The sequence below is a fragment of the Alteromonas sp. 76-1 genome (assembly GCF_900654235.1).
GTDB classification, from domain to species: Bacteria; Pseudomonadota; Gammaproteobacteria; order Enterobacterales; family Alteromonadaceae; genus Alteromonas; species Alteromonas naphthalenivorans.
In genome coordinates, this window is sequence record NZ_LR136958.1 from 922744 (window position 1) to 1038086 (window position 115343).

87 protein-coding genes, 1 tRNA gene and 2 pseudogenes (2 of these 90 only partly in view) are annotated in these 115343 nt (G+C 43.7%); 44 read left to right on the plus strand and 46 right to left on the minus strand.

What is annotated here, in order from left to right; genetic code table 11:
• The 5 genes from ALT761_RS03900 to ALT761_RS03920 all read right to left on the minus strand — a co-directional run.
• Positions 1-753 carry the start of a sensor domain-containing diguanylate cyclase gene (locus ALT761_RS03900; protein ID WP_129736685.1) on the minus strand. Its footprint begins 852 nt before the window's first position, so only the first 753 of its 1605 coding nucleotides appear in the window; its start codon is at positions 751-753; its stop codon lies beyond the left edge, outside the window.
• A complete protein-coding gene (locus tag ALT761_RS03905) occupies positions 746-1189 on the minus strand; it encodes a hypothetical protein (RefSeq protein ID WP_129736687.1) in 444 nt (147 codons plus the stop codon). Before ALT761_RS03905 ends, ALT761_RS03900 begins: the two co-directional genes overlap by 8 nt.
• Before the next feature lie 8 nt (positions 1190-1197).
• Positions 1198-2445: a hypothetical protein gene (locus ALT761_RS03910; RefSeq protein WP_129736689.1), complete on the minus strand. Its 1248-nt coding sequence runs from the start codon at positions 2443-2445 to the stop codon at positions 1198-1200.
• A 236-nt stretch (positions 2446-2681) separates the two neighbouring features.
• Entirely contained in the window at positions 2682-4100 is a 1419-nt protein-coding gene (locus ALT761_RS03915; RefSeq protein WP_129736691.1) for a sugar porter family MFS transporter, read from the minus strand.
• A gap of 32 nt (positions 4101-4132) precedes the next feature.
• Positions 4133-5347: a XylR family transcriptional regulator gene (locus ALT761_RS03920; protein ID WP_129736693.1), complete on the minus strand. Its 1215-nt coding sequence runs from the start codon at positions 5345-5347 to the stop codon at positions 4133-4135.
• A gap of 172 nt (positions 5348-5519) precedes the next feature.
• On the opposite strand from ALT761_RS03920, the gene xylB reads away from it, so the two are divergent.
• Together xylB and xylA are read left to right on the plus strand one after the other, a co-directional pair.
• Entirely contained in the window at positions 5520-6980 is a 1461-nt protein-coding gene (gene xylB, locus ALT761_RS03925; protein ID WP_129736695.1) for a xylulokinase, read from the plus strand.
• Between the two features lie 60 nt (positions 6981-7040).
• Complete coding sequence (xylA, locus tag ALT761_RS03930) at positions 7041-8360, plus strand: xylose isomerase (RefSeq protein ID WP_129736697.1); 1320 nt, start codon at positions 7041-7043, stop codon at positions 8358-8360.
• Positions 8361-8457: 97 nt separating this feature from the next.
• On the opposite strand, the gene ALT761_RS03935 is transcribed toward xylA, so the two are convergent.
• Complete coding sequence (locus ALT761_RS03935) at positions 8458-10194, minus strand: glycoside hydrolase family 9 protein (protein ID WP_172602841.1); 1737 nt, start codon at positions 10192-10194, stop codon at positions 8458-8460.
• A gap of 390 nt (positions 10195-10584) precedes the next feature.
• Here ALT761_RS03935 and ALT761_RS03940 point away from each other — a divergent pair, with 390 nt between their 5' ends.
• Positions 10585-11628 (plus strand): helix-turn-helix domain-containing protein, encoded by a 1044-nt coding sequence (locus ALT761_RS03940; protein ID WP_232043530.1) that lies wholly within the window; start codon positions 10585-10587, stop codon positions 11626-11628.
• 46 nt (positions 11629-11674) lie between these two features.
• On the opposite strand, the gene ALT761_RS03945 is transcribed toward ALT761_RS03940, so the two are convergent.
• From ALT761_RS03945 to ALT761_RS03955, 3 genes are all read right to left on the minus strand, one after another.
• Positions 11675-13174: a tryptophan halogenase family protein gene (locus tag ALT761_RS03945; RefSeq protein WP_129736703.1), complete on the minus strand. Its 1500-nt coding sequence runs from the start codon at positions 13172-13174 to the stop codon at positions 11675-11677.
• A 62-nt stretch (positions 13175-13236) separates the two neighbouring features.
• A complete protein-coding gene (locus ALT761_RS03950; RefSeq protein WP_129736705.1) occupies positions 13237-16293 on the minus strand; it encodes a TonB-dependent receptor in 3057 nt (1018 codons plus the stop codon).
• Positions 16294-16554: 261 nt separating this feature from the next.
• The gene (locus tag ALT761_RS03955; RefSeq protein ID WP_129736707.1) at positions 16555-16740 is read right to left on the minus strand and encodes a hypothetical protein; all 186 of its coding nucleotides are present in this window, start codon (positions 16738-16740) and stop codon (positions 16555-16557) included.
• Between the two features lie 15 nt (positions 16741-16755).
• Here ALT761_RS03955 and ALT761_RS03960 point away from each other — a divergent pair, with 15 nt between their 5' ends.
• Positions 16756-19353, plus strand: coding sequence for a glycoside hydrolase family 3 C-terminal domain-containing protein (locus tag ALT761_RS03960; RefSeq protein ID WP_129736709.1), 2598 nt, complete (start codon positions 16756-16758; stop codon positions 19351-19353).
• Between the two features lie 89 nt (positions 19354-19442).
• On the opposite strand, the gene ALT761_RS03965 is transcribed toward ALT761_RS03960, so the two are convergent.
• Positions 19443-19967 carry a MarR family winged helix-turn-helix transcriptional regulator gene (locus tag ALT761_RS03965; protein WP_232043531.1) on the minus strand — a complete coding sequence of 175 codons (525 nt, stop codon included), beginning with the start codon at positions 19965-19967 and terminating at the stop codon, positions 19443-19445.
• A 184-nt stretch (positions 19968-20151) separates the two neighbouring features.
• On the opposite strand from ALT761_RS03965, the gene ALT761_RS03970 reads away from it, so the two are divergent.
• The 3 genes from ALT761_RS03970 (at position 20152) to ALT761_RS03980 (ending at position 23354) form a co-directional block, all read left to right on the plus strand.
• Entirely contained in the window at positions 20152-20580 is a 429-nt protein-coding gene (locus ALT761_RS03970) for an organic hydroperoxide resistance protein (protein ID WP_129736711.1), read from the plus strand.
• 168 nt (positions 20581-20748) lie between these two features.
• Positions 20749-22680: a M1 family metallopeptidase gene (locus tag ALT761_RS03975; RefSeq protein ID WP_129736713.1), complete on the plus strand. Its 1932-nt coding sequence runs from the start codon at positions 20749-20751 to the stop codon at positions 22678-22680.
• Between the two features lie 137 nt (positions 22681-22817).
• Positions 22818-23354: a peroxiredoxin-like family protein gene (locus ALT761_RS03980; protein ID WP_129736715.1), complete on the plus strand. Its 537-nt coding sequence runs from the start codon at positions 22818-22820 to the stop codon at positions 23352-23354.
• A gap of 169 nt (positions 23355-23523) precedes the next feature.
• Here ALT761_RS03980 and ALT761_RS03985 read toward each other — a convergent pair whose 3' ends face one another.
• From ALT761_RS03985 to ALT761_RS20940, 3 genes and pseudogenes are all read right to left on the minus strand, one after another.
• Positions 23524-24129 carry a YigZ family protein gene (locus ALT761_RS03985; RefSeq protein ID WP_129736717.1) on the minus strand — a complete coding sequence of 202 codons (606 nt, stop codon included), beginning with the start codon at positions 24127-24129 and terminating at the stop codon, positions 23524-23526.
• An 88-nt stretch (positions 24130-24217) separates the two neighbouring features.
• Positions 24218-24574 (minus strand): annotated as a pseudogene (locus tag ALT761_RS20935) (methyl-accepting chemotaxis protein); the annotation flags it as partial.
• 174 nt (positions 24575-24748) lie between these two features.
• Positions 24749-25516 (minus strand): annotated as a pseudogene (locus tag ALT761_RS20940) (PAS domain-containing protein); the annotation flags it as partial.
• 189 nt (positions 25517-25705) lie between these two features.
• Here ALT761_RS20940 and sbcD point away from each other — a divergent pair.
• The 3 genes from sbcD (at position 25706) to ALT761_RS04005 (ending at position 32532) form a co-directional block, all read left to right on the plus strand.
• Complete coding sequence (gene sbcD / locus ALT761_RS03995; protein ID WP_129736721.1) at positions 25706-27052, plus strand: exonuclease subunit SbcD; 1347 nt, start codon at positions 25706-25708, stop codon at positions 27050-27052.
• On the plus strand, positions 27049-30720 hold the full coding sequence (locus tag ALT761_RS04000; protein ID WP_129736723.1) for an AAA family ATPase: 3672 nt from the start codon (positions 27049-27051) through the stop codon (positions 30718-30720). The genes sbcD and ALT761_RS04000 overlap by 4 nt, the downstream gene beginning before the upstream one ends.
• A 213-nt stretch (positions 30721-30933) precedes the next feature.
• Positions 30934-32532 carry a GGDEF domain-containing protein gene (locus ALT761_RS04005; RefSeq protein WP_129736725.1) on the plus strand — a complete coding sequence of 533 codons (1599 nt, stop codon included), beginning with the start codon at positions 30934-30936 and terminating at the stop codon, positions 32530-32532.
• A 149-nt stretch (positions 32533-32681) separates the two neighbouring features.
• Here the strand turns inward: ALT761_RS04005 and ALT761_RS04010 are convergent, their stop codons facing one another.
• Complete coding sequence (locus ALT761_RS04010; RefSeq protein ID WP_129736727.1) at positions 32682-33332, minus strand: sulfotransferase family 2 domain-containing protein; 651 nt, start codon at positions 33330-33332, stop codon at positions 32682-32684.
• 286 nt (positions 33333-33618) lie between these two features.
• Between ALT761_RS04010 and ALT761_RS04015 the strand changes: the two genes are divergently transcribed.
• From ALT761_RS04015 to ALT761_RS04025, 3 genes are all read left to right on the plus strand, one after another.
• The gene (locus ALT761_RS04015; protein WP_129736729.1) at positions 33619-34611 is read left to right on the plus strand and encodes a BadF/BadG/BcrA/BcrD ATPase family protein; all 993 of its coding nucleotides are present in this window, start codon (positions 33619-33621) and stop codon (positions 34609-34611) included.
• Entirely contained in the window at positions 34611-35732 is a 1122-nt protein-coding gene (nagA, locus tag ALT761_RS04020; protein WP_129736731.1) for an N-acetylglucosamine-6-phosphate deacetylase, read from the plus strand. Before ALT761_RS04015 ends, nagA begins: the two co-directional genes overlap by 1 nt.
• Before the next feature lie 112 nt (positions 35733-35844).
• Entirely contained in the window at positions 35845-37548 is a 1704-nt protein-coding gene (locus ALT761_RS04025) for a patatin-like phospholipase family protein (protein ID WP_129736733.1), read from the plus strand.
• Between the two features lie 112 nt (positions 37549-37660).
• Here the strand turns inward: ALT761_RS04025 and ALT761_RS04030 are convergent, their stop codons facing one another.
• Both ALT761_RS04030 and ALT761_RS04035 read right to left on the minus strand, forming a co-directional pair.
• Positions 37661-39253, minus strand: coding sequence for an ABC-F family ATPase (locus ALT761_RS04030; RefSeq protein ID WP_129736735.1), 1593 nt, complete (start codon positions 39251-39253; stop codon positions 37661-37663).
• Between the two features lie 188 nt (positions 39254-39441).
• Complete coding sequence (locus ALT761_RS04035) at positions 39442-41301, minus strand: metallophosphoesterase family protein (protein ID WP_172602843.1); 1860 nt, start codon at positions 41299-41301, stop codon at positions 39442-39444.
• Positions 41302-41498: 197 nt separating this feature from the next.
• Here ALT761_RS04035 and ALT761_RS04040 point away from each other — a divergent pair, with 197 nt between their 5' ends.
• Both ALT761_RS04040 and ALT761_RS04045 read left to right on the plus strand, forming a co-directional pair.
• Positions 41499-42563, plus strand: coding sequence for a Ca2+-dependent phosphoinositide-specific phospholipase C (locus ALT761_RS04040; RefSeq protein ID WP_129736739.1), 1065 nt, complete (start codon positions 41499-41501; stop codon positions 42561-42563).
• Between the two features lie 42 nt (positions 42564-42605).
• Positions 42606-45389 carry a TonB-dependent receptor gene (locus tag ALT761_RS04045; RefSeq protein WP_129736741.1) on the plus strand — a complete coding sequence of 928 codons (2784 nt, stop codon included), beginning with the start codon at positions 42606-42608 and terminating at the stop codon, positions 45387-45389.
• Positions 45390-45479: 90 nt separating this feature from the next.
• Here the strand turns inward: ALT761_RS04045 and ALT761_RS04050 are convergent, their stop codons facing one another.
• The 5 genes from ALT761_RS04050 to ALT761_RS04070 form a co-directional block, all read right to left on the minus strand.
• Positions 45480-48389, minus strand: a complete 2910-nt coding sequence (locus ALT761_RS04050; RefSeq protein ID WP_172602844.1) for a TonB-dependent receptor — start codon at positions 48387-48389, stop codon at positions 45480-45482.
• Between the two features lie 119 nt (positions 48390-48508).
• The gene (locus ALT761_RS04055; RefSeq protein WP_129736745.1) at positions 48509-49504 is read right to left on the minus strand and encodes a FecR family protein; all 996 of its coding nucleotides are present in this window, start codon (positions 49502-49504) and stop codon (positions 48509-48511) included.
• A gap of 72 nt (positions 49505-49576) precedes the next feature.
• Positions 49577-50110: an RNA polymerase sigma factor gene (locus ALT761_RS04060; RefSeq protein ID WP_129736747.1), complete on the minus strand. Its 534-nt coding sequence runs from the start codon at positions 50108-50110 to the stop codon at positions 49577-49579.
• 393 nt (positions 50111-50503) lie between these two features.
• Positions 50504-51016 (minus strand): hypothetical protein, encoded by a 513-nt coding sequence (locus tag ALT761_RS04065; protein WP_129736749.1) that lies wholly within the window; start codon positions 51014-51016, stop codon positions 50504-50506.
• A 50-nt stretch (positions 51017-51066) separates the two neighbouring features.
• Positions 51067-51840 carry a PRC-barrel domain-containing protein gene (locus tag ALT761_RS04070; protein ID WP_129736752.1) on the minus strand — a complete coding sequence of 258 codons (774 nt, stop codon included), beginning with the start codon at positions 51838-51840 and terminating at the stop codon, positions 51067-51069.
• Between the two features lie 777 nt (positions 51841-52617).
• Between ALT761_RS04070 and ALT761_RS04075 the strand changes: the two genes are divergently transcribed.
• On the plus strand, positions 52618-54297 hold the full coding sequence (locus ALT761_RS04075) for a hypothetical protein (protein ID WP_129736754.1): 1680 nt from the start codon (positions 52618-52620) through the stop codon (positions 54295-54297).
• Positions 54298-54471: 174 nt separating this feature from the next.
• On the opposite strand, the gene ALT761_RS04080 is transcribed toward ALT761_RS04075, so the two are convergent.
• From ALT761_RS04080 to ALT761_RS04100, 5 genes are all read right to left on the minus strand, one after another.
• The gene (locus tag ALT761_RS04080; RefSeq protein WP_129736756.1) at positions 54472-55584 is read right to left on the minus strand and encodes a patatin-like phospholipase family protein; all 1113 of its coding nucleotides are present in this window, start codon (positions 55582-55584) and stop codon (positions 54472-54474) included.
• Between the two features lie 102 nt (positions 55585-55686).
• Positions 55687-56562, minus strand: coding sequence for a hypothetical protein (locus ALT761_RS04085; RefSeq protein ID WP_129736758.1), 876 nt, complete (start codon positions 56560-56562; stop codon positions 55687-55689).
• Between the two features lie 107 nt (positions 56563-56669).
• Positions 56670-56864, minus strand: a complete 195-nt coding sequence (locus ALT761_RS04090; RefSeq protein WP_129736760.1) for a hypothetical protein — start codon at positions 56862-56864, stop codon at positions 56670-56672.
• Between the two features lie 190 nt (positions 56865-57054).
• A complete protein-coding gene (locus ALT761_RS04095) occupies positions 57055-60183 on the minus strand; it encodes a TonB-dependent receptor (protein ID WP_129736762.1) in 3129 nt (1042 codons plus the stop codon).
• Positions 60184-60582: 399 nt separating this feature from the next.
• Positions 60583-60659, minus strand: a tRNA-Ile gene (locus ALT761_RS04100).
• Between the two features lie 335 nt (positions 60660-60994).
• On the opposite strand from ALT761_RS04100, the gene ALT761_RS04105 reads away from it, so the two are divergent.
• Positions 60995-61792 (plus strand): MbnP family protein, encoded by a 798-nt coding sequence (locus ALT761_RS04105; protein ID WP_129736764.1) that lies wholly within the window; start codon positions 60995-60997, stop codon positions 61790-61792.
• Positions 61793-62078: 286 nt separating this feature from the next.
• Positions 62079-62408 (plus strand): hypothetical protein, encoded by a 330-nt coding sequence (locus ALT761_RS04110; RefSeq protein ID WP_129736766.1) that lies wholly within the window; start codon positions 62079-62081, stop codon positions 62406-62408.
• Positions 62409-62428: 20 nt separating this feature from the next.
• On the opposite strand, the gene ALT761_RS04115 is transcribed toward ALT761_RS04110, so the two are convergent.
• Positions 62429-63088, minus strand: coding sequence for a hypothetical protein (locus ALT761_RS04115; RefSeq protein ID WP_129736768.1), 660 nt, complete (start codon positions 63086-63088; stop codon positions 62429-62431).
• A 239-nt stretch (positions 63089-63327) separates the two neighbouring features.
• Here ALT761_RS04115 and ALT761_RS04120 point away from each other — a divergent pair, with 239 nt between their 5' ends.
• The 8 genes from ALT761_RS04120 (at position 63328) to ALT761_RS04155 (ending at position 70342) form a co-directional block, all read left to right on the plus strand.
• Complete coding sequence (locus tag ALT761_RS04120) at positions 63328-63660, plus strand: DUF3718 domain-containing protein (RefSeq protein WP_129736770.1); 333 nt, start codon at positions 63328-63330, stop codon at positions 63658-63660.
• 369 nt (positions 63661-64029) lie between these two features.
• The gene (locus tag ALT761_RS04125; RefSeq protein WP_129736772.1) at positions 64030-64488 is read left to right on the plus strand and encodes a CidA/LrgA family protein; all 459 of its coding nucleotides are present in this window, start codon (positions 64030-64032) and stop codon (positions 64486-64488) included.
• The gene (locus ALT761_RS04130; RefSeq protein WP_129736774.1) at positions 64481-65200 is read left to right on the plus strand and encodes an LrgB family protein; all 720 of its coding nucleotides are present in this window, start codon (positions 64481-64483) and stop codon (positions 65198-65200) included. Before ALT761_RS04125 ends, ALT761_RS04130 begins: the two co-directional genes overlap by 8 nt.
• 185 nt (positions 65201-65385) lie before the next feature.
• Positions 65386-66381, plus strand: a complete 996-nt coding sequence (locus ALT761_RS04135) for a response regulator (RefSeq protein WP_129736776.1) — start codon at positions 65386-65388, stop codon at positions 66379-66381.
• Positions 66381-66872: a PAS domain-containing protein gene (locus ALT761_RS04140; RefSeq protein WP_013785262.1), complete on the plus strand. Its 492-nt coding sequence runs from the start codon at positions 66381-66383 to the stop codon at positions 66870-66872. The genes ALT761_RS04135 and ALT761_RS04140 overlap by 1 nt, the downstream gene beginning before the upstream one ends.
• A 102-nt stretch (positions 66873-66974) precedes the next feature.
• Positions 66975-68801, plus strand: coding sequence for an Lcl C-terminal domain-containing protein (locus ALT761_RS04145; protein ID WP_129736778.1), 1827 nt, complete (start codon positions 66975-66977; stop codon positions 68799-68801).
• Between the two features lie 2 nt (positions 68802-68803).
• On the plus strand, positions 68804-69331 hold the full coding sequence (locus ALT761_RS04150; RefSeq protein ID WP_129736780.1) for an Lcl C-terminal domain-containing protein: 528 nt from the start codon (positions 68804-68806) through the stop codon (positions 69329-69331).
• 201 nt (positions 69332-69532) lie between these two features.
• On the plus strand, positions 69533-70342 hold the full coding sequence (locus ALT761_RS04155; protein WP_129736782.1) for a YggN family protein: 810 nt from the start codon (positions 69533-69535) through the stop codon (positions 70340-70342).
• 54 nt (positions 70343-70396) lie between these two features.
• Here the strand turns inward: ALT761_RS04155 and hemW are convergent, their stop codons facing one another.
• From hemW to ALT761_RS04175, 4 genes are all read right to left on the minus strand, one after another.
• A complete protein-coding gene (gene hemW, locus ALT761_RS04160) occupies positions 70397-71536 on the minus strand; it encodes a radical SAM family heme chaperone HemW (protein ID WP_129736784.1) in 1140 nt (379 codons plus the stop codon).
• Positions 71529-72131, minus strand: coding sequence for an RdgB/HAM1 family non-canonical purine NTP pyrophosphatase (rdgB, locus tag ALT761_RS04165; protein WP_129736786.1), 603 nt, complete (start codon positions 72129-72131; stop codon positions 71529-71531). The genes hemW and rdgB overlap by 8 nt, the downstream gene beginning before the upstream one ends.
• 298 nt (positions 72132-72429) lie before the next feature.
• The gene (srmB, locus tag ALT761_RS04170) at positions 72430-73674 is read right to left on the minus strand and encodes an ATP-dependent RNA helicase SrmB (protein ID WP_126872056.1); all 1245 of its coding nucleotides are present in this window, start codon (positions 73672-73674) and stop codon (positions 72430-72432) included.
• Between the two features lie 163 nt (positions 73675-73837).
• Positions 73838-75016: a multifunctional CCA addition/repair protein gene (locus tag ALT761_RS04175; protein ID WP_129736788.1), complete on the minus strand. Its 1179-nt coding sequence runs from the start codon at positions 75014-75016 to the stop codon at positions 73838-73840.
• Between the two features lie 129 nt (positions 75017-75145).
• Here ALT761_RS04175 and ALT761_RS04180 point away from each other — a divergent pair, with 129 nt between their 5' ends.
• The gene (locus tag ALT761_RS04180) at positions 75146-76057 is read left to right on the plus strand and encodes an ExeA family protein (protein WP_129736790.1); all 912 of its coding nucleotides are present in this window, start codon (positions 75146-75148) and stop codon (positions 76055-76057) included.
• The gene (locus tag ALT761_RS04185; RefSeq protein WP_129736792.1) at positions 76050-77294 is read left to right on the plus strand and encodes a general secretion pathway protein GspB; all 1245 of its coding nucleotides are present in this window, start codon (positions 76050-76052) and stop codon (positions 77292-77294) included. The genes ALT761_RS04180 and ALT761_RS04185 overlap by 8 nt, the downstream gene beginning before the upstream one ends.
• Before the next feature lie 66 nt (positions 77295-77360).
• Here ALT761_RS04185 and ALT761_RS04190 read toward each other — a convergent pair whose 3' ends face one another.
• From ALT761_RS04190 to leuA, 5 genes are all read right to left on the minus strand, one after another.
• Positions 77361-78584, minus strand: a complete 1224-nt coding sequence (locus ALT761_RS04190; protein WP_129736794.1) for an HD-GYP domain-containing protein — start codon at positions 78582-78584, stop codon at positions 77361-77363.
• Between the two features lie 151 nt (positions 78585-78735).
• Positions 78736-79347 carry a 3-isopropylmalate dehydratase small subunit gene (gene leuD, locus ALT761_RS04195; RefSeq protein ID WP_129736796.1) on the minus strand — a complete coding sequence of 204 codons (612 nt, stop codon included), beginning with the start codon at positions 79345-79347 and terminating at the stop codon, positions 78736-78738.
• Positions 79348-79350: 3 nt separating this feature from the next.
• Positions 79351-80751, minus strand: a complete 1401-nt coding sequence (leuC, locus tag ALT761_RS04200; protein WP_129736798.1) for a 3-isopropylmalate dehydratase large subunit — start codon at positions 80749-80751, stop codon at positions 79351-79353.
• A gap of 8 nt (positions 80752-80759) precedes the next feature.
• Entirely contained in the window at positions 80760-81857 is a 1098-nt protein-coding gene (gene leuB / locus ALT761_RS04205; RefSeq protein WP_013785249.1) for a 3-isopropylmalate dehydrogenase, read from the minus strand.
• Entirely contained in the window at positions 81858-83417 is a 1560-nt protein-coding gene (leuA, locus tag ALT761_RS04210) for a 2-isopropylmalate synthase (protein WP_129736800.1), read from the minus strand.
• Between the two features lie 503 nt (positions 83418-83920).
• Between leuA and ALT761_RS04215 the strand changes: the two genes are divergently transcribed.
• Positions 83921-84910, plus strand: coding sequence for an alpha/beta fold hydrolase (locus tag ALT761_RS04215; protein WP_129740558.1), 990 nt, complete (start codon positions 83921-83923; stop codon positions 84908-84910).
• A 97-nt stretch (positions 84911-85007) separates the two neighbouring features.
• Here ALT761_RS04215 and ALT761_RS04220 read toward each other — a convergent pair whose 3' ends face one another.
• The 5 genes from ALT761_RS04220 to ALT761_RS04240 all read right to left on the minus strand — a co-directional run bounded on the left by ALT761_RS04220 (position 85008) and on the right by ALT761_RS04240 (position 91236).
• Positions 85008-85829, minus strand: coding sequence for a hypothetical protein (locus ALT761_RS04220; RefSeq protein WP_331903088.1), 822 nt, complete (start codon positions 85827-85829; stop codon positions 85008-85010).
• 76 nt (positions 85830-85905) lie between these two features.
• Positions 85906-86982, minus strand: coding sequence for a class I mannose-6-phosphate isomerase (locus ALT761_RS04225; protein ID WP_129736802.1), 1077 nt, complete (start codon positions 86980-86982; stop codon positions 85906-85908).
• Between the two features lie 106 nt (positions 86983-87088).
• Complete coding sequence (locus ALT761_RS04230) at positions 87089-88330, minus strand: Nramp family divalent metal transporter (protein ID WP_129736804.1); 1242 nt, start codon at positions 88328-88330, stop codon at positions 87089-87091.
• Positions 88331-88547: 217 nt separating this feature from the next.
• Positions 88548-89762 carry a mannonate dehydratase gene (gene uxuA, locus ALT761_RS04235; RefSeq protein ID WP_129736806.1) on the minus strand — a complete coding sequence of 405 codons (1215 nt, stop codon included), beginning with the start codon at positions 89760-89762 and terminating at the stop codon, positions 88548-88550.
• Between the two features lie 16 nt (positions 89763-89778).
• A complete protein-coding gene (locus ALT761_RS04240) occupies positions 89779-91236 on the minus strand; it encodes a mannitol dehydrogenase family protein (RefSeq protein WP_129736808.1) in 1458 nt (485 codons plus the stop codon).
• A gap of 527 nt (positions 91237-91763) precedes the next feature.
• On the opposite strand from ALT761_RS04240, the gene ALT761_RS04245 reads away from it, so the two are divergent.
• Positions 91764-94721 (plus strand): TonB-dependent receptor, encoded by a 2958-nt coding sequence (locus ALT761_RS04245; protein ID WP_129736810.1) that lies wholly within the window; start codon positions 91764-91766, stop codon positions 94719-94721.
• 414 nt (positions 94722-95135) lie between these two features.
• On the opposite strand, the gene eno is transcribed toward ALT761_RS04245, so the two are convergent.
• The 3 genes from eno to mutS all read right to left on the minus strand — a co-directional run bounded on the left by eno (position 95136) and on the right by mutS (position 100886).
• Positions 95136-96428, minus strand: coding sequence for a phosphopyruvate hydratase (gene eno / locus ALT761_RS04250; protein WP_129736812.1), 1293 nt, complete (start codon positions 96426-96428; stop codon positions 95136-95138).
• Between the two features lie 59 nt (positions 96429-96487).
• Complete coding sequence (locus ALT761_RS04255; protein WP_129736814.1) at positions 96488-98119, minus strand: CTP synthase; 1632 nt, start codon at positions 98117-98119, stop codon at positions 96488-96490.
• A 178-nt stretch (positions 98120-98297) separates the two neighbouring features.
• The gene (gene mutS / locus ALT761_RS04260) at positions 98298-100886 is read right to left on the minus strand and encodes a DNA mismatch repair protein MutS (protein ID WP_129740560.1); all 2589 of its coding nucleotides are present in this window, start codon (positions 100884-100886) and stop codon (positions 98298-98300) included.
• A 293-nt stretch (positions 100887-101179) separates the two neighbouring features.
• On the opposite strand from mutS, the gene ALT761_RS04265 reads away from it, so the two are divergent.
• The 5 genes from ALT761_RS04265 to ALT761_RS04285 all read left to right on the plus strand — a co-directional run bounded on the left by ALT761_RS04265 (position 101180) and on the right by ALT761_RS04285 (position 106027).
• Positions 101180-101668: a CinA family protein gene (locus ALT761_RS04265; RefSeq protein ID WP_129736816.1), complete on the plus strand. Its 489-nt coding sequence runs from the start codon at positions 101180-101182 to the stop codon at positions 101666-101668.
• Between the two features lie 262 nt (positions 101669-101930).
• A complete protein-coding gene (recA, locus tag ALT761_RS04270; RefSeq protein ID WP_129736818.1) occupies positions 101931-102971 on the plus strand; it encodes a recombinase RecA in 1041 nt (346 codons plus the stop codon).
• Between the two features lie 214 nt (positions 102972-103185).
• Positions 103186-103986 carry an ABC transporter ATP-binding protein gene (locus ALT761_RS04275; RefSeq protein WP_129736820.1) on the plus strand — a complete coding sequence of 267 codons (801 nt, stop codon included), beginning with the start codon at positions 103186-103188 and terminating at the stop codon, positions 103984-103986.
• Positions 103977-105173 carry an ABC transporter permease gene (locus ALT761_RS04280; protein WP_129736823.1) on the plus strand — a complete coding sequence of 399 codons (1197 nt, stop codon included), beginning with the start codon at positions 103977-103979 and terminating at the stop codon, positions 105171-105173. The genes ALT761_RS04275 and ALT761_RS04280 overlap by 10 nt, the downstream gene beginning before the upstream one ends.
• Positions 105174-105274: 101 nt before the next feature.
• Positions 105275-106027: a sulfotransferase family protein gene (locus ALT761_RS04285; protein ID WP_129736825.1), complete on the plus strand. Its 753-nt coding sequence runs from the start codon at positions 105275-105277 to the stop codon at positions 106025-106027.
• A gap of 112 nt (positions 106028-106139) precedes the next feature.
• Here ALT761_RS04285 and ALT761_RS04290 read toward each other — a convergent pair whose 3' ends face one another.
• Both ALT761_RS04290 and ALT761_RS04295 read right to left on the minus strand, forming a co-directional pair.
• A complete protein-coding gene (locus ALT761_RS04290) occupies positions 106140-106451 on the minus strand; it encodes an EscU/YscU/HrcU family type III secretion system export apparatus switch protein (protein WP_013785237.1) in 312 nt (103 codons plus the stop codon).
• Entirely contained in the window at positions 106448-108994 is a 2547-nt protein-coding gene (locus ALT761_RS04295) for a flagellar hook-length control protein FliK (protein WP_172602845.1), read from the minus strand. Before ALT761_RS04295 ends, ALT761_RS04290 begins: the two co-directional genes overlap by 4 nt.
• Positions 108995-109178: 184 nt before the next feature.
• Here ALT761_RS04295 and ccmA point away from each other — a divergent pair, with 184 nt between their 5' ends.
• The 9 genes in view from ccmA to ccmI are tightly spaced (at most 35 nt apart) and all read left to right on the plus strand, a layout consistent with a single transcriptional unit that may run on beyond the window.
• Positions 109179-109829: a cytochrome c biogenesis heme-transporting ATPase CcmA gene (ccmA, locus tag ALT761_RS04300; protein ID WP_129736829.1), complete on the plus strand. Its 651-nt coding sequence runs from the start codon at positions 109179-109181 to the stop codon at positions 109827-109829.
• Complete coding sequence (gene ccmB / locus ALT761_RS04305; protein ID WP_129736831.1) at positions 109826-110494, plus strand: heme exporter protein CcmB; 669 nt, start codon at positions 109826-109828, stop codon at positions 110492-110494. The genes ccmA and ccmB overlap by 4 nt, the downstream gene beginning before the upstream one ends.
• Positions 110494-111243: a heme ABC transporter permease gene (locus tag ALT761_RS04310; RefSeq protein ID WP_129736833.1), complete on the plus strand. Its 750-nt coding sequence runs from the start codon at positions 110494-110496 to the stop codon at positions 111241-111243. The genes ccmB and ALT761_RS04310 overlap by 1 nt, the downstream gene beginning before the upstream one ends.
• The gene (gene ccmD, locus ALT761_RS04315) at positions 111243-111458 is read left to right on the plus strand and encodes a heme exporter protein CcmD (RefSeq protein WP_013785232.1); all 216 of its coding nucleotides are present in this window, start codon (positions 111243-111245) and stop codon (positions 111456-111458) included. Before ALT761_RS04310 ends, ccmD begins: the two co-directional genes overlap by 1 nt.
• A 35-nt stretch (positions 111459-111493) precedes the next feature.
• A complete protein-coding gene (gene ccmE, locus ALT761_RS04320; RefSeq protein WP_129736835.1) occupies positions 111494-112066 on the plus strand; it encodes a cytochrome c maturation protein CcmE in 573 nt (190 codons plus the stop codon).
• 2 nt (positions 112067-112068) lie between these two features.
• On the plus strand, positions 112069-114114 hold the full coding sequence (locus ALT761_RS04325) for a heme lyase CcmF/NrfE family subunit (protein ID WP_129736837.1): 2046 nt from the start codon (positions 112069-112071) through the stop codon (positions 114112-114114).
• Entirely contained in the window at positions 114111-114731 is a 621-nt protein-coding gene (locus ALT761_RS04330; protein ID WP_129736839.1) for a redoxin family protein, read from the plus strand. The genes ALT761_RS04325 and ALT761_RS04330 overlap by 4 nt, the downstream gene beginning before the upstream one ends.
• A complete protein-coding gene (locus ALT761_RS04335) occupies positions 114728-115171 on the plus strand; it encodes a cytochrome c-type biogenesis protein (RefSeq protein ID WP_129736841.1) in 444 nt (147 codons plus the stop codon). Before ALT761_RS04330 ends, ALT761_RS04335 begins: the two co-directional genes overlap by 4 nt.
• Positions 115168-115343, plus strand: partial view of a c-type cytochrome biogenesis protein CcmI gene (gene ccmI, locus ALT761_RS04340; protein ID WP_129736843.1) — the 5' end (the start) only. The gene runs 1123 nt beyond the window's last position; only the first 176 of its 1299 coding nucleotides appear in the window; the start codon lies at positions 115168-115170; the stop codon falls past the right edge of the window. The genes ALT761_RS04335 and ccmI overlap by 4 nt, the downstream gene beginning before the upstream one ends.

Below are 115343 nucleotides of genomic sequence, written 5' to 3' on the forward strand. Positions count from 1 at the left end.
CATTAACACCGTGGCCGACTTCGCATTTTCAAAAAGCATCCTAAAGCGCTTTTCCAAAAACTCAATTTCTTCTCTTAATTGCCTTTCTTGGGAGAACTGCTCTTCGACTTTACTTAATAGCTGATTGGTATCATGTACAAAAGCACCAATTTCACTGTCAGTGTGGTATTCAGGCACAGCAATACGCTGCGCTGTGCCTGGGGTAATTTCATGCAGTGAACGTCCTACACGAAGCATGGGGGAAATAATGATGTAGTAAGTAATGACTAAGGCAACAATACCCACAACAAGCGCTTCTACGTACAGTGAATAACTATTGTCGTTACTTATTTTCTCGGCTTGATGGATAATATGGTCAAAGTTTGGGTATATGTTGACCTCAGCTAATGCTTCTTCTGGTATGAAAGGGTGTCGGACTAGAAATACCCGAGGTTCTATGTTTTTGTTAATCGCATCGGTAACGTTGAGCTGATAATACAGAGCGTCACTTTTGATAGACGCCGCGAGAATTTTGTCACTTTTAACCAATCCATTTATCGCTTCTTTGGCTAAATCCTCTTCTTCTAAAAATGCCGCTATGGACGCGGTTGCACCAACTGTTCGATAAAGTTCTTCGATATCGTGGTTTGCTTCATCAAGCTCGTTCTCGTATGTGGCGCGGTAAAAAAACTCTGCGGTAGTTAACACTACCAACATGGCGGCAGCCACCAAGAAAAGTGCAAAACGAAAACCTAGACCACGAATATTAATCAAAACGATACACTACCTTCATCTTGTCGGTAACATAAGACTCGTAAACATAAGCTAAAGCGGACTCATCCTCTTCAAGTCGCTGCTTAACATCATCTATTGTCAGTTCGATTTCAGGCGGTTTAACGCGACCTGAAAATTTTAACCTAGACCAATAGGCATTCACGCGAGCAGGGGGTAAACCGACTAATGCTTCGTAAAATTCTGCTTTAAGTTTAGCCTCAACTTCAATGTCGATGGGCGTCGCTTGTTTACCATTAGGAAACGCAGAGTACTTGCCCATAAATAGATTAATTAAGCCTTTTTTATCCAGTACTTCCACGTCATTTTTCTGATTTGTAACGACAACAATCTTCTCTGACGTGTACGCAAAGCAAGAGACGCTGTGTAATGCTATCAGCGCAGTAAGGATGAGGGGGATGGGGCTATAAAATTTCATATCAGCCCCTAAAAACTATAACTTAGAGCAAGAAACAGGGTATGCGCCACGTTATCATCTTCATCATCAACAACTAGCCCCTCACGGGCTCTCAGGCCACTACCTCTTGCTTCTATATCGGTTCGCTCAAGTTGTACTTTAAACGCGAGGTTTTCTTTTAAATCCCACCGCCAGCCTAAGGAGAATGAATGCTGATGATGTGCCAACGTACTGGCGACTTCCTCCACGTAGGTGGCTAATTCGGATGTACTTGCATTAATCGGAAAGCCTGGCTGTTCTTGGCTAAGGTAATAAGCGTCTGTTTTTGCAAATGAATATAAAGCGTAGAAGGTATGTGCACCATAGAGATAACTTAGATTCACAAATCCATTTAAAGAGTGCCTTAATGCAATTGAGTCAGAATCAATATGTGATAGCTCGCCAGATATTTCCCAGTCGCCAAGATAGCGATTTAGATAAACAGAGGTGTATTGGATAGTTGCACCGCGTAAACTCAATGAGTCTGCAAAAGTGGTGGCACCATTCCAAAACGGTTGCAGTTGCGCAACCGACGTCGCCACGAACGCGGTGTCTCCATTATCATTTTTTGCTTCGGTTTGAGTGTGTTTAAATGCAATGCTCCAATCAAATGCTACAAACTCAATGCCTACTGAGCGCAAATCATTAAAGGTTATCGGGCTATAATCATTTCTAGTAAAATCACTTTCTCCTTGGCCCCAGAAGGCTTTAATTAGTAGGTTAAAATCGCGGTAAGGTTTAAGGTAGCTGATATCCGCCCCATCAAAACTTCTGGCTGGGACAATACCATAAACCTCTGTAGGCACTTTCACCCAAGGATAGGCAATTGATACGTCTCTGGTATCACTAAAGTGAAAGATATCGGCGGCGAGTCTCCCGGCTCTTACTTGCCACGAAGGAGTGATGTCATATCTTAAAAAGGCCATCTGCGTGATTGAGCCTAGGTTTTGTTCATCCTGCTCTCGATAAACAAATTGCCCAACAAAATCGAGGTTCCGTGAAAAACTGTAGTCGAACTGCACGCCGATTAAACTCAAAGGCTTAAAGGCAAAACCGTCTTTTTTAGCTATCTCTTTTTGTGAACGATCGGTGCGAAACTGATGATTACGAGTGTCAGCGGTTGCCGAAGCTAAGGTGGCAAACCCACTTACTTTTAGCTTGTCTTGTTCAGCTAAAACGCTAAAAGTTGTCAGCAAGCTCATCATTACCACAATGAGAGAAAACTGCTTTTTTATCATTTATGAGTACCTGCTTCGTAGTCTGGTCTTGATAACTGTGACAAACGTTTATATTTTTGAATTTTGACTATTATAAGCATAGTAAAGAAACAAAAAAAAACGACTGATAAATCAGCCGTTTTTCCCTACTTAACTTACTTCAAATTGTGATTGTGATTATACTTAATAATGCGTATTAACTTACCAGTAACGCGCATTGCTCCTTCGAAGAGAAGAAAATATATAGATAAGGGGAATTAGCCCTTCATTTCTTCTAATTCTAAGCCTTTAGTTTCATACACATAGCGAAGTACGAAGCCGATAGAAAGCAAGGCAAAGAAAGCATACAGCCCGTAAGCGCCCGCAAGGCCTATTCCTGCAAGGAGCAGTGGGAAAGACCATGTGATAACAAAATTAGTAAACCACTGTACTAAACCACTTACGGCCAAGCCAGAACCTCTTAACTGGTTTGGGAACATTTCGCCTAGCATTACCCACATTACGGGCCCCCAAGAGAAGTTGAAGCAGAATACATAAAGATTGGCAGCAACGAGTGCAACAGGCCCCCATTCATTTAAAGCTAGCGTGCCATCAACATGTTGTTCTGAGTTTAGGAACGCTAACGTTACCACGGCGAGTGACACTGTCATGCCTATAGAGCCCCATTTTAGCAATGGTTTTCTTCCAATCTTGTCGATAATAGATAGCGCCACAACACATGCCGCGATGCTGATCGCTCCGCTTATCACATTAATGAGTAATGCATCTGCTTCTGAAAAGCCCACGGCTTGCCACAATACGGCACCGTAATAGAATACAACGTTGATCCCAACTAACTGCTGAAGTGCAGCCAACCCAATCCCTATCCAAACAATTGATCTTACTTTTCCAGAGTTTTTATCAATAAGATCTTTTAATTGCGGTTTATGATCTTGAGACAAAGACGCTGCAATTTCGGCCAGTTTCTTTTGCCCATTAGCGCCATAAAGTTTGCCCAATACTTCACTCGCTTTATCTGTTTTTTTCTTAACCACTAAAAAGCGAGGGCTTTCTGGTATAAAAAGTAGCATGAGGAAAAACAGCAATGCTGGGATGACTTCCATCCAGAACATCCAACGCCACGCTTCAAAATTTAGCCAAAGCACCTGTGTAGAACCTGACGCATAGTCAGCAAGAAAATAGTTACTTAGAAAAGCAGCGAACAAGCCGCTGATAATGGCTATTTGTTGAATGGATGCTAGCATGCCGCGATACTTCGCGGGTGCGATCTCTGCAATATAAGCTGGTGCCATTACCGACGCCGCCCCAACCGCAAGGCCTCCAATAATACGAAATACAACGAATTCCGATCCGCTGCCTGCTATACCTGAGCCCCATGCGCTAAGCAGGAAAAAGATTGCGGCCACCAGGAGTAGTGACTTCCTTCCGTACCTATCGGCTAAACGACCAGCAAAAAAAGCACCTACTGCACACCCAAGTAGCATGCTGGATACATTAAATCCTGTACCGACACTTTCTGATTGGAACGCTTCGCTTAGCCCTTCTACAGTTCCATTAATTACGCCGCTATCGAATCCAAATAAAAAGCCTCCGATGGTAGCCACGATAGTAATAAATAAAACGAAGCCGTTCCCCGAGGCTTCATTAGGCAGGTCAGTTTTTGTTGTAGTGTCCATATTATTATTCTCTTAAAGGTAAGGTTCCGATATCAACTGGCTTTTATGACTGATGAGCTTGGCTCATTTTCAAAATGGTTGGGCTTTGAATCTTGACGGTATTCAATGGGCGTTTTATCAAAGTGCTTTCGAAACAAAGCATACATATACTGCACCGACGGATAGCCGCAACGCTTGGCTATATCACCACTATTGGCATCAGTTTCTTTGAGCATCTGGCATGCGCGGTTTAGTTTTTCGTTGTGTATTTCTGTATGAATACTATGGCCTCTTTCTTCCCGAAATCGCGATTCCAAGTTAGATCTCGAGATGCCTACATGATCTAACACTTGATCTACTTTAATTCCCTTACACGCATTCATGTGAATGAAATGAGAAGCTTGCATTACAAGTGGATCTTTAATCGCTTTGAAATCAGTAGACTGTCGTTCTGCTACCGTTACAGGGGGGACTAGCAATTGTTTGCTTTTCATTGCGGTGCCGTTTAATTGCTTGTGCAGTAACCTTGCTGCCTGATACCCCATCTCCAAACTACCTTGTCGTACAGACGTTAAGCTCACTCGGCTTAAAAAGCGTGTTAGTTCATCGTCATCAATACCTATCACGGCAAACCTTTCTGGAATAAGAAAGCCTAAGTGATCGCATGCTTGAAGAAGGTGGCGCGCGCGAGAATCTGTCACTGCCACTATACCTGTGGGAGAGGGCAAACTTTTAAGCCAATCGGTTAAGCGCTTCTGAGAGTATTGCCACGTTTCGGCTCTAACCGCATGACCTCGATAGACATAACATTCATAGCCATAATGTGTCGCAAGCGACAGCATGGCTTGCTCTCTTTCTTGTGCCCATCTTTGCGCTTTGCCAACAGGTGAGCCGTAGAAAGCAAATCTCTCAATTCCTTTCTGCCGTAAATGATTGAAAGCGGCTTCCACTAAAGCGTAATTGTCTGTCGCCACATAGGGCACATTTGGGTAGCTAGCCTCATTTTGATAAGAACCGCCTATCGCTACTACTGGTATTTTAGTGTTACTCAGCGCTTGCTCAATAGCGGGGTTGTCAAAGTCTGCAATAACGCCGTCGCCGCTCCACTCATCAAAATGCTCAAGACGAGTTAAAAAGTCTTCTTCTAAATACAGATCCCAATCGGCATTTGATGCTTGCAGGTAGCTACCGATACCTTCAATTATTTGCCTATCAAATACCTTACTTGCATTCAAAAGCAGCGTAATACTGTGCGCTTTTTCAACCATAGTTAATTCCTGAATATAAACAAATTGCGTAAAGCCTATTACGTTTATTGGTTTTAAATATACTAAACGAGTAAGTGGTAATTAACAAAACGATTACAAAATTTCATAATTGATATTGACGCTTTTAGTAATCAATATTTAAGACATAGCCTCTTATAACCGCGGAAAGACTATGTACTTAGGAATAGATTTAGGCACATCCAGTGTAAAAACAGTGTTAATGGATGAGCTGGGGGCCATTCATGTCTCAGCAAGCAGGCCGCTTAACGTATCCATGCCTAAGCCGTTGTGGTCCGAACAAGATGCTGGCGAGTGGTGGAAGGCAACGTGTGATTGTTTAGATGAGCTATCTGAACAGAATGAATTGTCCAACGTTAAATCGATAGGTTTAAGTGGCCAAATGCATGGAGCAACGCTGCTAGACGAGTCAGGGAACGTACTAAGGCCGGCAATTTTGTGGAACGATGGACGCTGTGCTGCCGAGTGTGAGGAGCTAGGTAAGGCCGTTCCTGATTCAGCTATGCGCACAGGTAACCTCATTATGGCGGGGTTCACCGCACCCAAGCTACTTTGGGTTAAAAAATATGAGCCCGAGGTATTTGAGAAAGTAAGTAAAGTTTTGCTACCCAAAGATTTTTTAAGGTATCAACTGAGTGGCGTGTTTGCATCTGATATGTCTGATGCTGCCGGCACTATGTGGTTGAATACTGAAACGCGCCAATGGGATGACGTGCTATTAGCCGCATGTGGTCTTAGTGTTGATAATATGCCCGCGCTCTTTGAAGGATGTGAAGTTACTGGCACGCTAAAAGCTTCACTGGCTGAGCGTTGGGGAATGCATGATGTCGTGATTGCTGGTGGCGCAGGAGATAATGCTGCTGGCGCGATAGGCTGTGGTATTTTCGAGCCTGGACACGCCATGTTGTCCCTGGGTACCTCAGGAGTCTATTTCGCTGTTACCGACAGGTTTTCAGTGAATACTGCACAAGCGGTTCATAGCTTTTGTCATGCATTGCCTGACAGGTGGCATATGATGTCCGTCATGCTCAGTGCCGCAAGTTGTTTAGAATGGTATTGTCTGCAAAGCGGTTACAAAGACGTAGCCGAAATGATGCAAGATATTCAAGCCAACACCACCCATTTAGATCCAGAAACCCCTTTGTTTTTACCCTACTTAACGGGTGAAAGAACACCCCACAATAACCCTTCCGCAAAAGCCGCTTTTTTTGGTGTGTCAGCATCGACTCGCCGTGTGAACATGGCTCGCGCTGTTGTTGAAGGGGTATCAATGGCGCTTGCAGATGGCATTGATGCCGTACATCAAAGTGGCGTGACGACAACGTCGATTAGCCTTATCGGTGGGGGCGCTAAAAGCATATTCTGGCGACAGCTTCTCAGTGACATCAGTGGCTACGCCTTAGAGTATCGAGAGGGCGGCGATGTAGGGCCAGCCTTGGGAGCCGCGCGATTAGCCAAGCTTGCTGCTAACCCTCAGTTAGTGCCAAGTGATGTTTGTTTTAAGCCGCCTCTTGAAGCGTCTTACCGCCCTCAGAAAGACATTCACAATAAATACCTTATTAAGCGCCAGCAGTTTCGAGAGCTCTATTACGCAGTAGAGCCTTTCTTCTCGTAGCAACGCACGCGAGCTCAAAGCCTACGTCATTTATCACGTATTTTAGAAAAAGGAAAAACCATGAATAACTATTTCGAAAACATCCCTACCATAAAATATGAGGGTGCGGAATCGACTAATCCTCTTGCCTTCAAACACTATAATCCGAAAGAAGAGATAGGTGGGAAAACCATGGAAGAGCACCTGCGGTTCGCGGCGTGCTACTGGCATAATTTCTGTTGGGATGGTGCCGATGTATTTGGTGCTGGTACTTTTAATAGACCTTGGCTTGCTGCCGGTGATCCTATGGAGCGAGCCAAACAAAAAGCCGATGTGGCCTTTTCCTTTTTTGAAAAGCTAGGCGCGCCATTCTATTGCTTTCATGATATTGATGTTGCACCTGAAGGCAATTCAGTTAACGATTACATTCGCAATCTTTCAGAAATGACGGATGTACTTGCACGTAAGCAAGAAGAGACTGGTATGAAGTTGCTTTGGGGCACGGCCAATGTATTTAGTCACCCACGTTACATGTCTGGCGCTGCGACAAACCCGAACCCTGAAATATTCACTCGTGCCGCGACCCAAGTTTATCACGCCATGAACGCAACGAAGGCGCTTGGTGGTGAGAATTATGTTTTGTGGGGTGGACGAGAGGGCTATGAAACGCTTTTAAACACGGATTTAAAACGAGAGCGCCAGCAATTTGGACGCTTCATGAATATGGTAGTAGAGCATAAATACAAAATAGGCTTTGACGGATTATTGTTAATTGAGCCGAAACCGCAAGAGCCTACTAAGCACCAATACGACTACGATACAGCAACTGTTTATGGCTTCTTAAAAGAGTTTGGTTTAGAGAAAGAGTTTGCGGTAAATATTGAAGCGAATCATGCCACGCTCTCTGGACATTCTTTCCATCACGAAATAGCGACAGCTTTTGCGCTAGGTATTTTTGGTTCTATTGATGCGAACCGTGGTGACGCGCAATTAGGGTGGGATACCGATCAATTTCCTAATTCGGTAGAAGAAATGACCCTCATTTGCTATGAAATATTGAAAAATGGTGGCTACACATCGGGCGGCTTTAACTTCGATACCAAGTTACGACGCCAAAGTTTGGATGCAGAAGATCTGTTCTTAGGTCATATAGGTGGAATGGATACCTGTGCGTTGGGTTTAAAGAAAGCATTTGAAATGCTTTCCAATGACGTGCTCTCACAGAATGTGGAAAGTCGTTATGCTGGATGGGGGTCAACAGTGGGTCAGAAGATTTTAGAAGGTAATATGTCTTTAGAATCCCTAGCTGAGCATGCGCGAGCTAATGGTTTAGAGCCTAAGCCGGTCTCTGGAAAACAAGAGGGGCTGGAGAACTACGTAAACCAAATTATTTATAAATAAACGCATGTGAAGAAATAAAAAAGCTGCCAATGGCAGCTTTTTTTTGCTCTATCGATAACGCGCGAGTTTAGTTTGATTTAGGTATCACTATGCAGGTTTACTGTGATAAAGCGTTAACAGCACCTAACACATAAACCAAGGGGGCGTTCCAATTTATAGCAATTTCATTAGTAGAAAAGCTGCACCAATCGTCAATGTAAGAGTCTGCTGGTGCAGGATAAGGATAATCGCATTCATCTTGACGCCCAGCATGTGGGCCTCCAACTAGCATGCCGGGTACAGGTGCTATCACGTCATCACTTGCCGAAATTCGGTGATGGGGCGCCATAGGCGTGAGGCTTCCATATCCCGTAACGAAGCTGTATCCGGTTGGGTTCATGCCAAAGATATAAGAAATACTGTCGTAGACTGCATCTTTATATTTTGCAGTGCCGTTGATTTCGTATGCAGCTAAAAGAATAAAGGCTTTATTGAGAAGCACGCTATTACTTCCCCACACAAAGTCATCTGTTTGCATTGGCACTAAATAAGGTGAGGTGGATACCTGCTCGGTAATTTTCTCAGCCAGTGCGACAAAAGCAGATTCTAGCTTACTAAACTGTGAAGCCGACAGCTTGTCCTGCGCATTTTTCAACAATGAAATCAGGCCTAATGTTTCGACATCAGCCCATCCCGATACACCAAAATTGATTTCACTATTTTCAATTTGACTAAGGTAACGGGTATTTCCTGTGGCGATGTATAACTCGGACGCCGCCCAGAAAAATTCGTCGTCGAATTGGTCATCGCCATACTCGCCACTTTGAACATCGTCAGGTTGTACATAGCGAACATCAGGGTTGAGGGTCGCCCATTGCCACGCTAATTCCGCCTTTTGCAACCATTGGTTGGCCACATCGGGTGCTAGGTCTTTGTAAATACGGCTCGCCATTGCCATTGTGGCGGCGAAATCTAACGTTGCACTTGTGGATACACCAATCATAAACCGCTGCGCATTATCTTCGTGGGGCATTTCAATACCCGCCCATTCTAGCGTAGTGAGCTTATGAAAAACGGCACCGTCGTGGCGCTGCATACTGGCCATCCAGTCTAGATTCCAACGTACTTCGTTTAGTAAATCGGCAACCCCGTCGTTTGATTCTGGGATCGCGATGTCTACCGTTTCATAGTATTGAGGGTAGTGCTCGTAAGCGGCAAGTAACGTATAAGTCGCAATGCCAGCATTAACAATATATTTTCCGTAGTCGCCTGCGTCATACCAGCCCTTTTCAGAGGCCAGATTACTAAGAGTATCCATTGAAGCGGTGGTAGCAGAGGAGTGCACACTCACTTGCGTATCCGGATGACCAGCCGGTCGCTTCCATTGCCCAGCGTATTCTTCACTTAATGCCGTTCCAGAGCGATTAAAGTAATACGACTTTAATGCCGCGCGATGAGCGTCATCATAAATAGTTGGGCTTATTGTAAAAGGCAGAGAGGGCGGTACACCTTCAACGTCTAAGTAAAACTCTCCAAGTTCATCAAAGTCATTAAAACTGGCTAAGCTTAATGATGGGTCATTGCTAAGTTCCCACGAGCTAGTGACTTCCAACTCTCCTTGATAGACAACTTCATCGCTCGTTGAGTGCTTTATTGAAAATTTGCCTGATGCTGACGTTGGTACAAGTGCATGCTTTTTCCCATTAGGTAGGTATCCCACCTGATTGAGTTTAATACTCAATGGCTTTTCTGAGCGAGCATGTTGAAATTTAGCTTTGCCACTCTCATCTGAACATCCATTTATGAACAAGCTAGTTAGACCGGCTAGTAGCAAAAGAAAAAAGGTTCGGTTCATAACGCGCGAACTAACTGACAAAAAGCGATACATTTGAGACCCTAATGTTATGTGGTTTAAGTTGTTATATTTTTGTCAAAATACACAGAAAGGTCGTCTTTCTAAAAGCGCTAAGCGTTTAAATAAACGCTTAATACGTGTATTTAAACGAATATAGACAGGTTTAATTGATGACGAAGAAAAAACATTCTATTTACACAATTTAAGTCAATTCGCTTCTTGCGTCACGTTATTGAACACGTTATAAAACAATAAAAAAGTGTTTGGTTATTAATGAAAGCTGTTTTATTTAACATTCATGATCTCGTCTTACTGTTCACTGTTTTTCAGTGCCTGTTATTTGCTCTTTTTTTAATAACACTCAAGCGCGGAAAAAGGAAAACACATTTTTTGCTCGCCGCCTTTTTACTTTCACAAGCGGCAATTCCGTTAGACAATCTGATTAATTTTGGCGAGGTGTTTCGCTCTATCGCATTGTCTTTTTCACCAAACCTTTTTTACTCATTCGGGCTGGCGTACTGGATTGAAGCGCCATTATTACTTTTCTACATTCGAAGTCTAATATACAAAGACTACGAGTTCAGACGCTACGACCTGCTTTTCTTACTGCCTTTCCTGGTTTATGCCATCTATTTTGCGAACAATTGGTGGCTTGAAGAAGAGGCCGTGAAAATTGCCGCCTTACAGGGTGATACTATAGCCAATACGCCATTCGTAGAACGGGCAATATATCTGTTTCGTGAAACTTTTCGTGTGGCCTGCGGTGTGTTGTGCCTAATGGAACTAAACCGCTATCAGAAGCAGCTTAAACAGCAAGTTGCAGAAACTGAAAGTGTGGATCTGACGTGGTTAAAAGCGCTAGTTATAGGCTTTTTAGTTGTTAGAGTTATTGCCGTAATGACTGCGCTTGCCATTGTTTCTGCGTATGAGTTGGGGCTCTATATCGACCATGAGTTTATAGGTCTAAGTTCAAATTATGCGGTTTTGTTAATGATAACTGGACTAATCTTCTTTAGTGCCGGTTATTCCACCATATTTCGCGGGATTGACAGTAAACTTACCCCCGCGGCCACAAAAGAAAAAGCGAAAATAGACCTTCGGCAGGTGGATAAAATTACCCGTTACATGCATTTAAATAAACCTTATTTGAACCATCTTCTTACATTGGAAAATCTGGCAAACCAATTAGATATCCCTCCTCGGGTTCTCTCTCATATTATTAATCATCATTTTAATAAAAACTTTTTCGAATTTATTAATCACTACCGAATTGAAGAGAGTAAATTACTATTAGAAAGCGAGTCGAACCGCCGCGCGACAATGTTAGACATAATGGATGCTGCGGGCTTTAACAGTAAAGCCACATTTAATACTTTCTTTAAGAAGTTAACAGAGAAAACACCCACCCAGTACCGGAAAGACTACTGGGAATAAGCGGCAATAATTTTGCCGCTTAACAACATGGCTAATAACGCTACGTTTAACCTAGTTGTGCGATAAATTGTGCGTGTTCGGGAAGTACAGACGCTGACTTATCGATCACACTCGCGATATGGGTAAGTCGTTCATCAATCAGTGATGTACTCATTCTATCCACTAACGGGTGATACCCTTCACTTCGTAACCCTTGCCCATGCATCACAGCAAGCCACGATGTTTCGTTAAATAACTCATTGTCTATGCGAAAAATACGACCTGAATCTTTGTATAATTGCATTTTTTGCGTTAACGATTCACTTAATGGGATGTTGCGACAGTATCGCCAAAATTCGCTATCGTTTCTTTCTGTCAAAACATAGTGCAACACGATAAAGTCTCTTATCTGTTCAAACTCTTTTTCCGTCTGGCGGTTGTACATATCGATGTCGCTTTGACAAAACCGATTGTCAGGAAAGAGTGTCATCAACCTTGCTATCGCCGATTGAATTAAATGTAAACCAGTAGACTCTAGCGGCTCAATGAACCCCGCTGATAGCCCTATGCCTAAACAATTGTTAATCCAACTTTGAGGACGCATTCCTGTCTTCCAGGCTAAAAAGTTTGGCTCCGCTAGAGGTTCTCCCTCCAATTGCGCCATGAGCTCATCTAGCACGACATCTTTTTCAGTAAATTTACTCGAGTACACATAGCCATTACCAATTCGATGTTGCAAAGGAATTCGCCATGTCCAGCCTGCCGCTTTCGCTGAAGATTGTGTGTAAGGTTTTAACATGCTATCGGCAGATTTACATGGGATAGCAATGGCACTATCACAGGGCAATAGATCGCTCCAATCGTTAAACGTCGCACCCATTTCTTTTTCCAGTAGCAAACTTCGAAAGCCACTACAGTCAATGTAAAACTCACCGTCAATACACTGCCCATCTTGCAGCGTTAGCGTATTGATATGACCATTGAGGTGTTTTGAAACCGCTTCAACTTTGCCATTAACATGCCGAACTCCACGCTTTACTGCAAAGTCGCGTAAAAAATTAGCGTATAAGGTACTGTCGAAATGATATGCATAACTCATATTGGCGAGGGGGGAATTGCTTTGTGCTTTAACCTTGCCAAATCGCCCACTTTTAGCGGCCATTGCTTCAATGGAATACGAACAAAGATCGCCACCAGCACCTTCGTTAAAGCGCTTAAGCCAAAAATGATGAAATGGTAATGCTTCCATGTTGATACCAAACGAACCGAAAGGATGAAAATAGGCGTGACCTTGATGCTTCCAGTCTTTAAATTCGATACCAAGCTTATACGTCGCGTTAGTTGCACGGATAAAGTCAGTTTCATCAATACCCAAAATTCGGTTGAATAAAGTGATTTGAGGGATGGTCGCCTCGCCCACAGAAACCCCTCTAATGTCCTCGCTTTCGATAAGTGTGACATTACATTTTGATAGATCTAAGACCTTGCTGAGGGTCGCTGCGGTCATCCAGCCTGCAGACCCACCGCCTACAATCACGATAGACTTTATAGACATTGATTGAGACATAACTTCCTCTTTGTATTAAAGACATGCCACTTCTGTGGCATGCCTGGTTTGTTCTCAAAACTTTAAAAAGTCCCTTTGGCGACCAAACTTATTCGGCGATCGTTAACAAACCACGACCGGCCCACTTGATTCCCTTCTGCATCAACTTGCATAGAGGTACGTGTGACCGTATTGCTTAAATTCGTGCCCTGCAAACCCAACTCTATGTTGTCTGAGAAGCGGTAAAAGAACGAACCATCAAGCTGCCCATTTGCTTCATTAAAAATGGGAAGCTGAGTGATGACATCTTTCGTGGTTAACAGGTATTCAGAGCGCCAATTATAAGCCAAGCGGGCGTTAAAGCCGTTTTTCTCATACATAGCAACAATATTCACATTGTCTTTGGAAAGCCCTTCAAGCGGTAAGTTATCAAACGCGATGCCTTCACCTTCAGAAGAGTCTGGTTTGTCTGGCGATAACCCTGGGTTGGGTGAGCCTTCATCTTCCACATAGGTATAGTTAAATTGCAGTCCTAAACCACTCCAGGCGCCGGGTAAAAAATCGAAAAACTGCTGATAAGCAATCTCCACACCTTGAACGCTACCTTCATCGCCATTGGTTGCGCCATCAACTTGAACAATTTGCGACACGCCGTTATTTTCGTATACGCGGTCGGTGGAGCCGTTGATAAAGTAGTTACTTAAATCTTTATAAAAGAATGATGTGGTAAACGAGCCAACGGTTTCTGGAAAATACCATTCAAAGGCGAAGTCGAAGTTATTAGCTTCCATCGGCTTAAGAAAAGGGTTGCCAGATTTCGCGGTATAGCGTTGGTATTGCGCACTGGTTATTTCTCTATCATCGCCTTCACCTGAATATTCAATCTGTAAATTATCGCCCTGTATTTCGACGAAATTACGTAGGTTTCCAAGATCAGGAAGAGCAATGGCTTTGGAATAACCAAAACGCAGCAGCATATCGTCATTTAAATTTAATTTTAGATTGAAGCTTGGCAATAATTTACTGTAATCACTAACTGCCGTTTGTTCTCTTGAAGCAGCATTACCGAATGCCGCTTGGTCAGACGGTAAAAAGTTTTCAGGATCATCATCTTGAACCGCTAGATTATCGGGGAATGTAATAAACCCATCTGTTTCATTCTCAATTTTAACGTAGCGAACCCCAATGTTACCGCTGAAAAAGAGCGATTTTACCTCCCCCTCAAAATTACCTTGAACAAAAAATGCGTTATTTGTTTCGGTCGTCTCATTAATTTCATTTGGTAAGAAATCGCCTATGGTACCTGGTCTACTTGCTAAGGCTACCCAACCTGGAGAAAGGCTAGCGAACGTAGACTCAGCATCACGGTAGTTATCAGCGACAGACTCTTTAGGGAAAAGAAAGGTATTCCCGCCTGATGTTGTTAATACACCACCTCTTGCGAAGTCTTGGAATGAAACGGCCTCGTATAAGTCACCTAGGCCCGCGCCAAGCTCATCACCTTGCGCATCGAACCAAGCATTGCCGTTGCCCGCCCAAGCTTCTGACAACCATCCCCAGTTAAAGGTGGATTGGCGGGTGGTCTGTTGCCTTTTTGCGTAGCGGGTTCCTACTTTCATAGAAGTAAATAGCCCATCTTCGAAGGTATATTTTGCATCTAACGCTATTGCGGTTTCATCACCCTCGTTGGCTGAAATATGGTCCATCGCACTGCGCCAAAAATAATTGTAAGGGTTGGAGAAGTGCGTTTCGTCGCCTGCGTTAGCTGGGTCGGTTAGGAATATATCAGGGGTGCTGTCTCCGTTATTGTTGATTCCAACCACGGCTCGTGTGGCGCCCATTACCGAGAAATCAACAATATCTGACGTTGACTCTACGTATTGTAAGTCTGCGCTAAATGCCCACTCATCATTGGGGCGATACCGTACATTTAATCCAATATCATCAACCACAGAATGTTGCTCTCTGGCGCGTGTAATCATCGCGTGTTGAGCACCGAAAATACCGCCAGGCTGGCGCTCGGCATCATTACCTCTCCAACCTGCGTTAGACGTAATTAACCCCGATTCGAACAGCCCCTGCTCGTCGATATCAAATGTTGTACCTTCTGCTGGGACAAAGTCATTAATAATGGCATCGTCTGCCAATTCAATGGCACGTTCTGTCCACGACAGTGAGGAATCTGACCGGATAAACTGTGCAGTGGCGAGTATAGTGTCGTCTACGTTTTCCCATTGTAGCGCTGCTGCTAGCCCCTGACGCTCTCTAAGGTCTTGTTTTCGGGTTAACCGTGTAGTGCGAGGTACCATCACACTTTCGCCGTCAATTAACTGGTTTTGTGCTTCAAATCGACCGACCTGGGTACCGTCTGATTGCGCTTTAAGGGTGGAATCTGAAAAGTTTAGTAATAAACCCCATTTGCCGTAGTCACTTTCAAACACATCCGAATATAACGCAGAAAAGGTAGGCGTAGTTTTTTCTATAAAATCGCTATAAGTGGCATCCGCAGAAAAGGCTAAAATACGCTTGTCGCTATCAAAGGGCTTGCGAGTGATTAAATTTACGGTACCCGCAATACCTCCCTCAATCATTTCTGCAGATTGATTCTTATATAGTTCGACACCGCCCATTAATTCAGGAGGAACATCCTGAAAACTAAGTCCTCTTCCTGAGTCGGCGGTAAAGGTATCGCGACCATTAAATTCACTTCTCGTGTGGGTCAATCCTCTCACCACAACGCCACTTCCTTCAACGCCGAAATGGTCTGGATCGTTGGCGCCTGCAAAACGTTCGATGGAAACACCAGGCAATCGGACAATAGCCTCTAACACACTCCTGTCAGGCAATGCACCGATATCTTTTGCTGAGATAGCATCAAGGAAGGTATCACCGTAGCGCTTAAGCAACTGTGCGTCTGCTAAGTTTTCCTTTATTCCTCGCACCTCAATGACTTCAAGGTCTTCTGTATTTTCGTCAGTTTGGCTTTTTTTAATGTCCTCTGAGGGTAAATTTGATTGCGCAAGGGCGTGCTGGGGTTGAAAAGCTAATAGCGTACTTAAGAGAGCGCTAGAAACAAGTGAGAGTTTAAAGCTAGGCTTTCTCACTATATTAGTTATCGTTGATTTATTGTGTGTTTTCATTTTTTTCCCTAGTCATATTTCTAGTAAACACCAAAGCGTTTAATCTCCATTTAAAAATAACAACATAAATACAACATTTCGCCCAACGTAGATGTGAACGACTAATTTGAACGGTAGGTTTCATTAAAAAACTGGGTTTTAATTTCAAGTTGTTGATTATAATGGGTTAAAAAAATAGTTCAAAGTTGTGAAAAACGTATAAATGAACGCGACTTAAGGATGGTGTGGGCAATAAATAAATGTATTTGTTACATTTTGTTATCATCTTAATGTGGTAGAGGTAGCAGTTTTGTTGAGGTTGCTAACCATATTGGGCGTTGTAGATTTTGTCAGTGCCCTTTCCCATTGATCTGAAATGACGCTAACGTTCAAATACACCAAAGTAACTTTGTTTTGACGATTTTTCCCTTTCAAACGGTTAGCGTAACCGTCCCATAGGAAAGACATGAGACATTTACATTCATGAATCGAATAATCAAAAAACTGCCTGAGCGAATTCTTATATCCGCCTGCTTTTTACTTACTTCCCACAGTTATGCTGAAACACTGCCATTCCAAAACCAATCGCTGCCGGTTGAGACTCGTGTCGCAGATTTAGTTGACCGGTTAACTTTGGAAGAAAAGGTGAGTCAATTATTTGATAAATCGCCAGCAATAGAGCGACTTTCCATTCCTGAGTACTATTGGTGGAACGAGGCGTTACACGGTGTAGCAAGAGCTGGTAAAGCAACGGTATTCCCTCAAGCGATTGGTATGGCTGCAACCTTCGATGAGCCCCTTATCTATCGGATAGCGTCTACTATTTCAGACGAAGGGCGTGCTAAACACCACGCGTTTTTACGGGAAGATACTAACGCGATGTACACAGGCCTTACTTATTGGTCTCCTAATATTAATATCTTTCGCGATCCTAGGTGGGGCAGAGGCCAAGAAACCTACGGAGAGGATCCGTATTTAACTTCCCGAATGGCGGTCAATTTTGTAAAAGGCCTTGAAGGTGATGACTCAAACTACCTTAAATCGGTAGCAACCTTGAAACATTATGCGGTGCACAGCGGACCTGAAGTTTCTCGACACAGTGACGATTACGCTGCCTCCGAGAAAGATCTGACTGAAACCTATCTCAGAGCCTTTGAAGATACCATTGCAGCTACCAATGTATCATCTGTAATGTGTGCATATAATCGAGTAAACGGCTCTCCTGCCTGTGGTAGTGAAGAACTACTTCAAAATGGCCTACGAGAAAGGTTCAATTTCTCCGGTTATGTTGTGTCCGATTGCGGCGCTATTGCTGACTTTTATGATGAAAATTCCCATCATGTCGTCGATAGCCCTGCTCAAGCGGCAGCGACTGCTTTAAAATCTGGCACAGACTTAAATTGCGGAGACCACCACGGCAACACCTTTAGTTATCTAAATGAAGCTATCTCCGAAGACTTGGTTGATGAAAGTGATGTTGACAGAGCGCTTACTCGACTACTGACTGCCCGGATGAAGCTGGGACTGTTTGATAAAAGCAGTAAACATGCTTATACCAAAATCCCTATGTCTGTGGTAGGTGCTAAAACCCATACGGAATTGGCACGTGAAGCGGCAGAAAAATCCATGGTGTTACTTAAAAACGATGGTGTGTTGCCCCTAAAACGCAATAGCAAAATAGCACTTATCGGGCCGAATGCTGACAATCCCGCCATACTTGTAGGTAATTACCATGGCACTCCTGTGCAACCTGTCACCCCGAAAGAAGCTTTTTCGCAGGCACTGCCTTCAGACCAACTAGGTTACGCACCAGGGAGCAGCATTACGGAAAATATATTTACGCATTTTAATTCTGTGCCTGCGACTGTTTTCACCCATGTAAATATGCAAGGTGAGTCAATCCCAGGTTTAGTCGCTAAATATTACCCATCAAGTCATTTCAATCTTCAGCCTAGCAAGCGCCGAATTGAAAAAAACATCGATATTACGAACGCAGACATACCATTTAATAAGTCTTCAAATCAGGAGTTTGCAGTGCGATGGGCAGGCAAAATCACCCCGCAAGAATCTGGAAATTATTACTTTAAAATGAAAAATGTCGAGGTCTATTTAGACGAAGAACTGATAACCGAAAGTCGCTATCTTGAGGCAGGTAAGTCCTATGATTTTAAGGCTGAATCGCTCATTCAGCGGTTCTGGCACAGTAATGTGATTGAACCAGAAATCAGTTTCAAATGGTTAATAGAAGATAAAAACTTAGAGAGTGAAGCTATTAGAGTGGCAAAGCAGGCTGATGTTATCGTTTTTGTTGGTGGTATTAGCGCTGAATTGGAGGGAGAAGAAATGCCGCTGGAGATTGATGGGTTCTCTCATGGAGATAGAACCAACATTAAACTACCTAAAAGCCAATCATCACTACTAAAAGCCCTTCATAAATTGGGCAAACCCATGGTGATGATTAACATGAGCGGAAGTGCAATAGCACTAAACTGGGAGGATAAAAACCTCAACGCTATCATTCAAGGTTTCTATCCTGGGGAGCAAACCGGGCCGGCATTGCTGAATCTTCTTTATGGTAATACCAGCCCTTCAGGCAGGCTGCCAGTTACTTTTTATCAGTCTGTCGACGACTTACCCGACTTTAAAAATTACAGTATGGTAAATCGAACCTATAAGTACTACGAGGGTACGCCGCTTTATCCGTTTGGATATGGTCTTAGCTATGCAGACTTTCATTACGAAAAGCTAAAAGTCACCCGTTCCGAAAAAGGGCTTAGTATTGCCGCCACGTTGTCCAACAAAAGTGATGTAGATGCCCAAGAAGTTGTTCAAGTGTACCTTGGAATGCCAGATGCACCCACTCGCACGCCACAGCGAGAGTTAGTCGCCTTTAAACGAGTGAATTTAGAGGGTGGGGATAGTCAGTCAGTGCAATTCACCATTAATGATTCACAACTTGTTTATGTTGACGAACAGGGGCATCGCCAACCTTATATGGGTAAGTTACTTGTCACTGTAGGTGGGGGGCAAGGTGTAAAACGTAACGATAACGTTGTGCAGCATGCCATTAATCTTCCCTAATATGATGTTCGTTCATCCATAATCAATGGGTGAACAACCATCCTTGTTATTCTGAAATAGTCAGTGCCTCAACGATGGCACTGCCTATTTCAATCAACGTTAAAGCACCCTTGTAGTTTATCCATTAATACAACAAGTTGCTTCGCTTCAGTTTTTGACATGCCATCTAGTTTGCATAGCATTTGCGCAGGCACATCAAGTGCTTTCAGCTTGGCGTTTTCACCTGCTTTCGACAGCACTACGCGGCGTACACGCTTATCATGTTCATCTTTAACCACACTCAATAATTCTTTTTGTTCTAGCTTTTTAAGGATCAGTGTCATAGCGCCGCCGTCTATCACGGTTTTATCGAGTAGCTCGGCAATAGTCACATTAGATTGTTCCCACAAAGCCATCATCACAACGTACTGTGGATAGGTAATATCAAGGCTTTTCAGTAGGGGACGATAGGCGCGAGTAAATGCATTAGATAGCGTATAAAAACGATGGCACAACTGGCTTTCTAACTTAAGCGAGTCGGGCCTAAGCGCTTTTGATGAAAGTGCTTCCGATGAAAGCGCTTCAGCGCCTGAATCGTTGGGCGTATATTCATCAAGCCTAGCTTTGTCAGACATGCGTGCTCCAGAAAAGGGTGTAGCGGGTAAAAATGGTATGATTAATATTTTGCATGCAAAGGACTTGATCTTCAAGCTGCATTAGTGTTAATTTATTTTGCATGCAAAATAAATTGCATTTCTTATTCATCATTTATATTCAATTGAATACTCAATTTGAGCAAGACCAAAGAGGATTTATACAATGCACACACTTCAACAGGTGGTTTATACCGGTACGGCAACGGCAACAGGTGGTCGTGAAGGTACAGCAAAATCAAGCGACGGAAGCTTAGACGTTACTCTTTCAACACCAAAAGCACTAGGTGGCGCGGGTGGCAGTGGCACTAACCCAGAGCAAATGTTTGCAGCTGGCTATTCAGCATGTTTCATAGGTGCGCTCAAGCATGTCGCTGCGGCGGAAAAAATTAAATTGGGCAGCGATATTAGTGTAACGGGCGATGTATCTATTGGGCCTATCGAAGTCGGTTTTGCTATTGCAGTAAAACTAAGCGTCGATTTAGGTGATATGGAGAAATCTGTAGCAGAAAGCTTAGTGGCTAAAGCGCACCAAGTATGCCCATACTCAAATGCCACACGTGGCAATATTGATGTGCAAATTTCAGTAGCCTAGACATCTTAATACCTTTCTTCCCCTTGATCATCTGTGTAGCTGCAAAGGCAAGGGAAAGAGGGGAAGCGTTAATTTAACCGCTGGTGTCGTTGCTTGTCGTTTTGGGCTTAAGCATTCAGGTACTTCTTTGTTATTATGGGCAAGACAGAAAAAATAACAGGAAGTATTATGAAGAATATAGGCTGGGTAGCCATTTGTGCGCCTATGTTGTTTGCGTGTAGCGAACAACCCTCACAAGAAACTACAACTCCATCAGCGGTTTCTGATAGCGCGGATAGCAAAATTGCTGCCGAGAGCGCAGTATCTAAAGTAGATGTGATCAGTGAAATAGAAGCGGGTAAAGATTACCACTCATTCGCTAACCCATTAGAAGTACGGGTAACCCACTTAGATTTAGACCTAACGGCAGATTTTGAAACGTCGAAATTATCCGGCAGTGCTACACTAACCGTTGAGCGCAGTGCGCCTAACTTCAATACGGTTGTTCTTGATACTCGTGCACTGGATATTGCATCGGTAACCGTTAACGATGAAGCCGTGCCTTTTGATATGGGCGACGCCGATCCTGAACTTGGCACGCCACTTTCTGTTGAATTGCCTGAAGGTGCAGATAAGCTAACGATTGCTTATTCTACCTCGCCTGAAGCGTCGGGTGTACAGTGGTTAACCCCAGCGCAGACCGCTGGAAAGCAACATCCTTTCTTATTTACCCAAGCTCAAGCCATGCATGCGAGAAGCTTTATTCCACTGCAAGACTCTCCACAAGTTCGGGTAACCTACACGGCCACTATTCATACACCTGAAGCTCTATTGGCAGTGATGAGTGCTTCTAACGATCCTACTACGGCTCGTGATGGTGAGTACTCGTTTACTATGCCGCAGCCTGTACCGTCTTACTTAATTGCATTGGCAATTGGGGATTTAAAATTTAAGCCAATGGGCGAGCGCACGGGCGTTTATGCTGAACCTAGTGTGTTAGATGCCGCGGCGAAAGAGTTTGAAGATACCGAGGCCATGTTAGAAGTAACAGAAAAAACCTATGGTCCGTATCAATGGGATCGTTACGATTTACTGATTTTACCGCCTTCTTTCCCGTTTGGTGGTATGGAGAACCCACGCTTATCGTTTATTACGCCTACCGTTATCGCTGGCGATAAAAGCTTAGTGTCACTGATTGCGCATGAATTAGCGCATAGCTGGTCAGGTAATACGGTGACCAATGCCACGTGGCGCGACCTGTGGTTAAACGAAGGTTTCACCACCTATTTAACCTACCGTATTATGGAAATGATCTACGGCCACGACCGATTTAAAAAAGAAGCGGTGCTGGGATACCAAGATTTACAAAACGACATACAAGCACTAAACGAAGAAGATGAAATTTTAGCTATCGATCTTCGCGGAAGAAATCCAGACGATGTTTTCTCTAATATTCCTTACGAAAAAGGCGCGCTCTTTTTACGTGAAATTGAAAACAAAATTGGTCGTGAGAATTTTGATGCTTTCTTAATGCAGTATTTTGAAGATTTTGAGTTTAAGAGCATTACCACTGATACATTTTTGGCCTATTTGGATGAAACCTTATTAGCGCAATACCCAGATAAGTTGAGCAAAGCACGTATCGATACGTGGGTATTTGAGCCTGGAATTCCTGAAGGGGCACCTGTGCCAGAGTCTGATGCCTTCGATAAAATCGATACCACTCGCAGTGCTTGGTTAGCCGGTGAAGTAGAGGCGATAAATATTGATACCGAGCTATGGACTGTGCACGAATGGTTATATTTCTTAAACAATATGCCAAATGAACTATCAGCGCAGCAACTAGCTGAATTAGATGCGGCGTTCTCGTTAACCACCACGCAAAATAACGAAATAGCCCACAGTTGGTTGATGATTGCGGTGGCAAATGAATACAAACCGGCCTACGACAGATTGTACGAGTACCTTGTTAAGATTGGTCGTAACAAGTTAGTTAAACCCCTGTATCGCGAGTTATCGAAAACTCCAGAAGGCAAAGCATTTGCCAAGCGTGCGTTTGAAGAAGCAAAGCCGGGTTATCATCCTTTAACCATAAGAGCTAATGAAGGCTTTGTGGAATAAAAGCGATCTTTACAAGTCTTAAGGCGTAGAACTAATTAGGTAGCATCGGTAGCACTAACGGGATTGTTAGCGCTACTGGTGACTCATGTTACCAATGCAATTGGTTCATGTAGCTAATACGCAATTAAGGAGACTGTATGTATACGCAAAAACTACAACCTGATTCTTCATTTCCCGATGTGCAAGTAACGCTGAGCACGGGTGAGGCTGTTTCATTGAGCAGCAAACGTGAAGGCTGTGATTGGAAAATGGTGGTTGTTTATCGTGGCAAGCACTGTCCAATCTGCACCAAATATTTAAACGCGCTTGAAGACTACAAAGGGCGTTTGTTAGCGTTAGGCGTTGATTTAATCGCGGTATCTGCTGACAGTCAATCTCAGTTGAAAGAGCACCTTGAAGACCTATCAATTACGTTCCCTATTGCTTCGGGCTTAAGCGAAGAAGATATGAAGGGGTTAGGTATATACATCTCGGTGCCTCGCAGCGAAAAGGAAACCGACCACAATTTCGCTGAGCCTGCCTTGTTTATTGTAAATCAAGACAACACAATTCAAATCAGTGAGCTGGCGAATGCGCCTTTTGTACGCCCTGATTTAGAACAGCTGGTATCAGGTTTGGAATTTATTCGCGATCCAGAAAATGACTATCCCATTCGTGGCACCTTTAGCGGATAGCTTTAATGAATAGCTTTGATGGATAGCTTTAATGAATAACTTTAACGGCGAGTGAAGTTGCTGTTTAAGTAATTTTTTTAGAACCCAAAAGCCCGCTAAGCGGGCTTTTTTATGCTTATCACAACTACGTGTTATAAATGTAAGAAAAAGCTGGGGACACCCACACTCTTTAGGTGTTGTCAGGGCGTGTAAAATCAATTGCCATGGCGGCAGTTTTTTCTTGAAACTCGTCGATGGTGTGACTTGGTAATTGCACCTCAACAGTTACGTGCTGTGCATAGCTACAATTCACTACCTTGCCCGAAAATTGTTCGCATAAATGGCGGATAAATTGCTCGTGCTTAAAGTCTATTTCTATACATACATCATAAAGGCGTATTTCTTCCCGAGTTGGCAATTGTTCCATCGCTTGCTGCGCCGAGGCTGAGTAAGCTCGCACTAAACCACCAGCGCCCAACTTAATACCACCAAAGTAGCGGGTAACAATCACCATGACATCGCCTACACCTTTGTGCTGGAGAACGTTCAGGATAGGTTTTCCGGCCGTGCCACTTGGTTCGCCATCGTCAGCCATTGCTGCGCTGGATGGGGAATGAGGATTGCCAAGTAAATACGCCCAGCAATGATGACGAGCATCTGGGTATTGTTGCTTTACATTTGCTAGGTGTGCCATAGCGGCTTCGCGGCTATCGGCGAAAGCGGCGAAGGCAATAAACTTGCTTTTTTTAATCTCGTACAGAGTTTCAATCTGTTGAGCGGGGACGGGATACGACATCACGCTATTGTACCTGAGTTTCGCTTTAGGCTAAATACAGGGACAACAGCGTTTTTTGTTTTACTACTTTATTAGAAATGACTCTGTATTAACGAAGTATGCCTGAAACCGTTTCCGATACGTTTGTCGCACCTTTAAGGATTTCATCCATCACACCTTGTACTTGGGTGATTTGCTGACTGTTTAGGTCAACATTGTCTTTCACAGTCGCCATCTTGCTTGTCGATTTATTCGCAAGCTTACGGTTTTCTGCTACAACTGATTCAATTTCTACTGTTGAATCACTAGTACGCTGCGCAAGTTGACGAACTTCATCCGCAACCACGGCGAAACCACGACCTTGTTCTCCAGCTCTGGCCGCTTCAATAGCAGCATTCAGTGCCAGTAGGTTGGTTTGATCGGCAATTCCGCTAATAGTGGTTACAATAGTTTCAATTTTAAGCGATTGCTCACTAAGTTCATGCATAAGTTTGTTGGTTTGGTCAACTTCGTCAAGTGCCACTTGGAATACATCAATACTACGTTGTAGCGATGACGCACCGTCTGCGGCAATTTGTGAGGTTTCTTCTGCAGTAGATACAGCAAGCTCGGCGGCTTGTGAAATAGCATGCTTTTCTTGAACTTGTGCTGTTACATCAGACGCAAACTTTATAACTTTAACCACTTTACCCGTACCGTCGAACACAGGGTTGTACGTAGCTTCAAGCCATAACGTGTCTCTATCAGCATTGATTCGTTCAAAGGTTCCCGAAGAAAATTGGCCGTTTGCTAAGGACTGCCAAAACTGAGGGTTATTCTGATAGAAATCGTCTTTACAGAACATGCGGTGGTGCTTGCCTTTAATTTCATCAAGGCTGTACTTAACGGTCGCAGTAAAGTTTTCGTTCGCAGTAACAATGGTGCCATCAGGTTCAAACTCGATAACCGCCATCGACTTATTCAGAGCATCGGTAATTGCTTTACCAGAGAAAACAGCGTTTTCTTGTTCGGTAACATCATGATAAATTGCATGAATTTCAGAGTTGCTGCCGTTGAGTACATTAACGTAGCTGGCTTTAAGCCACTTTGTCTCGCCTGTCTCTGCTTTCATCGCAACGGTATTCGTGTAAGATCCACCGTTTAATAATGACTGCCAAAATAGACGGTAATCGTTGTCGTTTTGAACGCCAGGGACACGAAGGTCTTTGTGATTGAATGAATAATCACCTGACGATGGGCGCGCGAGAATTTGTAGGAACTGAGAAGATGCGTATAGACAATCTCCTCTATCCGAATACACTGCGTAAGCAAGGTTATCTTTCAATGCATTTAGCGTCGCCGCTAAGCTGTTATTCTCGTCCGTGAGTGAGGAAACTTCCTTATTATATCGTGAACTGGATACAAACATGACGGCTCCGTTAACTTCTAATAAAGTAGAAGAAGTATAGAACGGTTAATTTTAAAGCGCGTTTAGACAATAGATGCAATTGGTGCCTTTTTAGGTATGTCATTTCATAACCAAATACTCAAGATGACCTTTTTTTCATACTTGAACACTTTTTAATCCATTCTTACTAGTATTTCAGAGTCAATTTACATGAAAGTTCTTCACACCTCAGATTGGCATTTAGGTCAAAGTTTCTTTACCAAAAGCCGTAAAAATGAACATGAGCAATTTTTTACATGGCTGCTTGAGGTGGTTGAGCAAGAAAGTATAGATGCTGTTGTCGTGGCCGGTGATATTTTTGATACCGGCACTCCTCCGAGTTACGCGCGGGAGCTTTATCATCAACTAGTGGGTAACTTTCAGGGAATGGGGTGCACCTTAGTAGTATTAGGCGGCAATCATGACTCGGTGTCGGTATTAAATGAAAGTAGGGAATTACTGTCTTATTTAAACTGTCACGTTATTGCTAGCACTTACGGCAATGCTGAATCGCAAGTCTTACCTTTGCGTACCCGAGGTGGCGAAATAGGCGCAATACTGTGCGCGGTACCTTTTATTCGTGCTCGGGACGTTTTAAAAAGCGAAGCTGGAGAATCGGCGATTGAAAAACGTCAGGCGCTGGGTGAAGCCATTAAGCAGCACTACGCCAACCTTTATCAGATTGCGCTAGATAAACGCAAGGAATTGCATGTAGAAGTGCCAATTATTGCCACCGGACACTTAACGGCGTTAGGGGTAAGCCAGAGTGAAAGTGTGCGCGACATTTATATAGGTACGCTAGAAGGTTTTTCAGCTGATGGGTTTCCTCCGGCAGATTATATTGCCCTTGGGCACATTCACCGACCGCAAAAAGTGGCAGGGTGCGATCATATTCGATATTCCGGCTCGCCTATTCCCTTAAGTTTCGATGAACTGAAATCACAAAAGCAGGTATTAATAGCCACGTTCGAAAACAAATCACTAGTGCAGGTAGAAAGTAAGCCTATTCCTCGTTTTCAAGCGATGGCGGTGTTGCGAGGCAACTTAGAAGACATTGAGCTAGCCTTACAGCAAAATGAGGCGGTGAAAAGCGCAAGTACAGAACACCCAGCGTGGCTGTGTATTGAAGTAGAAACCCAAGATTACTTAACCGACCTGCAACAGCGCATTCAAGCGCTAATCGACGATAAACCTGCCGAAATTTTGCAATTAAAACGAATGCGCAAACAAAGAGCCAGTATCATTTCAGCAGAAGAAAACGTTAATTTAAGTGAGTTATCTGTGCATGAGGTATTTGATGCTAGATTATCGTTAGAAGCGTTTGAGTCGGACGAGGACCTGAAACGCAAGCAGCGCGTTCAAACCTTATTCGAGCAGGTAGTAGACGATGTGCAATTGTCACATGAGGGCTGCGAAGCGGCAGACGATGCCAATGTGGTTGATGTGAACAGCGCTATTGATGAAAAGCAAAATACCTCACCTGTTAACACCTCACCTGCAAGTGAGGGTAACCTATGAAAATTCTTACCCTTAGGCTCAAAAATTTAAATGCATTAAAAGGGGAATGGAAAATAGACTTCACCCAGTCTCCTTTCATCGACAACGGTTTGTTTGCCATTACCGGACCAACAGGCGCAGGCAAAACAACGTTGCTTGATGCTATTTGTTTAGCGCTTTATCACCAAACACCGCGCTTGGGCACAATTTCGGCGACCTCAAACGATATTATGACGCGCGGTACGTCAGAGTGCTTGGCGGAAGTTGAATTCGATATAAAGGGCAAAGCATATCGGGCATTTTGGAGTATGCGGCGCGCAAGAGGAAAAGCTGACGGTAATTTGCAATCTGCTGATGTGGAATTAGCGGAAGTAGAATCTGGCAAAGTGTTAGCTACCCAAGTGAGGCCAAAGAGTGAAGAGGTAGAGCGCCTGACTGGGCTTAACTTTGCGCGCTTTACAAAGTCGATGATGCTCTCGCAAGGCGACTTTGCTGCCTTTTTAAATGCCAACGAAGGCGACAGGGCTGAATTATTAGAAGAGCTTACCGGTACAGAAATTTATGGCCAGTTATCTCAAGCGATCCATGAAAAATACAAAGCAGCAGAAACCACAAAACGGGAATTCAAACTAAAACTCGAAGGCGTAGCACTACTCAGTGAAGCGCAGCATAGTGAACTTAGTGCTCAGCTGAACCAATTTAAAACCCAGTTAGTTACTGTAAATGCCGAGATTGTCTCGCTACGAGAACAGTTGCAATGGCAACAGGCGTGTGAGCAAAATCAACAAGAGCTTACTAAGGCGAACGCGGCATTAGTTGAAGCCAATAACGTGTATGAACAGGCAAAACACGAACTAGCGCTATTAGTTGCTGGTGAGCCGGCGGAATTGCTTCGCTTGCCTCATTCCGCGCTTAGTCAGCTATGTGAGGATGTGCAGCGCATTGCCAACAATCTCAGCCTGAAACAAGAGCAATTGCCAGATTTAGAAAGCCAGCAACAAAAGCGACAGGCGGAATGTGAAAGCAGTGAGACGGACTTTACCAAAGCGAAAGCCCATCAACAGCATTTTGAAACCCTGATTAACGAACAAATCATTCCAATTGATAGTGAAATCAATAAGCTTACTAACCGCATTGAGACAAACCAGCAGACGTTAGCTGATGCGAATATAAAGCAGGGTAAAGCGCAAGAAAACCATCAAGCATACTCTGATGAACTTGAAGGTAAAAAGCGCACGCTGGATGAGTTAACCACCTACCTTAATGTTCATGCGGCAAATGGTAAGATGGCAGGCGAAATCAGTGGCTGGAAAGAAAAAGCGGCTCGATTTAGCGATGACGAAAGTAACCTAGCGGAAACAACCAAGAAAATAACAGCAATGCAGCAGCTTAAAGACGGTGCCGTGGCCGATTTAGCTGAGAAACAACACGCCAAAACTAATGTGGTGGCGTTACATCAACAAAGCGCAGATAACGTTTCTTTGTGTGAATCTAGCCTCAATCAACTCCTTAGTAATGGTGATACTGCCAGCGTTAATGCAGATATCACAGTGCTTAATAATAACTGGCCTGTTTTTGCGTCGTGCGAACAATGGCAGCGGCTTTATCTCAATCACAAAAGTAGCCATGCTGAAAAGTCTGAAAGACTAACATCGTTATTATCCAATATTGAAACCCTTAAACAAGAGCGGGCAGAGTTAGCGGCAAGTTACAAAGCCACGCAAAGCCATTTAAAAGACGTTGAATCGTTAATTAAGTTAGATGCCGAGCTTGCGCATTTACGCCAAACGCTCTCGCAAGGCGAGGCATGCCCCTTGTGTGGTGCTACTGAGCACGATGCTTCTTTGATGAATATTGATGTGCCTGAAACCATTGCCAAGCGCGACGAACTAACCCGCTCACTTGAGAATATAGAGAAACTAGGTACGCAAAAGCGGGAGCAAATTCACACCGCTGAGTTCGAAAAACAGCAGTGCGAGAAGGTGATCGCAGAAGCACTCGCAGCCTTTTCTCAACTTGAAGCCGACTGGCAAGGAGCTATGTCGTCTTTAAATGCTAGCGTTGTTATTTCAGATGTTGAGTCTTTTCACCAGCTTCAGCTTAGCTGCAAAGCACGTCAATCTCGCTTAAACGCCCAGCTTAGCGATATACGCGCTAGCGAGGAAAAATTAGCCGATGCTAAAAATAAGACGCTTTTGCATCACCAGCAAATAGAATCAATAAACAGTGAGATGGCGCTTTTAACGGCAAAAGTCTCGCAACTAGAAGGGCAACTAAACGACTTCCACACCACTAAATCTAGTATTGAGAGCGCACTTGCCCATAATCGCCGCACGCTTATTGATGAGATTGAAAGCGTGGGTTTAACTCCAGATGCCAATATCACTGAGTGGCTTGCTAAGAAACACGAGGATGTGGAAGTGTTTCAACAGAAAACGCGTCTGCACAGTACCTTGTCTCACGAATTAACAGCCCTTAAAGATAAATTGGTGGAGCAAAGTGAAATTAAAGCGGCTGCAGATAAAGAAGCCCAATTATACACTACACGTATTCAAGAAATTGAAGCCCAGCGAGAAGCGCAACGTGCTAAACGTCATGATTTGTTTCCCCAAGGGGATATTGGCGCGGCTAGACGTGAAATTCAGCGCACCCTGTCGGTAAAAGAGCAGCGCTATAAAGAATGTGACACTGCCCTTCGTGAGTCGCAGCGGGCGTTGGAAAATGCTAATGCCCAACTAAAAATACTCACTGCAGAGTTAGAAGAAAAACAACAAGCCAAGGAAGCAAAGCAAGTCGAATTCGATTCCGCATTAAGCCAAAGCCCGTTTGCTGATGAAGCCGAATTTTTAAGTGCTTTATTGCCCTATGAGGAGCGCCAGCGTTTACTTCAAAGGAAGCAGTTAATTGAACGTGAGCAGCAGAATGCGCAGTTGTTATTAAATACCGCCACGCAAAAGCACAACACTTTATTAGCTCATGAGCACGCCACGAAATGGCAACAATCGACTGCAGAAACTACTCAGGCAAATTTGAATGAGAAAGGTGATGAAAAAGATCGGTTACTGGCACAACAAGGGCAACTATCTCAACAGTTAGACAGTAACAGACAGGCGATTGAAAAACAGCAAAGCTTAATCAATGAAATGCGTGAGTTTGAAACATCGTATGATGATATTGCCTATTTGCACTCTCTTATTGGCTCAGCCAGCGGCGATAAATTTAGACGATTTGCACAGGGCTTAACGCTAGATAATTTAGTCCGTTTAGCCAACCAACAACTCGATAGATTGCACGGGCGTTACCAGCTTACCCGCAACACAAAAGACAGTTTAGGTTTGAGTGTATTAGATACTTGGCAGGGGGATGTGGTGCGCGATACTAAAACCCTATCGGGAGGCGAAAGCTTTCTGGTGAGTTTAGCGTTAGCGCTGGCCTTGTCTGATTTAGTGAGTTTTAAAACGAGCATAGATTCTCTTTTCCTCGATGAGGGTTTTGGTACGCTAGATGCCGAAACTTTAGATGTTGCGTTAGATGCATTAGATAACCTAAACGCTAGCGGTAAAATGATTGGTGTTATTAGCCACATAGAAGCGATGAAAGAACGTATTCCAACCCAGCTTAAAGTGATAAAACGAAATGGCGTTGGGTTAAGTGCGCTGGAAAAACGTTACTCAGCGACAGAAATTTGACGGAAATTTGGCAGGTTTAGTTTTTTGAAGCTACACTAAAAATAGCCTTTAATGATTTGTCGCATACAACACTGCGATTTTAAAGGTGATGCCGACTAATCTGTGTTGTAATTTTAACGGCGCATATTGTTTAGTCAGGGTGAAGTTTATAAGGTAATTCCACGCAAATTGGATCTTGCATCAGTACAGATTGTTGGGGGCGAGTAACCTTCCATGTGCAACCTGAATGCAAGATGGTCAGTAAAGTTACTGATTGCTGCTTTGTATGTTTTAATATGTGAGAGTGTGTACGCCTCGTGCGTTATTACCTCACCATTAAACAGCAAAGTGGGTACACCTATTCCTATGGTGAAAGGCGAGCAGCGTTTAACGCTACACTGTGATTTAACGCAACCGCATATTTTCCATTTTCCTCGCAACTTCGTAAATAAAGCCATGCTGTATCGGTTAGAGGCTGATGTTTCTATAACAGGCGCCTTAGAAACCCAGAGCTCAGCAGCACCTACTTTAACGCTACCAATCGAGCTACCTAGCGCGCGGCATGCCTATATGCTTCCCTCTGGCGCAGCGTCTTACTACTTAGATATAGAAGCCCAGTTCGCTAGGGCATTATACCCGAGCCTATCCTCAGTACCCAAGTTCCACGCATTTGATGCTATTCATACCTTAACACTGAGTGCATTTGCTGGCTTCTGCTTTGCGCTGGCTATTTATGTTGGGGTACTAGGCAATAGCATGCGAAGTTTTGGGTTCTATTCTTACAGTCTATACGTAGCGAGTGCAGCCACCTTTTTCTTGCTTCAGGAAGGGATAATTTACACACTATTGCCCAATGTGCCGTTTCTAAATAGCGTACAGTTAAGCGTTCTTTTTGCCGGGCTGACCATCTTTGCTTCTTTACGTTTTTTAGATCAATTACTCGATTTTAAAGCGTTGTTAAAAAAGTGGCAAAGAAGCGCGCTACACTATTTATCGCTAATAATATTAGCTTTGGTGAGCGTGCAAATAGTGTTAAGTAGTGACGTGGGCATGATGGTAAACAAAATCATGTCGAAACTCACCTTGGTTATCATGGCCGGTATTTTATTAGCAATACTTTATGCGGCGTATCATAAAGTACACTGCGCAAAATTAGTACTGCTGGGTGTCTCGACAATTATACTTGCCATGCTAGCCAGGTTCTATTTGAAAGACTTCAGCCCGTTCCTTCAACGCTACGGGCTTATTATCGCCGTGACAATAGAGGCGTTAATTTTTGCGTTTGCTGCAGCGCAAAAAGTGAAAAAACTTGATGATGACAGGATGGCAGCATTTAAGCGTGCGGCTACCGATCCCCTTTGTCATATTCTCAACCGTGACGGTTGGGAGGGGGCCGCAAAAGTACTCTTAGATGACTTTAATCGTCAAGGCGGTTACATCACTTTAATGTTTATTGATGTAGATAACTTCAAGCGAATCAATGACTCTTTTGGACATCAATCAGGCGATGATGTACTGCGTATCTTGGCTAAAATTCTTAAACGTCAATGTCGCGAACAAGATGTGGTTGGTAGGTTAGGCGGTGATGAGTTTGTGGTGCTAAGTTATTGCCACAGTCGTAGTCAATCTGAACGGTTGGTAGGGCGAATTAAAGCGCGCTTAAGTAACCTGACTATTCAAACGGCTAATGCTCCAATTCCCGTTACGGCGAGTGTAGGCGGAGTGATAACTGATACGTCTTGCAAGAGCTTAGAGGCCTTACTCCAAGAGGCGGACATCCTGATGTATGAACAAAAGAAAGCGCACCACACTGAAGTATCACAGCCCATCTAATACCCCCCCAAAAAAAATAGGGCGCTGACTTAATGAGTACTGGTTTAATGAACTCTTGCTTATTGAACCGGCCTATTGAACTGGCCGAGTCAAATAATACACTGGTGATTCACATTGGGCTTATACGCCTTAAAACATTCTCGCTAACATCAAAAGCAGTAACCTAACAATTGAATGTCTTTTGCGAAGTGTTTATCCACTAAGTGCTTTAGATCATCTGTGTAATACGCTTGATAGCTGCCTCTGTCTGTCGCTTTACGTTTATGGGGAAGGGGGGATGGGGAAATAGACAAGTGCGAACAGATAGCATCAAAATCTTCCTGTAAATTCTCATAGTGTCCAATAAAATCAGTGAGCAAATTTCCATGCAAATCCACAAGGTAATCGCTTTGCAATTGCAGTGATGTGTCTATGTGGTATTGATATGAACGCTCAGGGTTGAATTTCCATCGCATAAAGCGCTCGAAGGTTTCATGACCTTCCATCACCTGAGGCCGTTCGCGCTTGATGTGATGATAGGAGCTGACCTGCAAGTCCCAAGGGTTTCTCACCACCGAAAACTTGAACAACCCATTAAAGTATTCTTCGGGGAGCATTTCTTTTGCCGCAATAATACGAGAATGGCGAGGAAAGCGGCTACCAATCTTATGCCCACAAAACTGACTCATCTTATTACTGATAAACTGTGCTGCAGCATAGCGATGCCCCCAACGATACGGTGAAAGCGCCTCACGAATACTCGTGCCACCAGTTTTAGCAATGTGTACAAAGAGAAACTGTTTACTGTGGGAAAGTAGCACCGGATATTATCCTTGTTAACGTTGATATAGGTATCAATACAGTGTGGCTGTGAATTGTGACAACTATATGGATATCTGAGTCATACCTAGTAGTGAATAAACGCTACAAAGTGATGAAAATGGATGGCTTTTGCTTTTTGTTGGTTGAGAGTAAAGCTATGATAAAATACCATTAAATGAAGCTTCAATAAGTTAAATGCGGCGCAGAATATTCGCCATGTAAATGGCTACAATCAGTACACCTTATTACCACTGATGACAGCACAAAAATGGAAATGAAACGTAAATGGTAGAGCAGAGTTATTATATTGGTGTGGATGGCGGCGGCACTCACTGCAGAGTGCAGTTAGAAGATGAGCACGGTAACGTATTAAGCCACGCCGACGCTGGTTCTGCCAATATTATGACCAATGCTGCTGTCGCAATGCAGTCAATTATCGATGCTAGTGAAAAAGCCATTAGCGCAATAAAGCCCATTAGCGCGATAGACAAGCCCATTAGCGAGAAAAATAAACCTACCAACCCAGCAATCAAGCTCAATCAAATACACCTTGCCGCAGGACTTGCTGGTGCAAATATTCCCAGCGCATTAAAACAGTTTTTGAGTTTACACCACCCCTTCAAAAGCTTAACCGTTATCAGTGATTTACATGCCGCCTGCCTTGGCGCTCATAACGGCTATGCCGGTGCATTAATTATTTGCGGCACTGGATCGGCGGCGACGGTTTTTACTGGCGCGGGCACTGGCACCAGCACCAGTACTAATTCATACCACTTTAAAGACAAAGGCGGTTATGGGCTGCCAATCAGCGACAATGCTAGTGGCGGTTGGTTAGGCCTTGAGGCGGTTAAACACAGTTTGTTGGTGTTTGATGAACTTATTCCTCAAAGCCTCTTATTTGCATCTATTTGCGATAATTTAGCCGTATCACACTCACATCAGTTGGTAACTAAAGTGGCGGGGTTTAAAGGGAAAGAATTTGGTGCATTGGCCCCAAGTGTGGTGGCGGCCTATGAAAAAGGCTGCGCCGCAGCCGGGGCACTTATTCAACAAGGGGCTAACTACCTCAACGATGTTGGTCAAACACTTACCTGCAAGGCACCTAATGAAAAGACATTCACCAACAATCAGGATTTGCCCCTTTGCTTAGTAGGTGGGCTAAGTCATGTGTATCAGCCGTTATTAAGTACTGATCTTCAAACTAGACTTATTGAACCCAAATCGTCACCTCAAGCAGGGGTGATTCAATACGCAAAACAACAGGCAGCACTGGCTTAATGCAAACAATTACCGCAGACAAAGTACTAACACCCACAGGCATTCAGTTTAATAAAACCCTATGTATAGAACAGGGCGTGATCCAATGCATTCGAGATGCCACAAAGCAAGAGCTTGCAGGTAAGCATGAAGGTACACTTATTCCTGGGTATATAGATACACAGGTAAATGGTGGCGGGGGGATACTGTTTAATCATACGCCCACGTACGATGCACTAAAAACCATGGCGAATGCGCATTTGCAGTTCGGCACTACCAGTATGTTGCCTACACTTATTACCGATAATGCGACCACTATGGCTAACGCCGCCGATGCGGTAAGTGAAGCCATCGCCAACAACCATCCTAATATTGAAGGTATTCATTATGAGGGACCATTTTTGAGTACTGCGAAAAAAGGCGTGCATGAAGAAAGCTTTATTCGTACGCCACATGATAGTGAGTTAGCGACCTTGTGCCGAAAGGATATTGGCAAGGTACTGTTAACGGTAGCCCCTGAAAGTGTGAGCCCCAGTTTTATTAAAGAAATGGTGGCAGAAGGGGTAGTGGTTGCATTAGGGCACACCAATGCTAGCTTTGAACAAGTAAGCGATGCACTTAACGCTGGGGCGAGTGGTTTCACCCATTTGTATAATGCAATGTCAGCGTTTACCTCTCGGGCGCCAGGTGCTGTGGGCGCAGCGTTGTTGTTTGATAGTGCGTATTGTGGGTTAATTGTGGATCACCATCACGTACACCCTAAAAGTGCTGAGTTGGCCATAAAGGTTAAAGGCAAAGAAAAGATAATGTTGGTGACCGATGCCATGGCGCATGTAGGGAGCAACCTAGACACGCTGGCTTTTTTCAATACAGAAATTAAGCGCAGTGGCAGTAAACTCACCACCCCTGATGGCACATTGGCCGGTTCATGCTTAGATATGCATGGGGCTGTGGCAAATACTTGTCATGATTTAGGCGTAAGCTTAACCCAAGCAAGTGCAATGGCAAGTAGTACGCCTGCAACCTTCATGGGAATGCAGCATAACCTAGGCAGTCTCGCAGCAGGGCAATATGCTAATGTATTATTAGTGGATGATACTATTACGTTAGCCAATATTTGGGTAAAAGGAAGGCTTCAATAACCCAAGCTTCAAGCGTATATTACCCTAAAGTGCTGTGGATCTGCGTTCTGAGGTTTCGTTTTGAAATTGGGCTCTCGGTGATTCAAAACTATTGAATTTTCTGGAGCGTAACATGACCTACCGCGTTGCAATTGCCATATCAGGTGCCGTTTCTTTGGGCTCTTATGAAGCGGGTACGCTTTATGAAATTATCAAAGCGCTAAAAGAACATAACGAAAACCCTGCCAACCCCAAAATTGAAATAGATGTGCTTACTGGCGCTAGTGCTGGTGGCATGACCGCCGCAATGGTAGCGCAGAAACTCTTATACGATGGCGACGCCTTATCGGGTGAAAATACCAATGTGGGTTACGAAGCATGGGTGAAGTCGGTTGATATAAACGGGTTGTTAACGCCCTTGCCGGGAGACAATGCCAAAAATTCACTGCTCTCGAATGGCTTTGTAAAAACCATTGCTGATAAGCTGATTAATAGCCGGTACGTAAAGTCACCAGCACCTAACTCTCCACCAGCACAAGCAGAAACACCGCTAGTTCAAACGCCCCACATTGCCAGTGCTACCTCTATTAGGTTGGGGTTAGCCATGTCAAACTTAAATGGTGTTGACTACGAGGTAGATACGTTTGCTTATCTAACCGAAACCTTGGGCCGAGGGACGTTCACCCAAACGCGCCACCAAGACCGTTATACCGCTACGCTGGACAACACAACCGATAACCAGGCTATTTGGAACGAGATTAGTTCGGCTGCACGAGGATGTGGTGCCTTCCCCGTGGCGTTTTCTCCGGTGTCACTCTCCCGAAGTTGGCTACATGGCGATTATAGCGGTCGAGGTGCTGTAAAATTTGAAGACAGTACCTTTAGCTTTATGGATGGTGGGGCGTTTAATAATTACCCTTTGGGTATGGCAGTATCATTGGCTGAACAAAATGATACAAACTATACCGATTATGAAAACCGCTTTTACTTTTACATTTCACCCAACCCTAGGGAGAGTGCTGCCAATCCAGAATTTGATGCAACCACAGCATCCTTTGCACAAAGTGCCAAGCAAATGCTCAATAGCGTGTACCTTCAAAGCGGGTTTCAAGAGTGGCTACTGCAAGAGCAAGACAACGAAAAGGTGCTTAGGCTAGATCATCAAGCCGACACCTTACGTGAAAAATTGTACAGCGCTACCATCGAAGATGTGTTCGCAGAGCAAGCCATTATAGATTCAATGATCGCCGTGGTGTATGGTGGAAATACGCTTGAATATGCCGCCGATATTGCCCGGCTCGCTACTCAATATCGTGTTGATGTTGCAGAAAAACCACTTCCACCAAGCCACTTTAAACTATGGATAGACACAATCGCGGTGTTAGAACATGCCGCGGAGTTGGGCCCAACCAATTTAAAAACCATCTATACTATTACCGCCAAAAAAGACGAGCTTAGTGGTGAGTTGCTAGGCGCATTTTTAGGCTTTTTTGATGAACGCTTTCGCCAATATGATTACGAACGGGGAAGGTTAAATGCCATGCTGACCATTAATGGTATTTTAGATAAGCAGCGCGATGAAGGAGTAATTCAAAAGCAATTACCACTGAACATTAAAAAACGTGATTACCACAGTATTCAGCAGTTTTTAGATTCATCGCGTTTAAATCATGCGTCTATGGCTGATGTGAAATACGAAAATAGAGAGCTGGCGTACAAGCGAGTTAAAGCACGCTTTTTTGCATTTACAAAAGACGCCGGTATAGCAAGTATTGCCCGATTTTTCGCATGGAATTTCATTGTTAGAAAAACGGTAAAAAAGGTGTTGGTATTATAGTATTTAAAGCCTCCCATATTAAAAAGCCCCCCATACTAAAAAAGCCCAGCAAGGTAATTTACCATGCTGGGCTTTAGCAATACATTGACTACTTTAAAGGTTACTTTAAAGGTTACTTGCCTTCGCTGTGCGCCAAGAATTCTTCGTAGTTACCTTCAAAGTGGTTAAGCTTATTATCTTTAATTTCAATAATCTGCGTGGCCAGTGATGACACAAACTCGCGGTCGTGGCTTACAAATATAACCGTGCCGTCGAATTTATAAAGGCCATTGTTCAGCGCTTCAATAGATTCCATATCTAAGTGGTTAGTAGGTTCGTCCATCACCAATACGTTGATGTCTTGTAGCATCAGCTTACCGAATAACAAGCGGTTCTTCTCACCACCAGAACACACAGCTACTTTCTTGTTAAAGTCGTCTGAGCTGAACAATAAGCGGCCTAACATGCCACGAACTTGCAAGTCGTCATGCTTTGGCAAGCGCCACTGGCTCATCCAATCAAACAAGCTTAAATCGCAATCGAAGTCTTTGGTGCTATCTTGTGGAATATAACCAATAGCGGCATTTTCAGCCCATTTTATCGTACCGTGCTCAGGTAATAATTCATCAACTAAACATTTTAAGAGGGTGGTTTTACCCGCGCCGTTTTCACCAATAATAGCAAGGCGAGAGCCTGCTTCTAACAATAAGTTAGCGTTGTTAAATAACGGAAGATCAGGGTAGCCATGACCTACATCTTCTAGCGTAATCGCTAAGCGGTGCAGTTTCTTGTGTTGTTCAAACACAATATAAGGCTTGCGACGGCTAGAAGCTTTAACTTCAGCTAGCTCAATTTTTTCCAAGCGCTTAGCACGAGAGGTAGCCTGCTTCGCTTTAGAGGCGTTAGCAGAGAAACGCGCTACGAAGCCTTGAAGTTCTTCAATTTCAGCAGATTTCTTTGCGTTCTCGTTAAGTAACTGCTCTTGAACCAACATTGACGCTTCAATGAACGCATCATAGTTGCCTGGATAAACGCGTAATTCACCGTAATCGATATCAGCCATGTGAGTACATACTGAGTTTAAGAAGTGGCGGTCATGCGAGATAATTAGCATGGTGGATTTACGTTTATTTAGCTCATCGGCTAACCACGTAATGGTGTAAATATCCAAGTTGTTGGTAGGTTCGTCGAGAAGCAAAATGTCTGGGTCGGCAAACAAAGCTTGTGCCAATAAAACACGTACTTTTTTACCTGGCGCCACTTCTTTCATTAAACCAAAATGGTAGTGTTCTTCAATACCTGCTGCGTTTAGGATGTCGCCAGCGCGGGCTTCTGCGGTGTAGCCATCCATTTCAGCAAATTGGGTTTCTAAGTCGGCAACGCGCATACCGTCTTCTTCACTCATATCTAGCTTGCTGTATATTTCGTCACGCTCTTTTTTGACTTCCCACAACTCACGGTCGCCCATGATCACGGCATCAACCACGCTGAATTCTTCAAACGCGAATTGATCCTGACTTAAGATACCTAATTTGGTACCCGGCGCCATAGACACGTTACCGGCACTTGGCGTTAACTTACCGCTCAAAATTTTCATGAAGGTAGACTTGCCGCAACCGTTCGCGCCGATAAGGCCATAGCGGTTGCCGTTACCAAATTTGGCAGAGATATTTTCAAACAAGGGTGCAGAACCAAACTGCATGGTGATATTGGCGGTGGTAATCAAAACAGGTATCCAGCGGGTAAATCAGAAGAAAAGATAGCTTGGTAGTTAACGCAAAAAAATGCGTTTTGTACGAGTAAGCTTTGGGCGCGCACTATAAGGAATTACGGCCGCTGTGTCGAGGAAATTTTGAGCTATTGCCCGTATCTTCACAAATTTGTAGTGAACTGCTTATTTGCCATTAATCACTTCTACACACCTTTCACAATAATTTCAGTGCTGTCGGTAGCAAGGGCTGCGTTATGAAGCAGCGATAGAAAATCCGCAAGTAAGTGTTGCAGCTCATTTGGATTGGGTGTTTTACAGGCCTTAAATCCTTCCTCATTAGTACTGCTGATATACCACTTTTCGCGCCCTGCAATATTGGCAAATGCACCTGCATTTCGTAACTTATAATAATCGTAAGCAAGTACCATCGCAGGCTGCGATGCAACTTCATCCGGTATAGTGTTTGCCCCCACGGAGCATATAGCGTTGTTGAAGACATCACCAATAGTATGGCTTTTTATAAAAGTAGCCAGCGCGTTTGGCCACTCCTTTCCTACGTATCGCTGTCGCACCACTTCTTTTAAATGAGCTTCGGTAAACGCAAGATAGTCTTCTGAGGCAAGTATGCTTTTATTCCACAATGACTGACCATGTCGTTGACGTTGTTGCCACTCTTTAAAATAAATAGGAAATAGTGTGTCAAACTGGGCGACCTCCTTTTGAATAACGGTCTCCACGATGGCCTCATGATGTGGATTGAGCGTTACAATGCTATAGCCGGGCTGATAAGCGGCTAGCGAAGGTACTTGAATATTCACCAGCCCTGTATGGTTTTCGGGCACGGCAATGTCATATAAATGCATATGGCCTGCCATGTGTAGTTTCAGACCCGTTGCGTTCAAGGCCTCAGTGGTTGACGAAAGCGGCATTCGCTTTAGTTGATTTGAGGTTTTGCCAAAAAGGTTTTCCAATTGTGGTTGGGTATTGTCATAAAAGTCGGCCATGGGGAAATGGCTAAAGGCGATAAGCCTTTTGTTTTCAGCCTTTGCTCGCTTAACCACGCTTTTTATCCATTGCAGCAGCTGTGGCTTGTAGGTCAGCAGCGCGTTGTAACCGGCGTTACCGGAGCCCTTAAAATTACGTTCAGCATATTTCCCTTTGGGAATATACACATTGGCATCAATGGCCAACAACCACACGTCTTTAATGGGCTCTACCAAGTAACTGGCGTCTGGCATAAAAATACACGACGTTTGGTCGCACCACTGCCAGCCACGCTGCTCAAACTCAGCACTACTAAAGGGCGTTTCGTACAGCACATCCTGTGCGTGCGCTGAAAAACCGTGGCTTTTGAGTGTTTGCATAATATCGTGATAGCCCCACTCTCGAATATCATTCATGCAAAACCACGCTTGGTTGTTTATACACCGCGTATGGTCTGGGCTATAAATAGCCACTTCCTTACCATCGGCAGCAAGAAAATTGGGCTTACCACCAGGCCGTCCGAAAGGGCGGACAGGATCGTGGTTACCGGTGATGGCGAAAAAACGCATACCGTAGCGCGTGTGATATTCATCTAAAATACGGGCAAGCGCTTTCACATTTGCAGGTTGTCCATCGTCAGAAAAATCGCCAGGCAGCGCAACCAGTTTAATTCCGCGCTTAGCAATATCATCTAGTGCTGCACGAAATACAAAGAAGTTTTCATTGAATAATCGGGTTGAGGTTAACTGTGCTTGCATGCTGCGCATAAGCAACGGGGCTTGTGTTCCTAGCTCTTTAGGGAAGCTATTTTCCAGATTAACTTTTTGTAAATCGGTGTTGTCTCTACCTGACATTGGTGCGGCATAAATGTCGTGTAAGTGAACATCGGCAAGAAAGGCGATCTGTGTACCTTGAGAGTTTTGATTCAAATTTTGCGGGGTACTTTTACTTACTAAGAGATGAGACTCAGTTGCACTGCAATTAATAAGCGCACACATCATCAGCATCAACCCTACGCATTTTGCAGCATCGATCACTACCCCAAATAGCCCTGTCCGGTTTTGACAATATTGGTTCATTTTTGCCTCATTTTTCCGCATCAATTAGATACAGACGCAATGCATAATCAAACGGGGACAGGTGAATATTAAATGTCATGAAAACTTCATATCTAGTGTGACATTTTTATTAAAATTAGTGATTTAGCGATTTTTGTTGTCCCCGCTCTTCGTTTATTTCCTTCTACCTCACATTGAAATTAAAGAGCGAAGAAAAAATGTTTTTTTGGTTGTTACTTTGTTTGTCCGCAGGTTTTGCTAGTGCTGCTGATTTTGATGAAAGCATGCCACTGGATCAGTATCAATGGATAGGCTCGCACAACAGTTACAAACGTGCGCTTCCCGATACTGCGTATCAGTTTCTTCGTTTGCAAAGCGTACATAAGGCTAACCAACTTAACTATTCCCATCTTTCGCTTGATGAGCAGTTATCACTCGGCCTACGTCAACTAGAAATTGATGTGGTGAACGATCCTAACGGAAATCAGTATCAGCACGTTGAGCTCGCTTCTCGTTTTAATGAAGACTGGTTATCGGTGCACGAAGCTGCGCAATTGGCGAAGCCTGGCTTTAAGGTGATGCATATCCCTCATGTAGATGTCATGACCCATTGCATAACCTTAAAAGCATGTTTGAAGGAGTTGACAGTTTGGTCTGACTCTCATCCAGAACATTTTCCTATCGTCATCATGATGAATGCGAAAGAAACCCAGCCCGATTTTTTGAACAGTAAAAAACCCACTCCGTTTGATGAAGCTGCCTTCGCTAGCTTAGATGAAGCAATACAGAATTCTTTACAAGACCGACTCGTTAGCCCCGATGACATTCGAGGCAATGCCCACTCGTTGCAACGCGTTATTACAAATAAAGGCTGGCCGAGCGTTAACGATTTACGTGGCAAATTTATATTTTTATTCGATGGCAATGATAGCCAGCGCGAAAGATACACCCAAGGGCAAAACAACCTGAAGGGAAGAGCCATGTTTGCATCATTTGAACCCGGGCACCCTTCAGCGGCCATTATGATCCGCAACAATCCTATTGAACAACAACAAGACATTCGCCAACTGGTGGAGTCTGGATATTTGGTGCGCACCCGCGCAGACGCCAATTTATCAGCTTCTCATGAACAAAAAGCACTGCAGCGTGACGCGGCATTTCGAAGCGGTGCGCAAATGATATCTACCGACTTTTATCCGCAATCTCCTCAAGCAAAGCGCAGCAATTACTCGGTGCACTTTGAACAGGGCAGATTGATACGCACCAATCCAATTAGCGACTAAAAATCAACATTATCTATATCAATATTTTAAAAGGAACACACAATGCATCCATTATTTAAAAAGCCAGCAACATTCAAAAAGCATGCCCTAGCACTTGCTGTGCTAAGTAGCGTAGGCGCGCTATCTTTGCCTACGTTTGCGCAAGAAGTATCGCAAACGAATACAGCGGAAGATGACGTTATCGAGCAAATCGTAGTGAGCGGTTTTCGTAGCTCATTAATAAAAGCTAAAGACCTTAAACGCGATGCGCTTGGCTCACAAGACTCTATTGTGGCGGAAGATATTGCTGACTTTCCTGATTTGAACTTAGCCGAATCGTTACAGCGTATTCCTGGGGTGACTATTACCCGTGAAGCCGGTGAAGGGCGTCAAATTTCACTTCGTGGCCTGAATGCTGATTTCACGCAAGTTCAGCTTAACGGTATGGAAGCATTAGGTACGTCTTCATCCGCTATGGACAGCCGCGGCACCACCAACACGTCACGTTCGTTTGATTTTAATATTTTTGCGTCTGAGTTGTTTAATCAAATTGATGTGAAAAAGTCATACTCTGCTGATATGGACGAGGGTGGCATTGGTGGTACGGTAGCGCTGCATACCGCAAAACCATTTGATTACGACGGTTTTAAAGGTGCAGTGAGTGTACAAGCAGGTCAAAATTCACTTACTGAAGATACAAGTCCACGGATAGCGGCTTTAGTGTCTAATACGTGGGGCAAATTTGGTGCATTGTTCTCTATCGCTTACAGTAATCGTGATACCAGTGAGCAAGGTTATAACACCTATCGTTGGCGCCCAAGAACAGACCAAGGCTCAGATATATCGAGCTTGTCTGAAGCCGATCAAGCCGCGGTCGAAAGCGGAGATTTACGCTTTTCTCGAGGCAGTCGTTATTCGCAGTTTAATAGTGACCAAACGCGTACAGGCGCAACAGTAGCCCTACAATACCGTCCGAACAGTGATTTATCATTTGGTATCGATGCACTTTATGGAAAACTTGAAAGCGATAGAAAGGAGTATCACCTTCAAAACCGTGGATCGAGTTCAACAGCATTGGGTTGTACTGGTCCAGATTATGACGATGGTTCACGCTACTTTTGCTCAGAACTCGTAGACCTAGAATATAACGGCAACAATGAAGTTATTTACTCACAATGGGCCAATGCAGCCCTGCATTCTGAAAGCCGCAGTCAAACCACTGAGACTGAAATTACGCAGGTGGTACTAAATGCTGATTGGGTAGTGAACGATGATTTATCGCTTTCTGGTCTGGTTGGTACCATGAGCAGTGACTACACCAGTAATAGCGCTAAGGTGTATTTAGAGTCTTTTGCTGATATGACCATTGACTATCGCGATGACCGTTTTTACGGCAATAACTCATATATTGGTGATTACGATCCTACAGACATCAATGAATTTCGCTATCACGAAGTGGACCTTGCAGAAAATGAAGTGAATAACAGCTTTGATGTGGCTAAGTTAGATGCAGATTACGCGTTAAATGATCAAAGTAGCCTGAAGTTTGGTGTGTCAATGAAGCAGTTCGAACACGAAAGTGGCGATGTTCAAACCGCAAACGTACTGCGCAGCGAATGGCAAAGTGGTGAGATTTCAGACATTGTGGATGCAAGCTACACATTTGTTAATGATAACCACGAAAAACAAAGTTGGCTAAGTGTTGATGTAGACGGTGTATTAGATAGCTTCAGTGTAAACAGAGACTTAGCTGCGTCGCCAACCCCAGATAAAGTAGAAGAAGAAACCCAAGCTGCCTATGCAGTGTATGAGTTAGATATGTTGTTGGGCGATAGTGAACTTCGCGCTAACGTAGGCCTACGTTATTACAATACCGAGATTAACTCTAGCGGATTGGTCAACGGAGCAGAGTACGTAACCGTAACCCGAGAGTACGACGGGGTACTACCGGCGATGAATGTGGCGTGGTATGCCACAGACAATTTAGTGGTTCGTGGTAGTGCGGGTAAAAACTTAACACGCCCTACGCTTGGAAGTTTATCGGTAAGTGGTACGGTAAATACAGATCCGTTGTCGGGCTCAAGTGGCTTGAACATTGGTGCCGGTAACCCCGCATTAGAGCCTTTTGAAACGTTGAATATGGAAGTGGGAGTAGAGTACTACTTTGATGAAGTGGGCTATGTGTCTATGTCACACTTTCGCAAAGACATTGAGAACTTTATTGCCAGAACAACGGTTAATATTCCTTATGGCGATACAGGTTACCCGCTGGCGTTAATTGAAGGTACCGTTGACGAAAACGGCAATCCACAAACCCCTGATACGCTTTATAATTTCTCACAACCACAAAACCTTGATGATAGCGATTTCTCGGGATGGGAATTTGGCGTGCAGCGAGATTTTGATTTCCTACCTGCGCCGTTCGATAATTTTGGGGCTATTGCAAACTATACGTACGCCGATGGTGACTCGCTACACAACATTTTAGTTGATGGTGAAACGGTACAAGTATCTCGACCTTTCTACGGACTATCTGAGCATACTTACAACTTTACCCTTTATTTTGAAACTGAAACTTGGGGCGCACGTGTTTCAACTGCCCATCGCGATGACTATTTAGTGACGGTTGAAACCTCAAGTAGCGATCAAGATGAAGCTGGATTTCATGGCTCTACTTACTGGGACTTTTCGGCATTTTATAACGTCAATGATGCGTTAAAAGTGAGCGTAGAAGGGGTAAACCTGACTAACGAGCGAGAAGAACAGTATTCAGATTCAGACGACAGACTTTACAATACTACGGTAAGCGGTAGAACGTTTTACGTAGGCTTTACCTACGCAATGTAACGGCAACGTATACATCGACACTGATGTGAAAGTAGTGAAAGATAAGGCACCTTAGGGTGCCTTTTTACTATTGTGAAATGCAGAAACGACTTAATGGCGAAAAGTAACACCAAGATAAAAGTTTCTTCCACTGAATGTGGTGTTATAAGCGCGATGTGCAGAGTCAGTATATTGCTCTTCTCGCTCGTTAGTCAGATTAGTAGCTTCGGCTCGTAACTCCCAATTTTCGCCCAAGTGATAGGCGACAACGGCATCCAAATAAACGCTTTTTTCAAATCCTGTTTCGTCTTCATCAATGATGGTCTCATCGCCGATACGCGCTAAATAACTATCGCGGTAGGTTGCAGATAATCGAGCGCTCAATGCATAACTTTCCCAATACGCGGTAACGTTAGCCAGCCAGGGCGATAAGTAGGGGAGTGAGGTATATTGCAGCTTCTCACCAGTCACAGCACTAAAATATTGTACCTGTCCATGGGTGTAGCTTAGATTGGTAATAACACCTATTTTGTATTCAGGATGCCACGGCCATGACGTTTCCAATTGGCAGCTTCCTTCTAGTCCATATAACCACGCGCGCTCTGTATTCGCTGTGGTCACTCGTTGTACTAGCGTATTCGCATTTATGGGGTCGCCCGTCCAGTTCGCGTACTCAGGTGTGTCTGAAAACGCTACTGTTTCAGAGGTATAAACAATGTAGTTATCTAAGTATTTGCTAAATGCCGATAGTGAAAACTGATTGACGCCGCTGGTATATTTTTCAAAGGCAATATCTAGGTTGTAGGAGGAGTAAGGGCGCAAATTTTGGTTGAAACCATAAAGCGAGTTAGTCTCGGGCAGGTATTCCACTGGGCGGGTAATATCATTTAATTGTGGGCGACCTATACTGCGACTCAACGCTAGTCGGTATAGCATATCTGGCTGTAATTCATAGGTAATATTCAATGACGGTAGCCAGTTAGTATAGTGAATGTTAGGCACGTTGCTGACCAAAGAGCTTATATTATTCACTTCAGTATTTTCGTATTCAACGCGTAAGCCGCTGTTAATATGAAAACGGCCAATTTCACGTTGCCATTGCGTAAATAAGGCAACGCGAGATTCGGTGACTTTGCTTTGATAGTGTGAAGGAAGCTCGTGGGTAACACTGTTTATATGTTGAAGTGCTTGGGTGTTGGTCGGCAAATTGAAATATCGAAATACATTGTTGGTATCAAGGGTTAACCAATGTAGCTTTGGGTGAGTGGTAAGTGTTGTACTATGTACTGCTGGAACTGCGCTATTCACGCTAGTGACGCCGTTGCTAGTCGTTGTTCCTTCTGGCACACCATTGAAATAAGCTGCCCATTCCTCGTCTAAAAAGTTCTGGATATTGAGTAGCTCTGACTCGTTTTCGAACCTAACCGCGTCTACTCCCCATTGCCATGAACGTGTTATTGAGGGCTCGAAACTCAGCGTATATTTGGCATTTATGAATTGGGTAGAGGTAAAGTACTGCTCACTATCCAGTTCTTTCATTCGCCAGAACGTAGGTTGAGTTAAATCGTGTGAATAGGTGATATTGGCAAAACGACTATCTTGACGATAATCAATGGTGACGTCGGTAACACCTTGCATATAGGCTTTGTTGCTAGTGGGAATGTCGTAAGATGCGCCTTCCCATCCCAGCAGTAAATGGCCTTTCCATGTGCTGTTAATATCATGATGAGAGTTCATTACCCACTGATTGTAGGTAGTTGAAACTTTTTGAAAACGACTTTCTGTGCCTACTTGAGCTTGACGGTACGCCGCATATACCAATTCATTCTTCTCGTTCACTTCGGCAGCAGTAATAACCGTTTCGCCCTCTATAATTGGGGTTGAGTGATAGCCTCTAGGATAAAGATGGTACTCAAAGCGGTTGCCACTTAATCTACCGTAGAGCCAGTCGAAGGTAGCATGGTGACGGGCAGTTTTATATTCTAACGAGGCGCCCACGCCTAGCCGTTTCATGTCGCTTTGCCATACCGAATAACGATTTCCCCGCGGGACGCGATACTCGCCATTATTCCAAGCCTCAGTAAATTTTTGGGGGAGCTGTGAAGTATCAGCCCCGTCGGGTGGGATCACCCGCCAGCGAAACGTATTTGCGCCCATTTCCTGCGATTCACGGGCCCCGTAACTTACTGAAAAAAGTGCGCCCCACTTATCGTTGGTTGAAGACACCATTGCCGAAAGTTTTTTTGATAAATGATCGCTAAATTGATTATTTCCAATTTGTTGTGTAATGCCCCAATGTAAGCCTGGATTGTCAAATGGATGGGCGGTTTCAAGCGCTGCAATGCCCGCCATGCCGCCAGAGGCTTGGTCTGCCGAATAACTTTTAAGTACCTGTATCTCACTAAACAAATCGCTAGAAAATAAATTCAAATCAAAAGTTCTATCTTGTTGTTTTTGTTGCCGACTATCCATTGGAGAGTCGTTATTGGCTAATACAGGCATGCCATTTAAGGTTACTAACGTAAAATCAGGATTTAATCCCCGTAACATTATTTGACGTCCTTCGCCTGCTTCTCTGGTTATGGAAATACCGGATATACGCTGCATCGACTCGGCTAAATTACGATCGGGGTAGGTGGCAATGTCGTGTGACGCAATAATGTCAGATATGACGCGGTTTTCACGTTTTCGCTTACCAGATATATTTAACGAGGCGCGTATGCCAGTAACAGAGACCTCTTCCATCGCACTGTCGTTAACGTGGGTTTCAGGCGCTTGAACAAGCGTGAATCCGTGTGGCTGAATAAGGTACGAATAGCCCGTATGTTTCAGCAATTGAGTTAATGATTCAGCGAGTGTGAAGTTTCCCTCTAGCTTTGGCGCTTCAATATTAGCAATGTGTTGTTGATTTACCGCAAAGGGAAGATTGAACTGTGTAGCAATAGCTTGAAGGCTTAATACTAGGGGTTGAGGCTCTAAAAATACCGGTTTTGTTTCGTTAGCGCCCAGTGCTGCTTGCACGGTAAAGCTTGTGTTGAAAAGCGCTAACAGACAGATGCACCAGCATGCAACAGGTGCCCGAGATAATGTAAAGCATGCTGTTAAAGCGTTATTCGCTCGCATCGTTTATCTGCATAACATCAGCGAGCAGTGTCAGTTAAAACAAAGCGATCTTGATGCTCTTCTAAAGTAAGACCTTGTGCGCTGGCTAACAGTTGTAATGCTGCTTCTGGTTCGGATAAGTTGAACCGCCCTGTTAGCAAGGCATCTTTATCAACGTTAATCTCTACAGGCTTTTGCAAATAACGCGAGAAGCGCTCTACCGCCAGATAAAGTGGCTCATTGAAAATATCTAGCCAGCCACTTCGCCATGCTGGTAGCTGCTCGTCAGTCAATCTAAAGGTCTGGCTCCACAGGTTGTTCTCTAAAACAATACCTTCACCTTTGATGAGAGTATGGGTTTTGTCTGCAATAATCTTCACAATACCGTCGTACACACGGATCACCGTTTTGTCAGAGAGCTTATCTATATCAAAAGCGGTGCCGACGACTTGTACTTTCACTTTATCGACGTTAACTATAAACGGCCTAGATGGCTCGTGTGCCACATCAAAATAGGCCTGCCCTTTACGTAAATCTACTTCTCTGAAGGTAGCATTATGGTTAACACTTAATTGTGAATCGCCATTTAAATATACCGCAGAGCCGTCGTTGAGTACCTGAGATATACGCTGAGCTTTTGAGGAGGATAGCTGCATAGTTTGTGCTAATAATGGTACGGCATTGTCAACGATTTCGGGTGAAGGTGTTGGTTGGTTTAGTCTTAAATACCCAACAAGAACAGCCACGGCAACAAAGCTTGCCGCCATAGCCCAATAGCTAACGTAGGGTTGGCGAGGCTTTTTATTCGCTGCGCTATCGTTCTTCAAGCTAGTATCATCACAACGGTTCGCGGCCACGTTAATTGCTGCCTGTGCAACCTCAGGCTGCCCAAATGCTTGGGCGATACGTTGAAACGCAATTTGATGCTGTTCTTCACTTAACCAAGCTGATAAGGCAATTTTGCCTTTTTCGTCTAACTCGTCGAAGCGGTCAAACCAATCAGCTGCCTGGTCTAAATGCTTTTGTTGTTCCATCTATGCCTCTGTTACCCGTCTACCTATTAGTAGAGTGTTTGTCGCCTAAAATGGGGACACGTATGAGTGGGTTTAGTGATTATTTTCTACCCAACCTGCCGCTTCCAATTTTAACGTAAGCTCTACCATGGCCCGGGTGAGATGTTTTTTGACAGCTTCTACACTTAAATTCAATGTATTGGCTATTTCATCGCGGCTCAACCCATCTACTCTACGCAGTATAAAAACCTCGCGACGCAAAGGCGACATATCAGACAGTACGGTTTCGATAAAGGCAAGCTTTTGCGCATTGTGATAGGTATTTTCAAGGCTATCATTAGCAGCTTCAAGTTCTTCGGTTTGCCAATCAACCGACGCGGGGAGTTTTTTGCGTTGATGATCGTAGAGGACCGACTTCGCCACTGTAATCATATAGGCGAGCGGATTGTCTAATTCTGAGTATTGAGCGCTTTTGCTGGTTCTAAGCAGGGTTTCTTGCAACACGTCATCAGCAACTGCATTATCGTTGGTAAGCCCACGGATAAACGCCCTCAACGCGTTATAGCGTTCAAAGCCGTCGTCTGTCGATAATATTTGCCAGTCTAATGTATTGGGTGGTTGAGTCACAAATAAACGTGTATATCTAAAATTATGTAAACAGAGTGTAGGTCACGTATATTTCATTGATATGACGACCGATTTTTCTTCCATGGGAGATTTGGTAAGCAAAGCGGATGTTGAGAGTAAACGAGAAATTCCAACATGAACTTTCAACGTTACTGGTTAATATGGGATGCAGTGAATTAATTTGGATGGAGTAAAGCCAATAACACGCATGTATCGCTTAGTTAAGCATGCCTACTTCTACCCTTTTGGTAAAAAGTAAAAGTAGGCATGTTGTAGACACTTTAGTGAATTTGCATATTATGCAAAATATTCTCTAAGCCACGTTGCTATTGAGATAGCAATGTTCTAGTCAAAAATAGGTTCAGACTAAAATGCACGTGGACTCACTTTGCATTAATTGTCGTCTACTTCCACATAAATGTCTTCACGTTCAACGTCAACCGTGGGTTCGGGTTGTTTTACCGCTACTTCGGGATCATCCTGTCTAACATCAACCGCTGGTTTGCCTGTTTTCACATTTACTTTAGGCTTTGCCTGCGAAACGGTAACTTCCGGTTCTGGCTGTTGGATAGAGATATCAGGATCGTTTGTGGTGATCGATACCTCAGGTTTAGGTTGTGTCACCGTAATTTGAGCCGGTTTTTGATTGATGGTAACTATTGCAGGTTTCTGAACCACAGAAACCTTATCGCCTTTGCGCTCAGTAGCTTGAGGTTGGCTTTCTGACATATAAGCTTGTAACTCATCTTTGTCTAATTCGCCGTTTTTGTTCACATCGTACTGTTCGATTACGGCGTCATAGTTTGTGTTTTGCTTTTCAACAGAAGCCATCTCTTGAGCAAAAATAGACGGTGACGCAGTTAGTACCGTAAGTGCTAGTGCAGTATTTAATTTATTGAATTTCATAATGTATATCCTCTTAAGCTGTAAAAATTGTCGTCAAATAAGCTGCTAAATTATTCACCGCTTAAAAAGTCTTCAATGGTTTGGCCCTTTTGCTGGATAGAAACAAACTGGCTGTCTGAATATTCAGGCAACTGTTCTACCTTCTTTTCAGAACTCCATACAATTTCATCATTCTCCAAAGATACTTCACTTAATGGCAGCACGCTTTTGCGAGAACCTACGCCCATTACACCGCCACTTTCTATTACAAGTGCGAGTTCATCGCTTCGATTGCTTCTAACAACTTGGTCAATGGAAGCAAGTTCTTCACCGTTAGGAGCCATCACATCTTTATCTTCTAGCTCTTGAACAGTTAAATGCTTCACATATGCGGCATCGCTATCTTCTCGAATACCACCATTTTCGTCCCGTCTAACAATGTTGATGTCAGGTTCACTTTTTTCGATGATGATTTCTGGTTCTTCTTGGTTTACGGTCACCTGAGGTTCAGCTGTTTCTACATTAATTTGCGGCTCTGCCTGAACAACTTGCACTTCAGGCTGCTGCTGTTGAATTCTAATTTCAGGATCTTGATATTCTACATCGACCTTCGCTTGACCGACGGCAACATCAACTTCCGGATCTTTTTGTTTTACATCTACTGACGGCGCTGGTTGTGTAACTTCAACATCAGTCTTACCCTTCACAACTTCTATTTCAGAATTAGTAGCCTCTTTATATTCCTGAGCCGATACAGAAAATGCGCTACTGCCTAGCGTTAAGGCGATAACACTCGCAATTACAGTAGGTTTTGAAAAAATTGATTGTCTATATTGATTGTTCATTAGATTGTTCCTTCTGATGTTGAATTTAACTACCTTTAAAATCTTGTCTACATCGTTATGACAAATTTGGTGAAGCAACTTAGCAGTAGCAACTAGCATACCTGGTGCAATACAACACCAATTACTTAGCGCTTTTCTTATCTTAAAGTCACGGCTAAGTTGTTTTTTTACAAGGATTTTTGTAAGTGTATAATTTTTATCAACAAGTTTTTTTTCACTTTTTTAATAACGTTGAAATTTACTTTAATTCGTAAGTTTTATTAGATTTGATGTGTAAATTATTTGCAATGAATTGAAATATAATCACGCTATTTCTTATTTCCTATTTCCTATTTCCTATTTCCTATTTCCTATTTCCTATTTCCTATTTCCTATTTCTTATTTGTTTTATAAATTCATTTTGATTTTTTAGCTTTTATAAAAGATATTTAGAATGGATATGATGTTGTAAAAGATATTTGATGGGGTGTTTTATATGAGTTAGCTATATTGGTTTAATGTTTGCGGAAATATTACAGTAAAGAAATGTAAATTTTTCATAAAGGCCATATTTAATTCATTCTCGGTAATATTTTCACTCAAGTAATCATTTTCACTTTATAAGGTTTTAGAGCTAATAAAAAGGCGTTAAACAATAGCTTGCAGACGTATTTGCAGACTGATTCAATGAAATTTTAAATACCTTTAACCGCTCTGGTATTGAATTTGCTGACCAATGAATGAACAACATTACATTTTCTTTAACTAGATCTTCTCTCATTGGAATAAGGATTCACCATGCGCAAAATCTGTTTGTTACTTCTCACCTCCGTACTCTCAGTGTTACCTGGGTTGGCGACAGCTCAAACTATCGTTGCAAGCTCTCCTACATCACTTTCTGGTCACTTTTTTGTAAGCATAATTGCTGGCGTTGCTATTGCGGTGGGTATCCAGTTTCTACTAAGTAACTTAGCTATCGCTTCAGGTATTAGTGCGATAGGCGATGTTCAAGATACCAGCGATAGCAGTAGTTCTAACGACTCGTCTTATTCAACAAAGAAAGTAGGGCAGAAATTGTCAGCAGCGTTAGGTATTTTTACTATCGTAACTATGTCGATTTCGCTTTTCATCGCAACCTATCTTGCTATTGAATTAAGCTTGGTAAGTACAGTGCTAAATGGCGCTATTCTAGGCGTAGTGGTATGGGCGCTATTTTTTATAACGGCAGTTGTAGTAGATATAAAATTAACCACTGCAGTGTGTGGAAACCTTTTAAGTTTTCTTCGTAAAGGCATAGCCGGCGCAAGTGATACCGTTGTCAGTGGATTTGCGAAAAGCGACCAAGCTAAAGCGCAAGGTTTCGCTAAGGAAACGGTGAAAGCTATTCATGAAGAGGTAAGAAGTGAATTTAATACATCGGATTTTGATAAAAAGGTAAAGCAATATATAGATAGAGCAACACAATCTCAATTCTCAGCAAAAGATTTACGTAAAGAAATGGAAAAGCTGATTAATGAAATTGAAGTGGAAGAAAAGTTAGAGACGAATGACTCTAATACACTGCGTAAACTCATTTTAGATATTGCTAGTAACAGACCTTCTTTAGATGAAGACCAAAAGAAAAAAATTGCTTCAACTTACGATGATATTAAAGGTGCTATTGGTAATAATAGTTCCAATCAAGACAGAGCAACCGAAGCGTTTGATAAACTGTCACCAGGTGATGAAGAAAAAGGGCGTCAATATCGCGCTAAATTTTCATCATATTTAGATGAATCAGACCAAGAAGAAATTACCCCTGAAAAACTTCAGGAAGATATGAATGCTATTTTTGATAACCCCAAAAACGCCCAGCGTGTCATTTCAAACAGAGCATCTAAGTTAGATAGAAATACGTTGAAAGCGCTTATTGAAAGTCATCCTAAAATGGACCCATCAAAATCTGAAAAGCTGCTTAGCACTTACGATAAAGTAGTGTCTAAATTTCAAAATAATGATGATTCATACGAAGAGCAGGTTGATAATCTTCCCGCTAAGCGTAGCCAGTTAGAACAGCGTGTTCAAAATTGGTTTGATAGTTTAGACAGACCTGAACTTGCGTATCGTAATCTGAAATCTGACTTCATGGATATGCTAGACAACCCAACCGATGCGCCAGAAATCGCACTTAGCAGAATGAAGAAGATGGATGAAAGATCACTTCGCGCATTGTTGACTAACAATGACCGCTTATCGAATGAAGATATTGACGAGTATATTGCTAAGTACAATGAAGCGCGCGAAGAGCTGATCACTAAGTTGGAATCGATGAAAGATGAAATCGATAGCCGTGTAACACAAATGAAGGACATGGCATTGCGTGAAACGGAAGCGGTTAGAGCAACTGCAGCATCGGCAGCGTGGTGGTTATTTGCAAGTGCATTAGTGTCACTCGCATCTGCAACAGTAGCAGGCGCTATTGCAACGAACCTCATCTAAAACGTTACTAACCTTCTATGAAAAAAGCGTTTACCGGAAGGTAAACGCTTTTTACTTTGTATTAGACAATTACTCAGGGCTTGCATGCTTTAAGTTTACTTAGAGCCTACTTAAAGCCTTATATGGCATTAATACCTTTCACGATAGTTTCACTTAATTTCACATAACAAGCCGTTATGCTGACAAGCGCTGTTTTTCGAGCTGTGTAGCGCTGTGCTGCACATGTGATGGATTAGGTAGTTGGCCATTGCTCGACGCATCATTACACATATCATCGTTGCTCGTACCGGAGAACGCATCGCTAATAGGCAAATTCATATCGCCATGTTCAAATAAATAATTACGTCCTGCTTCAACACCTACTTTATAGTCGTGGCGAAGATCGCTATCCGCACTGCCCAGTAATTTACTGTGTAATTTAGTACCTGCAAAAATTTGTATAATTTCCACATCCGCTGGAGGATTTGCGATAAACGCTAACTCTTGCTGATACGCTTGTTCATGCTGAACCAAGTAGTTAATCGTTTTTGGGCAATGGCCCGTTGCGCACACCAGTGATTTTAATTTGTGAAGCCATGCCGATTGAGCTTGAAAATTCACATCACCAGTACGAATAACCACGATTTTTCTAGCTCCCCGTTCGTAGGCCTCACGAACAGGTAGAGGTGCAGCTAAGCCGCCATCTAAATAATAATCTGATTCAGGTTGTGCTTGAGGTTGCGTATTCGCTTTGTTCTCGCTAACCGAAACCGCGTTGTATTCAGTAGTAAGCTTTACACCTTGTTTGTATAAAAAGGGTAAAGCACTAGAGGCTTTCAATAGTTCACGCCATTGATTACCACTGCCTTTGGGGCTTAAAAAATAAGGTTTACGATCGCGAGAATTTGTAGCGGTAATTAATAACTCTCTATTGCCTAAGCTTTCTTTCGCGGCCTTGAAATCTAAAATGCGATTCGCTTCTTTCGTTTTTTCAAAATACCAATCCAAATCGACAATATGCTTTCCCACTAAACCACGGCCTAATTGGAAGAATCGCTTATGCCGAGACAAGCCGCGAATTAAACGTTTTGCATAACCTTTTTGCCGCGCTAAAAAACTGGTTAAGTTTTGTGAGCCCGCAGACGTGCCAATGAACATGTCAAAAGGGTCGTAACCTGCTTCAAGCCAGGCGTCCAATACACCAGCAGTAAAAATTCCTCGCTGCCCACCACCTTCAGCGATAAGCGCAATTTTAGGGCGCTTGGTGGCATAAAGAGGAAAGGACGTGGGCGTAGCAGAGGAATTCATTTTGGTTGCCTGTTTAAATCTGTTTAGTTGATTTAAACAAGTATAAGGACAACTTTACTGTGTCGAAAATTGAAAGAATGAATCGGTGTGATAGGAAAAAACCTACAGGATGTTGGCTACCTGTTGCTGTATTGCATGTTCTATTATCTGTTTTGAATTTGCAGGGAGGTATTTCGTGTGTGCTTCGATAAAAATGGGGGTGGCGTAAATGCTTTTTATCGCCTCGTTTACTTTCTCAATAAAGGCAAGCGATTCAGGTGTTTTACCGCAGATAACGTGCCCAGAAACGAACTTTGGGTTGTTCGCGATAGCGTAACTTCTCATCTCGATAGGCTTAGTGTCGCCGAAGGCTCGATAGAAAGACGCGGGGAATATAAGAGCGAAATCAGCTTTGCCAGCAGCAAAAATTTTTGTAAAACGCGAGAAAAATGTAGGGTTGCTTAAAGTTATAACTTGTTTGGTGTCTATGTTACTTAAGTCATCATCCACCCGCTCACCATAAGAATAGGTTTCTGGTAGCACTATGGCCGATGCTTTATACGCGTCTAGTACTTTATGAATGCTAACTATTTCGCCATTCTCGTTTAGTAGCTCTGGAGCCAAAGGTGGCAGTAAGGAAAGCTGATATAACCGTTGGGTTTGAAAGAAGTTAAGCGGCAAGGAAATTGTGTACTTCTTTTCTCGCTCGGCTGATTTTATCTTGTTGATAACACAAACCGATTCGCCATTCTCTATCTGTTGGAATGAACGTTTAAGTGAGACTTCTAAAATAGGCTTATCGTAGCCTAAGGCATCAACCAATAATTGCGCCGTATCCACACTTGCGGAAAAGGGAGCATGTGGTTGATTAATTCTATTCGTTAAATTGTGGTCGTCAGTATGAAACGTTATTGATGATGTGTTAATAACGTTTCCACTTACTAATCCTGAAATAAGTGAGCTGAAAAGAAAAACGGCCAAGAGGGCAATAAAGCGCATAGTGAGAACAGTTGGTTACTCTTAATTGTTATGCCTAGAAGGGTAAACCTATTTCACTATTTTTAAAATACATAGTGCGCTATTTCATTTCACATGGGACTACATAGTTAATGCATGATTGAACTGTAGGCAGCGGTATTAACTGATTTTGGCGTGTTGTCATTACTGCTCAACTCGCTAGCTTCTTCAACTAATGCAGTCATCGCGTTAATGATATCAAGAAAGTTGGATAGCTGCTCTTGTGACAAATCATTAGATAGCGTTTCAATTTTACTGATAAGTTGTTTGGTTGGTAGGCGCATAGTGTCAAAATCTCGTTGTTCAGTGCGTATTAGGCACTCTTTTATTCAATACCTGCCTCTGAACTTACAAATAGCTTGCCAACTTTTTTTGACGCTAAACTCAGCATATTAAATGCGTTATTAATACTAAAATAAAAAAGCCAGCTAAATAGCAGCTGGCTTTGTCATCATGAATCTTTTCGTTCAAACCTTAGAACGTATACTTCACGCCTACCTTAATTCGCCATGTAGATTGCTCTTCATCAAACGAGTCATAGTTGCTGGTGTCTGTGCCGCCGTATGCCTCAGAATAAACATATTGGCCCGCATCGTTGATGTCGTAATCAAACAGTATTTGCTGCGGATACGTCATTTCATACACGTTACCCCAGTCACTGTTTAACAGGTTCGCAAAGTTATCGATATTCAAATAAATACGACCTTTGTGGCCTTCAACAAATCCTGGAATTTCTTGCGAAATAGCTAAATCTACTGTGGTGATCCAAGGTTGAGTGGACGAGTACTTTCCAACGTATCCGCCAGCGGCACCCGCTACACCTGCTTGCTCAGCAATCGCCATAATTTCGTCGTAGCTAAGGCCATTGTCGAAATCAACGGCAGCATCGTTGGCGCCTGATGGAATATAAGGAAGGTACACATCTGAATCATCAAACGCAGTTTGATCGCCCAAACCGCCGCTTTGATATGAACCGAGTACCCAAGAGAAAGGCTGACCAGAGCGACGTTCAAAGAATAGATTGAAGTTAGTGCTGTAACCCTCAAAATACTCGTGAGTGTAACCAAGGTTCACTAAAAAACGGTGTTTGGTTTCATAGTACGCGGTGCCCACGGTAGGGTCGTTACGATTAACCGTAACTTCATACTGATAGTTAGATTCTGCCGTTGAGCTTGTACCTGGGTTAACCTCAGTAATATCTTGGTGGGTATAGGATGTATTTAGGCTTATACCGTTATTCCATTGTTTAGCCAACGCAGTGGTAAACAGAATGCTACGGCCGCCGTCATCCGAGTTGGTTAATTGAATATCATAGTTGTCTTCATATTCAGTACCATCGTAAACATTGTCCCAGATAATACGGCCATCTGGGGTACTGTTACCATTATCGATACGCGATAAGTCTTCCCAATAAGCCGCATTTTGGCGGTCTACGTAGGTTAACTCAGTCGTCCACGCGAAGTTGTCGCCCAAGGTAGGTATATCAAAGGTGTAGTCGGCCGCAATTTGATAGCGCCAATCAGAGGGCAGTTCAAAGTCTGGATCGATTGAGTTCGTGCTTCCCGCACCTTGCATTAGCGCACTTTGGGCTTCTGTAGGAACTGATGTGAAGTCTACCGAGCTTGCATCAAGGCTAGAAAAGGTTACTGAGTCGTTGGTTACACCATCGGTGGTGTAAGCGTTAGATATCCAAACCAGTGGCATACCACCGTAGAAGCGGCCAGCACCACCACGAAGGGTTAAGTCGTCGTTGATATCCCAATTAAAGCTTACGCGAGGAAGGAAAATATCGAAGCCATCGAGGTTTTCAGTATTTGCAAAGCCATAGGTGCTAGCGAAGTTGCTGTTTAGTTGTGGTGAGTCTTCAACGGTAAGGTACTCGTAGCGAAGGCCTGCGGTTACCGTAAAGTCGTCAAACACTTCATAAGTAGCATCACCGTAAAGTGAGTAAACCGTACTTTCAACGTTATAGGCAAGGTCTTGAACATTATTTGTATACGCGTTGGCATATTCGAAATAAGAAATTTCCTGATTGGCGAATGCCTCAGTATCATCAAAATACCAGGTGCCTAAAGAATCACGACCATACAGGTTGTAGTTCCACGTGTTTTCTATTTCAGTACCAAACTTATATTCGATATCGCCAGCTAGGTAAGTAGCATGCAATGCAAAGTTCCACACTTCGTTTTCAAGCACATTTGCATGGCGGTTTTCATCTACGCCTGCTACTACGGTATAGCCACTCTCTGTACCCGTGGCAGTATCAATGTTGATTTCACCCCAATCAGAAGCCGTGACAGAGGCTTGTTCAAACTCTTTATATGAAAGGCTAACTTCTGTTTGAAGGTTATTTGTCCAGTCAGAATAGACATGGGCAGTGTAGTAAGTATTTTTTTGCGCCAACGTCCAGGTATTCGAAGTTAATAAAATAGTATCTGAATCTTCGTTGTAGTTTTGTGCCGCGGTATTTTCCTGATAGCTGTAGGTGAAATCGGCGCGGTGGTCGTTGTTGATGTTCCAGTCTAATTTAATCAGGTATTTTTCATCTTCGTCTGCATCAGGCGCGCCCGCGATTGAATCTTCAAGGCCGTATGTATCGCTAAGGGCAGTAATCACGTCTTCTGCTGCGGTAACTAACTCCGAAGGGTAGGCTGAAGAATTAAAGCCAGTATCGATTTCTTCTTCCCACTTTTCATAAGAGCCGAAAAAGAAAAGCTTATCTTCAATTAACGGGCCGCCTAACGTAAAGCCGTAGGACGATTCATCGTTATCTACATCGTATTCTGTGTCGTAGAGTTTGGTATCTTTTGCGGTGCCAGAGAAAGGCACTTCTTCATAGAATGCCGTACCGTGAAATTCATTGGTACCTGATTTGGTCACCACGTTCACGTTACCACCGCCAAATTTACCTGCGCGGGCGGTAAAGGGCGTAAACTCAACAGACACTTGGGCAATAGCATCTAAAGACACTGGGGGGCGTGACGTAGGGTAGCCGTTACTTTGTAGGCCGAAGGTGTCGTTAACGCCTACGCCATCAACAGTAAAGGTATTATATTTCGGGTTAGAGCCGGCAATACTTAATTCTTCACCGTCGGCACTTACCACCGCTAACGGGTTTGAACGAACAATATCTTTTATATCTCGGTTGAAGGTAGGCATATTTTCAATAGCCGACTCACCAAATACTGAATTTGAACCGTTGTTTGAGAAAAAGTCGCGGCTACCGGTTACCGTTACACGCTCTATATCAGAAGTAGATTCAAGGGCAGTATCAAGTTCGAATGTGTCATTCAGTTCTAAATATACATCTTCGATAACACGGCTTTGGAACTTTTGTGACTCTACGATAATCATATAAGGGCCACCAACACGTAAACCCCGTGCTGAGAATGCGCCTTCTTCATTTACAGTGATTTCTTTTACCGTTCCTGAAGGTTGATGAATAATAGTAATTGAACTGCCTGCTGCGGGATTACCTTGAGGGCCTAGTATGGTGCCGCGCATAGCTGATGATTGACCAGTGGCTGCAACGGCTGTTGTTGCAACGCCAATAGACAAAGCCACAGCCATCGCAATGCGATTGAACTGAGTTTTATGGTTCATGAATTTCCCGTTCTAAGTAAAGTTTGGTTTAAGTGCTCAGCTAGCCACGCATGCTTATTTGGGCATGTCGTATTACTGTTGCCTGAGGTAGCGCAATTGTTGGCTATTTTTATTTCATCTTTATTTCATTTGTGTAAATCTGAACTTACATAACTCTATGAAATAAAACATTATTTGAGCTTTTATGAGGATGTTAAGGCAAGGGCTTTTACGTGTTTTTACACGTTTTACGTGTGCTTACGTAAATGTAGCCTGTAGATGTGTATGTGAAAGAGGTTAGCAATAGAGACAAGGGGACTGTTTAAAATAGTAGCGCAGCGGCGCGCAAGTGAATAGTATCGTAGGAGTAAGATATTCTTGGGAAGAATTTTAATACAGATAAGAAATTCAAAGAAGAAATGGTGGCCCCACCCTGACTTGAACAGGGGACCTGCCGATTATGAGTCGGATGCTCTAACCAACTGAGCTATGGGGCCATATTTAAAATCGCTTGCTTGAAAACGTGAAACGTATCAATGAAAAGCGAGCGCAAGTATAAGCAGTTTTATTTGCCTTGTCACGCCTAGGGTTAGGCTTTGTGAACAGTTTGCTTTATTTTTGTTCAGCTTTACCTGCATTTGTGATGAATTTGCATTGTTATCGCCTTCTTTACCTTGCGCGGCCACCTCAATCCTTGACGAGCCAGCCTTATTAGCCTCACTATGATCCTTAGCAACGGGTCGTTTATTAGTTATAACCTCTGGGCGAAGGGGTTAACGCCATTATACGGGCGCCCTTGCACCTTAAATTCAAACAGGAAGTACAGATAGAAATGAAAATGCACGGGCGTTTAGGTGTCATATTAGCGGTTATTTTAGGGTTGTCGGGCTGCGACAAGCTGAGCATGAGTGAACGAGAAGTGGGCGAGATCCCATTTACGCTTACGGGTATCGAAAATAGCGCATGCCCATTAATGGTAAAAGTAGGCCCTACAAAATGGCAACTAGATTACTTTGGCTTCTACTTAACCAAACCTGAAGTGCGTATTGACGGTAAATGGCAGCGAGTATCATTTAAGCAAACGCAGTGGCAAACCCAATCTACTGCCTTATTAAAGTTCCATACGTTATGTAGCGCGCCACAAAATGCTAATAATAAAATCATTCTAGATGTATCGGAAGGTCTATTAAAACTGGCGACCAACCTTAGGTTCACAATGGGGCTTCCCTTTGATGTAAACCACACCGACCCTCTAGCTCAAGCATCACCGTTAAATGATACCAGCATGTTTTTAAACAAACAGTCGGGGCATCGTTTCTTACGCCTGGATTTATCTCACGCGGGGGCTAACGATAAACAGTGGCAGTATCATTTGGGCAGTGCTAATTGTGAGTCTGAATCCGCTGATGCAGCGCCTGAAGCATCTTGTGCCTTTACTAACAGGGTAGAATTCATTTTACCGATGACACAGCTCGATAGCGAACTGGCACTTGAGATTTCGGTTTCAAATATACTCGCTCAGATCGACCTTTTAGAGGCTGATAGCTGTGAATTTGGAAGCCCTGAAGCACAACCATGCAAGCAATTGCTACGTAACTTACTGAATAGACCATGGATAAAATGGGATTAGGCTCGCGCTAAGGGCGTATTATAGACTTTCGGATAGTAGAGAGGCTGCGGCTCGCGGGTCATAATAATAGCCGACGTATGGTTTAAGTAGGAATTAATCATGCTAAATAGTATTTTTTAATCAATGATAGATGCTTTTATACGCGCGAACGTGAATTTATGCTTATACTTTAAGCGGAGATAATAACCTATCGCCAATAGGTTATGCTGTGCACATAGTGTCAAAATTTGCTATCTTAATAAAAATAAATGATTCCTGAACAAGGCGAACTGGCGCGGAGAGAAGAATGACAGAGAAGGCCTTCCTGATAAGCGGTAGAAATACCATTATCCATAAAATTCGAAAGTTAGATTTGTTAGTAACGAATGGCGACGAACATCCGCCCATTATCGTTACTTATAAAGGCATCAAGCAGTATGAAGGGAAAATCCCCGACAATAAGCGTGATGCTAAAATGATGGATATGGAACTTGTTGATATTACGACAAGCGATGTGTTTGGCGATGAAAAAACCTTAGTGTTTATTCAAACCCTAAATGGGAAAGAATATAAAATCGATTACACAAAAATCGGTACCAGTATGTTCATCAAAATCCATCAAGATAGCATTTTCTAGTTATTATAAATTATGTGGGGTCAGCAAACCTGTCCCCAGTTATCTGCTAGCTGCGTATTAAACCCTGCTATTGGCCGTGCTTCTCCTTTAAGTTGCACATAGCGCTGTTCAAATATTGAAAATCGACAAATATCTACTGGCGTAACCTCTGATGCGTTAACGCTATTTATGATACCTGCAGTTTCCAGCCCTTCGGCAATTAACTCGGAACAAAACCAACTACTGAAGTCTTCTTGGTTGTAGCTAATACTTCCTAAAATGGGGTGGCTATCTAACGCGTCTACAGCGGAACCGAAAAGCTGTAGTACGTCATAGGCCTTGCCTTCTTGATCAAACATAAAATTAAAAAAGTCACGTTTGTTTTGCTCGAACATATCGCGAGCAGATTCACCTAATGGTAGCCACCACATGTCGCCGTCGTAGGTATGCACCCGTTCACTTAAGCGGTTAGTCATCACGCCTTTTTTACCATCATAGACGGTGGCTTCCATAACTTGATTAAAGTACCGACCTGACGCTTCGTCACGCATTTTGGTTTGCATAACAATAGCAATGTGAGTTACGGCTGAGCGGGTGGTTAACTTTGTCCATCGAGAGAAAAGGCTGTTTCCGCCAAAAGCGATAATATCGCCTGGACGCATTTGTTCTCTAATGTGATGGTATTTTTGCTGCTCTAACATGATTAACTCCTTGTCTAATGACTGAGTGATTTGTATCAAAGTATGTGTAACCTGCGACCAGTAAGCGTTTTAGTATGGTTAATTATCGGCTTCTATCGGCCGTTTATCGCTTGGTCTCACGTAACAGAGTTTTAACCTTTTTATAGCGCGAATGTCATATTTTTTCACTAGTTTATGCACGCGAAGACAAAAGTAGTTGTCGACGCATCATTTAACTACTCTCATTTGAGGAAATTGATATGGATATGTCACGCCACGTTAGATTACCCGCTTTGTTTGGTTTTGGAATCACACTTGCGTTGTCTGCAAGTCTAGCCAATGCAAATGGGTATCCTGAAAGTACTGAAAAAGACCTTGTAGCAGTTTGCGAAGCGATAAAAGATGATAATCGCTTAGCATTGCATAAAGCAGTAAAACGCAGTCGTATTAGTTATAGAAATTTGCACAAAGGATTAGTGTGTAACGGCGAAGATATGCTGTCTTTCGCTCAGTCACACAACGCGACGTCAACAGGCGACTATCTTGCTCGCAAAGTAAAAGCTGATAAATCAGTCTTAACGGCGAAACGTTAACGGCAACTAAATCAGACTTTATGATTGAATTTTAAATCCCTGGATTTGGAGCTACTGATTTTCAGTAGCTCTTTTTTATTTAAACAGGGGAGCAAACTATCAAATTCATGCGTAATTCCTTTACGCTCTAATCTTTTAAGTACCACCCTTTTAAGTACCAACCTTTTAGGCTTGAGCCCTTTGCACATAATCTGCCTATTTTCTGTTTCCTTCTCTCTATTTCCTTCTCCATTTAGCTTGGAAAGAAAAACGTCGATAAAGACCAATGTCTTACTAGCGTCATATTCGTTCAGCCGATAGACTGTTTTCGCTAAGAATTAAGTGCTTTGTCTACTAACTTACTGGGTTTTCAGGAGAACAAGAAGTGTAATGGTTAAACTACGACAATGGATAACCGGCGCGATATTAGTACTTGGATGTTATTACCTTGGTACGTGGCTGTCTTCTTCAACAGGTTTACCACTGCCTGGTGCGCTTACTGGCTTGCTCATTCTTTTAGCCGTGCTTTTTATCGCCCCTAAGACCGAACCTCTTGTGGCACGTGCCGCTTCTCCTTTACTCAGTCACATGTCGGTATTGTTTGTACCTGCTGTTCTTGGCGTTAGCGCATATTGGAAGGAAATAGCAGAAAACGGGTGGGCCATTGGTATCGCGATAGTTATCACTACCTGCATAAGTTTAGGGATTAGCGCTAAAATAGCAGAAAAGCTTCTTGCCTCACGCCATACGCGCGCTTCGCAAGTGCCTTTTGACAAAAGTGAAGGCAAACAAGTCACTGGTCAAAAGGCAGTGAAAAAAATGGTGAGAAAGGGAAGTGACAATGATTGAAGCTATTAAATATGCCACTACGCTTTCGGGTGTGGCGTGGCTTGCAATTACGTTACTTTTTTATTGGATTGGGTTAACCATAAACCGAAAATATTACCGTTACCCGATTTCTCACCCACTTATTTTTACGGCGCTAAGTGTGGGAGTGCTCGTGTATTTGTCCAATACTGCTATGACCCATTATCAGCAATCTGCTGGTTTGCTACATTGGTTGTTAGGCCCTGTCACCGTTGCGTTGGCACTGCCTATTTATCGACAATGGCAACGATTGCGTCACTATGGTTTACCCTTGCTGTTAAGTATAGTGGCTGGCGGTATTGTAGCGCCTATTTTGGCTTGGGCTGCTCTGTGGGTATTTAACTCGCCAATTAGTATTCAACTTACTATGTTAGCCAAATCTATTACTACGCCTCTGGCCATGGAAGCATCGGCTCACATAGGTGGAATTCCTGCCCTTGCCGCAGTGTTTGTTATTACTACCGGTGTAGTAGGCGCCATTGCCGCTACAAGTGTTTTTCGTATTTTTAAGGTAACCGATACGCAATCTCAAGGTGTTGCACTTGGCACGGTTGCTCATGCAGTAGGAACCGCAAAATCGCTACATATGGGCGATGAAGTGGCAGCCATGGCAACGCTAGGTTTGTGTGTTAATGGCATATTTACCGCTATTATTTTGCCATTAATATTTAGTTTTCTCTCACCATCTCTTTAATTTTGACTACAATGGATAAAAAGCATTTCATTCGAAAGTGCTATTGTTAGTTTCGACGTGTCACGTCAATATATGAACCGTCAAAATTTATCGCTTCAGTTCGAAGTATTAACGCCGATACAGTGTTGATTACAACGCATTGTAATTTTCACTATTATCAAAAAGCTAGGTGGTAAGATTATTCAATGTTTTCTGTACTCGTCTGTGACGACTCGTTAGTCGCTCGAAAACAAGTTGCCAAATGTTTGCCTCAGGACTGGGAAGTTGCTGTGCATTTTGCAAAGAATGGGCAGGAAGCACTCGTTGCACTCAAAGAAGGTAAAGGCGACTTACTGCTACTTGATTTGAACATGCCCATACTCGATGGCTATGGCACGTTAGAAGCAATTAAAGCGGAAGGCTTGTCGACTAAGGTCATTGTCATTTCAGGTGATATTCAACCTGAAGCTTACGATAGAGTAACGGCCTTGGGGGCATTGGATTTCATTCGTAAGCCCGTATCACCTCAAACCCTTGCTGAAGTGCTCGATAAATTTGACATATTGCACAGCGAGCCAGAGCCCATTGTTGAGGCTGCGCCGTTAGACCCAGATATTCGTGACTGTTACCAAGAAATAACGAATATCGCCATGGGGCAAGCCGGTGATCACTTAGCCCGCATCATGAACGTGTTCGTTCGACTTCCTATTCCTAATGTAAACCTTATTGAAGTATCTGAATTACATATGATGCTTTCAGATATTGAAAGTCATGAGCAAGTTACCGCTGTGTGTCAGGGTTTTCTAGGGCCGGGCATCAGTGGTGAAGCAATTTGCATTTTAAGTGACTCGAGCTTTGAAGATGTGGCAAAAATTCTCAATGTAGAAGGCGAAGTGGATGATCAGCTACAGCTAGAACTATTAATGGATGCGGCCAGTATTCTTATCGGTACATGCCTTACAGGCCTAGCAGTGCAAATGGATGTTAACTTCAGCCAAGGTCATCCCATTGTTTTAGGGCAGCACCGAGCTATTACTGAAATTATCAGTATGAATCAGATTAGATGGAAACGAACCCTCGCCATCGAGCTAAGCTATGGCTTAGAAGGTTACAATGTTCAATGTGATTTGATTTTGTTATTTACCGAAGAGTCGATGAAAATGATGAATTCGAAACTTGCCCACCTGTTGGAGGACTTCTAATGAGCCAACAATTGGATGATATACTCGAATTCCATTGGATGATGGACATGCTTCAAACGGTTGATGTAGGCATTGTTGTGCTAAATCGACAGTTTAAAATTCAAGTCTGGAACGGCTTCATGGAAAGTCATAGTGGCATGTTGCCTAGTGACGTTCGTGATAAATCGCTTTTTGACTTATTCCCTACCATTAAAGAAGACTGGTTTACGCAAAAGTCTAAACCGGTATTTGATCTAAAAACCAGAGCATTTATGACCTGGGAACAGCGCCCATATTTATTTAAGTTTCCTAACTACCGGCCGATTACAGGTAGTGAGTCATTTATGTATCAAAACATCACACTGTCGCCATTAATATCGGCTACAGGAAACGTTGAATACATCAGTATGATGATTTACGACATGACAGATGTTGCGGTGGGTAAAAAGCAACTTGAAGCCATACAGGTGCATATGACGGAAGCACAAGAGCGTAATCAGCTCGCCCGCTAGTATTCACTTATATCGCCACAAGTAACTTGCGAAGCACCCCCCCCATCTAATATTCGAGCTAACCGACACGTGGCAGCAGTTCTACGTGTTGCCGGAGTCACTATGCCAACGTTTTTCCAGTTTTTACTATCACCCTTGTTATTGCCAGTAGAGGCGAAAGCAAAAGCTGTCTCTACCACAAAGCATTTCATTTTAGTCGCTACGGTATTTGCGTTAGCTGCGTGTGGCGGCGGAGGCGGTGATTCAGATGGGAGCAGTGGCTCTAGCTCCAGTGACCTTGTGATTAACGCCGGTGACGATGCAACGGTGACCGAGGGCGCAAGTTATTCCTTGAGTGCGGTAGTGAGTGGTGGGAATGAAGAATATACTTATCGCTGGTCGGCATCGCCTTCACTGACTATCACCCACGAAGACACTAGCGATTCTGCTGCTAGCTTTGAAGCACCAAGCGTATCAAGTGCCACTGAATATACTATTACCGTAACGGTTAACGACACGGGGGGCAACGAAGCCAGTGACTTAACCATTATAACCGTGGTGCCGATTAATATTGCTCCAGAAGCAATTATTGATGTGCCCGAGTGGGATGGTTTAGACGCAAATAATTTCCCTGGCGGCGTAGAAGTTATTTTTGATGGCAGTAGCAGTACCGATGACGACGCTACAGACGAGAGCGCCTCCATCTCTGATTATAGCTGGACGCAAACCGACGGCACTAACGTTATTACGGGGGAAGAAACCAATTTATCAACCCTCACCATAGTGACGCCTATTGCAAATGATGCGCAAACCTTGAGTTTCGAACTAACCGTAACCGACAGTGAAGGCACTACCGACACAGAATCTGTGACTATTTTTGTGCAGTCAGAGTCAGATACGCTACCGGTAGTTGACGCAGGGTCTTCACAAGGCGTATTCAGCGGTGAGACTATTGTACTTGATGGCGATGCTAGCACCAGTATTCCAGGCGCATTACCCCTGACTTACGGTTGGGAGCGCAGCAATAACGTCTCTTCAATAACCTTACCTGCTAATGCGGCAGACGCAGCAACCTTAAGTCAAAACGTAGATATACAAGCAATCGATGATGAAGATGACTTATCGACGTTTGCCATCGCGCCTGCGGTAACTGAATATACTGTAGTGGCTTACACATTAACCGTGACCGATGCCAACGGTAATCAAGTAGAAGATACCATTAATGTGGGTGTACGCCCCATGCCGACTCCTTTAATGAATGATACTGGCGTGTTGCAGCAAGCAACTGATAATGCGCTTACTGAAGCGCAACAAAACGAGTGGCCAGGTCAAGATGGTCAACGAGGCGCAGATATTGTTGAACAAAATGGATTAATTGAGAAAGCCGGAAGAGGTAAAGCGGGCTTCGATTATACCCGCTTAAATGCCAATGGTGATGAACAGGATGCCGATGCAGATACGTGGTCATGCGTACGCGACAACGTAACGGGTTTAGTGTGGGAGGTTAAAACCGACGACGGTACACTGCAAGATAAAGACTACACCTATTCATGGTATAGCGACGATGTAAATGGCGGCTATGAAGGTGATTTAAGCGGCAGCGATACAGTTTGTTCACTGACCAACTGTAACACACAAGCTTATGTGACAGCGCTTAACGCTCAAGGGTTATGCGGTTTTTACGATTGGCGTATGCCCACCCACCAAGAGCTTTTCTCGCTTATGCATTTAGGTATCTCTGATAGCATGACCATTGACGAAGACTACTTTCCGTATACTGGCGTACTTTCGGCAAATCCAGTGTGGTACTGGACTTCTGTACCTAGCGCCGACGGTGTAAACAGTGATGATGCACAAAATGCATGGGCGCTGGATTTCGACTCTGGGGTAGATAACTTTTTAAATAAATCCTCGGCGGCAAAAGTACGCTTAGTAAGAGCGGGGAGATAACCATGAAAACATTAGCACCTTTATTAGCACCGATAGCAGCATCGTTGATGTTAGTTTCTACGACTCTTTCGGCACAAACCTGTTTGTCCGATGGGCTTGAAACCACACCTGATGAAGACTTTACCACTATCACCAGTAGTACGGTGTTGCATGAGCCTACCGACTTAGTGTGGGAGCGGTGTGCAGAAGGGCAAACTTGGGACGGAAGTACGTGTGATGGCGAAGCGGTGAAATATACTTGGCAGCAAGCATTGCAACTTGCGCAAGCGGCCAGTGATGAAGACTTATTAGGTTGGCGACTTCCTAACGTAAAGGAACTTGCCACCATTGTTGAGCGTGACTGTGTACGTCCCGCTGTAAACAGCACTATGTTCCCAGAAACGCCGCCAGATGACTTTTGGACATCTACCCCTTCGGTTGATGACCCCGATAGGGCATGGGTAGTGGCTTTCTTCAATGCGAGCCATTCAATTAAAGAGAAAGATCGCTTTATTTACGTAAGATTGGTGCGAACGTACACAAACGATTAGCGAATATGCACAAACCTTCAATTTATACTTTAGGCTAATGCTAAGGTTGTGTGGTAGGAAATGTGAAAGCGCGCACTTATAATGCGCGCTTTTCTTATTGCTAGCAGGCATCCATGTTTACCCTGATACTTCACCCTGATTTTTCGCAGTTTAGACTCATGTCACCTTCCTATTTGCGTGCAAGCTAGCCACAATAGTCTCATGAAATATTTTGAGCGCCTTTTACTAGGCATTATAAGCACCGTGCTATTTGTTGGGGGAATTAAACCAGCCTCGGCAGAAATTACGTGCAACATTGATTTTGCGTATGGCTTAGCGGTTAACGACACTCAACTTCGCGTTATGGAAAAGTCTCGCACGCGGGTGCAAATTAATGATCAAACTCAGCTTTTTATCGATGGCCGTTGGCAAACCCTTACCGCTGAGCAAAGCGAGTGGTTAGGTGAGTATGCACATGGCTTGCATTATGTAGTGCCCAAAATGATAGTTTTGGCTACTGAGGGTGTCGACCTGGCAGTAGATACTATTGAAAGTGTTTACCTGGGCTTAGTAGGAAGCGACCACGATAGCTACGAGCGCTTAAACAGCGCCATGAAGCGAGTGAAGGTAAGGGTTAAAGATAAGTTTAGGCACGCCAGTAATCACTATTTTATTGGCCCAGGATCGTTAGAAAGTGTGGATGATTTTGTTGATAGTGAAATTGAAGCCCAATTGGAAGAGGCTATTTCCACCTCGGTAGGTGGCATCTTGTCGGCTATTAGTGGTATTAATACCAACAGCGATGAAGTGAACAGCGAGAAAGTGGCTGAAATTACCCGTCAATTAGGCACGGTAGGCGAGCAGCTTGAAAGAGATATGAACAGTAAAGCGACCAGCCTACGAAATAAAGCAGAGTGGATTTGTAACAAGCTAAAACGATTAGATGTTGCTGAAGAAAAGCTTCGCGCTTCAATTCCTGCACTGCAACCGTATAATCTGATTACTTCCCATTCTCCAGAAGAAACTGAGTAGTAGCTAGCTTTGCACTAATCTCTGATAATTCAAGCCAACCAATCTCAATACCACCTATACGAAGCAAGACAGCAAAGTATTCAGGTAACGTCTGCCTTTGGCGGTTACCTGCCAATGGGTATCGGTGATTTCCAGCAGTCCTTTTGCCTGTGCGTCATCCAATGCATCTTGATATTCTTTCGTTAATTCAACACCGGTTAGTGCAGTGTAATCCTCAATAGGGCAGGGCTCTACCAATCTAAAGCGGTTCATGAAGAATTCAAAAGGTAAGTCTTCTGCCGATACCTGAGTTTCAGTATCCAAATAAGGACGGCTTATTTCCATATAGCCACGAGGGTGCTTAATTTTAACCGTGCGCGTAATCGTGCCCGTGGTGATATCCGTAATCTTACCGTGTGCACCGCAGCCTATTCCTAAGTAATCCCCAAAGCGCCAGTAGTTAAGGTTATGCTGGCACTGATGCCCCGCTTTTGCATAAGCAGAAATCTCATATTGCTCGTAACCTGCGGCCTTCAAACGGGCATGCCCTTGTTCTTGAATGTCCCACAAAATATCATCATCGGGTAATTCAGGAGGGCGTGAATAAAAGGGCGTATTAGGCTCAATCGTTAACTGATACCACGACAAATGATAGGGTGATAACGCCAGCGCTTTGTCTACATCAGACATAGCATTTTCAACGCTTTGCTCGGGTAAGCCGTGCATCAAATCTAGGTTAAATGTGGGTAGCCCAGCGCTGTGCGCTTGATTAATCGCTTCTATGGCTTGGGTATCGTCATGAATGCGGCCAAGTACCTTTAAGTGGGCTGGCTGAAAGCTTTGTATACCTACTGAAATACGGTTAATACCCGCTTGATAGAAGCCAGCGAAACGGCCACTTTCCACCGTGCCAGGGTTGGCTTCCATAGTAATCTCAGCATTATCTGCCAAGTTCACGCGCTCGCGAATACCTTCAATTAGGTCGCTAATCGCTTCGGCTGAAAATAAGCTAGGTGTGCCACCGCCTATGAAAATAGTTTCAACGGTTCTATCGCCTATGCGCTTAGCATCTATGGCTAAGTCATCAAGCAGATGGGCGACATACTCTTTTTCGGGCAATGCCGACTTTAAGCCGTGTGAATTAAAATCGCAATATGGGCATTTTTGTACGCACCAAGGAATATGCACATACAAACTTAATGGAGGATTACGCAAAGGTGTTTCTCATCGTTTCTAATAATATAGCCAAGGCATTTCCACGATGACTAATACGGTTCTTTTCAGCTTTATCTAACTGCGCAGCAGTGCAGTTGTGCGATGGCACGTTAAACACAGGGTCGTAGCCAAAGCCGCCATCGCCTTCACGGGCATTAAGAATTTCACCTTCCCACTTACCTTGGCTAACGAGTGGCACTGGGTCACCTGCGTGACGCATGAATACCAGTGTGCAAAAGAAGTGGGCTTTGCGGTTATCAGAACCTACTAACTCACTTAAAAGCTTGTCGATATTGTCACTGTCGGTAGCATTATCGCCAGCAAAACGGGCTGAATAAATACCAGGAGCGCCGCCAAGGGCGTCGACCACTAAGCCCGAATCGTCAGCAATAGCCGGTAACCCAGTTACCTCGGCAGCATGTCGCGCTTTAATAATGGCGTTTTCAACAAAGGTAGTGCCCGTTTCAGGCACGTCTTCCACGCCCAATTCTTTTTGCGCGATGACATCTACACCATAGTCGGCAAACAAGCTGGTGAACTCACGTACCTTGCCCTGATTAACAGACGCAAGCACTATCTTTTGAGGAAAAGTCATAAAAATACCTTAACAAATTTAATTTTTGGCTAGTTTGCTGATGTAGTAAACCTAGAGTTCATTGTTGCCGGACGATAACTAGCGCGGTCAAGTAGGTGTGTTGGCTGCGTAGCAACCCCTCCGCCGCAGGGATGCGGCGGCGGAGCATACAGGGACGTATTTACCGCGTGTTTGCGGAGCAGCTAACACACCTGATTGGCCGCGCCAAGCTTGCCATCGCCAAGCTTGCCATCACCAATCTCGTCATCAATTAGCACGCAAAAGGCCGCATCACTTATCCCCGCATCAATTCAACGCGTTAGCGCTTCTTCGTGCGATTCTTAATTTTTGGTTTCGCTTTGGACTTGGCTTTTGCTTTGTCTTTCGCCGTTAGCTTTTTCTTTCTTGGGCCAATTTTTGGTGCTTTATTTTGCGGACGAAGTTCTGCAATAACCCGGGCTTTGATTGGTTCTTCGGTGTAGCGCGCTGCTTTGGTGATAAATTCAAAGTCGTGGGCTTCTATCAAAGATATTGCAGTGCCTTTGGCGCCAGCACGGCCGGTACGGCCAATACGGTGAACATAAACGTCGGCTTTACGTGGCATATCGAAGTTAATAACATGGCTAACTTCAGGTACATCAATGCCTCGCGCGGCTACGTCGGTAGCTAAGAGTACCGGCACTTCGCCACTTTTAAAGCGCGTTAAGGCAGCCATACGTTTATCTTGTGGCATTTCGCCTTGTAACCAGCACACCATAATATCTTGCGATGCTAAATAGTCTTTAAGCATTTGCAGGCGTTCGCGGGTTTTAACGAATACAACCGTGGTAGTCGCTTGTTCTTTTAATATATGAACGAGCAATGCCTTTTTATGGTTTAAGTCATCAGCTAAGTGATACCACTGGTGAATTTTGTTCTTTTCTTTGCGTGATGGAAAGGCTTCAATCACTTCAGGATTTTGCAGAATGTCTTTGGCAAACTGACTTACACCGCCGCCTTCCAATGTGGCAGAAAATAGCATGTTCTGTTTGCGCCAGCGTGCTTCACTCGCAATCTGGTTCACAATAGTGCGAAAACCCATGTCTAGCATACGATCGGCTTCATCAAGAATAAGGCACTCGATGTCACGACAATCGGCCATTTCATTTTGAATATGCTCAAATAGACGCCCTGGCGTCGCCACCAAAATATCGATGCTTTGGCTAAGGGTTTCTCTGTCGGTACCGTAGTTAATGCCACCGGTGATCACGCCGCTAACAATGTCAGTGTGCTTGGTTAACTCTACGGCTTGTTCATACACCTGTAGCGCAAGTTCGCGGGTAGGGGTAAGAATAAGAATGCGAGTTGAACCTGGCTGCTTACGCGGGTAGTCGAGTAAAAACTGACAAACCGGCAACAAAAACGCCGCGGTTTTACCCGTGCCAGTAGGCGCAGACGCTAAAATATCGCGCCCGTCCATTGCATGAGGGATAACCAAAGATTGTACGCTGGTGGGGCTCTCGTAGCCCATATCCGCCACCGCGTGGCAGAGTTCTTCGTCTAATTCGAGATCTTCGAAAGTCATAGTATAAAAACGCTCATATTGAATGGGGCGTATTGTAGCATTTATGGTACAAAACGTAGAAAAAAAACACGTAATAGGTAATTTACCGACGTGTTTTGTGTGAGCTCTTTATACATGCCCTTATAAATGCTCATTTTTAAAACGTACTTGCCAGTGCGCCTTATTAAAGTAGCGCGCTTATTTTTTCCAATTTAGCGTTGTTCAGGGCTTCACGAATTTCTGGGCCTTTAAATCCTTGAGCAATAATGTGCTGAACATCCACGGCATTGGCTGCCACTAAGGCTTGAGTTATCAACGCTTCGCGCTCTGGCCAATGTAATGAACTCATAGCGCCGGCCAGCGCTGAATCAGAGGGTTGCATTGCAATTGGTTGCAGGGCATTAAGAAAAAGCCTAAAGCGCTCTGGTCGTCGCCATGCATCGGTTTTATTAAACACTGTTAACAGCGTGTCGGCGTCTAGTTTGTCGCAATTAAGAAGTGATGTTTTATGCGCGCTTACCATTTCAGCAATGTCGCTTACCGTATTTTGCACTTTTAATCGTTTACACAGTAGCTGAACGTCATTGAGTGATAAGCCTGAACAAAGCGCGGCAAAACGAACTTCTATTGGCGCAGACGGACTGGCGTCTTGTTCTTGTGGTTGAGTGTGCGCTTGCTTTTGAATTTGTTTGAGTGCTTGAATGCCTGCAACAAAGGTGCTTTCAGACTGGCTAAGTTCTGCAAACCAGTCGTCTAAGGCATTACACGCTTTTAAAGTTTTGAAAAATACCTCGGGCGTGGCTTCAAGTAAACTTCGCTTGGTTTCTTGCCATACTCTCTCTGCACTTAGGCTGGTTAATTCACCAGACTTGGCCATGTCGGTCATCAGGCTTAGGGTTTCTTCAGCAATGGTGAATCCTAAGTAGGCATAGCGGGTGGCGAAACGGGCAACGCGAAATACCCGCAGAGGGTCTTCACTGAACGCTTCAGAAACATGACGAAGTACTTTATCTTGTAAATCTTGTTGGCCATGATAAGGGTCAATAAGTTCGCCGTCTTGATCTCGGGCAATGGCATTTACCGTTAAGTCGCGGCGTTTTAAATCCTCTTCCAACGTAACCGACGCAGAAGCATCGCACTCAAAGCCTGTATAACCGCTGCCCATTTTACGTTCGGTACGGGCAAGTGCGTATTCTTCTGAGGTTTTGGGGTGTAAAAATACAGGAAAGTCTTTACCGACTTGCGTGAAGCCTTTAGCTAGCATTTGCGCTGGTGTTGCTCCTACCACAACATAATCTCGTTCGGTAACGGTTCTTCCCAAAAGGGTGTCGCGTACCGCGCCGCCAACTAAATAAACCTGCATGTAACCTCTATTTTAAAATTTAACTCAGCCAGTAGTTATTATTACAGAAGCAGATTGTATAAGCACACTTTGACTTCTGTTCACGCTCTGGTAGTTTAAATCGCGTTTTCAACTTCAACAGCGAATACCATGTATTTGAATTACTTTGGGTTAAGCGATAATCCGTTTTCAATCGCACCAAACCCCGATTACCTCTATATGAGCCCGCGGCATAAAGAGGCGTTAGCTCACCTTACTTTTGGGCTAAGTGAAAGTGGCGGTTTTGTTATGCTTACCGGCGAGGTAGGTACAGGGAAAACCACGGTTTCTCGTAAGTTATTGCAACAATTGCCGGATAACACCCAAGTAGCAATGATACTAAACCCAACGCTTTCAGCGCTGGAGTTGCTCGCCACGGTATGCGATGAACTTGGTTTACCGTACCAAGAAGAGAAAGCCAGCTTAAAATACTTCACCGATTTAATTTTATCTAAATTGGCAGAAAATCACCAACAGGGCATGAATACGGTGTTGATGGTTGATGAAGCGCAACATTTATTGCCTGAAGTGTTGGAGCAGTTGCGGTTACTCACGAATCTAGAAACTAACCGCGAAAAGCTACTAAAAGTGGTATTAATTGGCCAGCCTGAATTACAGCAACTATTGAAGCGTAACGAGCTAAGACAGCTCGCTCAGCGTATTACTGCGCGCTATCATTTACTGCCCCTTACCGCCCCGGAAGTTAGTGCTTACATAGCGCATAGGCTAAGTGTCGCGCACGGTGATGTAAGTATTTTTAGCAAATCTACCTTGCGGGCAGTGCATCAAATCACCGGTGGTATTCCAAGAGTTATAAACTTGCTTTGCGATAGGGCATTAACGCTTTCTTTCACCAAACAACATGCCGTAGTGCAAAAGCCTATTTTCCTTGCTGCAGCACAGCAAATTCTTGGTGAAGATGTGGTCAGCCAGCGTATACAGGGTAACCGCAAATGGTGGCTTGCAAGCGCATTTATAGTGGCTGTGTTTTGTGGCTATGGCCTAGGGAGTTTATATGTCTAATATTCTTAGTATTAGTGACCTAAAGCCCGGTATGGTGATTGTTAGAATTACGCAACAGAATGGCCCGGTTAAAATTCGAAAATCCGGCTTGGTCTCGAGTGATGCTATGGTGGAAGGCTTAGCAGAAATGGGGGTTCAGGAAATAGAAATAGATCCTGATCAAACCGTAGAGATTGCGCCTGCAGCTACAGCTGGCGTAGGACATCGAACGCAAACCCAAGCGCTATTACGTGGCCAGCACGATACCAGCGCAAAGTTCGACAAAACGCTATCTGACCAATTTAATCGCAGTTTGTTTTTGCCTACCGTGCAAGGGTTGCCTTCCATGTGGAAGGTATATGGTAAAGAGCTGGCGACTTACTCAGCGATTGTTGCAGGTGGTTTATGCTTAGGGTTTCTGATTGCCACGCGAGGGGAGTGGTGGCCTACCGTTACCGCGTCGGTTGTGGAATCTATTCGACCTGAAGCTTCAAACACCACTGGTATCTCGAAGCAAGGCTCCCAAGCGCTTGCACAAGCCCCTTCACAGTTACCTGTGCAAGTGAACGGTCAAGGCAGCGAACAAGGGGCTGAACAAACAACAGCGCCTGAAACTACGCCACTCATAGTGCCCAATGCATCTGAGCAAGTATCAACGACTAGCGATAATTTACCTTCTGAAAATATCGCTTCGCAAGAAGATGGTTCAGATCGCATAGCGCAAGCCTCTAATACCAACCCAAATTCGCAGTCACAGCCAAGCCAAGCACGGACGGGAAGCCAAGCACGGACGAAAGACCAGACGCGGTCGGGAAATCAAAATGACGCTGATGATACCTTCGATTTAGCCGCGGCTGAGGAAGAAGGGCGGGTGCTTAATTCTCAAGGTAACCAAGGTGACAACAAGATTGAAGTATCGCCAGAACTGTTAGCGCGTTTTAATCAAGCGGTGGCAGCGCTGGATACTCAAGCTGAGAACAATGATTTTGAGCCGGAAACGAAAGTAACGGTACGAGATAATATTCAGCGTGTTGATCAGTTGCCTGTACGGCTATTAACGCGGTTGCCCTCTATGAATTTCAGTGCGCATATGTACGCATCACGACCAGATGATCGTTGGGTGCGGGTGAATGGCATACAAATGAGTGAAGGTGATTGGATTGACGACAAAGTGCAAATTGTTAATATTGAAGCGCAGCAAGTGGTGCTAGGTTTTGAAGAAGAACTCTTCACCATGGCGGCGCTTACTGACTGGTAGTAAAGGCGCTAGGCATTGGGTATTAAGGTGAATGTTAATACCCTTGGCTTATAGTCAGGATGCTCATTAGTCTGGCGCTTGATTTACCAATACGTCTTGAAAGAAATTCGATAAGTTCACGTTGAAATCATCGGGCCGCACGCCCGAAACAATTTCATCATCATTATCACTTAAATCTAACCGAGTAATATCATCATATTGCTGGGATGAAACGCTATAAAATGTCATCACGATGGGGCTCATCGTACTAAGTGGGTTTTGCTGGCTGACAATGGCAAGTTTCCCACTTTTTAGCCTAACAATTGAGCCTACAGGGTGCACTCCCATGCATGTGACAAACTGGTTAACCAAGGTTTGATCGAGTCTGTTATCTTCGGTGAGTCGTTTGAGGGCCTGGGTGGGGCTAATACTTTCTTTGTGGGGACGGTTGGACACCATAGCATCGTAGGTATCAATAATGCCTGCAATGCGCGCAAATTCGGAAATTTCCATTTCTTTGAGTGCTTTAGGGTAGCCACTGCCGTCTATGCGTTCGTGATGTTGCGCAATAATTGATAACACTAAATCCGAAATATCCCCGCATTGCTCCACAAGCTCAACACCAATATCAACGTGGGTTTTCATCACTTCCCAATCTGCTGCTGACAAATCTTGAACACTGTTATGAACATCCATCGGTATGGACGACATGCCCACATCCATTAACAATGCCCCTAGACTCGCTTGATCTATGGTTTCTCTGTCGTAGCCAAGAAACTGGGTAAACATACCCATTAAAATACTACAGTTGATGGAGTGTTCTAGCAGGTAAGCGTTATTGTTTTTTATCAGAGTTAAGCAGGATAGGGCGTCCTTGTTATCAAATATGCTATCGATAAGGCTCTGGGCTAGTTCTTTTACTAATTTCAAGTCGTTTACCGCACCACGATTAAGTGCAGATAAAAAGCCGTTTTGTATATTTACCGCATCAAAGTAAAGCCCATTCGCTTCTTTCATTGCGTTTCGTGTAAGGCTAGTAGTCGCTGGCGACGGCTCTTCTCTTACCTTAGTAGGCGCTTGAACGATTGTTTCTGATGTGGGATGGGGAGCTGAGTCGGTTGCTGGTTCGTGATTGGGGGACTTGTCGAAGTCTACTTGAACAATCTGTATCCCGCGAGATTTTAAGGTATTGATTACCGTTTGGTGTTTTACAAGACCCTTTGAACGCATCCGTAAGCTGCCAGTTTGTTTAAGTACTTGGTTGATGTACATCCCCGGTTTGAGATCATCAATAGGTACTGCTTTCAGCATAAAGACTCCATTCAATTTTATGAGCGATGTTAATTACTTACTAAAGTTAGGCGAAGTACGAGTACTTCGCCATCACTACGGCGCAAAATCCCACTGAATGATACTAAAGTTTAAACCTTGCGTTTAAGCGCTAGTATTTTACAGCCAGTATTTAAATCCAAGCAGGTTGCTTAGCTTCGTAAGCCGAAATTTTGTCGGTAAGCTCAAGCGTTTGGCCAATTGCATCTAACCCTTTTAGCAAGTTAGTTTTATGGTGATCCGCAATGTCGAAGCTAAAGCTTGTCTCGCCAAAAGATACAGTTTGCTCTGGCAAATTAACCGTAATTTCTAACGCTGGATTGGCTTCTACTGCTGCAAATAACGTGTCCATTTCACTGCTGGCAAGCGCAACAGGTAATAATTGGTTGTTAATGCAGTTGCCATAAAAAATATCAGCATAGCTGGTGGCAATAATGGTCTTAAAACCAAAATCGTTCAGCGACCATGGCGCATGTTCACGGCTAGAGCCACACCCGAAGTTTTCTCTGGTAAGTAGAATACTTGCACCGGCAAACTCAGGTTTGTTCAATGAGAACTCTGGGTTAGGCACTTTTTCTTCTAAATCCAAATAACGCCAATCGTGGAACAAGTGCTTTCCATAGCCCGCACGAGTTACACCAGTTAGAAACTGCTTAGGAATAATTTGGTCGGTATCTACGTTAGCTTGGTCTAACGGTACCGCTGTACCTGTATGCGCGGTAAAACCTTGTGTTGAATCAGACATGGGTTACTCCTGAAAATCTCTAACATCGGCGAAATGGCCAGAAATAGCGGCTGCTGCTGCCATCGCTGGGCTAACCAAATGGGTGCGTGCACCACGACCCTGACGGCCTTCAAAGTTTCGGTTACTGGTTGATGCGCAGCGATCGCCAGCCACCAGTTTATCGTCGTTCATACCCAAGCACATAGAGCAGCCCGGTAAACGCCATTCAAACCCTGCATCGGTAAAGATTTTATCTAACCCTTCAGCTTCCGCTTGTTTTTTTACATGACCTGAACCCGGAACCACAATGGCGGTAACCGAATCAACCACTTTGCCATTTTTCGCAATATGCGCAGCTGCACGTAAATCTTCAATACGGCCATTAGTACAAGAACCAATAAACACATGGTTTACGGCAACATCGGCAAGCTTATCGCCTGCTGATAATCCCATATAGCCCAAGGCTTTTTTGGCGCTTTCTTTTTCGATAGGATCAGAGAAGTCATCTGGGCCCGGCACGGGTGTATCAACACCAATAACTTGGCCTGGGTTGGTACCCCAAGTAACCTGAGGTGCAATGTCAGCCGCTTCAAGTTCAACTACTGTATCGAAGCTTGCGCCTTCTTCAGTGTAAAGGGTTTTCCAATAGGCTACAGCGTCTTCCCAGTCTTGGCCCTTCGGCGCATATTCACGGCCTTTAAGGTATTCAAAAGTGGTGTCATCTGGTGCAATTAAGCCTGCTTTAGCACCGGCTTCAATGCTCATGTTACACACGGTCATGCGCTCTTCCATGGTTAAACCAGAAATCGCTTCACCCGCGTATTCAATTACGTGCCCCGTTGCGCCTGCGTGACCAATTCTGCCAATGATGGCAAGAATGATGTCTTTCGCAGTAATACCAACAGGAAGCGTACCATTTACCTTAATAAGCATGCTTTTCGCACGGCTTTGCTTAAGGGTTTGGGTGGCTAATACGTGCTCTACTTGAGACGTACCAATACCAAATGCTAGGGCACCAAATGCACCATGAGTGGCAGTGTGTGAGTCGCCACATACTACTGTCATGCCCGGTTGAATTAGGCCTAGTTCAGGGCCCATAACATGCACAATACCTTGCTTTTGGTGGCCAACAGGGTAAAGCTGAATACCGTGTTGTTCACAGTTATTCGCAAGGGTGTGAAGTTGAAGTGCGTTTTGCGGGCCGCATGCATCTATCGCTAACGAGCGAGTAGAAATACTGTGATCCATTGTACCAACAGTGCGCTCAGGGCAACGTACTTTACGGCCTTTTTCATTTAAGCCAGCAAATGCCTGAGGCGAAGTTACTTCGTGTATAAGATGGCGATCGATATAAATTAAGCTGTCTTCACCTAATTGGTCGATAATATGTGCTTGCCACACTTTGTCGTATAAGGTCTTGGCCATGGTGTTAATTACTCCTGCGCCATTAATTGTTTTACTATTTCATCACCTACTTGTGAGGTGGTAGATGCGTTCTCTCGCTTATCATCAGGAAGGAGTTCGCCTGTAAGAACCCCCGCTTCTAATGTGGCAATTACCGCTTTTTCAATAGCATCGGCAGCATCAGTGAGGTTCATGCTGAAACGCAACATCATGGCGGCAGAAAGCACTTGTGCAATCGGGTTGGCAATACCTAAACCTGCGATGTCAGGAGCAGAACCACCCGCTGGCTCGTATAAACCAAAGCCGTCTTCATTCATGCTAGCAGAAGCCAATAAGCCCATAGAGCCTGTCATCATGGCACATTCGTCAGAAACGATGTCGCCGAATAAATTAGAACACAGCATTACATCAAACTGTGCTGGGTTCTTCATGATTTGCATCGTCGCGTTATCAATGTAGATGTGGTCTAGTTCTACATCAGGGTAGTCTTTTGCCACTTCTTCAGTCACTTCACGCCATAAGCGGCTGGTCAGTAATACATTGGCTTTATCGACTGAAGTTACTTTACCGCGACGTTTCTGCGCAGCTTCAAAAGCGGCAACTGCAATACGGCGAATTTCACGTTTGCTGTAACGCATAGTGTCATAAGCGAATTCTTCTTCGCCTTCACCTTCGCGACCTTTGGGCTGGCCAAAGTAAATCCCACTGGTAAGTTCACGAACCACCAACACATCTACACCCGATTTAGCAATGTCTTCACGCAGTGGAGATAATGCTTCTAACCCAGGATAAATACGGGCAGGGCGTAGGTTACTAAATAAATCAAAGTGACTACGCAGTGTTAGTAACGCAGCGCGCTCTGGGCGCTGTTCTAACGGTAAGGTGTCCCATTTTGGGCCGCCAATACTACCAAATAAAATGGCGTCGGCTTGCTCACAACCTAACAAGGTTTTTGACGGCAGGGCTTCACCTTCAGTATCGATAGCATAACCACCTACAGGGTAGGCCGTGCGGTTAAATGCTACGTTGAATTTCTTTTCTACCGCATCTAAGACCTTGTTGGCCTCTTGCATTACTTCTGGGCCTATACCGTCTCCGGCTAATACGGCAATTGAGAACTGGCTCATTTAAACTCCTGCAACGCGTTCTTGTTGATTTTTCTGCTGGTCAATTTGATCAGCTAAATAAGTGTTGTTTAGTACGAAAATAAGGGCTTTAACACCAGCTTCAACAATATCGGTGGCAAGACCAATGCCGTGGAAACGACGCCCTTTATAAGTGGCGATTACACTTACTTGTGCTAGGGCATCGGCCCCTTCGCCTTTTGAATCTAATTTGAAGTCTACAACTTCTACATCTTCATGACCCAAGATGGCTCTAATTGCATTGTATGCAGCATCAACAGGGCCATTACCAATACTAGATTGGATAATTTCTTCTTCGCCTACTTTTAGTTTTACGGTAGCGCTTGGAATAATTTCTCTTCCTGAAGTCGCTTGAAGGTTCATCAATTGATAGTGAGCATGATCGTGCTTTTGCTTATCGAAGAACAACAAGGCTTCTAAGTCGTAATCGTAAACTTGGCCTTTCTTATCAGCCAACTTCAAGAAGGCATCGTAAACCGCTTCTAAATCGTAGTCTTCAACCTTGTAACCCAACTCTGTCAAACGATGCTTAATTACGTGGCGACCTGAGCGAGACGTTAAGTTTAGGTTGTTTTTATTAATACCTACACTTTCCGGTGTCATGATCTCATAAGTATTTTGCGCTTTTAATACGCCATCTTGGTGAATACCTGATGAGTGACTAAATGCGTTCGCACCTACAATGGCTTTATTTGCCTGAACTGGCATGTTGCACAATTGGCTAACCAACTTAGACGTACGCGAAATTTCTTGCGAATTAATGTTGGTGTTAATACCCAACATGGCTTGACGGGTTTGCAAAATCATCGCAATTTCTTCAAGGGACGCATTACCCGCGCGTTCACCAATACCGTTAATAGTACATTCAACCTGACGCGCACCTTGCTCTACCGCGGCTAATGAGTTCGCTACTGCTAAGCCTAAATCGTTGTGGCAATGCACAGAGATAATCGCTTTATCGATATTTGGAACGCGGTTAAACAATTGCTGAATAATGCCGCCAAATTCTGTTGGCGTAGTGTAGCCGACAGTGTCTGGAATATTCACCGTGGTAGCACCGGCATTGATGGCGGCTTCTACCATACGGCATAAATAGTCTATGTGAGTACGGCCAGCATCTTCACACGAAAATTCAACGTCATCAGTGTATTTGCGAGCATGTTTAACTGCCGCTACCGCCATATCTACTACTTCATCGTGAGATTTACGTAGCTTTGCGCCAACGTGAATTTCTGATGTAGCAATGAAGGTGTGAATTCTAAATTGCTCAGCCACACCAAGGGCTTGACCACACGCATCAATATCTTTAGCTAATGCGCGTGATAATCCACATATAACGGAATTTTTAACTTCTTTTGCAATCATTTGTACCGAGCGGAAATCGCCAGGCGATGAAACAGGAAAACCTGCTTCAATGATATCAACACCTAAACGTTCGAGTGCTAGAGCGATCTGCAGCTTTTCTTTGGCACTTAAGCTTGCAGGTAAGGCCTGCTCACCGTCTCGCAATGTGGTATCAAAGATTTTCACTTGATTTGTCATAACGCTCTCTCGTTTATAAAAGTTAAAAAAAAACCCGTGCTAAGCACGGGTTTCTGTGTAATTAATCGCTGGTCGCAATCTACCCGTGCAGTCTTGCTGCCATAAGGAGTAGAGTTAGAAGAAAGCGATTGCGCATCATTTGCGTATTTTCTTTGCCGACCAGTTGATAGCGACAATGTACCCATCCGCGCCTTTAAGGTCAACCTTTGATTCTAATAATGCGTATAAATTTTGGTTATAAATAATGGTTTTTTGAAAATAGGGTGATTATCCTATTTTTCGATGTTATTTAACGCTTTCATTTCAGCTGCTTCAAATCCAGTGGGTAAAAAGCTAGTCGTTAGGATGTATATACTAATTTCATCAAATTGGTGGCGTGCTGGTATTGCCTATTTAATTTGCCAAATTGCGATGGAATAGCGAAATTTGCTGCTTAACCAAGGCGTATTGTTTTAGTGATTTTGATAGGGTAAATCACCTACTATCTTCTTGAGAGCAAAATGATGAAGCGCGCTATTTTTTCTTTAGGTTATTCGTTTCTTATCTTCACGTTTTCAACCATTGTTTTTGCAAAACCCTTTTCGAAAAATCTCACCGAATTCGAGTACCCTTTTGATGTTCATACTTTGACATTTGAATCTCAAGGGCAGGGATTGAACATGGCATACATGTACTTGCCGGCAGAAGAAGGGCAACCAACAGTACTGTTGTTGCATGGTAAGAACTTTGCCAGTAGTTATTGGGAAACGACAGCTAATTGGCTACACAATCAAGGATATGGGGTGGTTATTCCTGACCAAATTGGCTTTGGCAAATCAGATAAGCCGGTTAATTATCAATACAGCTTTGCAGCATTAGCGAATAATACCAAATATTTGCTCACCTCTTTGAATCTAGACGATGTGATTGTGACTGGTCATTCAATGGGCGGCATGGTGGCATCGCGATTTGCGCTGCTTTTCCCTGAAATGACGAGCAAATTGATATTAATCAACCCTATAGGGTTAGAGAATTACCTGCATTATGTTGAGTACAAAGATGTCGCGTTTTTTTATAACAATGAATTGAAAAAAACGCCTGAAAATATAATTAGTTATCAAAAGAAAAACTACTACGATGGCGATTGGAATAGTACTTATGCGAAACACGCAAGTTTCTTAACGGGTTGGATTGAAGGTGATGATTGGCCTCAGCTAGCCAAAGTGAGTGCGTTAACCTACGACATGATATTTACTCAACCGGTTATCGAAGAATTCGATAATTTCCAAATACCGGTCACCTTAATTTTAGGTACACGGGATAGAACCGGACCGGGACGAGGTTGGAAAAAAGAAGGCGTTACGCGAGAGTTAGGTCGTTACGATAAACTGGGCGCTGAAGTAAAAGCTCGCAACAATGCCATAACGGTGAAAGAGCTTGACGGTTTGGGGCACTTACCACACATTGAAGCCTTTTCTCGCTTTATAAAACGCTACGAAGAAGCGTTAGATTAAATACCGACGCTATGCAGGGAAGTTTGTATTAAGGTAATCATCGCGTTTTTGTTGTTCTTAAAGCCTGCCATAGGTGTGCCTAAGATAAGAACTCGGCTTAACCTTTCAGGGTGAAGTTTTTCCAGTTTATGTGAGTAGACAGACGCATTTCTCGCAATGAAAGCGCTCGAGGTGCCCCCTTCGATTTATGTCGCCACATATGCCCGCTGCACGCCGATGCCATAATTGCCGTCGTAGGTTTCAGAAGCTGTCGTTTTAATACCGCATTTGCATCGGTGATGCAGGGAGCGTCTTCTTCTGTGTTGTACTGACTTGTTTCAACCTCACTATGCGCCACCTCGCCGTCAAGAGAAAACCATCCGTGTTTATTAGTATGAAGCGTGTTTGTGATGTGCTTCACACTATCGATTGAGTCGAGCTCTATATGCATGCCTTCTAGCGTAGTTATGCATATTGGTACAACCAAACCGTAATCTGCATATTCCCTATACCACTGATATTTCTTATCAATAGCTTGGCTGATCCCAGGGCACTTTCCAGGTTGCTTGATGAACCAACTTCCATTGTGGGGATCAATATCTAGCGGTGAGTTATTGTCAATGAGGTATCGCGCCACACTTCGAATATGATGAGGCAGGCCGGCTAATCGGCGGCGCAATATCGACACATTGGCTGGGCCCTTGTGCGCGATAAGCAAAAGCTCTCTTTCGTATAACGCAGTACAAATTTCAGTGAACTGTGGTTGTGCACCACCGAGCTCGCCTGAATTGCTAAAAAAGCCTGATTGTGAAGAAGGCGCTTTGCCGTCTGATGTCATAATGCTTAGGTGACTATAAGTAAGATGCTGCGATGGGGTTACGGTAACAGGAATTTTAAATGGTATCCAGATAGCGTTATCTGGTTGTGTTGTATAGCCCAATTATATGGCCTTGCTATCTACATTACTCTGAGTGGCGAGTAGCGATGATGGACGCTACTCGCTTACAAAAAGTTTGTTAGGTGTTACCGGGGTAACACTCCAAAATTGACATGTTAGCATCTGATTCGTAGTGAAATTCAGAAATACCTGCCGGGCAGAAAAAGCGATCCCAACATTCCAATTCAGTTACTTCATCGCCAATACGCAAGGTGCCTGAACCTTGAGTAACCACGCCGTAGAAAAAAGCACTTTCATTGCGTGTAAATGTGCCTTTCACAGAGGCTCTTCGAATAGTAAAACAAGCCGTTTTGTCTGCGCCAATTAATTCTTCAAGGGTGTTACCTTGAGCGTCTGAAGACATAATTCGCGGCGGACAACGAAACTCCTCGTCCACTTTTTCTGGTGGAATAGGTTCGAAATTAAATACATCTAGGGCTGTTTCTATGTCTCGGCCCATAAATCGTGCTTGCTCAGGGATGGCATAACCGCATCGCTCGAACTCGAACCTAACAGCAAGATCTGAAGGCTCCATAATTTCAAGCATTAGTATGCCTTCTCCTAGCGCATGTGGTCGACCGCCTGGTATTAAAAATACATCCCCAGGTTTTACCGGAATGCGGTCAAAGCAAGATTCAATGGCATCGATGTTTTGCGTTTCAATCCACTCTTTTAGTTGTTCGCGACTCGGCGGGCGTTGAAACCCAGCATAAATATAAGGGTCTTCAACGCTATCTCGGGTAGATAAAATCACATAGGCTTCGGTTTTTCCTCTTGGCATTCCAAGGCGTTCTTGCGCAAATTCCCTTGTAGGGTGAGCCTGAAAATGTAAGCGAGTTGAGCTGTCTAGGTATTTCACTAGTGGAATGTCGTCCATCGTTCGCTCAACATCACCATTACTGCCTAAATAATAAGGCTGGTCATCGAGTAATACATCTCGAAACGGAACTTGCTCACCGTTTTCATTAGGAACGAGGGCCAGACCTTCGGTGATATGCTCTCTACCTACATTTCTTGCCTCTACGGTAGAGCCAATCCAATCTTCAGGGAAACTAGAATCTTGCGGCGGCTCTTTGCCTTCAATAGCATCAAGTAACTTACCACCTTGGTAAGTACGCCAAACCCGGTTCGCGGTGAATTTGATTATCTTGCTCATACTGGTACTCCTGTGGTTATATCAAAAACACGTACTGTGACGAGCCTCAATACCCTGTAAAAAATGTATCTGTGGTTATTCATTTTGTTACATCCGCCCATATTAATTATAGAGAGCGTAACGTTGTCATGATGCCGTTGTAACTCATATAACTCATGACTAATGCAAAAGCGAATATAAGGACTAACAGCACATTGGTAACCGTTGAAAACTTATGTTCCTTCATGAGTGAAGCTTTATTTCCAACGTAGAAAATACTCGCGACTGTTGCAGGCAGTACGAGTGCCCCGAATGCCTGTGAACTTACCATTACTGCAATCGGCTTAGCATTAAAAATAGGGACGATTAAACCCAAACACGAGATAACTAAAGCAACAATACGGTAACTGGTGCGCTTTAAGTTTGGTTTGCGTTCAAAAAAGTCGTCGAGCAGCCACGGCAGTAGCGCCACATTTGGAAACTGAGAGGATATTCCAGCCGCTATTAACCCAATAGTAAAAATGGTAACCGCTGCGGCGCCAGCAAGGGGTTCAAGCAAATAAATCATTTGAGTAACGTTAACTAAGGTTATGCCCTCTACATATAAAGAGCCTGCCGCTGCTGCCATAATAGACATGCTAACAATAAACATGAGAAAGGCAGAAAACAAAGCATCTCGATTTTGTATTTTTGCATCAGCTAACGTCCAGCCCGCTTCTTTCACTAAAATAGTTCGTAGAATAAATAAGCCGGAGAACACCGTGGTGCCTACCATTGAGGCAATAACTAAAAAGGCACTTTTATTTGGGCCAGTATCGGGAATATTCGGGATCATACCTTGCGCGATTTCTTTGGCTGGTGGCATCAAAATAAAAAAGTTTATTAAAAAGCAGACGGCCATCACGGCAACAAAGAGCGCTAATACCTTTTCAAAAACCTCTATTTTACCGATAAGGAAAATCACATATACAAAAGCAATAAAAAACAATGAGCAGTACAAGGGGGATATACCGCCATCGACAAAGTTTTTAGACCACTCATAGCAGACATCTGCCAATATCCCCATCACCCCGATAACGCTGCCAGAGATTTGCGTGGTAAGCGCCACAATAAAGAAAAGACTTACGGCAGGGTGTATATGTTTTTTAAAAGCTTGAAGGGCAGTTAATCCCGTCGCTAAGGTAAATTTTCCAAATAAGCTAATGAGGAAAAAGGTAATAGCGCAGGAGATAAATATTGTCCAGAGTAAAGACATACCGTAATCAGCACCGGCTTTTGCCATTGATGTCACGCTACCTGTCCCAACGGTAAAACCAAACAAGAATATTCCAGGTAGGAGTAGCTTAAAAAATGTTGTAATTTTGTCCATTGTGCAACTACCGTTATTTAATAATTATAAGTAGGTTGCGAGCTTTTTCGGTTGCAAAATATGAGGTAGAAAAGCTCGCTCGAATTTTTAGACAAATGCTCTTGTCACGAGAAGGCATAGGCGCTCCGTCTGCAAATGGGTAAGTGTGCAAGCGGGACCGGCAAGGCACCTAATTCAAAAGGCTAGGGTAAATGACTAGCCCTTTGAGTTGATGCATTTATTTAGTCGCTGATAACGCTCGAATAACGCCGCGCACTTCTGCTAAGCCTTTTAAGCGCCCAATACCTGAGTATCCAGGGTTAACCGTTTTACCAATATCATCCATCATTTGATGGCCATGATCGGGGCGGATAAATATGTGTTGTTCTGGAGGAATTTGACCGTCGGGAGAACTTGCTTTACGACGTGTTTCTTCATTTAGAAGTTCATCAATGACTTTCACCATATCGATATCACTATCTAAATGACTGGCTTCATAAAATGAGCGTTGCTCCTCTTTATCTCGGCTGACACCACGTAAGTGCGAAAAGTGAATTCGAGGGCCAAACTGTTTTGCCATAGCAGGTAAGTCGTTGTCTGGTCGGCTGCTATAAGTGCCTACGCAAAGCGTAATACCATTGGACGGGCTGGGCTGAGCTTTAAATAGCAGCTCAAGATCATCGGCGGTACAAATAATACGAGGTAGCCCAAGCATATCCCTTGGGGGATCGTCCGGGTGAATAGCAAGCTTAACGCCCATTGCTTCTGCTCTAGGAAGTACTTTGGACAAAAATGCAAAGAGGTTGTCTCTTAAATCTTGCGTCGTCATGCCTTTATAGTTACCTAACATGGTACGGAATGCCTCTAGACCGTAGCTGTCGGTCATTCTGCCAGGTAAACCCGCTATAATATTATTCGTAAGCTTGGTTTTTTCTTCTTCTGACATGGCATCGAAGACGACTTTCGCTTCGCTTAGTTCTTCCTCGGTATATTCTGCTTCTGCGTTTTCGCGCTCAAGAATAAATAGGTCGAACGCAGCAAATTTCTTTTGATCGAAACGCAGGGCATACGCGCCACTAGGAAGCTTGAAATTAAGGTCGGTACGAGTCCAATCAATCACTGGCATAAAGTTATAGCAAATAGTTTTAATACCGCATTCGGCTAAATTTTCCATCGATGTTATCCAGTTATCGATGTACTTTTCATGCCCTGGACGAGCGAGTTTTATATCTTCATGAACGGGAATGCTTTCTACCACACTCCACGTCAGCGGGCTCAATCCTGCCTCGCTCGTTTCTATTAACTCTTGATGCTGTCTAATAGCATCTAGTGTCCACACATCCCCTGTAGGAATTGTATGTAACGCACTAACAATATCGGTGGCACCGGTTTGACGTATTTCTTCAATTGTTACTGGGTCGTTTGGACCAAACCATCTCCAAGATTCACGCATAAATAACTTCTCTTTGTTAATCTGTTAAAAAATCACTGACGGCTTGTTCCGCGCCCACACGATTAATGCAGTGGTAATACTCGTTTACCGAAGCCATAAAAGTGTTGTCAGTGAATAAAGAATATTTGCTAGCGCCAGCTAAATTTAGAAAGTCGTAAACATCATTGTTAGCGCCTTGTTCTATATATTGAGCAAAGTTAAGGGCAAGTGGATCGTTGAGTTGTTGTGAATCTGACGCCTTCTGCACAAAACAGACCCAAGCGGCCAAAGCGAATGCAAGATATGAACAGTCGCTTTCATTCGATAGTGCATCATCTATAGAGGGAAATAGACGCTGTTGAATTTTCTGTGAACTGTCGGTGCCTACCTGAAGTACGCCATAAGGTAAGTGACTGTTTCTAAATCGTTGAAGCACATCATCAATATAGGTTTCGCCGTTAACGTCGCTAGGTACCGAGGTAACGGGTAATACATTAAGCTTTAACGCTTGCTCAGTAAATTGCGCAAGCGGCGAGCGTAGCAGAGCTTCATGAATGTACTTGTCGCCTGCTAAATAACCTAATGCAGACAGTATGGTATGACCAGCATTCAAGAAGCGTAGTTTCACTTTCTCAAATGGCGCAATATCATTGACAAACAGTGCACCTGCTTTATCAAAAGGTGGTTTCTGTCCCGCAAAGTTATCTTCTATTATCCATTGCGTGAAAGGTTCAGCCGAGACCGGCGCGTTATCATACACCCCAGTGTCTTGGGCTACGGTATCAATAAGTGTTTGGTCTGTTGATGGTGTGACGCGGTCAACCATAGATGAACTAAATGCTACGTTTTTTTCAACCCAGGGTAATGTTTCTTTACTATGTACTCCGAGTATTAACTTGACGCCGTCTTTCAAGCGCTGACCACCCGCGTGCATGTTATCGCAACAAAGTACAGTGAGAGGAGCTGCGCTATCTTTTGCTCTTTTAATTAATGCGGCGGCTATAAAACCATAAACTGTTACTGGTATAGCCAAAGAATTAATATCGTTGACGATGTCGGGATGAGATTGGTCAATAGCTCCTTCGGCGAGGTAATACCCTTTTTCAGTGATGGTAGTGGTGACTAATTCAGTATGACTCTGTGCCAGTTTATCAATCACTGCCTGCGGGGTTTCAGGGCCCACTAATATATTTTTTATAGCGCCTATAACTCGGTACCGTGTTTCTTCACCGAGTATTGCCAAGGTATAAAGATAATCTTGCGACGCTAGATTGTCTCGCATGGTGGAAGAGCGTAGCGAGACACCGGTAATTCCCCACTGGCTTTCACCTTTATTTAATAGCGTATCGCAATAAACCGCTTGATGGGCGCGATGAAAATTTCCTGCACCAAAGTGAATAATAGCCGAAGACGTTTCGCTAAGTTCGTAATTTGGTTTTTCGACCGAGGCACATAGGTTTGCTAAAGCAGATTTATTTAACGGGTTAATTTTCATCAGTTCCACTTTAAATACGAGAAATTTAGAGGATAAGCAGAAGGGAGATGCAAGCACCACAACCGTCTTATTCGCAACATAACCTAACAACTATATTACCAATAAGGCTAATACGTTGACATTTTGTTAATGGAATCATTATGACCATTTCTAGTTTGATGTCTAGCCCACTCAGCTTAGATTAAAAAAATTACCACTACTTATTGAAAGCCTAATTACAATATAAATTAACAAATTTAATACATCATCACACTCTATCCTACTGAAATAGCGGGTTATTTGACCGAAAAAAATGTTTAGTAATAGTTTGGTTAGTTAAGGTTGTGTTAATTGGCATTACAATTTTAGTCTAATATTAGTAAAAAAGAGGTGGGTAAAGGTTGACCACAAATGCTTTTTGAACTAGTTTTGTAATCATCTTGTAAAGATCGTGTTTATTTATTAAATCAAGATGCACTAATCGTAAATTAGCAAAGTGATTTTGGATAGCCGGATGTACTTCCAAAACACTGCAAGAGGAAACACACATGGGACACAAACTATCTAAAATTACCTTAGCGATGTTATCTGCTACATCGTTAAGCTTTGCCACTTCTACACTCGCGCAAGAAGCTCAAGAAGAAGCCGAAAAAGATGTAGAAGTTATTCAGGTTTCTGGTATTCGCGCCTCGCTTGCCAGTGCACTAAATGAAAAACGTTTTACAAACAATTTAGTAGAAGTCATTGAAGCTGAAGATATTGGTAAGCTACCAGATCAAAACTTAGCCGAAGTATTAGAGAATATCACTGGTATTCAAATTACTCGGGAAGCGGGTGTTGGAACAGGTGTACAGATTCGTGGTACCGATGCGAACCGTACAGAAATTAATGGAGTTTCAACGGTAGGGTCAGGCACAGGTCGAAGCGGTATTGATTTCGAAGATGTTTCTGCTGCAATCATTGCTGGTTTGGAAGTTACTAAGTCACCAGATGCAAAAACTATTGAAGGCTCTGTTGGGGGAACAATCAACCTCAAAACTATACGTCCCCTTCAGTTAACCGAAAGATTAACCTCTATACGCGTGCAAGGTGAGAATAGTAGCCTTTCAACGGATAGCGGCTTCCAACCTAGATTATCAGCTACCTATGGTGACAACTGGGAAAACGACTACGGTAAGTTCGGTGTGGTAGTGAGTGGAAGTTACTCAGAACAAGATGTTTCTGCTTTTAGACCGCGTACAGATAGAGACAACCTCGTTGCTTCAGACAGCGGCGTTGCAAGTGCACAATCTTTTGACTTCCTACCCATTCAGTTTTTTGTCCAAGATTACGATAACTACGAGTACGAAACTAAGAACTTTGTAGGTACCTTCGAATGGCAGCCAAACGACAACACTAAATTCTTCTTCGATGCAGTTATTAACGACCAAGAGCGCTTACAAGAAAGTTCTCGTGTCCAGGCTTCAGGAGTTAGTGCATTAAACGATATATCAATACCAGATGAGTTTGAAACCGTTAACTTTGGTTCGCTAGGTGGTACCGACTTAGGTTCTATCCAAGCCGCGCTTTCTGGTGTTATTCCGGTGAATCTAGACAATGATGACGATGATCCTAACCTACGTTTATCAACCGATACAAATTCACGTGTTACAGAAAGCCAAATTTTCCGTTTGGGTGGTGAATGGCAAGGCGAAAAATGGTTTGTAAGTGCTGAAGTTGCTTCTTCATCTTCAGATACTACCACACCTAGCTTTAATACTACGCTTAACTTCATCAACCCTAATGCACCATTAGATGCTGGTGGTGGTAACGATAATAGTGTTCCGTTTCAATATGATTTGTCTGGCGGCTCTTTGGCATTTGGTATTGCCTCTGGCGCAGAGTACGCACCTACCGTTGAGCAGTTGCTAGATCCTTATAACGTTGTATTGCGTGATGTTAACATTGGAAGAGATACCACTGAGAACTCAGAAGACGCAATTCGTTTTGACTTTTCTTATTACGTAGATTCGATGATCACATCAGTAGACTTCGGTTACCGTTATAACAAGTCAACCAGTAAGCGCGATGATGTTAGTACGAGTGTGGGTTTAAGAAGTATGGAAGACAGCCCTCGCGGTGATTTATTTGCCGATCTTTTAGTGGCTGGACCTAACAACTTTAATGAGGCAGATGGTCGCGAACTTTATGTACGTGATTTCTTAATTATTAATCCAGAGCTTGTAGCGTCGGACCCTGATGGTGTTCTTAGCACATTACAACAAGCCCTAGATGAACATGGTTCGTCTGCTACATTGAATGCACCTACTTCAAGCTCATCTGGCTTCTTTGATATTGAAGAAGAAACACATGCATTGTACGCTCAAGCGAACTTTGAGTATGAAATGTTTCGCGGTAATTTTGGTGTACGTTATTTACAAACAGACGTTACCTCAGTGGGTAACTCAATAACAGTAGATGACGCAGGGAATGAATTGGTATCACAGGTAACAAATACTGGTGATTATGACTTCATACTGCCTCGCATCAATATTGTTGCTGATGTTACCGATGACGTAGTGGTTCGTTTTGGTGCGGGTAAAGATATTCGCCGCCCTGACTTCGACGACTTATCTACTTCAGTAACATTTAGCACTAGCCCGAACCCAAATGTTGCTATCGGTAACCCTGGTCTTACACCTGAAGAAGTTATTTCTTACGACATTGCTGCAGAATGGTATTTTGCAGAGGCTAGTGTATTGAGTATCGGCTACTTCCATAAGACACGTAAAGATTTGTTCGTTGACCAAATCGTTAGTGCATTCGAAGATCCGGTAACTGGCTACAGAGATTTGACTGACCCATGTGAAGGCGGTGGTGTCTTTAACCCAATCGCAGATATTAACGTATTTGGTCCAGATTTAGGTACTGGGGTTTGTGTTGGTACAGAGACTAAGATTAACGATACTGGTGAAACAACGCAAAAGGGTATCGAGATTGCAGTTCAGTACGACTTAGCTGGATTCGAAAAAGAACTTGGTTGGGCGTCAGGTTTTGGTGTGTTAGCTAACTACACTATTCAAGAGTTCTCTGGTGGTGAAGCAGTTAATACCGCAACTAGCCGAGCAGGTAACGTATTTGCAGCTACGACAGGTGTGGATGATATCGAAGTAACGGCTATTCAAGGTCTACTGAACCTATCTGAAAACGCGTATAACTTCACTTTGTACTATGAGAAGTTTGGTTTATCTGCTCGTATGCGTTACACATGGCGTGAAGCGTATCGTTCGGACGACTTTGGTAGTACTTCAAGTTTCCCATGGGGTTTCCCAGTGGTTCAAGAAGATCGCGGTCAACTTAACGCCAGTATTAACTATGACATCAACGAAGATCTAAATATTGGTCTTGAAGCGGTTAACATTACCGAATCAGAAGTTGAGCAGTCATGTGTGAACGAAGGTGCATTGCTGTGCTTCCAAGGTCTAACTGACCGCAGAATTACACTAGGTGCTAACTACCGCTTCTAAACAGCGACTAGCTTCACCAATAACGATAAATTGAAATACCCCAGCACTAGCTGGGGTATTTTTTTGTTTAAATTTAAGCTCGCTAGTGTTTGATAATCGTCATCCCTTTTAAAAGGGACATGTGTAAACGCGTTTTAAAAAGGAATTTATATAGGCGTATAGAAAGCAGAGAAATATATATAGCAAGCTGAATACAACAGGCTAACGACAAAAGCCTACCTACAATTAATAAGTATTAGAAATAACACACAAAAGGCCGTATACAAAGCGCAATGTACAAGTGACTTTTTTAAAAGGCTTCAAGCAGACACAAAAAAGCTGCGTAAAGGTTCTCCATAAAATATGGGCCTTTATGCAGCTTTTAATTAGGTAAGTAATCAGTGCACTTTTACGTAAAATGCACTGTAAATAATACTACTGACCTTTAATTTCAGAGCGACCTTTATAGGTTGCAGCATCACCTAACGCTTCTTCAATGCGAAGAAGTTGGTTGTACTTAGCAACGCGGTCTGAACGACATAGCGAACCAGTTTTGATTTGGCCAGCTGCAGTACCTACGGCTAAATCAGCAATAGTGGCGTCTTCTGTTTCGCCTGAACGGTGAGAGATAACAGCCGTGAAGCCTGCATCTTTCGCCATCTTAATTGCGTTCAAGGTTTCAGTTAGTGAACCAATTTGGTTGAACTTGATAAGGATTGAGTTACCAATACCGTTATCAATACCACGCTTAAGAATTTTAGTGTTAGTTACAAACAAATCGTCGCCAACAAGTTGTACTTTTTCGCCAATCTTATTGGTCAAACTTGCCCAACCGTCCCAATCGCTCTCGTCTAGGCCATCTTCAATAGACACAATAGGGTACTTTTCAGAAAGGTCAGCTAGGTAATCACCAAAGGCTTCAGAATCGAAGCTCTTGTTTTCACCAGACAATACGTATTGACCATCTTTGTAGAATTCAGATGCCGCACAATCGAGTGCTAGCGTAATATCTTCATTCATTTTGTAGCCAGCGTTTTCTACTGCTTCAACGATAACCGCTAGCGCTTCAGCGTTAGAGCTAAGGTTTGGTGCGAAACCACCTTCATCGCCAACCGCCGTGTTTAGGCCTTTAGCAGAAAGCACTTTCTTAAGTGAATGGAAAATCTCAGCACCCATGCGAAGGGCTTCTTTGAAGCTCTTTGCGCCTACTGGCTGTACCATGAATTCTTGAATGTCTACGTTGTTGTCAGCGTGCTCACCACCATTGATGATATTCATCATAGGTACTGGCATCGAGTATTGACCAGGAGTGCCGTTAAGATCTGCAATGTGCTCGTAAAGGGCAACGCCTTTCTCTAAAGCCGCTGCTTTAGCTACCGCTAGCGATACCGCTAGAATGGCATTTGCACCATGAGTTTCTTTATTTTCTGTGCCGTCTAGGTCAATCATGATAGCGTCAATATCAGCTTGTGCTAGTGCATCTTTACCTAAAAGCGCAGGGGCAATTTCATCGTTAATAGCGGCTACGGCTTTCATTACGCCTTTACCTAAATAACGAGACTTGTCACCGTCACGAAGTTCTAGTGCTTCTCGGCTACCGGTTGAAGCGCCAGATGGTGCTGCAGCACGGCCCATAACGCCTGATTCTAAATACACGTCGGCTTCAACGGTAGGATTACCGCGTGAGTCCAGAATTTCGCGACCAATAATGCGACTAATTTTCGCCATGTTTTTTCCTTAACAATTGTTTGAGAACACAACGGGAGAAAGTGTTCCCTTATTAGAAATTAATGATTCTCTTTTTGATACTGTCCAGCTGCTGCGACAAACCCTTTAAATAATGGGTGTCCATCACGAGGGGTTGACGTAAATTCAGGGTGGAATTGACCCGCAATAAACCAAGGATGGTCAGGTATTTCGATCACTTCTACAAGTCGTTTGTCAGTGGACAAACCACTTACCTTTAACCCTGCAGCTTCAATTTGTTCGCGAAGGTTGTTATTCACCTCGTAGCGATGACGGTGACGTTCATAAATTTCAGCACTGCCATACATTTCATGCACCTTAGTGCCTTCAATTAAATGGCAAAGCTGACTACCTAGACGCATAGTGCCGCCTAGGTCTGAATTTTCGGTACGTACTTCTGTGGTACCCGCTTCATCAAGCCATTCTGTAATTAAGCCAACCACTGGGTAAGGTGTCTCAGGGTCGAACTCTGAGCTATTGGCATCTTCCATACCCGCTACATTACGGGCGAACTCAATGAGTGCTACTTGCATACCTAGACAAATACCCAAATAAGGTACTTTGTTTTCACGGGCGTAGCGTGCTGCCGCAATTTTACCTTCGATACCGCGCTCACCAAAACCACCAGGCACTAATATAGCATCTAGCTTTTCTAGAATTTGAGGGCCTTTGCTTTCAACATCTTGCGAGTCGATATGGTGAATGTTTACGGTTAAGCGGTTCTTTAAACCCGCATGTTTAAGTGCTTCGTTAACTGACTTATAAGCATCCGGCAATTCAACGTATTTACCAATCATACCGATGTTAACTTCAGCAGTAGGGTTAGACTCTGCATAAAGTACCTGTTCCCATTCTGATAGGTCGGCTTCTTTACAGTCTAAACCAAAACGGTCTACCACAAGTTGATCCATTCCTTGCGCTTTAAGTGCTGCTGGAATGCGGTAGATGCTGTCTACGTCTTTAAGCGATATGACCGATTTGTCGTTTACGTTAGTGAACAACGCAATTTTAGAACGCTCAGTCGATGGTAATGCGCCTACAGAGCGGCACACTAGAATGTCTGGCTGAATACCAATCGAACGAAGCTCTTTCACTGAGTGCTGGGTTGGTTTCGTTTTTACTTCGCCTGAAGCTGGCATGTAAGGCACTAAAGTTAAGTGCATATACATCGCTTTTTCGCGGCCTAGTTCGGTGCCTAGCTGACGAATTGCTTCTAAGAAAGGTTGCGATTCGATATCGCCTACCGTTCCACCAATTTCAACAATAGCCACATCGTGACCTTCAGCACCTTCAACCACACGGCGTTTAATTTCGTTGGTAATGTGGGGAATAACCTGAATAGTGGCGCCTAAGTAGTCGCCTCGACGTTCACGTTTTAGTACTTCTTCGTATACCCGTCCGGTAGTGAAGTTGTTACGCTTGGTCATACGGGTGCGAATGAAACGCTCGTAGTGACCAAGATCAAGATCGGTTTCTGCGCCATCATCGGTAACAAATACTTCGCCATGTTGAATAGGGCTCATGGTGCCTGGGTCGACATTAATATACGGGTCGAGTTTTAACATGGTGACGGTGAGCCCGCGAGCTTCAAGAATTGCGGCTAACGACGCAGCGGCAATACCTTTACCTAGCGATGAAACTACACCACCGGTGACGAAAATATAATTTGTCATGCGAAACCTAGAACGTTGAGTTGTATTGGGTAAATATGAGTGTAGTTTAGGAACTAAACTACCCATACTTTGGACGGGATAATAGTATACGCAAGTTAGTGTGAGCAGACAATCTGTTTGCCCACACAATCGCGTCTTTTACCTATTTGAGCGTGGCTTTCGCCGCAAGCGTTCCTTTTTACGACTGACTTAAACGCTTTAGCGTATAAATAAGGTCAAGCGCCTGGCGTGGTGAAAGTTCATCAGGGGATAAATTTTCCAAGGCTTCTAATACCGGATGAGGTTTATCTGGGAACAACAGTTGAGATTGAGCAGGTGAGGATGATGCTGCTTTTTTACTGGTTCGCTTATCGCGTTGCTTGCCAGTTTTATCCGCACCGGATTCAGTTTCAGAAATAAGATGCGCGTTTTCCAAAATAGCGAGTTTTTGCTGCGCCGCTTTAATAACAGGTTTAGGTACACCCGCAAGTTGTGCAACCTGTAAACCAAAGCTTTTACTTGCCGCGCCATTTTGCACACTATGCATAAACCGGATGGTGTCGTCGTGCTCTACCGCATCCAAATGCACATTAACTACACTTTTCTCGGTATCAGGTAACTCGGTAAGCTCAAAATAGTGAGTTGCAAATAAGGTGTAAGCATTCAGCTTTTGGGCGAGGTAGCTGGCACACGCCCACGCGAGCGACAAACCATCGTATGTACTGGTGCCGCGACCAATCTCATCCATTAGAACTAACGAATGTTCGGTAGCGTTGTGCAGAATGTTGGCGGTTTCCGTCATCTCTACCATGAAGGTTGAGCGACCAGATGCTAAATCGTCAGAAGCACCAATACGGGTAAATATCCTATCAATTTTACCAATATGGGCGTTTTGTGCGGGCACATAGCTGCCAATATACGCGAGCAGTGCAATTAATGCGGTTTGGCGCATGTAGGTTGATTTACCGCCCATGTTAGGGCCAGTAATAATAAGCATGCGCTGGCTATCGTTGAGCGTTAGTGGGTTAGCAATGAACGGGTCTTTCATAACCTGTTCCACCACAGGATGCCGACCTTCTTCGTAGATCAGCGCACTTTCCATACTTAACGTTGGGCGATACCAATCCAGACTTAACGCGCGCTCGGCAAAACAGCATAGTACGTCGAGTTTGGCCAGTGCTGCGGCCGTTTCAATTAGCGCATTTAAGCGTGGCGCGACTTCATCGAAAAGCGCTTCATAAAGCTGTTTTTCGAGGGCTAGCGCACGACCTTGACTGGTAAGTACTTTATCTTCGTGCTCTTTAAGTTCTGGGGTAATGAAGCGCTCAGTATTCTTAAGCGTTTGCCTGCGAATATATTCGGCGGGTGCTTTGTCGCTATTAGCGCGGCTAATCTCGATAAAGAAACCGTGAACCCGGTTGTAGCCTACTTTTAGGGTTGAAATGCCGGTACGTTCACGTTCGCGTTGTTCCATGGCGTCAAGATAATCAGTAGCACCTTGAGACAATTTTCGAAGCTCATCTAATTCGCTATTAAAGCCTTCAGCAATAACCCCGCCATCGCGAATAACCACAGGCGGGTTATCGATAATCGCGTTATTTAATAAAGCTTGTAGCTCTGGGTAAGTACTGACGGCCTGTTTTAACTCATTGAGCTGTGCAACGTTATACGCCCCCAACGCTTCTTGAAGGTCGGGCAGGGTATTTAATGCATTTTTAAGCCTAGCGAAATCCCTGGGTCTTGCTGAACGCAATGCCAAACGTGCCATTATGCGTTCAATATCACCAATCGTTTTTAAATGGCCGCGAATAGCATCTGGCTCATTGTCGATGAGCGCTTCTATAGCATCTTGCCGATTGTGTAACTCATGCTGGTCGGTAATTGGCGAGTGAATATAGCGTTGCAGCAACCGGCTACCCATGGCGGTAGTGGTCGTATCCATTACACTAAACAGGGTATTTTCGATACCGCCGGCTAAATTGTGGGTAAGCTCTAAGTTTCTGCGGGTAGCAGCATCTAATTGTACGCGGCTGTCTTGTTGTTCTTTTTGTATACGGCGAATATGGGGAAGGGCAGTACGCTGAGTATCTTTCACGTATTGAAGTACACAACCAGCGGCGCCGATACCTTTGGTTAAATCTGATACCCCAAAACCCGCCAGCTCTTTCGTTTGAAACTGAGCAGTTAATTGTTCGGTGGCGGTATCGATATCGAATTCCCACTCGGGCCGTCGACGCAAGCCTTTACGCTGTTCAATCAAGGGTAAGCTTTCAAAGCCTTCAGGATAGAGTAGTTCAGCAGGATTAATTCGTTGAAGCTCACCTAGCAAGGCATCATCGGTGTCGCACTCGACCACGACAAACCGGCCACTGGTGACATCTAATGTAGCCACGCCGTAGTGCATACTGTGACCGCAAACTGCCGCTAGTACATTATCGCGGCGTTCTTCTAATAAGGCTTCATCGGTAACCGTACCTGGGGTAACAATGCGCTGAACTTGGCGCTCTACAGGGCCTTTGCTTGTAGCTGGATCGCCAACTTGCTCGCAAATCGCCACCGACTCGCCCATTTTCACCAACCGGGCTAAGTAGCTTTCAACCGCGTGGTAAGGAACGCCAGCCATAGGAATAGGATCGCCACCGGATTTGCCCCGTGCGGTTAACGATATATCAAGCAGTTCTGCGGCTTTCTTGGCATCGTCGAAAAACAACTCATAAAAGTCGCCCATACGGTAAAACATAAGAATGTTAGGGTGCTGCGCCTTTATCGTTAAATACTGGCGCATCATAGGAGTGTGTGATTCCAAAAAATGCCTCGTGCTTTTTTTATTGCTGCTACTTGCGATAACTCAATTTGTTATATTAACAGAAGAATTATTAACAGAAGAGTGATTAAAAGAGCAGGAGTGCTAAAATAATCGCTTTTCGTATTTGCTGTGTATTATTGATACGAGTATGGAATTTTCAACCATTTCCTGAACTCGTTAGTTAAATGATAGCTCTCACCAATGAGTACATCGGCACAGCTTAATGCTTCAACGGCCGAAGCTGATGATAGCGCTGATAGCAATAAAGGACATTCATGGTACCTGACAATATAACAGAGATGGTGACGGCGTTGGGTAATGCGCTTCGTCGTAAAGGCTGGACGGTTTCAAGCGCAGAGTCTTGCACCGGAGGCGGCGTTGCGTTCGCCTTTACCAGTATTGCTGGCAGTTCAGACTGGTTTAATCAAAGTTGGGTGACGTATTCAAACGACGCTAAAATGCGTGAACTAGGTGTGAAACCAGAAACCCTGAATGCACATGGCGCGGTGTCGATGCAGACCGTTGAAGAGATGGCGGCGGGCGTTAAGCACAAGAGCGACGCGAATGTCGTGGTAACCGTAAGCGGTATTGCAGGCCCCGGTGGCGGCAGCGAAGAAAAGCCCGTGGGTACTGTTTGGTTTGGTTTTATCTGTGGTGCTAAATCAGAAACGATTAAGCAGGTTTTTGCTGGAGACCGCGAGACTGTTCGCTTGCATGCAATAGCATTTGCAATTACTCACCTACTGGCAATGTTAGCTGATTGATTAGATGATTATTCAAGAAGCAGCTAATAAGAACCCATTAAGCAAAATAAAATGAAACTCAGGTTGAAACTGTATGCTTGTACAGTATAGAATGCACGCAACACTTGGTAAGGTGTCGGTAAGCAAATGTTGATGCAATGAATGCTAGCTGTATGGATGAATAGTACTTTTAGTAAAGATAGCTAGTAAAAATAGCAAAGGCAGCTTCAACAAAGACATCACCAACTAAAGAATTTAACCGCTAATCCTAGAGGATATTGACGTGGACAGTAATAGATCTAAAGCTTTAAGTGCCGCACTTGGGCAAATTGAAAAGCAGTTCGGTAAAGGCGCTATTATGCGTTTAGGCGACAACCAAGCGATGGACATTGAGGCTATCTCTACTGGTTCACTCACCATTGATATCGCTTTGGGCATAGGCGGCTTGCCATGCGGTCGTGTGGTAGAAATTTACGGCCCTGAAGCCTCGGGTAAAACGACACTTACCTTGCAGGTAATTGCAGAGGCTCAAAAGAAAGGTAAAACCTGTGCTTTCGTAGATGCTGAGCACGCGCTAGATCCAATTTACGCATCGAAGCTAGGTGTAAACATCGATGAGCTTTTAGTTTCTCAACCTGATACGGGTGAACAAGCGCTTGAGATTTGTGACATGCTGGTTCGTTCTGGCGGTGTTGATGTCGTTATTGTTGACTCGGTTGCTGCCCTTACGCCAAAAGCGGAAATTGAAGGCGACATGGGTGACTCACACGTTGGTTTGCAAGCGCGATTAATGTCGCAAGCATTGCGTAAACTTACAGGTAACATCAAGCGTTCAAATACCTTGTGTATCTTCATTAACCAAATTCGTATGAAAATTGGTGTAATGTTCGGAAGCCCAGAAACAACAACTGGTGGTAACGCACTTAAGTTCTATTCTTCAGTACGTTTAGATATCCGCCGTATTGGCGCGGTTAAAGAAGGCGATGAGGTAGTAGGTAACGAAACTCGCGTTAAAGTAGTGAAAAACAAAGTAGCACCGCCATTTAAGCAAGCTGAATTCATGATTCGCTACGGCGAAGGTATAAGTAAAGAAGCTGAGCTTATCGACTTAGGTGTTAAGCAGAAATTGGTTGATAAGGCCGGTGCTTGGTACAGCTACAAAGGTGATCGTATCGGTCAGGGTAAAGCGAACGTAATGAAGTTCCTAAAAGAAAACCCAGCTATTGCCGATGAGATTGAAAAACAAATTCGCGCTGAGCTACTTTTACCTAAGACAGTGAAAGTTGAAGAAGCACCTGCTGCAGAAGATGATGCTCAGCAGTAGCGACTAAACTTACTATAAAATAGCGCATTTGTGTTATTTAAAAGCCCACCAAATGGTGGGCTTTTTTGTGTTCAAAAAACATACTTGTTAACACTTTAATTCTATATCTTGGATTGAATTAAAATAAAAAAACAGTAAAGCTGTAATAAAAATAGAAAGGCAAAGACTAGTACTGTAAGCATTCGATTTAAATAATAAAAAAAGGGAAGGGATAATGATTGAAATATCTAATCTTGCTAAACGCTTCGAGGTGGAGAACCCCAAAAAGCTAAGTGAGCAAGAGAAAAAGGATCCACGATTAAAAGGTCGCTACTTTCAATCAGTGAAAAATGTATCGTTTTCATGTGGTCAAGGAGAAGTGCTTGGTTTGCTTGGTCCTAACGGAGCAGGAAAAACCACTACATTACGCATGCTTTCAACCGCCCTTAAGCCAGATAGCGGCACCGTGGTAATTGATGGTGAAGACGTACTAGCCAACCCAATAATTGCGCGTAAAAAAATAGGGTTTCTGTCTAGCTCAACTGGTTTATATGGCAGGCTGACCGGGCGAGAAAATATTGCTTATTTTGGCGAATTACATGGCATTACTAAATCGACAATTTCTGCACGTATTGAAGAAATGGCTGACTTACTCGACATGCAGAGCTTTTTAGACAGACGGGCAGAAAACTTCTCATCTGGTATGAAGCAAAAAACAGCCATTGCTCGCGCTGTTATTCATGAACCTTCCTTAGTTGTGCTTGATGAGCCTACTACAGGCTTAGATATTATGGCCACCTCAACAGTGATGGACTTTATTCAGCGCCTTAAAGATAAAGGAACGCCAGTTATTTTTTCTACCCATCATTTGGATGAAGTTCAAATGCTTTGCGACCGTGTAACGGTGATTAATCAAGGCGAAAGTGTATTTAACGATTCCCTTGCCGCTTTTAGTGCGCTATCTGACGGAAAAATGCATAAAAGCTTTTTGCACACTTTAAAAATGAATACAGCGGAGGTAGGGCAATGTGGTTAATTTTTAAAAAGGAATTCAAAGAGTTATTGCGCGACCGTAAAACTATTATATTCATGATTGTGTTGCCTTTACTGCTTTTCCCATTAATTTTCGGTGTAGCCATGTTTTTCATGAATTCCGCCGCTGAAAAGGCCGAAAACGTTGTATTGAAATATGCCATTGTGGGCGAGCAATATGCGCCAGAGATGTCGCAACAATTCGCTAATGAAACTGACAAATTTACGATGGTGGATATCCAAGGTGAAGCTGACTATGCCAAGCTCATTAAAGATGAAACACTAGACTTTGTTCTAGTTATCCCAGAAACCTTTAACAACGAGGTGCTCACTTCTGGTCAGCATAAGCTGAAATTGTATTTAAATGATGCAGGCTTAAATAAAGTTTTAGGAAGAGTGTCTGAAATTGTCGATGTTTACACTGATGAATTTCAAAAAACGGCCTTTGCTAGCTTAGGACTGAATGAGTCACAGCAGCAAGCGTTACTCGCGCCTATTGTCATTGAAAAAGAAAACATAGCGGATGATCGTGAAGTATGGGGTGAACGCTTGGGCGGGTTATTACCTTATTTCATTTTCATTTTATGCCTACAAGGTGCTATGGCACCAGCATCAGACTTAGGTGCGGGTGAAAAAGAGCGCGGTACGCTAGAGACACTATTAATATCTCCGATGGAGCGTTATAAACTGGTATTGGGGAAATTCTTTACCATCGGTGTCGCGGGTCTAATTACAGCACTTATCACCGTATCTTCCATGGCCATATGGGGCATTGTTTTATCTCAAGGGTTGGCAATTGAATTTGTAGCAGAGGTGATGGCGATGATTGGCATCATTGATTTTGTGCTTATCTTTTTAATGCTAATACCGGTAGTGGCAATATTTGCCGCGGTCTTATTGTCTCTTTCTATTTATGCTCGATCGTTTAAAGAAGCCCAAAGTTATATGGGGGCACTTGTTATGGTAGTAGTTTTCCCTGTGTTAATTGCAATGATGCCGGGGGTTAAATTAGAAGGTGGTTGGATTTGGGTGCCACTTACCAATGTGGCATTAGCGATGAAAGAGTTATTCAAAGGTACTATGGATTATTTTGCCTTGTTCGGCATATTTACTTCTACAGTAGCCATCGCCGCCGCACTCATTGCATTTTGTGTGTACTGGTTTAATAAAGAGAAAGTGCTATTTAGATAAATTTTATAGTGTTTTAGCCTTATCTTGAACTTCGTCGTGTTTTAAGTCAGTATGGATTTTAAACAATGATGTAATTGTATTGCTGATAGGATGTCGGATTAATGTCAATTAAAAGTAAAATGGATAAGGCGCTCTTGATTCTTAAGAACCCACGCGTACTGTTAGAAAAACAAAATTACATTTTAATTCTGAGTCATATGCGTAGCCGATCTTCCTTATTGTCGCATGTTCTTGGCAGTCATGATGAAGTGTGTGGGTATGGTGAACTTCATTATGACTACCCCAAAAAAAGCTCGCTTCTTAAAATGCACGTGGAACTGCTAAAAGACACAGGGCAGTCAACAACCAAAGGCTTTTTTCTAGACAAACTACTGCATAACAGCTTTGTTGTTTCAAATGAGATTCTAGAAAGAAGCAATGTCCATATTTTGATTTTAATTCGGGAGCCAGAAGCGACGGTAAAAAGTATTGTTAAAATGGGAGAAGTAACTGGGGATGAAGGATATCTTGATGTAGAGGCGATGCTAAAATACTACACAAACAGACTAACCTATTTACATCGAATTGCTCAAGAATATGAAGGTGTTTTGATAGTAGACTCTGATAACATTGTTGATTCAACCGCTGAAACCTTGAGTGAAATTAAAAATTGGTTGGGTCTTGGCGCCGAATTGACCAGTTCATATAAAAAATTCAAGAAGACCGGGAGTGCTGGCCATGGTGACCCATCATTGAACATATCTGCTGGTGAAATAATAAAAACGCAAAATGACTTAGCGTTGGAATTTGACCCTACGCTGTTGAACAAGGCTAAGGAAATTTACTCGAAAGTAACTGGGTTAAAAACTTCTTAACTAGGCTTTAGTTGATTTTCTTACTTTGATACTCCGATGAACGTACAATTAATTGTCGCGAAACGAGTCTAAAACCTAGTAAGCGAAAGTGGTGAACGATGTTTTTCACTCCTTATACTTCATAATTTATATGCTTAACCACACCTTCCCACCCAGGCGGTATTTTTCCTTGAAGAACATAGGAATATGCCAGTAGTTCTGCAATAACAAAATACAACGATTCGGGAATATCTTGCCCTAAATCTAGTGTGCTGAGTACTTCGCTAAGATATGGGTCTTCATGAATAAGGATGCCGGACTCTTCAGCCATGGCGATAATCGCTTCTGCAAGGTCGCCGTAGCCTTTAGCGACGACTTTTGGCGCTGTTTTTTTGTCGCCACCATCATATTTGAGCCCAATTGCACGCTTCGCTTTCTCGCTCATACTCTTGTCTCGAAAATTTGATGTGGACGTTTATTTAGTGTGTCAGGAATATGACCCCGTTGAAAACTCATTTTCTCGATATTCAGCCCTAAATCAACCAATCGTCGTTCTAAAAAAGGCAAGGTATCAGCAACTCGAGTCAGTACGGTTTCGTTGGAAGTATAAAGGTCGATGGTAATGGTATCTGTGTCTATCTTGGATTTAGCTAGGAGTTGGCCCGCATCACCGATATCTAGCTTCATTGTGACATTCCATAAACGTTTCTCGCCATCTTTGTCTTCTTTTCCGTGTTGTCGATCTGGCTCTTTTTGCACTAAAAGTTCTGCGGGTGCGTAATGTTGAGATACAGAAGGTAATGCATAGAAAAAACTATCTTGCCCTTGAACCCGATTTTCGGCTTGAGCCACTTTGCTGTGTTGATGGTTCGCTAATAAGGTTTTTAAATTAGCCAGTAAGTTTGTGCGACTATCAAGATTGGCAACATCTTGCGCAACGCGGCTAGAGGGGGCAGAACCAGAGGTATTCGTTATTGTTTTACTTATAATGCTATCAGGTGAATCAATTTGTACTTTGAGAGATGGCTGTCTCGATAGTGCACGGCCTGCTAATGATATTTGTAATAATGCCACTAAACCTTGTACAAAATTAGAAGCGGCAATGGGAGAAGTTAGGGTTAGTGGCGTTACCGCGATAGCGGGAGCGTTGAGTAAACCATGAATGCGCGACGCTATAGATGAATCGGTATTATTTTGAGTCGCCTGCATGTTTTGTTGGGGGGTTGGCGTTGAGGTTTTTGCCTCTACATTATTTTTCTCTATATCCTGTGAACCAGTAACTTGATTTGCAGTTTTATCGTTTGTAGTGGGCGTATTTGAAGCTGCCCCAGTGTGATTACCTAGCGTATCTTTACCTTGAGTGGCAGTACCTTGAGAGGTATTGCTCTGTATAACATTACCGCGGATGCTGTTCCCCGAGCCACCGAGCAAAGCTATTAGCTGAGAAATGCCTTTTCGTAAACTGGTATCCGCGTTACCTGTATTAATATCTCCAAGGCCCGTTTTTAAACCAACAGTATTGTCATTTGTAAAAGCGTTACTCTCTTGGCTCGAGTTAGGTGAAGCAGGTGTGGTAGTTGTATTGGGTACCTGGGGTGTTACTAATGGTCTAGCGCTGGGTAATGCGTTGCTGTTTATTCCTGTAATTTGCTTTGCAATTTGACCTAATACGGCAGTGGTTTTATCGCTGCCTTCTACTGTCCCGCTAAGTATTGATGTTAATTGTGTTAGCGCTTGTTGAGTGGACCCCGTCTGACTAAGTAATGCTCGAGATAAAGTAATAATACCCTTGTGAACATCGGTCCCTTGTATCGAAGCACCTTTGCTATCTACCGCAGTTGAGAATTCTGGTGACAACTTAATTGATGACGAATTGGAAGCATGATTAGCACTGTCTGCTTTTGCTCGTTGAGCTACATTTTCACTACCATTTGCCGAAGTTTTTCCTGTAGTCTCAGTCAAAACGGAATTATTTCCAGCCGTTTTTTCAACTCCTTTTTCAACCATAGCTCCCACAGGTATAGCTGAAGCACTAAGTTTGGCGGCAAGCTGCTGTGAAGCTCTTGGAATGACAGCACCGCTATCGGATGTTGGGAATGTCAATACTGCCTGACTGGCAGCGGAATACGATGTTAACGTATTGCCCTTAAGGCTGAGCATAGATACTTGCTGCAAAGTATTTTGTGTTTGTATATTAGGCAGTAGCTTAGCGATGGCATCAGGTACATTTCCGTTAACAGGGGTACCATGTCCAAAGGCGACACCTTGAGAACGCAATGCATTGGTGAGCACAGTCGTAATTTTGCTGTCGATCACTGATAGAGGCGCGGCTTGTAACGTGGAAGCTGCTGATTGAGTACCTTGACTCGCTAAGTTTGATTGTTTTGCTGACGTTATTGAAACAGTCAATTTACCGGTATCACCAGGCACTTGATTAAGTGTGAGTGAAACCAGCTTGCCATTGTTTTTGATATCAGCGCTCAATTGCGCTGCGGCATCAGGCTTTAGTGATAAATTTAACGGCTGACCATCTGCTAGCGTTAGACTCAGTTGATTACTCGTTAATTGCGTAACCGTTGCTTGCACGCTAACGCGCATGCTCTGTTGTGGTGTCGGCATAGAAGCCAGCATCGTCGCTAAAGAAAGTGAAAGGGTTTTAAGCTGCATCGCGGTAACTTGACTGGTACTCATGCCTGTTTCAGTGCTAATAAGGGCAGCTTGAGTTACTCCACCTTGGCTGAAAGAGGTTAATTGAGGGCGCTGTGGCGGCAATAAATCTGTGCTTTTCAACAGTGAAACCTGTGTTGCCGGTTGCCCTTGTGTTTGAATAGCAAGTATCTGTTCAGGCAATCGCGCCACAGTTACCTTTGCGGCGGTATCGAGCGCCGCAGCTTGGGATAAATTATTCAGCACTGATGCTGCCGACGATTTCGACCCTGAAGTACTTTGAGTTATATTTGAAAGCAGTGCGCTTAACTGTGATGTCATATGGAGCTTATCGGCCAGGTGAGCGACGAGTTTAATCCGTAATGGAAAGTATAGGTAATAAGCGGGGCATATCATCGCGTTTGTTGTTGAAGTAAATCATATTTAATCATAATTCGCGACTGCGAAAGAAACTTACTGTGATAAACTACGCCGGTTTTAAACAGTGAATAGTAAAGGAGCGTGCGTGTCCGGTTTATGTGCATCTGGACTAACTTGCATAAAACGCGATCGTGTTTTGTTTGACGACTTTTCGTTAAATCTTAATGCAGGGGAATTAGTATATTTGCGTGGGCCTAACGGTGCGGGCAAAACCAGCTTATTGCGTATTCTTACTGGCTTGAGTTCGCCTGAGCACGGTGACGTGATTTTTAATGGCGCGAACATCAGCAGCAACCCTTCATTATATTATCAAACTCTTATTTATTTAGGCCACAAAAGCGCATTAAATGGTGCATTGTCTGCCATTGATAATTTGCGCTTTTGGCTAGCACAACACGGTATTCAAAATAAGGATGTTACCCAAACATCCGATATCGAAAGCATTTATCAAGTGCTTGAACGCTTAGGGTTAGTTGGCCTTGAAGATGTGCCTGTCAGATTCTTATCTGCTGGACAACAACGTCGTGTTGCACTGAGTCGGCTCTGGCTCAAGAGTGCAGCGGTATGGGTATTAGATGAACCTTTCACCGCACTTGATAGCGCAGGTGTAATATTACTTGAGCGTAAAATGAAACAGCATGTGGCAGACGGCGGCATGATTATTACTACTTCCCACCAAGCGCTGTCTTCTGAAGCGGGTGCGCACCGCTGTGTTGATTTGGAGTACCGGTTTTGAATCCCTTACTACTCGGTATCTTCAAACGTGATATGCAGATTGCGTTTCAGCAAAAAGCTGAGCTGGTTCAACCCCTCATGTTTTTATTGATGGTGGTTACCCTATTTCCCTTGGGCGTAAGCCCTTCTCCTGAAACACTGCAACGTATTGGCCCGGGCGTTATTTGGATTGCGGCTATATTGTCATCCTTATTAGGGATGGAGCGGCTTTTTCGTGATGATTTTATCGATGGTTCTTTAGAACAATATACCTTAAGTGGCATGCCATTGCCGGCTGTTGCTACGGTTAAAGTACTGGCACATTGGCTAGTGAGCTTTGTGCCCTTATTGATTCTGTCGCCGTTGCTCGCGATGTTTTTAAACCTAAGCACGGATATGTTTATAGCATTAATGCTTACTTTGCTAATTGGCACACCTTTGCTGTCGCTAATTGGTGCTATTGCAGTGGGATTAACGGTGGGGCTAGCACGGGGTGGACTGCTTTTAGCATTGCTTTTAATCCCCGTTTTTATTCCGTTACTGATTTTTGCCACGTCTGCTGTAGATTCTGCCGCACTGCAATTACCTTATCATCCTCAACTTGCTATTATTGGCGCCATGCTGTTACTGGCTGCTGCCGCTGCGCCGTTTGCCATAGCTTATTCTTTGAAAGTGAGTCAAAACTGATGTGGAAGTGGTTACATCCTTACGCTAAAACAGAAAATGCTTACCAATTGTGCCTAACTTTGCAGCCTTGGTTGTGGATTGGTGCATTGTTATGCTTGGCCGTAGGCACAGTGTGGGGGCTAGCCTTTGCACCACAAGATTATCAACAAGGTGATTCGTTTCGCATTATCTACATTCATGTGCCTAGCGCAATGTTGTCTATGGGCACCTATGTGGCTATGGCGATTGCGGCCTTGGTAGGAATGGTATGGCAATGGCGAACGGCCTATATGAGCATGATAGCCATGGCGCCAGTGGGTGCCGTCATGACTTTTATTGCGTTATTTACCGGTGCAGCCTGGGGTAAACCTATGTGGGGCGCGTGGTGGGTATGGGATGCGCGCCTAACCTCAGAACTTATTCTGTTGTTTTTGTATATCGGGGTTATTGCGCTTTATGGTGCCTTTGAAGATAAACAACAGGCGGGTAAAGCAGCAGGGGTGATGGCTTTAGTCGGCGTAGTAAATATTCCTATTATTCATTACTCCGTAGAATGGTGGAATACCTTGCATCAAGGGGCCACCATCAGCAAATTCGATCAGCCTTCTATTGCGCCTGAAATGTTGTGGCCGTTATTACTTAGTTTATTAGGTTTTGCATTTTTTATTGGGGCAGTGACTACGGTAAGGCTACGCAGCGAAATTGTGCGCCGTGAGATGCATCGCCCTTGGGTGCAAAAGTTAGCGCACGCGACAAGTGAGAATAGCTAATGCAGTTTGATTCATTCTCAGCATTTTTAGACATGGGAGGCTATGCCTTCTACGTTTGGTTATCTTTTGGTGTGACCTTTGGAGCAATGATACTGCTAGTAGTATTAAGCTTTCGGCAACATAAAGGGTTACTGAAGTCGGTTTTAAAAGAACAACAGCGTCAGGTGCGAATTAAAGAAGCGAGAGAAAAATCACACGCTTCATCAGCACAGTAAGTTGTAGTCAGTAGTTTTTAAAGTGAGATAGTGGCATGAACCCTAGAAGAAAGCAGCGTTTGGCGGTAGTGGGCATTGTTGGGCTGTTAATCGCCAGCGCAATTGGTTTAATGCTTTATGCATTAAACGACAGTATCGATTTATTTTATACACCAAGTGAAATTATTGAAGGCAAGCAAGGGCAAATGCCCCATGTTGGTCAACGTCTTCGTATTGGCGGTATGGTCGTACCGGGTAGTGTGAGCCGAGACAGCAAAAGCCTAGCGGTGTCCTTTGATTTAATAGATACGGGCCCCATCGTTACGGTGACCTACACGGGGATACTGCCTGACTTGTTTCGTGAAGGCCAAGGGATTGTGGCTACCGGTGTGCTTACGTCGGCAACAGAAATTACTGCGCAAGAAGTACTGGCTAAGCATGATGAAGAATATATGCCACCAGAACTGGCAGAAAAGATGAAGGGTATTAAGCATGAAAAACCTGCCAATATGCCCGTTACCGATGCTTCATCTTCATATCAGTATGAAGCGAGTTCAGAATTAGCGTCAGAAACAGCATCAGGGACGGGATCAGAGCCAAGATTAAAGTCTAAACCAGGAGGCCAGTAACCATGGTGCCTGAGATTGGGAACATTGCATTAACACTCGCCCTAGTATTATCTATTTTGCTTGCAGTCTACCCGCTTTGGGGGGCTCATCGTCAACACGACACGCTAATGGCTACCGCAAAGCCCTTGGCGATTGGATTGTTTGTTTTTACCCTAATTGCGTATTTGTGCTTAACCTATGCCTTTGTTACCGATGATTTCAGTGTTGAGTATGTGGCGCAGCATTCCAATAGCCAACTTCCGCTTGTCTATAAAATTACTGCAGTTTGGGGCGGCCATGAAGGTTCGTTTTTGCTGTGGGTTTTAATGCTGTCAATTTGGACGGTAGCAGTCGCCATATTTAGCCGAGGTATTCCTCTTACAATGGTTGCAAGAGTGCTATCGGTGCTAGGTATGGTTGGTATTGGCTTTTATTTGTTTATGCTGCTTACCTCAAATCCCTTCAATAGCATGTTGCCGTTTTTCCCTGTCGACGGCCGAGATTTAAACCCGCTTCTGCAAGATTTTGGCATGATCATTCACCCACCAATGTTATACATGGGGTATGTAGGCTTCTCAGTGGCTTTCGCTTTTGCTATTTCAGCACTGATTTCAGGCCAACTCGACTCCACGTGGGCTCGCTGGGCTCGACCTTGGGTGATAGCGGCGTGGGCCTTTCTGACCTTAGGGCTTGCTCTTGGTAGCTGGTGGGCATACTACGAACTCGGCTGGGGGGGCTGGTGGTTCTGGGACCCAGTAGAGAATGCTGCTTTTATGCCTTGGTTAGTGGGTACTGCCCTCATGCATTCGTTGGCAGTTACTGAAAAGCGAAAAGCCTTTAAATCATGGACGGTATTACTCGCCATTGCTGCGTTTTCGTTAAGCTTGTTGGGAACCTTCTTAGTTCGTTCTGGGGTAATTGTTTCCGTACACTCTTTTGCAAGCGATCCAACCCGAGGGTTATTCATACTCGGTATTCTTATCGTTCTTGGTGGGTTTAGTTTATTGCTTTATGCCATGCGCGCATCGGCTTTAAAAAGCCCCGGTCGGTATCAGACCTTTTCCCGTGAAGTATTGCTCATGGGTAACAATGTATTTTTGTGTGCAGCAACCTTAGTGGTGTTGTTAGGTACTTTGTTGCCGCTTGTTCATAAAGAATTAGGCTTAGGCAGTATTTCAGTGGGGGCGCCATTTTTTAACCAAATGTTCCTTCTCTTAATTGTTCCCTTTGTACTGTTATTAGGGTTAGGGCCATTAACGCGGTGGAAGCAGCAAACTGCGGGAGCCCTTAAAAATCAGTTGCTGGTTGCTGGTGGTATTGCCATCAGTGCCGCGCTTTTAATTAACTTTAGTTTTGATGTACCTCAATATATGGGCATGCTAGGCATGATTCTCGTATTTTGGATATTGGTCACGACACTGCAAGAAGTGTTACAGCGTGTTAATGCTATTCCAAGCAATACGAGTACATTTACAAAGCTACGTAAGCTTACGCCAAGTCATTGGGGTATGGTGTTTGGCCATTTAGGTTTTGCTATTACTATTATTGGCATTACCCTGGTGTCTAATTACGAGATAGAACGTGATGTACGCATGGAGTTGGGCGAATCGGTAGAGTTAGAAGATTATAGTTTTACCTTCACGGATGTAAAAGCCATTCAAGGGCCAAACTATACCGCTGATGTAGGTGTGTTTGATGTGGACAAGGCGGGGGAGTTTATTGTGCATTTGGAGCCGGAGAAGCGCATTTATACTGTTCAGCGTATGCCGATGACTGAAGCGGCTGTTCACTCTACTGTATCTCGGGATTTATTTATCGCCATGGGCGAGCCCCTTGATGACGGTGCGTGGGCTGTACGTATTTATATAAAACCCTTCATCGTCTGGATATGGGCGGGCGCAGTGGTTATGGCGATTGGCGGTATATTCTCGATTAGCGATAAACGCTATCGAATGACCAAAATGAAAAAAGTATCGAAAGCTATCAACCGCATGACCGGAAAGACACAACCCCTAGAAGCGGATACGAAAAATACTAGTGATGCCGGCAGTCAGGAGGTCATACAATGAAAAAGGCGCCTTTAGTTGTCATTCCATTGGTGCTGTTCTCGATGCTGGTGATTTTCTTGTTCCAAGGGTTGTTTTCAGACCCACGAGAGCTAGATTCACAAGTGAAAGGCAAGCCACTGCCTGAATTTTCATTACCCGATTTAATGCAACCCGATACCACCTACACCCCAGATTCACTGAAAGGTGAGGTGACCATTTTGAATGTATGGGGAGTGTGGTGCGTAACCTGTGCGGTAGAAATGCCGTATTTAACCCAGCTTAAAAATGAGCTAGGAGTAAAGTTTGTGGGTTTGTACTTTGACCAAGATCTTGACCCTGACTTTGGAACAAAAACACTCACCCGAGTGCAACAAGAAGTTACTAGTATGCTAAGGCGTTACGGTAATCCTTATGCATTTAATATTTTTGATGTATATCGCGATACGTCGCTAGATTTAGGGGTCACTGGCGCCCCAGAACACTTCGTACTGGATGCTAACGGGGTTATTCGCATGCATCATATTGGTGATATCAACGAACGTGTATGGCAAAACAAAGTGGGTCCGCTTTATCAACAGTTAGTGGCCGAGGCCGATGGTAAAAAGGAAGCAGAAAGCATTAAGAGAGTCGGCGAATGAAACGTTTACTATTCGTTGTAACATTATTTATCGCTTTTTCTGCTTTTAGCGCTGAAGATAACTTTGCGTTTGATACGCCTGCGCAACGTGCTCAGTTTTTGAATTTAACTGCCGAATTACGTTGCCCCATGTGCCAGAATCAGAATATTGCCGACAGTGATGCCATGATTGCCCACGATATGCGCCGTAAAGTTTATGCGTTGTTGAAAGAAGGCAAGTCTGAGCAGCAAGTTATCGATTTTATGAAAGCCCGTTATGGGGATTTTGTGCATTACCAACCACCGGTAACCATTGCCACCATGTGGCTTTGGGCTGCACCTGTGTTGTTTGTCGTTTTCGCGCTTTTATTTGTAGTGCGCCGGAAATCTTCGACGGCTCCGCAGGATATCAAAGCCAAACTGGCTAAGGCAGATGCATTGCTTGAGCAGGAAAAAGAATGAGTTGGACTGAGTTTTATATTGTTGTTTCGGGGTTAATGACCTTAGTACTTATGCTGTTGGCATTCCCTTGGCTTCGTAGAAAAAATCACGCTAAAGCTGATAACCTAAGCAACACGCAAATTGTAAAGCAGCGATTGCAAGAGCTTGAAAGAGAAGTGCAAGAAGGCTTAAT

What these genes read in the sequence shown, in the direction of transcription:
- ALT761_RS03905 (WP_129736687.1), bottom strand. Translation starts at nt 1,189, where the DNA reads ATGAAATTTTATAGCCCCATCCCCCTCATCCTTACTGCGCTGATAGCA.
- ALT761_RS03910 (WP_129736689.1), bottom strand. Translation starts at nt 2,445, where the DNA reads ATGATAAAAAAGCAGTTTTCTCTCATTGTGGTAATGATGAGCTTGCTG.
- ALT761_RS03915 (WP_129736691.1), bottom strand. Translation starts at nt 4,100, where the DNA reads ATGGACACTACAACAAAAACTGACCTGCCTAATGAAGCCTCGGGGAAC.
- ALT761_RS03920 (WP_129736693.1), bottom strand. Translation starts at nt 5,347, where the DNA reads ATGGTTGAAAAAGCGCACAGTATTACGCTGCTTTTGAATGCAAGTAAG.
- xylB (WP_129736695.1), top strand. Translation starts at nt 5,520, where the DNA reads ATGTACTTAGGAATAGATTTAGGCACATCCAGTGTAAAAACAGTGTTA.
- xylA (WP_129736697.1), top strand. Translation starts at nt 7,041, where the DNA reads ATGAATAACTATTTCGAAAACATCCCTACCATAAAATATGAGGGTGCG.
- ALT761_RS03935 (WP_172602841.1), bottom strand. Translation starts at nt 10,194, where the DNA reads ATGAACCGAACCTTTTTTCTTTTGCTACTAGCCGGTCTAACTAGCTTG.
- ALT761_RS03945 (WP_129736703.1), bottom strand. Translation starts at nt 13,174, where the DNA reads ATGTCTCAATCAATGTCTATAAAGTCTATCGTGATTGTAGGCGGTGGG.
- ALT761_RS03950 (WP_129736705.1), bottom strand. Translation starts at nt 16,293, where the DNA reads ATGAAAACACACAATAAATCAACGATAACTAATATAGTGAGAAAGCCT.
- ALT761_RS03955 (WP_129736707.1), bottom strand. Translation starts at nt 16,740, where the DNA reads ATGTCTTTCCTATGGGACGGTTACGCTAACCGTTTGAAAGGGAAAAAT.
- ALT761_RS03960 (WP_129736709.1), top strand. Translation starts at nt 16,756, where the DNA reads ATGAATCGAATAATCAAAAAACTGCCTGAGCGAATTCTTATATCCGCC.
- ALT761_RS03965 (WP_232043531.1), bottom strand. Translation starts at nt 19,967, where the DNA reads ATGTCTGACAAAGCTAGGCTTGATGAATATACGCCCAACGATTCAGGC.
- ALT761_RS03970 (WP_129736711.1), top strand. Translation starts at nt 20,152, where the DNA reads ATGCACACACTTCAACAGGTGGTTTATACCGGTACGGCAACGGCAACA.
- ALT761_RS03975 (WP_129736713.1), top strand. Translation starts at nt 20,749, where the DNA reads ATGAAGAATATAGGCTGGGTAGCCATTTGTGCGCCTATGTTGTTTGCG.
- ALT761_RS03980 (WP_129736715.1), top strand. Translation starts at nt 22,818, where the DNA reads ATGTATACGCAAAAACTACAACCTGATTCTTCATTTCCCGATGTGCAA.
- ALT761_RS03985 (WP_129736717.1), bottom strand. Translation starts at nt 24,129, where the DNA reads ATGTCGTATCCCGTCCCCGCTCAACAGATTGAAACTCTGTACGAGATT.
- sbcD (WP_129736721.1), top strand. Translation starts at nt 25,706, where the DNA reads ATGAAAGTTCTTCACACCTCAGATTGGCATTTAGGTCAAAGTTTCTTT.
- ALT761_RS04000 (WP_129736723.1), top strand. Translation starts at nt 27,049, where the DNA reads ATGAAAATTCTTACCCTTAGGCTCAAAAATTTAAATGCATTAAAAGGG.
- ALT761_RS04005 (WP_129736725.1), top strand. Translation starts at nt 30,934, where the DNA reads ATGTGCAACCTGAATGCAAGATGGTCAGTAAAGTTACTGATTGCTGCT.
- ALT761_RS04015 (WP_129736729.1), top strand. Translation starts at nt 33,619, where the DNA reads ATGGTAGAGCAGAGTTATTATATTGGTGTGGATGGCGGCGGCACTCAC.
- nagA (WP_129736731.1), top strand. Translation starts at nt 34,611, where the DNA reads ATGCAAACAATTACCGCAGACAAAGTACTAACACCCACAGGCATTCAG.
- ALT761_RS04025 (WP_129736733.1), top strand. Translation starts at nt 35,845, where the DNA reads ATGACCTACCGCGTTGCAATTGCCATATCAGGTGCCGTTTCTTTGGGC.
- ALT761_RS04035 (WP_172602843.1), bottom strand. Translation starts at nt 41,301, where the DNA reads ATGAACCAATATTGTCAAAACCGGACAGGGCTATTTGGGGTAGTGATC.
- ALT761_RS04040 (WP_129736739.1), top strand. Translation starts at nt 41,499, where the DNA reads ATGTTTTTTTGGTTGTTACTTTGTTTGTCCGCAGGTTTTGCTAGTGCT.
- ALT761_RS04045 (WP_129736741.1), top strand. Translation starts at nt 42,606, where the DNA reads ATGCATCCATTATTTAAAAAGCCAGCAACATTCAAAAAGCATGCCCTA.
- ALT761_RS04055 (WP_129736745.1), bottom strand. Translation starts at nt 49,504, where the DNA reads ATGGAACAACAAAAGCATTTAGACCAGGCAGCTGATTGGTTTGACCGC.
- ALT761_RS04065 (WP_129736749.1), bottom strand. Translation starts at nt 51,016, where the DNA reads ATGAAATTCAATAAATTAAATACTGCACTAGCACTTACGGTACTAACT.
- ALT761_RS04070 (WP_129736752.1), bottom strand. Translation starts at nt 51,840, where the DNA reads ATGAACAATCAATATAGACAATCAATTTTTTCAAAACCTACTGTAATT.
- ALT761_RS04075 (WP_129736754.1), top strand. Translation starts at nt 52,618, where the DNA reads ATGCGCAAAATCTGTTTGTTACTTCTCACCTCCGTACTCTCAGTGTTA.
- ALT761_RS04080 (WP_129736756.1), bottom strand. Translation starts at nt 55,584, where the DNA reads ATGAATTCCTCTGCTACGCCCACGTCCTTTCCTCTTTATGCCACCAAG.
- ALT761_RS04085 (WP_129736758.1), bottom strand. Translation starts at nt 56,562, where the DNA reads ATGCGCTTTATTGCCCTCTTGGCCGTTTTTCTTTTCAGCTCACTTATT.
- ALT761_RS04090 (WP_129736760.1), bottom strand. Translation starts at nt 56,864, where the DNA reads ATGCGCCTACCAACCAAACAACTTATCAGTAAAATTGAAACGCTATCT.
- ALT761_RS04095 (WP_129736762.1), bottom strand. Translation starts at nt 60,183, where the DNA reads ATGAACCATAAAACTCAGTTCAATCGCATTGCGATGGCTGTGGCTTTG.
- ALT761_RS04105 (WP_129736764.1), top strand. Translation starts at nt 60,995, where the DNA reads ATGAAAATGCACGGGCGTTTAGGTGTCATATTAGCGGTTATTTTAGGG.
- ALT761_RS04110 (WP_129736766.1), top strand. Translation starts at nt 62,079, where the DNA reads ATGACAGAGAAGGCCTTCCTGATAAGCGGTAGAAATACCATTATCCAT.
- ALT761_RS04115 (WP_129736768.1), bottom strand. Translation starts at nt 63,088, where the DNA reads ATGTTAGAGCAGCAAAAATACCATCACATTAGAGAACAAATGCGTCCA.
- ALT761_RS04120 (WP_129736770.1), top strand. Translation starts at nt 63,328, where the DNA reads ATGGATATGTCACGCCACGTTAGATTACCCGCTTTGTTTGGTTTTGGA.
- ALT761_RS04125 (WP_129736772.1), top strand. Translation starts at nt 64,030, where the DNA reads ATGGTTAAACTACGACAATGGATAACCGGCGCGATATTAGTACTTGGA.
- ALT761_RS04130 (WP_129736774.1), top strand. Translation starts at nt 64,481, where the DNA reads ATGATTGAAGCTATTAAATATGCCACTACGCTTTCGGGTGTGGCGTGG.
- ALT761_RS04135 (WP_129736776.1), top strand. Translation starts at nt 65,386, where the DNA reads ATGTTTTCTGTACTCGTCTGTGACGACTCGTTAGTCGCTCGAAAACAA.
- ALT761_RS04140 (WP_013785262.1), top strand. Translation starts at nt 66,381, where the DNA reads ATGAGCCAACAATTGGATGATATACTCGAATTCCATTGGATGATGGAC.
- ALT761_RS04145 (WP_129736778.1), top strand. Translation starts at nt 66,975, where the DNA reads ATGCCAACGTTTTTCCAGTTTTTACTATCACCCTTGTTATTGCCAGTA.
- ALT761_RS04150 (WP_129736780.1), top strand. Translation starts at nt 68,804, where the DNA reads ATGAAAACATTAGCACCTTTATTAGCACCGATAGCAGCATCGTTGATG.
- ALT761_RS04155 (WP_129736782.1), top strand. Translation starts at nt 69,533, where the DNA reads ATGAAATATTTTGAGCGCCTTTTACTAGGCATTATAAGCACCGTGCTA.
- rdgB (WP_129736786.1), bottom strand. Translation starts at nt 72,131, where the DNA reads ATGACTTTTCCTCAAAAGATAGTGCTTGCGTCTGTTAATCAGGGCAAG.
- srmB (WP_126872056.1), bottom strand. Translation starts at nt 73,674, where the DNA reads ATGACTTTCGAAGATCTCGAATTAGACGAAGAACTCTGCCACGCGGTG.
- ALT761_RS04175 (WP_129736788.1), bottom strand. Translation starts at nt 75,016, where the DNA reads ATGCAGGTTTATTTAGTTGGCGGCGCGGTACGCGACACCCTTTTGGGA.
- ALT761_RS04180 (WP_129736790.1), top strand. Translation starts at nt 75,146, where the DNA reads ATGTATTTGAATTACTTTGGGTTAAGCGATAATCCGTTTTCAATCGCA.
- ALT761_RS04185 (WP_129736792.1), top strand. Translation starts at nt 76,050, where the DNA reads ATGTCTAATATTCTTAGTATTAGTGACCTAAAGCCCGGTATGGTGATT.
- ALT761_RS04190 (WP_129736794.1), bottom strand. Translation starts at nt 78,584, where the DNA reads ATGCTGAAAGCAGTACCTATTGATGATCTCAAACCGGGGATGTACATC.
- leuD (WP_129736796.1), bottom strand. Translation starts at nt 79,347, where the DNA reads ATGTCTGATTCAACACAAGGTTTTACCGCGCATACAGGTACAGCGGTA.
- leuC (WP_129736798.1), bottom strand. Translation starts at nt 80,751, where the DNA reads ATGGCCAAGACCTTATACGACAAAGTGTGGCAAGCACATATTATCGAC.
- leuB (WP_013785249.1), bottom strand. Translation starts at nt 81,857, where the DNA reads ATGAGCCAGTTCTCAATTGCCGTATTAGCCGGAGACGGTATAGGCCCA.
- leuA (WP_129736800.1), bottom strand. Translation starts at nt 83,417, where the DNA reads ATGACAAATCAAGTGAAAATCTTTGATACCACATTGCGAGACGGTGAG.
- ALT761_RS04215 (WP_129740558.1), top strand. Translation starts at nt 83,921, where the DNA reads ATGAAGCGCGCTATTTTTTCTTTAGGTTATTCGTTTCTTATCTTCACG.
- ALT761_RS04225 (WP_129736802.1), bottom strand. Translation starts at nt 86,982, where the DNA reads ATGAGCAAGATAATCAAATTCACCGCGAACCGGGTTTGGCGTACTTAC.
- ALT761_RS04230 (WP_129736804.1), bottom strand. Translation starts at nt 88,330, where the DNA reads ATGGACAAAATTACAACATTTTTTAAGCTACTCCTACCTGGAATATTC.
- uxuA (WP_129736806.1), bottom strand. Translation starts at nt 89,762, where the DNA reads ATGCGTGAATCTTGGAGATGGTTTGGTCCAAACGACCCAGTAACAATT.
- ALT761_RS04240 (WP_129736808.1), bottom strand. Translation starts at nt 91,236, where the DNA reads ATGAAAATTAACCCGTTAAATAAATCTGCTTTAGCAAACCTATGTGCC.
- ALT761_RS04245 (WP_129736810.1), top strand. Translation starts at nt 91,764, where the DNA reads ATGGGACACAAACTATCTAAAATTACCTTAGCGATGTTATCTGCTACA.
- eno (WP_129736812.1), bottom strand. Translation starts at nt 96,428, where the DNA reads ATGGCGAAAATTAGTCGCATTATTGGTCGCGAAATTCTGGACTCACGC.
- ALT761_RS04255 (WP_129736814.1), bottom strand. Translation starts at nt 98,119, where the DNA reads ATGACAAATTATATTTTCGTCACCGGTGGTGTAGTTTCATCGCTAGGT.
- mutS (WP_129740560.1), bottom strand. Translation starts at nt 100,886, where the DNA reads ATGATGCGCCAGTATTTAACGATAAAGGCGCAGCACCCTAACATTCTT.
- ALT761_RS04265 (WP_129736816.1), top strand. Translation starts at nt 101,180, where the DNA reads ATGGTACCTGACAATATAACAGAGATGGTGACGGCGTTGGGTAATGCG.
- ALT761_RS04275 (WP_129736820.1), top strand. Translation starts at nt 103,186, where the DNA reads ATGATTGAAATATCTAATCTTGCTAAACGCTTCGAGGTGGAGAACCCC.
- ALT761_RS04280 (WP_129736823.1), top strand. Translation starts at nt 103,977, where the DNA reads ATGTGGTTAATTTTTAAAAAGGAATTCAAAGAGTTATTGCGCGACCGT.
- ALT761_RS04285 (WP_129736825.1), top strand. Translation starts at nt 105,275, where the DNA reads ATGTCAATTAAAAGTAAAATGGATAAGGCGCTCTTGATTCTTAAGAAC.
- ALT761_RS04290 (WP_013785237.1), bottom strand. Translation starts at nt 106,451, where the DNA reads ATGAGCGAGAAAGCGAAGCGTGCAATTGGGCTCAAATATGATGGTGGC.
- ALT761_RS04295 (WP_172602845.1), bottom strand. Translation starts at nt 108,994, where the DNA reads ATGACATCACAGTTAAGCGCACTGCTTTCAAATATAACTCAAAGTACT.
- ALT761_RS04310 (WP_129736833.1), top strand. Translation starts at nt 110,494, where the DNA reads ATGTGGAAGTGGTTACATCCTTACGCTAAAACAGAAAATGCTTACCAA.
- ccmD (WP_013785232.1), top strand. Translation starts at nt 111,243, where the DNA reads ATGCAGTTTGATTCATTCTCAGCATTTTTAGACATGGGAGGCTATGCC.
- ccmE (WP_129736835.1), top strand. Translation starts at nt 111,494, where the DNA reads ATGAACCCTAGAAGAAAGCAGCGTTTGGCGGTAGTGGGCATTGTTGGG.
- ALT761_RS04325 (WP_129736837.1), top strand. Translation starts at nt 112,069, where the DNA reads ATGGTGCCTGAGATTGGGAACATTGCATTAACACTCGCCCTAGTATTA.
- ALT761_RS04330 (WP_129736839.1), top strand. Translation starts at nt 114,111, where the DNA reads ATGAAAAAGGCGCCTTTAGTTGTCATTCCATTGGTGCTGTTCTCGATG.
- ALT761_RS04335 (WP_129736841.1), top strand. Translation starts at nt 114,728, where the DNA reads ATGAAACGTTTACTATTCGTTGTAACATTATTTATCGCTTTTTCTGCT.